General features: G+C 64.5%; 114 protein-coding genes, 1 tRNA gene and 1 pseudogene (1 of these 116 only partly in view). 44 read left to right on the forward strand and 72 right to left on the reverse strand.

The genetic code is table 11. The features are described 5' to 3' along the window. Together AB4097_RS05985 and AB4097_RS05990 are read right to left on the reverse strand one after the other, a co-directional pair. On the reverse strand, window positions 1-913 hold a 913-nt coding region (locus tag AB4097_RS05985), incomplete at its 3' end, for an IS110 family transposase (RefSeq protein ID WP_442037699.1). Window positions 914-1,077: 164 nt separating this feature from the next. Next, window positions 1,078-2,757, reverse strand: coding sequence for an ABC transporter ATP-binding protein (locus AB4097_RS05990; RefSeq protein WP_442037700.1), 1,680 nt, complete (start codon window positions 2,755-2,757; stop codon window positions 1,078-1,080). A gap of 177 nt (window positions 2,758-2,934) precedes the next feature. Here AB4097_RS05990 and AB4097_RS05995 point away from each other — a divergent pair, with 177 nt between their 5' ends. Continuing rightward, complete coding sequence (locus tag AB4097_RS05995; protein ID WP_442037701.1) at window positions 2,935-3,561, forward strand: LysE family translocator; 627 nt, start codon at window positions 2,935-2,937, stop codon at window positions 3,559-3,561. Window positions 3,562-3,572: 11 nt separating this feature from the next. Here AB4097_RS05995 and AB4097_RS06000 read toward each other — a convergent pair whose 3' ends face one another. The 3 genes and pseudogenes from AB4097_RS06000 to AB4097_RS06010 form a co-directional block, all read right to left on the reverse strand. Further along, window positions 3,573-5,969 (reverse strand): transketolase-like TK C-terminal-containing protein, encoded by a 2,397-nt coding sequence (locus tag AB4097_RS06000; RefSeq protein ID WP_442037702.1) that lies wholly within the window; start codon window positions 5,967-5,969, stop codon window positions 3,573-3,575. Between the two features lie 68 nt (window positions 5,970-6,037). Beyond that, window positions 6,038-6,948 (reverse strand): annotated as a pseudogene (locus AB4097_RS06005) (AAA family ATPase). A gap of 153 nt (window positions 6,949-7,101) precedes the next feature. Then, window positions 7,102-7,176 (reverse strand) — tRNA-Gly (locus AB4097_RS06010). 149 nt (window positions 7,177-7,325) lie between these two features. Between AB4097_RS06010 and AB4097_RS06015 the strand changes: the two genes are divergently transcribed. From AB4097_RS06015 to AB4097_RS06030, 4 genes are read left to right on the forward strand one after another with little or no spacing between them, the layout of a single operon-like run. Further along, window positions 7,326-7,853 (forward strand): prolyl-tRNA synthetase associated domain-containing protein, encoded by a 528-nt coding sequence (locus AB4097_RS06015; protein ID WP_442037703.1) that lies wholly within the window; start codon window positions 7,326-7,328, stop codon window positions 7,851-7,853. A gap of 42 nt (window positions 7,854-7,895) precedes the next feature. After that, window positions 7,896-8,795: a thioredoxin gene (gene trxA, locus AB4097_RS06020; RefSeq protein WP_442037704.1), complete on the forward strand. Its 900-nt coding sequence runs from the start codon at window positions 7,896-7,898 to the stop codon at window positions 8,793-8,795. Window positions 8,796-8,824: 29 nt separating this feature from the next. After that, entirely contained in the window at window positions 8,825-9,496 is a 672-nt protein-coding gene (locus AB4097_RS06025; protein ID WP_442037705.1) for an LON peptidase substrate-binding domain-containing protein, read from the forward strand. A 25-nt stretch (window positions 9,497-9,521) separates the two neighbouring features. Further along, complete coding sequence (locus tag AB4097_RS06030; protein WP_442037706.1) at window positions 9,522-9,743, forward strand: Trm112 family protein; 222 nt, start codon at window positions 9,522-9,524, stop codon at window positions 9,741-9,743. A gap of 126 nt (window positions 9,744-9,869) precedes the next feature. On the opposite strand, the gene AB4097_RS06035 is transcribed toward AB4097_RS06030, so the two are convergent. Further along, window positions 9,870-10,754 carry an HpcH/HpaI aldolase/citrate lyase family protein gene (locus AB4097_RS06035; protein WP_442037707.1) on the reverse strand — a complete coding sequence of 295 codons (885 nt, stop codon included), beginning with the start codon at window positions 10,752-10,754 and terminating at the stop codon, window positions 9,870-9,872. Window positions 10,755-10,822: 68 nt separating this feature from the next. Here AB4097_RS06035 and AB4097_RS06040 point away from each other — a divergent pair, with 68 nt between their 5' ends. From AB4097_RS06040 to AB4097_RS06055, 4 genes are all read left to right on the forward strand, one after another. Then, window positions 10,823-11,572: a DUF429 domain-containing protein gene (locus tag AB4097_RS06040; protein WP_442037708.1), complete on the forward strand. Its 750-nt coding sequence runs from the start codon at window positions 10,823-10,825 to the stop codon at window positions 11,570-11,572. A 3-nt stretch (window positions 11,573-11,575) separates the two neighbouring features. Further along, window positions 11,576-12,517: a threonine/serine dehydratase gene (locus tag AB4097_RS06045; protein ID WP_442037709.1), complete on the forward strand. Its 942-nt coding sequence runs from the start codon at window positions 11,576-11,578 to the stop codon at window positions 12,515-12,517. 14 nt (window positions 12,518-12,531) lie between these two features. Next, window positions 12,532-13,194 carry a carbonic anhydrase gene (locus AB4097_RS06050; RefSeq protein ID WP_442037710.1) on the forward strand — a complete coding sequence of 221 codons (663 nt, stop codon included), beginning with the start codon at window positions 12,532-12,534 and terminating at the stop codon, window positions 13,192-13,194. 316 nt (window positions 13,195-13,510) lie between these two features. Beyond that, window positions 13,511-17,863: a beta strand repeat-containing protein gene (locus tag AB4097_RS06055; protein ID WP_442037711.1), complete on the forward strand. Its 4,353-nt coding sequence runs from the start codon at window positions 13,511-13,513 to the stop codon at window positions 17,861-17,863. Window positions 17,864-17,980: 117 nt separating this feature from the next. Here AB4097_RS06055 and AB4097_RS06060 read toward each other — a convergent pair whose 3' ends face one another. Together AB4097_RS06060 and AB4097_RS06065 are read right to left on the reverse strand one after the other, a co-directional pair. Further along, window positions 17,981-19,012 (reverse strand): aspartate-semialdehyde dehydrogenase, encoded by a 1,032-nt coding sequence (locus AB4097_RS06060; RefSeq protein ID WP_442037712.1) that lies wholly within the window; start codon window positions 19,010-19,012, stop codon window positions 17,981-17,983. A 269-nt stretch (window positions 19,013-19,281) separates the two neighbouring features. Further along, window positions 19,282-19,764 carry a GNAT family N-acetyltransferase gene (locus AB4097_RS06065; protein ID WP_442037713.1) on the reverse strand — a complete coding sequence of 161 codons (483 nt, stop codon included), beginning with the start codon at window positions 19,762-19,764 and terminating at the stop codon, window positions 19,282-19,284. 120 nt (window positions 19,765-19,884) lie between these two features. On the opposite strand from AB4097_RS06065, the gene AB4097_RS06070 reads away from it, so the two are divergent. Then, on the forward strand, window positions 19,885-20,676 hold the full coding sequence (locus tag AB4097_RS06070) for a hypothetical protein (RefSeq protein ID WP_442037714.1): 792 nt from the start codon (window positions 19,885-19,887) through the stop codon (window positions 20,674-20,676). On the opposite strand, the gene AB4097_RS06075 is transcribed toward AB4097_RS06070, so the two are convergent. Beyond that, the gene (locus tag AB4097_RS06075; RefSeq protein ID WP_442037715.1) at window positions 20,654-21,703 is read right to left on the reverse strand and encodes a sulfite oxidase; all 1,050 of its coding nucleotides are present in this window, start codon (window positions 21,701-21,703) and stop codon (window positions 20,654-20,656) included. The genes AB4097_RS06070 and AB4097_RS06075 overlap by 23 nt on opposite strands. A gap of 216 nt (window positions 21,704-21,919) precedes the next feature. Here AB4097_RS06075 and AB4097_RS06080 point away from each other — a divergent pair, with 216 nt between their 5' ends. After that, window positions 21,920-22,264 (forward strand): hypothetical protein, encoded by a 345-nt coding sequence (locus tag AB4097_RS06080; RefSeq protein ID WP_442037716.1) that lies wholly within the window; start codon window positions 21,920-21,922, stop codon window positions 22,262-22,264. Between the two features lie 46 nt (window positions 22,265-22,310). Here AB4097_RS06080 and leuB read toward each other — a convergent pair whose 3' ends face one another. The 9 genes from leuB to AB4097_RS06125 all read right to left on the reverse strand — a co-directional run bounded on the left by leuB (window position 22,311) and on the right by AB4097_RS06125 (window position 29,701). Beyond that, window positions 22,311-23,417 (reverse strand): 3-isopropylmalate dehydrogenase, encoded by a 1,107-nt coding sequence (gene leuB / locus AB4097_RS06085; protein ID WP_442037717.1) that lies wholly within the window; start codon window positions 23,415-23,417, stop codon window positions 22,311-22,313. An 86-nt stretch (window positions 23,418-23,503) separates the two neighbouring features. Next, on the reverse strand, window positions 23,504-24,928 hold the full coding sequence (locus tag AB4097_RS06090) for a serine/threonine protein kinase (RefSeq protein ID WP_442037718.1): 1,425 nt from the start codon (window positions 24,926-24,928) through the stop codon (window positions 23,504-23,506). A gap of 3 nt (window positions 24,929-24,931) precedes the next feature. Continuing rightward, a complete protein-coding gene (locus AB4097_RS06095; RefSeq protein ID WP_442037719.1) occupies window positions 24,932-25,672 on the reverse strand; it encodes a metallophosphoesterase family protein in 741 nt (246 codons plus the stop codon). A gap of 68 nt (window positions 25,673-25,740) precedes the next feature. Then, window positions 25,741-26,931, reverse strand: a complete 1,191-nt coding sequence (locus AB4097_RS06100; protein WP_442037720.1) for a lytic murein transglycosylase — start codon at window positions 26,929-26,931, stop codon at window positions 25,741-25,743. A 120-nt stretch (window positions 26,932-27,051) separates the two neighbouring features. Continuing rightward, window positions 27,052-27,426 (reverse strand): cupin domain-containing protein, encoded by a 375-nt coding sequence (locus AB4097_RS06105; protein ID WP_442037721.1) that lies wholly within the window; start codon window positions 27,424-27,426, stop codon window positions 27,052-27,054. A 52-nt stretch (window positions 27,427-27,478) separates the two neighbouring features. Continuing rightward, window positions 27,479-28,081 carry a 3-isopropylmalate dehydratase small subunit gene (leuD, locus tag AB4097_RS06110; protein WP_442037722.1) on the reverse strand — a complete coding sequence of 201 codons (603 nt, stop codon included), beginning with the start codon at window positions 28,079-28,081 and terminating at the stop codon, window positions 27,479-27,481. A gap of 71 nt (window positions 28,082-28,152) precedes the next feature. After that, window positions 28,153-28,992 carry a YdcF family protein gene (locus tag AB4097_RS06115; RefSeq protein ID WP_442037723.1) on the reverse strand — a complete coding sequence of 280 codons (840 nt, stop codon included), beginning with the start codon at window positions 28,990-28,992 and terminating at the stop codon, window positions 28,153-28,155. 30 nt (window positions 28,993-29,022) lie between these two features. Further along, window positions 29,023-29,430: a metallopeptidase family protein gene (locus AB4097_RS06120; RefSeq protein ID WP_442037724.1), complete on the reverse strand. Its 408-nt coding sequence runs from the start codon at window positions 29,428-29,430 to the stop codon at window positions 29,023-29,025. Window positions 29,431-29,434: 4 nt separating this feature from the next. Beyond that, window positions 29,435-29,701, reverse strand: a complete 267-nt coding sequence (locus AB4097_RS06125) for a hypothetical protein (protein ID WP_442037725.1) — start codon at window positions 29,699-29,701, stop codon at window positions 29,435-29,437. Window positions 29,702-29,825: 124 nt separating this feature from the next. Between AB4097_RS06125 and AB4097_RS06130 the strand changes: the two genes are divergently transcribed. Next, window positions 29,826-30,140 (forward strand): hypothetical protein, encoded by a 315-nt coding sequence (locus AB4097_RS06130; protein WP_442037726.1) that lies wholly within the window; start codon window positions 29,826-29,828, stop codon window positions 30,138-30,140. A gap of 72 nt (window positions 30,141-30,212) precedes the next feature. On the opposite strand, the gene leuC is transcribed toward AB4097_RS06130, so the two are convergent. The 3 genes from leuC to AB4097_RS06145 all read right to left on the reverse strand — a co-directional run bounded on the left by leuC (window position 30,213) and on the right by AB4097_RS06145 (window position 33,047). Continuing rightward, window positions 30,213-31,619, reverse strand: a complete 1,407-nt coding sequence (gene leuC / locus AB4097_RS06135) for a 3-isopropylmalate dehydratase large subunit (protein ID WP_442037727.1) — start codon at window positions 31,617-31,619, stop codon at window positions 30,213-30,215. A gap of 228 nt (window positions 31,620-31,847) precedes the next feature. Further along, window positions 31,848-32,231 carry a 50S ribosomal protein L19 gene (gene rplS / locus AB4097_RS06140; RefSeq protein WP_442037728.1) on the reverse strand — a complete coding sequence of 128 codons (384 nt, stop codon included), beginning with the start codon at window positions 32,229-32,231 and terminating at the stop codon, window positions 31,848-31,850. Window positions 32,232-32,375: 144 nt separating this feature from the next. Next, window positions 32,376-33,047: a winged helix-turn-helix transcriptional regulator gene (locus AB4097_RS06145; protein WP_442037729.1), complete on the reverse strand. Its 672-nt coding sequence runs from the start codon at window positions 33,045-33,047 to the stop codon at window positions 32,376-32,378. A 101-nt stretch (window positions 33,048-33,148) separates the two neighbouring features. Between AB4097_RS06145 and AB4097_RS06150 the strand changes: the two genes are divergently transcribed. Beyond that, on the forward strand, window positions 33,149-34,105 hold the full coding sequence (locus tag AB4097_RS06150) for a PLP-dependent cysteine synthase family protein (RefSeq protein WP_442037730.1): 957 nt from the start codon (window positions 33,149-33,151) through the stop codon (window positions 34,103-34,105). Between the two features lie 3 nt (window positions 34,106-34,108). On the opposite strand, the gene AB4097_RS06155 is transcribed toward AB4097_RS06150, so the two are convergent. From AB4097_RS06155 to AB4097_RS06185, 7 genes are all read right to left on the reverse strand, one after another. Beyond that, the gene (locus AB4097_RS06155; protein ID WP_442037731.1) at window positions 34,109-34,507 is read right to left on the reverse strand and encodes a VOC family protein; all 399 of its coding nucleotides are present in this window, start codon (window positions 34,505-34,507) and stop codon (window positions 34,109-34,111) included. Window positions 34,508-34,633: 126 nt separating this feature from the next. Beyond that, window positions 34,634-34,969 (reverse strand): hypothetical protein, encoded by a 336-nt coding sequence (locus AB4097_RS06160; RefSeq protein WP_442037732.1) that lies wholly within the window; start codon window positions 34,967-34,969, stop codon window positions 34,634-34,636. 109 nt (window positions 34,970-35,078) lie between these two features. Next, window positions 35,079-35,762, reverse strand: coding sequence for a tRNA (guanosine(37)-N1)-methyltransferase TrmD (gene trmD, locus AB4097_RS06165; RefSeq protein WP_442037733.1), 684 nt, complete (start codon window positions 35,760-35,762; stop codon window positions 35,079-35,081). Further along, on the reverse strand, window positions 35,759-36,478 hold the full coding sequence (gene rimM / locus AB4097_RS06170; RefSeq protein WP_442037734.1) for a ribosome maturation factor RimM: 720 nt from the start codon (window positions 36,476-36,478) through the stop codon (window positions 35,759-35,761). Before rimM ends, trmD begins: the two co-directional genes overlap by 4 nt. Window positions 36,479-36,483: 5 nt before the next feature. Then, window positions 36,484-36,843: a 30S ribosomal protein S16 gene (gene rpsP / locus AB4097_RS06175; protein WP_009490740.1), complete on the reverse strand. Its 360-nt coding sequence runs from the start codon at window positions 36,841-36,843 to the stop codon at window positions 36,484-36,486. Between the two features lie 73 nt (window positions 36,844-36,916). Then, the gene (gene ffh / locus AB4097_RS06180; RefSeq protein ID WP_442037735.1) at window positions 36,917-38,467 is read right to left on the reverse strand and encodes a signal recognition particle protein; all 1,551 of its coding nucleotides are present in this window, start codon (window positions 38,465-38,467) and stop codon (window positions 36,917-36,919) included. Between the two features lie 2 nt (window positions 38,468-38,469). Further along, on the reverse strand, window positions 38,470-38,685 hold the full coding sequence (locus AB4097_RS06185; protein WP_009490738.1) for a glutathione S-transferase: 216 nt from the start codon (window positions 38,683-38,685) through the stop codon (window positions 38,470-38,472). Between the two features lie 610 nt (window positions 38,686-39,295). On the opposite strand from AB4097_RS06185, the gene AB4097_RS06190 reads away from it, so the two are divergent. Next, window positions 39,296-40,360 (forward strand): MBL fold metallo-hydrolase, encoded by a 1,065-nt coding sequence (locus AB4097_RS06190; RefSeq protein ID WP_442037736.1) that lies wholly within the window; start codon window positions 39,296-39,298, stop codon window positions 40,358-40,360. Here AB4097_RS06190 and AB4097_RS06195 read toward each other — a convergent pair. Both AB4097_RS06195 and AB4097_RS06200 read right to left on the reverse strand, forming a co-directional pair. Beyond that, window positions 40,317-40,988, reverse strand: coding sequence for an HAD family hydrolase (locus AB4097_RS06195; RefSeq protein ID WP_442037737.1), 672 nt, complete (start codon window positions 40,986-40,988; stop codon window positions 40,317-40,319). The two genes, AB4097_RS06190 and AB4097_RS06195, sit on opposite strands and share 44 nt — an antisense overlap. Beyond that, the gene (locus AB4097_RS06200; RefSeq protein ID WP_442037738.1) at window positions 40,985-41,761 is read right to left on the reverse strand and encodes a GyrI-like domain-containing protein; all 777 of its coding nucleotides are present in this window, start codon (window positions 41,759-41,761) and stop codon (window positions 40,985-40,987) included. Before AB4097_RS06200 ends, AB4097_RS06195 begins: the two co-directional genes overlap by 4 nt. A gap of 208 nt (window positions 41,762-41,969) precedes the next feature. On the opposite strand from AB4097_RS06200, the gene dapF reads away from it, so the two are divergent. Beyond that, window positions 41,970-42,854 (forward strand): diaminopimelate epimerase, encoded by an 885-nt coding sequence (gene dapF / locus AB4097_RS06205; RefSeq protein WP_442037739.1) that lies wholly within the window; start codon window positions 41,970-41,972, stop codon window positions 42,852-42,854. Then, window positions 42,854-44,107, forward strand: a complete 1,254-nt coding sequence (gene mtaB / locus AB4097_RS06210) for a tRNA (N(6)-L-threonylcarbamoyladenosine(37)-C(2))-methylthiotransferase MtaB (RefSeq protein ID WP_442037740.1) — start codon at window positions 42,854-42,856, stop codon at window positions 44,105-44,107. The genes dapF and mtaB overlap by 1 nt, the downstream gene beginning before the upstream one ends. Here the strand turns inward: mtaB and AB4097_RS06215 are convergent. Continuing rightward, window positions 44,104-44,784: an RluA family pseudouridine synthase gene (locus AB4097_RS06215; protein ID WP_442037741.1), complete on the reverse strand. Its 681-nt coding sequence runs from the start codon at window positions 44,782-44,784 to the stop codon at window positions 44,104-44,106. The genes mtaB and AB4097_RS06215 overlap by 4 nt on opposite strands. A gap of 179 nt (window positions 44,785-44,963) precedes the next feature. On the opposite strand from AB4097_RS06215, the gene ftsY reads away from it, so the two are divergent. The 7 genes from ftsY to AB4097_RS06250 all read left to right on the forward strand — a co-directional run bounded on the left by ftsY (window position 44,964) and on the right by AB4097_RS06250 (window position 52,125). Further along, complete coding sequence (ftsY, locus tag AB4097_RS06220) at window positions 44,964-46,304, forward strand: signal recognition particle-docking protein FtsY (RefSeq protein ID WP_442037742.1); 1,341 nt, start codon at window positions 44,964-44,966, stop codon at window positions 46,302-46,304. Continuing rightward, complete coding sequence (locus tag AB4097_RS06225) at window positions 46,301-46,897, forward strand: septation protein A (protein WP_442037743.1); 597 nt, start codon at window positions 46,301-46,303, stop codon at window positions 46,895-46,897. The genes ftsY and AB4097_RS06225 overlap by 4 nt, the downstream gene beginning before the upstream one ends. Window positions 46,898-46,966: 69 nt before the next feature. Beyond that, window positions 46,967-48,490 (forward strand): murein biosynthesis integral membrane protein MurJ, encoded by a 1,524-nt coding sequence (gene murJ, locus AB4097_RS06230; RefSeq protein WP_442037744.1) that lies wholly within the window; start codon window positions 46,967-46,969, stop codon window positions 48,488-48,490. A gap of 275 nt (window positions 48,491-48,765) precedes the next feature. Further along, window positions 48,766-49,806, forward strand: a complete 1,041-nt coding sequence (gene trpS, locus AB4097_RS06235) for a tryptophan--tRNA ligase (protein WP_442037745.1) — start codon at window positions 48,766-48,768, stop codon at window positions 49,804-49,806. A gap of 188 nt (window positions 49,807-49,994) precedes the next feature. Continuing rightward, a complete protein-coding gene (locus tag AB4097_RS06240; RefSeq protein ID WP_442037746.1) occupies window positions 49,995-50,492 on the forward strand; it encodes a universal stress protein in 498 nt (165 codons plus the stop codon). Between the two features lie 318 nt (window positions 50,493-50,810). After that, entirely contained in the window at window positions 50,811-51,371 is a 561-nt protein-coding gene (locus tag AB4097_RS06245; protein ID WP_442037747.1) for a NifU family protein, read from the forward strand. 163 nt (window positions 51,372-51,534) lie between these two features. Beyond that, window positions 51,535-52,125 carry a malonic semialdehyde reductase gene (locus tag AB4097_RS06250; RefSeq protein ID WP_442037748.1) on the forward strand — a complete coding sequence of 197 codons (591 nt, stop codon included), beginning with the start codon at window positions 51,535-51,537 and terminating at the stop codon, window positions 52,123-52,125. Window positions 52,126-52,128: 3 nt separating this feature from the next. On the opposite strand, the gene AB4097_RS06255 is transcribed toward AB4097_RS06250, so the two are convergent. Next, on the reverse strand, window positions 52,129-52,713 hold the full coding sequence (locus AB4097_RS06255; protein ID WP_442037749.1) for an NUDIX hydrolase: 585 nt from the start codon (window positions 52,711-52,713) through the stop codon (window positions 52,129-52,131). Between the two features lie 153 nt (window positions 52,714-52,866). Here AB4097_RS06255 and tsaB point away from each other — a divergent pair, with 153 nt between their 5' ends. From tsaB to AB4097_RS06275, 4 genes are all read left to right on the forward strand, one after another. Beyond that, entirely contained in the window at window positions 52,867-53,550 is a 684-nt protein-coding gene (tsaB, locus tag AB4097_RS06260) for a tRNA (adenosine(37)-N6)-threonylcarbamoyltransferase complex dimerization subunit type 1 TsaB (protein ID WP_442037826.1), read from the forward strand. A gap of 10 nt (window positions 53,551-53,560) precedes the next feature. Then, window positions 53,561-54,181, forward strand: coding sequence for a GNAT family N-acetyltransferase (locus AB4097_RS06265; protein ID WP_442037750.1), 621 nt, complete (start codon window positions 53,561-53,563; stop codon window positions 54,179-54,181). Window positions 54,182-54,310: 129 nt separating this feature from the next. Further along, complete coding sequence (locus AB4097_RS06270) at window positions 54,311-54,685, forward strand: Fur family transcriptional regulator (protein WP_442037827.1); 375 nt, start codon at window positions 54,311-54,313, stop codon at window positions 54,683-54,685. Further along, window positions 54,682-55,452, forward strand: coding sequence for a lysophospholipid acyltransferase family protein (locus AB4097_RS06275; RefSeq protein ID WP_442037751.1), 771 nt, complete (start codon window positions 54,682-54,684; stop codon window positions 55,450-55,452). The genes AB4097_RS06270 and AB4097_RS06275 overlap by 4 nt, the downstream gene beginning before the upstream one ends. 116 nt (window positions 55,453-55,568) lie before the next feature. Here the strand turns inward: AB4097_RS06275 and AB4097_RS06280 are convergent, their stop codons facing one another. Beyond that, window positions 55,569-56,498 carry a transcriptional regulator GcvA gene (locus AB4097_RS06280; RefSeq protein ID WP_442037752.1) on the reverse strand — a complete coding sequence of 310 codons (930 nt, stop codon included), beginning with the start codon at window positions 56,496-56,498 and terminating at the stop codon, window positions 55,569-55,571. 120 nt (window positions 56,499-56,618) lie between these two features. On the opposite strand from AB4097_RS06280, the gene AB4097_RS06285 reads away from it, so the two are divergent. Further along, a complete protein-coding gene (locus AB4097_RS06285) occupies window positions 56,619-56,858 on the forward strand; it encodes a DUF1127 domain-containing protein (RefSeq protein WP_442037753.1) in 240 nt (79 codons plus the stop codon). A gap of 19 nt (window positions 56,859-56,877) precedes the next feature. Continuing rightward, window positions 56,878-57,561 (forward strand): glutathione S-transferase family protein, encoded by a 684-nt coding sequence (locus AB4097_RS06290; RefSeq protein WP_442037754.1) that lies wholly within the window; start codon window positions 56,878-56,880, stop codon window positions 57,559-57,561. A gap of 38 nt (window positions 57,562-57,599) precedes the next feature. On the opposite strand, the gene AB4097_RS06295 is transcribed toward AB4097_RS06290, so the two are convergent. From AB4097_RS06295 to hisB, 9 genes are all read right to left on the reverse strand, one after another. Then, complete coding sequence (locus tag AB4097_RS06295) at window positions 57,600-58,097, reverse strand: YidH family protein (protein ID WP_442037755.1); 498 nt, start codon at window positions 58,095-58,097, stop codon at window positions 57,600-57,602. Between the two features lie 56 nt (window positions 58,098-58,153). Beyond that, on the reverse strand, window positions 58,154-59,131 hold the full coding sequence (gene coaA, locus AB4097_RS06300) for a type I pantothenate kinase (protein ID WP_442037756.1): 978 nt from the start codon (window positions 59,129-59,131) through the stop codon (window positions 58,154-58,156). Between the two features lie 20 nt (window positions 59,132-59,151). Further along, a complete protein-coding gene (locus AB4097_RS06305) occupies window positions 59,152-59,472 on the reverse strand; it encodes a phosphoribosyl-ATP diphosphatase (protein WP_442037757.1) in 321 nt (106 codons plus the stop codon). A gap of 7 nt (window positions 59,473-59,479) precedes the next feature. Continuing rightward, window positions 59,480-60,229 carry a type I methionyl aminopeptidase gene (map, locus tag AB4097_RS06310; RefSeq protein ID WP_442037758.1) on the reverse strand — a complete coding sequence of 250 codons (750 nt, stop codon included), beginning with the start codon at window positions 60,227-60,229 and terminating at the stop codon, window positions 59,480-59,482. Window positions 60,230-60,241: 12 nt separating this feature from the next. Continuing rightward, complete coding sequence (hisF, locus tag AB4097_RS06315; RefSeq protein ID WP_442037759.1) at window positions 60,242-61,054, reverse strand: imidazole glycerol phosphate synthase subunit HisF; 813 nt, start codon at window positions 61,052-61,054, stop codon at window positions 60,242-60,244. Continuing rightward, entirely contained in the window at window positions 61,054-61,806 is a 753-nt protein-coding gene (hisA, locus tag AB4097_RS06320; protein ID WP_442037760.1) for a 1-(5-phosphoribosyl)-5-[(5-phosphoribosylamino)methylideneamino]imidazole-4-carboxamide isomerase, read from the reverse strand. Before hisA ends, hisF begins: the two co-directional genes overlap by 1 nt. After that, on the reverse strand, window positions 61,794-62,444 hold the full coding sequence (gene hisH / locus AB4097_RS06325; RefSeq protein ID WP_442037761.1) for an imidazole glycerol phosphate synthase subunit HisH: 651 nt from the start codon (window positions 62,442-62,444) through the stop codon (window positions 61,794-61,796). The genes hisA and hisH overlap by 13 nt, the downstream gene beginning before the upstream one ends. Then, window positions 62,441-62,932, reverse strand: coding sequence for a DUF2628 domain-containing protein (locus AB4097_RS06330; protein ID WP_442037762.1), 492 nt, complete (start codon window positions 62,930-62,932; stop codon window positions 62,441-62,443). Before AB4097_RS06330 ends, hisH begins: the two co-directional genes overlap by 4 nt. A gap of 73 nt (window positions 62,933-63,005) precedes the next feature. Beyond that, window positions 63,006-63,593 carry an imidazoleglycerol-phosphate dehydratase HisB gene (gene hisB / locus AB4097_RS06335; protein WP_442037763.1) on the reverse strand — a complete coding sequence of 196 codons (588 nt, stop codon included), beginning with the start codon at window positions 63,591-63,593 and terminating at the stop codon, window positions 63,006-63,008. Between the two features lie 340 nt (window positions 63,594-63,933). Here hisB and hslV point away from each other — a divergent pair, with 340 nt between their 5' ends. The 5 genes from hslV to AB4097_RS06360 all read left to right on the forward strand — a co-directional run bounded on the left by hslV (window position 63,934) and on the right by AB4097_RS06360 (window position 68,231). Further along, window positions 63,934-64,464, forward strand: coding sequence for an ATP-dependent protease subunit HslV (hslV, locus tag AB4097_RS06340; RefSeq protein WP_442037828.1), 531 nt, complete (start codon window positions 63,934-63,936; stop codon window positions 64,462-64,464). Window positions 64,465-64,603: 139 nt separating this feature from the next. Further along, window positions 64,604-65,917 carry an ATP-dependent protease ATPase subunit HslU gene (gene hslU, locus AB4097_RS06345; RefSeq protein WP_442037764.1) on the forward strand — a complete coding sequence of 438 codons (1,314 nt, stop codon included), beginning with the start codon at window positions 64,604-64,606 and terminating at the stop codon, window positions 65,915-65,917. 190 nt (window positions 65,918-66,107) lie between these two features. Further along, a complete protein-coding gene (locus AB4097_RS06350; RefSeq protein ID WP_442037765.1) occupies window positions 66,108-66,875 on the forward strand; it encodes an endonuclease III domain-containing protein in 768 nt (255 codons plus the stop codon). Window positions 66,876-66,945: 70 nt separating this feature from the next. After that, a complete protein-coding gene (locus AB4097_RS06355; RefSeq protein WP_442037766.1) occupies window positions 66,946-67,566 on the forward strand; it encodes a BA14K family protein in 621 nt (206 codons plus the stop codon). Between the two features lie 212 nt (window positions 67,567-67,778). After that, a complete protein-coding gene (locus AB4097_RS06360; RefSeq protein WP_442037767.1) occupies window positions 67,779-68,231 on the forward strand; it encodes a BA14K family protein in 453 nt (150 codons plus the stop codon). Between the two features lie 79 nt (window positions 68,232-68,310). On the opposite strand, the gene AB4097_RS06365 is transcribed toward AB4097_RS06360, so the two are convergent. After that, window positions 68,311-70,203, reverse strand: a complete 1,893-nt coding sequence (locus AB4097_RS06365; protein ID WP_442037768.1) for a M10 family metallopeptidase — start codon at window positions 70,201-70,203, stop codon at window positions 68,311-68,313. A 93-nt stretch (window positions 70,204-70,296) separates the two neighbouring features. Beyond that, complete coding sequence (locus AB4097_RS06370; RefSeq protein WP_442037769.1) at window positions 70,297-70,647, reverse strand: RidA family protein; 351 nt, start codon at window positions 70,645-70,647, stop codon at window positions 70,297-70,299. 188 nt (window positions 70,648-70,835) lie between these two features. Between AB4097_RS06370 and AB4097_RS06375 the strand changes: the two genes are divergently transcribed. Next, the gene (locus AB4097_RS06375; protein ID WP_442037770.1) at window positions 70,836-71,339 is read left to right on the forward strand and encodes a DUF4142 domain-containing protein; all 504 of its coding nucleotides are present in this window, start codon (window positions 70,836-70,838) and stop codon (window positions 71,337-71,339) included. Between the two features lie 50 nt (window positions 71,340-71,389). Here the strand turns inward: AB4097_RS06375 and AB4097_RS06380 are convergent, their stop codons facing one another. Beyond that, entirely contained in the window at window positions 71,390-72,004 is a 615-nt protein-coding gene (locus AB4097_RS06380) for a pyridoxamine 5'-phosphate oxidase family protein (RefSeq protein ID WP_442037771.1), read from the reverse strand. Window positions 72,005-72,133: 129 nt separating this feature from the next. Here AB4097_RS06380 and AB4097_RS06385 point away from each other — a divergent pair, with 129 nt between their 5' ends. Beyond that, window positions 72,134-73,816: an adenylate/guanylate cyclase domain-containing protein gene (locus AB4097_RS06385; RefSeq protein WP_442037772.1), complete on the forward strand. Its 1,683-nt coding sequence runs from the start codon at window positions 72,134-72,136 to the stop codon at window positions 73,814-73,816. Between the two features lie 75 nt (window positions 73,817-73,891). On the opposite strand, the gene AB4097_RS06390 is transcribed toward AB4097_RS06385, so the two are convergent. From AB4097_RS06390 to rpsO, 3 genes are all read right to left on the reverse strand, one after another. Then, on the reverse strand, window positions 73,892-76,324 hold the full coding sequence (locus AB4097_RS06390) for a calcium-binding protein (RefSeq protein ID WP_442037773.1): 2,433 nt from the start codon (window positions 76,322-76,324) through the stop codon (window positions 73,892-73,894). 156 nt (window positions 76,325-76,480) lie between these two features. Beyond that, the gene (gene pnp, locus AB4097_RS06395) at window positions 76,481-78,658 is read right to left on the reverse strand and encodes a polyribonucleotide nucleotidyltransferase (RefSeq protein ID WP_442037774.1); all 2,178 of its coding nucleotides are present in this window, start codon (window positions 78,656-78,658) and stop codon (window positions 76,481-76,483) included. 214 nt (window positions 78,659-78,872) lie between these two features. Then, window positions 78,873-79,142, reverse strand: coding sequence for a 30S ribosomal protein S15 (gene rpsO / locus AB4097_RS06400; protein ID WP_442037775.1), 270 nt, complete (start codon window positions 79,140-79,142; stop codon window positions 78,873-78,875). Window positions 79,143-79,440: 298 nt separating this feature from the next. Here rpsO and AB4097_RS06405 point away from each other — a divergent pair, with 298 nt between their 5' ends. Further along, complete coding sequence (locus AB4097_RS06405; protein ID WP_442037776.1) at window positions 79,441-79,977, forward strand: ferritin-like domain-containing protein; 537 nt, start codon at window positions 79,441-79,443, stop codon at window positions 79,975-79,977. 125 nt (window positions 79,978-80,102) lie between these two features. On the opposite strand, the gene truB is transcribed toward AB4097_RS06405, so the two are convergent. From truB to rimP, 6 genes are all read right to left on the reverse strand, one after another. Continuing rightward, window positions 80,103-81,023, reverse strand: coding sequence for a tRNA pseudouridine(55) synthase TruB (gene truB, locus AB4097_RS06410; protein WP_442037777.1), 921 nt, complete (start codon window positions 81,021-81,023; stop codon window positions 80,103-80,105). Further along, complete coding sequence (rbfA, locus tag AB4097_RS06415; protein WP_442037778.1) at window positions 81,020-81,454, reverse strand: 30S ribosome-binding factor RbfA; 435 nt, start codon at window positions 81,452-81,454, stop codon at window positions 81,020-81,022. The genes truB and rbfA overlap by 4 nt, the downstream gene beginning before the upstream one ends. Window positions 81,455-81,609: 155 nt before the next feature. Then, window positions 81,610-84,492 (reverse strand): translation initiation factor IF-2, encoded by a 2,883-nt coding sequence (gene infB / locus AB4097_RS06420; protein ID WP_442037779.1) that lies wholly within the window; start codon window positions 84,490-84,492, stop codon window positions 81,610-81,612. Beyond that, a complete protein-coding gene (locus AB4097_RS06425) occupies window positions 84,489-85,160 on the reverse strand; it encodes an RNA-binding protein (protein WP_442037780.1) in 672 nt (223 codons plus the stop codon). The genes infB and AB4097_RS06425 overlap by 4 nt, the downstream gene beginning before the upstream one ends. Before the next feature lie 30 nt (window positions 85,161-85,190). After that, complete coding sequence (nusA, locus tag AB4097_RS06430; protein WP_442037781.1) at window positions 85,191-86,810, reverse strand: transcription termination factor NusA; 1,620 nt, start codon at window positions 86,808-86,810, stop codon at window positions 85,191-85,193. Window positions 86,811-86,822: 12 nt separating this feature from the next. Continuing rightward, window positions 86,823-87,452 (reverse strand): ribosome maturation factor RimP, encoded by a 630-nt coding sequence (gene rimP, locus AB4097_RS06435; RefSeq protein ID WP_442037782.1) that lies wholly within the window; start codon window positions 87,450-87,452, stop codon window positions 86,823-86,825. 244 nt (window positions 87,453-87,696) lie between these two features. Between rimP and AB4097_RS06440 the strand changes: the two genes are divergently transcribed. Genes AB4097_RS06440 through AB4097_RS06450 form a run of 3 tightly spaced genes read left to right on the forward strand, consistent with a single transcriptional unit; the run spans window position 87,697 to window position 90,642 of the window. After that, the gene (locus tag AB4097_RS06440) at window positions 87,697-88,695 is read left to right on the forward strand and encodes an efflux RND transporter periplasmic adaptor subunit (protein ID WP_442037783.1); all 999 of its coding nucleotides are present in this window, start codon (window positions 87,697-87,699) and stop codon (window positions 88,693-88,695) included. A 1-nt stretch (window position 88,696) separates the two neighbouring features. After that, the gene (locus AB4097_RS06445; protein ID WP_442037784.1) at window positions 88,697-89,944 is read left to right on the forward strand and encodes an ABC transporter permease; all 1,248 of its coding nucleotides are present in this window, start codon (window positions 88,697-88,699) and stop codon (window positions 89,942-89,944) included. Next, entirely contained in the window at window positions 89,941-90,642 is a 702-nt protein-coding gene (locus AB4097_RS06450) for an ABC transporter ATP-binding protein (RefSeq protein ID WP_442037785.1), read from the forward strand. The genes AB4097_RS06445 and AB4097_RS06450 overlap by 4 nt, the downstream gene beginning before the upstream one ends. 9 nt (window positions 90,643-90,651) lie before the next feature. Here the strand turns inward: AB4097_RS06450 and trmB are convergent, their stop codons facing one another. From trmB to AB4097_RS06515, 13 genes are all read right to left on the reverse strand, one after another. After that, window positions 90,652-91,335 (reverse strand): tRNA (guanine(46)-N(7))-methyltransferase TrmB, encoded by a 684-nt coding sequence (gene trmB, locus AB4097_RS06455; RefSeq protein WP_442037786.1) that lies wholly within the window; start codon window positions 91,333-91,335, stop codon window positions 90,652-90,654. Between the two features lie 157 nt (window positions 91,336-91,492). Further along, window positions 91,493-92,671, reverse strand: coding sequence for a methionine adenosyltransferase (metK, locus tag AB4097_RS06460; RefSeq protein ID WP_442037787.1), 1,179 nt, complete (start codon window positions 92,669-92,671; stop codon window positions 91,493-91,495). 103 nt (window positions 92,672-92,774) lie between these two features. Further along, the gene (locus AB4097_RS06465; protein WP_442037788.1) at window positions 92,775-93,188 is read right to left on the reverse strand and encodes a helix-turn-helix domain-containing protein; all 414 of its coding nucleotides are present in this window, start codon (window positions 93,186-93,188) and stop codon (window positions 92,775-92,777) included. A gap of 49 nt (window positions 93,189-93,237) precedes the next feature. Continuing rightward, a complete protein-coding gene (gene lnt, locus AB4097_RS06470) occupies window positions 93,238-94,842 on the reverse strand; it encodes an apolipoprotein N-acyltransferase (RefSeq protein ID WP_442037789.1) in 1,605 nt (534 codons plus the stop codon). After that, a complete protein-coding gene (locus tag AB4097_RS06475) occupies window positions 94,839-95,870 on the reverse strand; it encodes a hemolysin family protein (RefSeq protein WP_442037790.1) in 1,032 nt (343 codons plus the stop codon). The genes lnt and AB4097_RS06475 overlap by 4 nt, the downstream gene beginning before the upstream one ends. Window positions 95,871-95,890: 20 nt before the next feature. Next, the gene (gene ybeY / locus AB4097_RS06480; RefSeq protein ID WP_442037829.1) at window positions 95,891-96,349 is read right to left on the reverse strand and encodes an rRNA maturation RNase YbeY; all 459 of its coding nucleotides are present in this window, start codon (window positions 96,347-96,349) and stop codon (window positions 95,891-95,893) included. A gap of 14 nt (window positions 96,350-96,363) precedes the next feature. Further along, window positions 96,364-97,491, reverse strand: a complete 1,128-nt coding sequence (locus AB4097_RS06485; protein ID WP_442037791.1) for a PhoH family protein — start codon at window positions 97,489-97,491, stop codon at window positions 96,364-96,366. A gap of 36 nt (window positions 97,492-97,527) precedes the next feature. Then, window positions 97,528-98,886 carry a tRNA (N6-isopentenyl adenosine(37)-C2)-methylthiotransferase MiaB gene (miaB, locus tag AB4097_RS06490; protein ID WP_442037792.1) on the reverse strand — a complete coding sequence of 453 codons (1,359 nt, stop codon included), beginning with the start codon at window positions 98,884-98,886 and terminating at the stop codon, window positions 97,528-97,530. 208 nt (window positions 98,887-99,094) lie between these two features. Next, window positions 99,095-100,096, reverse strand: a complete 1,002-nt coding sequence (locus AB4097_RS06495) for an adenosine kinase (protein WP_442037793.1) — start codon at window positions 100,094-100,096, stop codon at window positions 99,095-99,097. 71 nt (window positions 100,097-100,167) lie between these two features. Beyond that, window positions 100,168-100,575, reverse strand: a complete 408-nt coding sequence (locus tag AB4097_RS06500) for a helix-turn-helix domain-containing protein (protein WP_442037794.1) — start codon at window positions 100,573-100,575, stop codon at window positions 100,168-100,170. 4 nt (window positions 100,576-100,579) lie between these two features. Beyond that, window positions 100,580-101,149: a Smr/MutS family protein gene (locus AB4097_RS06505; protein ID WP_442037795.1), complete on the reverse strand. Its 570-nt coding sequence runs from the start codon at window positions 101,147-101,149 to the stop codon at window positions 100,580-100,582. Next, window positions 101,146-102,261 (reverse strand): murein transglycosylase A, encoded by a 1,116-nt coding sequence (gene mltA, locus AB4097_RS06510; protein WP_442037796.1) that lies wholly within the window; start codon window positions 102,259-102,261, stop codon window positions 101,146-101,148. The genes AB4097_RS06505 and mltA overlap by 4 nt, the downstream gene beginning before the upstream one ends. 50 nt (window positions 102,262-102,311) lie before the next feature. After that, complete coding sequence (locus AB4097_RS06515) at window positions 102,312-103,034, reverse strand: Tim44/TimA family putative adaptor protein (protein WP_442037797.1); 723 nt, start codon at window positions 103,032-103,034, stop codon at window positions 102,312-102,314. A 262-nt stretch (window positions 103,035-103,296) separates the two neighbouring features. Here AB4097_RS06515 and secB point away from each other — a divergent pair, with 262 nt between their 5' ends. Then, window positions 103,297-103,779, forward strand: coding sequence for a protein-export chaperone SecB (gene secB, locus AB4097_RS06520; protein ID WP_442037798.1), 483 nt, complete (start codon window positions 103,297-103,299; stop codon window positions 103,777-103,779). Window positions 103,780-104,025: 246 nt separating this feature from the next. On the opposite strand, the gene dnaQ is transcribed toward secB, so the two are convergent. From dnaQ to AB4097_RS06545, 5 genes are read right to left on the reverse strand one after another with little or no spacing between them, the layout of a single operon-like run. Next, window positions 104,026-104,748 (reverse strand): DNA polymerase III subunit epsilon, encoded by a 723-nt coding sequence (gene dnaQ / locus AB4097_RS06525; protein ID WP_442037799.1) that lies wholly within the window; start codon window positions 104,746-104,748, stop codon window positions 104,026-104,028. A gap of 15 nt (window positions 104,749-104,763) precedes the next feature. After that, on the reverse strand, window positions 104,764-105,369 hold the full coding sequence (coaE, locus tag AB4097_RS06530) for a dephospho-CoA kinase (protein ID WP_442037800.1): 606 nt from the start codon (window positions 105,367-105,369) through the stop codon (window positions 104,764-104,766). Then, complete coding sequence (locus AB4097_RS06535; protein ID WP_442037801.1) at window positions 105,366-106,214, reverse strand: shikimate dehydrogenase; 849 nt, start codon at window positions 106,212-106,214, stop codon at window positions 105,366-105,368. The genes coaE and AB4097_RS06535 overlap by 4 nt, the downstream gene beginning before the upstream one ends. Window positions 106,215-106,226: 12 nt before the next feature. Further along, window positions 106,227-106,844, reverse strand: coding sequence for a Maf family protein (locus AB4097_RS06540; RefSeq protein ID WP_442037802.1), 618 nt, complete (start codon window positions 106,842-106,844; stop codon window positions 106,227-106,229). Window positions 106,845-106,848: 4 nt separating this feature from the next. After that, entirely contained in the window at window positions 106,849-107,679 is an 831-nt protein-coding gene (locus AB4097_RS06545) for a pyruvate, water dikinase regulatory protein (protein ID WP_442037803.1), read from the reverse strand. 380 nt (window positions 107,680-108,059) lie between these two features. On the opposite strand from AB4097_RS06545, the gene hemE reads away from it, so the two are divergent. The 3 genes from hemE to rho all read left to right on the forward strand — a co-directional run. Then, a complete protein-coding gene (gene hemE / locus AB4097_RS06550; RefSeq protein ID WP_442037804.1) occupies window positions 108,060-109,097 on the forward strand; it encodes a uroporphyrinogen decarboxylase in 1,038 nt (345 codons plus the stop codon). 4 nt (window positions 109,098-109,101) lie between these two features. Then, a complete protein-coding gene (hemJ, locus tag AB4097_RS06555) occupies window positions 109,102-109,527 on the forward strand; it encodes a protoporphyrinogen oxidase HemJ (RefSeq protein WP_442037805.1) in 426 nt (141 codons plus the stop codon). A 432-nt stretch (window positions 109,528-109,959) separates the two neighbouring features. Beyond that, window positions 109,960-110,700, forward strand: partial view of a transcription termination factor Rho gene (gene rho / locus AB4097_RS06560; RefSeq protein WP_114944157.1) — the 5' portion only. Its footprint extends 525 nt past the window's final position; 741 of the gene's 1,266 nt are visible here — the first part of the coding sequence; the start codon lies at window positions 109,960-109,962; its stop codon lies beyond the right edge, outside the window.

Consider the following 110,700-nt stretch of genomic DNA (forward strand, 5'->3'; position numbering starts at 1 on the left):
TGATGGCGTTGAGGATGGTGATGAACTTTCGCATGGTGGCCACGATGGCGAGTTTGAAGGGCTTCCCGGCGGCTCTGAGGCGCTGATAGAACGGAAACAGATGGGGCATGCGGGCCTTGATGGCGCTCAAGGTGGCCATGTAGAGGACGCGCCTGACGGGCGCGCGGCCGCCGGAGCAGAGGCCGGCTCTGGTGATCCGGCCGGATTGTCGGGCATGGGGCGCCACGCCGACAAGGGAGGCAATCCGCTTGGCGGTGATGCGGCCGAGCTCGGGCAGATCACAGAGCAGGATGGTGGCGAGCACCGGACCAACGCCCGGTGTGGCTTTGAGCCGATCGCAGCGCCGTTTGAGGGCTGGGCTTTCGGCGATCTGGGCGTCGATGGCTTTCTCGAGGCGTGCGATATCGGCTTTGATGGCGGCCAGCCGTTGGCTCAGGATGGTGTGGACGAGAGGGTCGAGGGCGAGATCGATCCGGGATTTGTGCTCATTGATCTCGGCCACCAGCTTGCGGCGCAGGCCGGTCAGGGCGCTGAGCCGGTCCCGGTGGGGATCGGGGGTGAAGGCGAGCAGACGGTCGGCGGCCGCGGCCACGTAGTGGGCGATCATGGTGGCATCGATGGGATCGGTCTTGGCGCGGGTCTTCATGGCCCGGGCGAAGGCGCGCACCTGAGCCGGATCGAGAACGAACACCACCAATCCGGCCATGCTGAGCTGGGTTGCCGCCCGCTGCTCATAGCCGCCCGAGGCTTCCAGGCCGACACGGCGCACGCCGGCCTTGATCAGGGTGGCGGCGAGGATCGCCACGCCGGCCTGCGTGTTGGCGGCCCTCAGATGCCGTGACGGGTCGCGCACGAACACATCGAGCCTGTCCTTGGACACATCGATGCCGGCAATGCCATCCTGTGCTATCATTCTGCCTCTCCCKGGCTTGTGATGCGGGCTTGGACGCCCTCTCAACTGTTCGGGTTGGGGAAGAACAAACAGGGCCGCGCTTGACCTCGGCTTCCAACAGCCTGCCCGAAAAAGCGGCCTCCTGTCCGTCCGGAGGAGCCTCACAGCCCCTCCGGACAAGCACTCTAAGCCAAATCCATCAATACAAGCCCGGCCATGACCTCCGCATTGCGCACGGTCGAGAGCCGGTGAGCGATGACCAGGGTGGTGCGGCCCTTCATGAGGCGACGGATGGCGTCCTGGACCAGGCGCTCCGATTCTGAATCGAGGGCGCTCGTTGCCTCGTCCAGCAGCAGGATCGGGGCATTCTTCAGGAAAGCGCGGGCGAGCGAGATGCGCTGGCGCTCGCCGCCGGACAGGCGCCCGCCACCGGGCCCGACGGTGGTGTCGTAACCGTCCGGCTGCCTGAGGATGAAGTCATGGGCCGCTGCGGCCTTGGCGGCCTCAATGATCTCCTCATCGGTCGCATCCGGACGTCCGAAGGCGATGTTGGCCCGGATCGTGTCGTCGAAGAGAATCACGTCCTGGCTCACGACGGCGACGGCACGGCGCAAGCTGGCCAGGGTCACGTCCCGCACATCCTGCCCGTCGATCAGGACGGCGCCCTGGTTGACGTCGTAGAGTCGCGGCACGAGCGACAGGAGGGTCGATTTGCCCGAGCCGGAACGGCCCACCAGCGCCGTGGTCTGGCCGGCCTCGGCCACCAGATCGACGTGATCCAGCGCCACGGCCTCTCCATCATAGGAGAAAGTGAGATTCGAGAAGCGGATCTCGCCGCTTACGAACACGAGCGGCTCCGCTCCGGGCTTGTCCTGGATCCGTGGCGTCTCGTCCATTACCGTGAAGGTCCGGTGGAGAGCCGCCGCCGCCTCCTGCACGATGGCGTTCAGGTTGCCCAGGGCCCGAATCGGCTGCGCGGCCATGACGAGGGCGCTGACGAAGCCGGTGAAGTCGCCAACCGTGCTGTTGCCGGACAGGATACGGTGACCGATGAGCATAAGCACGATGGCGACGGCGATGCCGCCGCCGGTCTCCAGGATAGGGTCCATCCGCCCGCGGGCATTGGCCGCTTTCATCTTCAGGCTGCGAACATCGTCGAAGGTCTTTGCGGCCTTGGCCTTGAGATAGCTTTCGAGCCCATAGGTCTTGGCGATGCGGGTTCCGGCCAGGCTCTCGGTGATGAGGCTCGCCATCAGGCCCGTCTGTTCCTGGGTCGAGATGGCGACCCGGCGCAGCTTACGGCCGATCTTGTCCACCGGATAGGCGAAGAAGGGTGCGATGACGGCCGCCACCAGGGTCAGGACCGGGTCGATCCAGAGCATCGCCGCGATGAGCGCAATGATCGTCGTGACCTCGCGCAGGAACACCGTCGAGAGACGGGTGAGCGCCTCGCGGATGAAGGCGAAGTCCGTGGTGAAGCGCTGGGTCAGGGCGGCCGGGCTCGCGCGCCCGATTTGGGCAAGGTCGGCCTCGATCAGGTGGCCGTAGAGCGCCGTCTGCATGTCGGCCTCGATCCGCGTCACCACCTTGTTGGTGAGGATCGTCAGGGCGAGCAGTGAAAAGCCCTTCACGGACGTGACCACGATCACGAAGAGCGGCGCCAGCATGATCGCCTGCGCGTCCTTGGCATCGAAGGCATCGAAGGCCGCTTTGATCAAGACCGGATAGAGCCCGGTGGCTCCTGAAACCAAACCCACCAGCAGGAGAACCAGGGCGAGTATCTTACGATGCGGACGCATCCAGTCGCGCCACAGGCGGCTGATCAACGGAAGGGTATCGCCCCGGAGGAGGCTCTTGCGGGCCATGCTCTGCCTTAAGAAAGTTCTTATTTCGGAAGGCTCGCGGTTAGCATGCAATGGCCCTGGGCGGCAAATCCGCAGCTCGGCTGAGAATCCGCAGACGCGGGTTTGCCTCCTACTTCTCCTCTCGACAGGGCCTCGGATCCGTGGCTGCATGGCGCGATCATCGCACTGGGACCTGCCATGACACTCGAAACCTGGCTCGCCTTCACGGCCGCCTCCGCCGTCCTGCTCGTCATTCCCGGGCCGACCATCCTGCTGGTCGTGTCCTATGCCCTCGGACAGGGCTGGCGGACCGCCCTGCCCATGGCGATCGGCGTCGCCCTGGGCGATTTCACCGCCATGACGTTCTCGCTCCTCGGCCTCGGAGCCCTGCTTGCCGCCTCGGCCACGCTGTTCACGGTCCTCAAATGGGTGGGCGCCGCCTATCTCGTCTGGCTCGGGATCAAGCTCTGGCGGGCCGGCGGAGCGCTCGATGCCAAGCCCCGCACGGATGCGGCCTCCGCGCTCAGGATGCTGGGCCATGCCTGGCTCGTCACGGCGCTCAATCCGAAGGGACTGACCTTCTTCATCGCCTTCCTGCCACAGTTCATCGATCCGAAGCTCGCCCTTTTCCCTCAGGTCGGCGTCTTCGCGGCGACCTTCCTGATCCTCGCCTTCGCGAACGTCATCACCTATGCGCTCATCGCCTCGCGGGCGCGCAGCGTCGTGCAGAGCCCCCGGACCATGCGGGTGATCAACCGGACCGGCGGCAGCCTCCTGATCGGCGCCGGCATCGCGACGGTGGCGTTGCGGGCGGGGCAGTCTTAAGGCCCGATTTCTCACACCGCTTTCAAATACCGCATGGGTCGTCCTGGTGCGATCATCTCGGCGGCCGCGATGATGCCCTGGGCGTCGATGCCGAAGTGGCGGTACAGGTCCTTGATCGTGCCGGTCTGGCCGAAATGCTCGACGCCGAGCGAGCGCGTGCGGTGACCCATGACCGAGCCCATCCAGGCCAGCGTCGCCGGATGCCCGTCGATCACCGTCACCAGCCCGCAGTGGGGCGGCACGTCGGCGAGCAGACGCTCCACATGGGACCTTGCATGGACGAGCCCGCGCTCGCGGGCGCGCTGCGCGGCCGTCCAACCGGCGTTGAGCCGGTCGGCGGAGGTGATGGCCAGCAGACCGATGTCGCGCCGATCCTCGGCCATGAGTCCCACGGCTTCGATCGCCTCGGGCGCGACCGCTCCCGTATAGGCGACGACCACCTGGGCATTCGGCCCAGGCTTCCTGAGCCAGTAGGCCCCGGCCATGACCTCGTCGGCCAGCTCGGGCGTCATGGATCGCTGCGGCTGCTCGAGGCTGCGGGTCGACAGGCGCAGATAGACCGAGCCGCCGGTCTCGTCGCGCAGCCAGGTCGTCTCGTTCGGCTCACCCTCGCCGTCGCGCTGCATGTAGTCGAAAGCCCAGCGCATGATCACGGCCAGCTCGTCGACGAAGGCCGGCTCGAAGGAGGCGAGCCCGTCCTGCGCCATGCCCACCAGGGGCGTGCCGATGGATTGATGCGCCCCGCCCTCCGGCGCCAGCGTCACGCCCGACGGCGTGGCGACGATCATGAAGCGGGCATCCTGGTAGCAGGCATAGTTCAGGGCATCGGCGCCGCGATAGATGAAAGGATCGTATAGGGTGCCAATGGGCAGGATCCGCTCGCCGAACAGGGAATGCGACAGCCCGAGCGCCGAGAGCACGATGAACAGGTTCATCTCGGCGATGCCGAGTTCGATATGCTGCCCCTTCGGCGAGAATTCCCAGTTGTAGGTCGAGGGAATCCGCTCCTTCTTGAAGGTGTCGACCAGGCTTTCGCGGGCGAACAGGCCACGCCGGTTCACCCAGGCGCCGAGATTGGTCGAGACCGTCACGTCCGGCGCCGTGGTGACGACGCGGGAGGCCAGCGCCTGGTCGGAGCGGGCCACTTCGTTGAGGATGAGGCCGAAGCCCTGCTGGGTCGACATGGCGGGATTGGCCGGGAAGGCGAGCGTCTCAGGCACCGGCACCTTCGGGGCACTGTAGCGGCGCGTGCCCTTCTGGATGAACGGCACCTCGCTCAGGAAACGCTCGATCGCGGCCTGCGGCAGCGCGACACCTTCGAACTTGTCCCATTCATGCCCCGGCCGGACCCCTTGAGTGGCGCGCCACGCCTCCATCTGGGAGGGGGTGAGCATACCGGAATGGTTGTCCTTGTGGCCGGCGAGCGGCAGGCCGAAGCCCTTGATCGTATAGGCCAGGAAGCAGACCGGCCGGTCATGCTGCCGCGCCTTCTCGAAGGCGTCGAGCAGGCTCGGCAGATCGTGCCCGCCGAGATTGGACATGAGCCGCGCCAGCTCCTCGTCCGAACGCTTTTCGATGAGGCGGGTGACCGGCCCCTGGTCGCCGAGATCGTCCAGCAGGCGTTTCCTCCAGGCGGCCCCACCCTGGTAGGTCAGGGCGGAATAGAGCTGGTTGGGGCAGGAATCGATCCAGGCCCGCAGACGGTCGCCGCCGGGCTCCTGGAACGCCTCCTGCATCAGGGAGCCGTGCTTGAGGATGACCACGTCCCAGCCGAAATTGCGGAACAGGGCTTCGAAGCGCTCCCATAGGCCCTCGCGAATCACCGCGTCCAGGCTCTGGCGGTTGTAGTCGATGATCCACCAGATGTTGCGGATGCCGTGCTTCCAGCCCTCCAGCAGGGCCTCGAAAATGTTGCCCTCGTCCATCTCCGCGTCGCCCACGAGCGAGATCATGCGGCCTTCGGGCTTGTCCTTGGCCCAACCATGGGCCTTCACGTAATCCTGCACGAGGCTGGCGAAGAGCGTCTGGGCGACGCCCAGGCCCACCGAGCCGGTGGAGAAGTCGACGTCGTCGATGTCCTTGGTGCGGGACGGATAGGATTGCGCGCCCTTGTAGCCCCTGAAATTCTCCAGCTTCTCGCGGGTCTGACGGCCGAAGAGATACTGGATGGCGTGGTAGATTGGGCTGGCATGGGGCTTCACCGCCACCCGATCCTCGGGCTTCAGCACCGAGAAGTAGAGCGCGGTCAGGATCGTCGACAGGGAGGCGGAGGAGGCCTGGTGTCCGCCGATCTTCAACCCGTCCTCGTTGGCGCGCAGGTGGTTGGCGTTGTGGATCGTCCAGGTGGAGAGCCAGAGCACCTTGCGCTCGAGTTCCTTCAAGATGCCCAGGTGCCGCGCGTCCGCCATGTAACTTTCTCCAGAATCGGCCTGATTGTAATGGCAAGCTGGCCCAATGCGAGCCCCAAAGCCCACCGCTATTCGTCGATATCGTCTTCGGTGAAGTCGCCGCTCAGGCGCAGTCCCTCCATCCAGGTCTCACCCTTGCGCTTGATCACGCGCCGCGGCCGCGCGCCACCATGCCGGGCGAGGGCGTCGGCCAGGATTTCGGAATGGGTGACGAGCCAGATCTGCGTTCTCCGGGACGCGTTGACGATCATCCGGGCCAGAGGCTCCAGAAGATTGGGATGGAGGCTCGTTTCAGGCTCGTTGAGGGCGATGAAGGGCGGGAGCCGATAGGACAGGAGCGCGCCTGCGAGAGCCAGGAAATGAAGCGTACCGTCCGACAACTCGGAGGCCTGGAAGACGCGCTTGGGATAATCGGGGAAGACCACTCCGAAGCTGGAATGGCGGTCCGGGCTTGGGATCACGAGGCGCGCGCCGGGAAAGGCATCGTCGAAGGCCTGGTCGAGATCGACCGTGTCGCCCCGGATGTGGGCCAGGGTCGCGAAAACCGCCGCCAGATTCGAACCGTTGGAGGCAAGCGTCGGCGACGTTACGGCCAAGGCGGGGCTTCGCAGGGGAGAGGCCGCATCCGTGCGAAATCCGTGGAAGAAGCGCCATTCCAGCATCGTCCTGCGGGCGAGATGCAGATCGGGGAAGGCCGCGGCATCCTGCAACGAGCCGAGTGCCGTCTCGATGAGTCCGGCGTGAAGCGTACGCTTCACGCCGGACTGCCCGCCCAATAGACCGAGTCGAAACCACCCTCCGCCGCCAGATCGTGCGTGAGCGTGCCGGCAGCCGATGATTGCAGGAGCTGCAAGGCGCGGTAGAGATTTGTCTTGCCCATTCCATTCGCGCCGACGAAGACGGAAAGGGGCTCGACCGGAAAGCGGATCAGCCGGAGCGAGCGGTATCCGGCGGCAAAGACGTCTTGGATCGCAAGCATGGGGCAGAAGGTCGGAAGGGACAGTGGCGCAAGGCACCATCTTGGGCCGCACCCTGAATAGATGCAACCTTGTCCAGAGACGTAAGCACGGCCCAAAACGAAAAGCCCGCCGGATGGCGGGCCTTCGTACACCTCTCGAAAATCGAGAGAAAATGGAGCGGGCGAAGGGATTCGAACCCTCGACCCCAACCTTGGCAAGGTTGTGCTCTACCCCTGAGCTACACCCGCGCTCCGCGATGCCGTGGCATCGTTGCGAGGCCCGTGATGTGCCCCAAAACGCGGCGTATTGCAAGAGGGGCATGCCGATCTTTTCGCCGTGGCCCTTGAGCCTGCTTCATCCGGTCGCTAGAACCCGGGCTCGCACGGAGGTTGGAAGCTTGGCCCATCTATCTCCCCGGGACCTCCTGGATCGCCTGTCCTCGCTCGGCATCAAGACCGAGACGGTGGAGCACACGCCCGTCTTCACGGTGGCCGAATCGGCATCCGTCAAGGAACAGATCCCGGGAGCCCATTCCAAGAACCTGTTCGTGAAGGACAAGAAGGGCCGCTTCTTCCTGATCTCGGCCAAGCACGACACCGCCATCGACCTCAAGCGCACCCATGAGGCCATCGGGGCCTCCGGCCGCCTCTCCTTCGGCTCGGCCGAGCAGCTGCGCGCCCTGCTGGGGGTCGAGCCCGGCTCGGTCACCGCCTTCGCGGTGGTGAACGATACGGAAGGCAAGGTCACGATGGTGCTCGACGCCAATCTCATGAACCACGAGCGGGTGAATTTTCATCCCCTGGTCAATTCCATGACCACCGGGGTCTCGCGGGAGGATCTGCTGGCCTTCCTGCGCGCCACTGGGCACGATCCGCTTATCCTGCGCCTGCCGGAGCCGCCGGCGGAATTGCCAGACGACGCCTGAGCTCCCATGTAAGGAGCGTTCTTCTCACCTTTCGAGGATCGCATGCTGTCCGATACCCCCGTCCCCTCCTCCGACGACCTCGTGAAGGACACCACCACGGCGAATTTTCGCCAGGACGTGCTCGCCGAATCCATGCAGCAGCCCGTTCTGGTCGATTTCTGGGCGCCCTGGTGCGGCCCCTGCAAGCAGCTCACTCCCATTCTCGAAAAGGCCGTGCGCGCCGCCGGAGGCAAGGTGAAGCTCGTCAAGATGAACATCGACGAGCATCCGCAGATCGCCGGCCAACTCGGGGTGCAGTCCATCCCGGCCGTCTTCGCCTTCCAGCGCGGGCAGCCGGTGGACGGCTTCATGGGTGCCCTGCCCGAGAGCCAGATCAAGAGCTTCATCGAGCGCCTCGTCGGACCGCTCGGGCCCGGCGCAGCCGAGGAAATCATGGCCGAAGCCGACCGTCTGGCGGCCGAGGGCGACATCGGCGGGGCCGCCGAGCTCTACTCCGCCGTACTGGCCCAGGACCCGGAGAACGTAGCGGCGCTTGCAGCCCTCGTGAAGCTGCACGTGGAGGTGAGCGACCTGGAAGGCGCCAAGCGCTTCCTCGCCATGGCGCCGGCGGCCAAAGCCAACGATCCGGCCCTCGCCGGCGCACGGGCGGCGATCGAGCTCGCCGAGCAGGCGGGATCTCTCGGTGATCTGGCGGACCTGCAGCGCAGGGTCGAGGCCGATCCGACGGATCATCAGGCCCGCTTCGATCTGGCCGTGGGCCTGAACGCCCTCGGGCGGCGTGAAGAAGCTGCCAATCACCTCCTTGAAATCGTGCGCCGCGACCGCAATTGGAACGAGGACGGCGCACGCAAGCAGCTCGTCCAGTTCTTCGAAGCCTGGGGCCCGATGGACGCGATGACGCTGGCAGGGCGGCGGAGGCTCTCCTCGCTCCTGTTCTCTTGACGCTGTCCAACGCGGTTTAGGAGATCGGGATGGGAATGAACGCGGTATACCGAGGGCCGGAGGATTGCCCGTCGGTCATCCCCGTTTTCCCGCTCCCCGGCGCCCTTCTCCTGCCGCGTGGGCAGATGCCGCTCAACATCTTCGAGCCGCGGTACCTCGCGATGGTCGACGAGGCGCTGAAGACCGGCCGCATCATCGGCATGGTGCAGCCGGATGCGGACAACGACCCGCAGGCGAGTGTGCCGAAACTCTACCGGGTCGGCTGCGCCGGCCGCATCACGCAGTTCGCCGAGACCGGCGACGGGCGGTATCTCATCACGCTCATCGGCATCGGGCGCTTCCGCATCGAGGAGGAGCTGCCGGCGATCAACCTGTTCCGCGAGTGCCGAGTGACGTTCGAGCCGTTCATCAACGACTTCACCGCCCGCGCCGGCGAGAACGCCGTCAATCGCGCCGGCGTGGTGAAGGCCCTGCGCGACTTCGTCAACGCGGTGCATGTGAAGGTCGACTGGCGCGGCATCGAGGAAGCCCCCAATGAGGCTCTCGTGAATGCTTTGTGCATGATGAGCCCCTTCGGCGTGCGCGAGAAACAGGCGCTGCTCGAAGCGCCCGACCTGAAGAGCCGGGCTGAAGTGCTCATCGCCCTGACCGAGATCGAGCTCGCCCGAGGCAGCGCCGGCTCCGACTCGACCCTGCAATAGGCAAGTTTACCTTAGGAATAACCCGATGGTTCCGGATACCCTTCAGCCCGAGACGCCCCAGCCCGTGGAGGCGACGCGGATCGACCCCAAGCTCTTGGAGCTTCTCGTCTGCCCGCTCACCAAGGAAACCCTCGAATACGACGCCGCCCGCCAGGAGCTGATCAGCCGCCGCGCCAAGCTCGCCTACCCGATCCGCGACGGCATCCCGATCATGCTGCCGGAAGAGGCGCGGCAATTGGCGGATTGAGCTCTTTCTGAATCGCAGCTTCTCGGAATACCCGATGTCATGACCGGCCTTGTGCCGGTCATCCCGCTTGTTTGAAGTGAGGCGCCTCTCATATCGAGATCTCCGGCACAAGGCCGGTGATGGCGTCTATGCAGTTTGCTTTGTTATCGCCAGCGCCAGCGCCAATGTGCGCTTCGCCATCTCCGCATGAAGCCGCTCAATCATGCGGCCATTGAGGCTGATGGCGCCCTTGGCCATGTTCTCCGGCTGATCGAAGGCTGCCACGATGGTGCGCGCGGTCTCGATCTCATCCGGTGAGGGCGCAAAGATCTCGTTCGCCACCGCGATCTGATCGGGATGGATCAGCGTCTTGCCGTCGAAGCCGCAATCGCGGCCCTGCTCGCATTCGGCACGAAAGCCGTCGGCATCCGACAGGGTGTTGTAGACCCCGTCGAGAATGTCGATTCCATGCGCCCGCGCGGCGGCCAGCGCGGTCATCAGCCAAGGCAGCACCGCAGCGCGCCCGGGCAGCAGACGGGTGCGGGTGTCCTTGGCGAGATCGTTGGTGCCCATGACGAAGCAGTCCAGCCGGGTGTCGACGTCGCGAGCCGCGCTCGCGATGGATTCAGCCCACAGAATCGCAAGCGGAGTCTCGATCATGGCCCAGATTCGGGTGCGCTCCGCGGCACCGAGCTTGCGCAGGCGCAGGCCCACCGCCGCGAGCGTTTCGACCGAGGACACTTTCGGCACGAGGATTGCATCGGGAGCGGCTGCAACGGCCGCCACCAGATCGGCCTCTCCCCAGGGCGTCTCGAGCGCATTGATGCGGATCACCAGTTCCCGCCTGCCATACCCCCGAGCCTGAACGGCCGCACAGACCTGCTCGCGCGCCTGCATCTTCAGATCGGGCGCGACCGCGTCCTCCAGGTCGAAGATCACCACGTCGGCGGCCAGTGTCTTCGCCTTCTCGATCGCGCGGGTATTGGATCCGGGCATGTAGAGGGCGCTGCGGCGCGGACGAATCGGGATCATGGCTTTTTCCTCAAGCGACAGATTGGTTGTAATGCTGGCGCGAATGCCAGCAAAGGAGAAGCCGAGCGATGTGGGTTGCAGGGGTCGATGGCTGCCGGGCCGGGTGGATTGCGGTCCTGATGCGGGCGGATGATCCGGACATTCACCGCATCGTGACGGCACCGACCTTCGAGGCCATCGCCGATGCGCCGGAGAGGCCTGGGCTGATCGCCGTCGACATGCCTGTCGGTCTGCCGGACCGTACGGCAGGATCGGGCCGCCTGCCGGAGCAGCTGATTCGCCCGTTGCTCCGCGAGCGGCAATCCTCCGTCTTCGCCATTCCGTCGCGCCGCGCCGTGGAGGCGACGGAGTATGGAGAAGCCTGCGCGGTGGCCGCCGCAACGTCTGATCCGTCCCGAAAGGTATCGCGGCAGGGCTTTGCCATCTTCCCGAAGATCCGCGAGATCGACGCGTTGCTGCGCGCGCGGCCCGATCTGATCCCGCGCGTTTACGAGGTGCATCCCGAACTTGCCTTCTGGGCTCTGAATGGAGGCCATTCGCTCGACCAGCCGAAGAAGGTGAAGGGGACGCCCTACGGACCGGGCATGGCGCTTCGACGCGACCTTCTAAAAGGATCCGGGTTTCTTCCCGGCAGCCTCATCGATGCGCTGCCGCCTCGCGGAGCAGCGCAGGACGACCTTCTCGATGCACTTGCGGGGTTGACCGTGGCGCTGGATCTCGCGAGAGGTGGAGGACAATCCTTTCCCGACCCGCCCGGCCGTGATGCGCACGGCCTGCCGGTCGCCATCTGGACGCTCCGCAAGCAGCCCCAAGGTTGAGCCATGCCGATCACCCGCGCCGATATCGAAGCGGCCCATGCCCGCATCGCCCCCCATATCCGCCGTACCCCCGTCCTGAACATGGGCAGCGCCTTCGGCCATGACGGGCCGGTGAGCCTGAAGCTCGAATTCCTGCAGCATGCGGGCTCCTTCAAGACCCGTGGCGCCTTCAACACCCTGCTGTCGAAGGAAGTGCCCGCGGCCGGCGTCGCGGCCGCGTCCGGCGGCAATCATGGGGCGGCCGTGGCCTATGCGGCGAAACAGCTCGGCGTGAAGGCTCGCATCTTCGTGCCGGAGATCTCGAGCCCCGCCAAGATCGCCGTCATCCGCTCGCACGGCGCCGAGGTGATGATCGGCGGCGCACGCTATGCTGACGCTCAGGCCGCCTGCGATCTCTACGTGGCGGAGAGCGGCGCCCTGCGCATCCATCCCTTCAGCGCCGAGAGCACCGTGATCGGCCAGGGCACGGCGGCGCTCGAATGGGAACAGGATGCGCCCGCCCTCGACACCGTCCTCGTGGCGGTGGGCGGCGGCGGCCTCATCAGCGGCGTGGCGAGCTGGTGGGCCGGGCGTGTGAAGGTGGTGGGCGTCGAGCCGGAGGGCTCGCGGGCGCTCCATGCCTCGCTCGAAGCCGGGCAGCCCGTCGACGTGGAGGTGGATTCCGTGGCGGCCGATTCGCTTGGCGCGAAGAACACTGGCGACCTCGTCTATTCGATATGCCGGGACACCGTCGATCACGTGGCGCTCGTCACGGACCCGGCGATCCGCGATGCGCAACGGCTGCTCTGGCGCGACTATCGCATCGCATCGGAGCCCGGCGGAGCGGCGGCACTGGCGGCCCTCGTCTCGGGGGCCTATAAACCCCGCTCAGGCGAGCGCGTCGGCGTGCTGCCGTGCGGCGCCAATGTTGAGCTCGCCAAGCTTGCCGAGATCACCCATCCTTGAAGGGAAGGACGCCCATGTTTCCGCAACGTCTGACCGAAGGTTACCGCGCGTTCCTCGATGACCGCCTTCCGCGCGAGAAGAACCGCTATGAGGCACTGGCCGAGAAGGGACAGTCGCCCGAGGTCATGATCATCGGCTGCTGCGACAGCCGCGTCTCGCCGGAGGTCATCTTCGATGCAAGCCCCGGAGAGATGTTCGTCGTCCGCAACGTGGCGAACCTGGTGCCGCCGTTCGAGACGGGCGGCGATTACCATGGCACCTCGGCGGCGCTCGAATTCGCCGTGCAGGCGCTGCGCGTGAAGCATATCGTGGTGCTCGGCCATGCCCGCTGCGGCGGCATCCGCGCCTTCGCCGATGATGCGGCGCCCCTGTCGCCGGGCGATTTCATCGGCCGCTGGATGAGCCTGATCAAGCCTGCGGGCGACCGCCTGGGGCCGCATGACGGAAATCTCGAAGAATATCTGCCGCGCCTGGAGCTTGCCGCCATCGAGAACAGCCTGCGGAACCTGATGACCTTCCCCTGCGTGCGCATCCTGGTCGAGCGCGGCAAGCTGCAGCTCCACGGCGCCTATTTCGGCGTGGCCACCGGCAAGCTGCTGGTGCGCGATCCGGACACGGGCGAGTTCAAGCCGGTGGTCGAAGACGTGAACGTCAAGACAACGTTCCGTTGCAGCTAGAGCATGATACGCAACTCACGCTGAGCACAGCGTGACGCTTTCGATCCTGAGCCTGCTCAGCGAAGCTTTTGCTCTGCCGCCTTCCCGGGGTGAGGGTCGGGGTTGTGTTGCCAGATTCTCGAAGGTTGGCTGTTATCAATTTGCGGGGATGCAAACGGAATTTGCTTTCCTGCCGAATGCCTTTCGAAGGCGATTTTCGATGACATTACAGTAGTTTGAGCCAAAAGCTAAGCTGTCAGAAAGGTTAACGAGATAGTTTAGACATTGACCAATTTTTGTAACGCAATAACCTCTCATAAGACTGGAGATTATTGCTATGCCCATTGACTACATCACATATACCGAAACGTCAGAGATATGGACCGCTACGGACAATCATACGATCGTCACGGAAACCGGCCAGATCGTCAGCCTGTCCGACAACGGGATAGCGCTAAGCGACGGCATTGCTACCGACGTCACTGCCTCCGTTTACGGCTTCGTCTCCGGTCAGATTACCGGCATTAACTACGAGACATCCAACGCGACGATCCATGTCGGTTCCACCGGACGCGTTCACGGCGGCACAACAGGTGCCGCGGTCGCGCTCAATGGCGTGGTCGAGAACGCCGGACAGATCATCGGCGATGTGAGAGGTGTCTTTGTCGGCAACACGGACGCTTCCATCGTCAACACCGGTTCGATCTACGGTCGGATCGGTATTCAGACCAGCGTGAAGGAGTCGGAGAATACATTCGATGCGGACCGAACCCAGGTCAGGAATTCCGGCACGATCACCGGCGAGACCCTCGGGCTTTTCCTTCACCGCGAAAGCCACGTCATCAATGAAGGGTTGATCCAGACTCTCAACGGTCCCGGAAGCATCGGTATCAAATTCGAGACGCAAGCGGCGACGGACGACAAGCCCGCCGCCATTGCCTCGCTGGTCAACAAGGGCACCATCATCGCTGAAACAGCCATCGAGGGCGGCGAAGAACGGGAAACGATTCGCAACCAGGGTCACGTGGAAGGCCGGATCTCGCTCCTCGCCGGCAATGACCTCTACGACGGGCGCGGCGGCACGGTTTCGGGCGTGGTCGATCTCGGCGCCGGAAACGACATGGCCTATGGCGGCGACGGCGTCGAGACGCTGGTCGGCAATGCCGGCAACGATTCGCTTTTCGGCGAAGGTGGAGATGACAGGCTCATCGGCGGCGTCGGCATCGATTATCTTGACGGTGGCGACGGCGCCGATCTCCTGGCTGGTGGCGCAGACGACGACACCTACGTGGTCGACCATGTGAACGACATCGTGATCGAGGACGCGGATGAAGGGACCGATCTCGTCCGCGCGTCGATTTCCTACGTGCTCGGCGCGAATGTCGAAAACCTGATCCTCATCGGCAGCGACAGCATCAACGGCACCGGCAACGAACTCTCCAACAGCATCATCGGCAATGCCGGCGACAACGTGCTCGACGGCGGCGAAGGGGCCGACGAACTCGAGGGCGGGCTCGGCAACGACACCTACGTCGTCGACGATGCCGCCGACATCGTCGACGAAGAGGCGGGCGAAGGCACCGATACGGTGCGCGCTTTGGTGTCGTATACGCTCACCGACAACGTGGAGAACCTCGTCCTCACCGGCACCGGCAATATCGCGGGCACCGGCAACGCGCTGGCGAATGCGATCACCGGCAATGCGGGAAGCAATATGCTCGACGGCGGCACGGGTGCCGACATTCTGTCCGGCGGCGAGGGCAACGACACCTACATCGTCGATCATGCCGGCGACATGGTGGTGGAGCGGGCCGGTGAGGGCACCGATACGGTGCGGGCCTCCCTTTCCTATGCACTCGGCGCCAACATGGAGAACCTCGTCCTCACTGGAACGGACGATCTCAGCGGCATCGGCAACGCCCTGTCCAATGCGATCACCGGCAATGCAGGAAACAACCTTCTCGACGGCGGAGCCGGTGCCGACGTTCTGACCGGCAGCGACGGCAACGACACTTACATCGTCGACGACGTGAACGACGTTGTGACCGAAGCGACCGGCGAGGGAACCGATACGGTGCGGGCCTCCGTGTCCTATGCGCTCGGCGAGAACGTGGAGAACCTCGTCCTCACCGGCACCGGCCATCTCAACGGCACCGGCAATGCACAGGCGAATGCGATCGCCGGCAATGCCGGCGACAACCGCATCGCGGGCGGTGCGGGCGACGATCTGATCGACGGCGGCGCAGGCCAGGACACGGCCGTGTTCTCCGGTCTCCTGTCGCAGTACACGATCGCCCGTAACGCCAACGGCACGCTCACCGTCATGGACAACATGGATGGTCGCGACGGCACGGATACGCTCAGGAACATGGAGTTCCTGAGCTTCGCGGACGGCACCATTGCGCTGCCGACCCAGGCTCCTGGTGCTCCGATCACGCAAAGTTCCGTGAGTCCGATCAACGAGAACGCGGCCCCGTTCACCGTGGTCGCAAGCGTGCAGTCGCCGGGTCTCTCGGCCGGCGCCGCCACCTATTCGCTCGTGTCCAACCCCGGCAGCAAATTCGCCATCGATGCCGCAAGCGGCGTCATCACTCTGGTGGGTGCCGTGGACTATGAGGCCGGCAGCTCCGATCCGGATCTCCAGGTCGAGAACCCCGGTACGGCGCTGGAACGCAAGTTCTATCTCCTGACCGTGAAGGCGACGGAGACCCTTACCAATTGGTCGTCGGTGGAGACGCCTATCAAGGTCTACGTCAACAACGTGAACGAAGCGCCCACCAACTTCTTCCTCGATGGCTTGACCACCATCGGCAAGACGGCTCCGGACGGCACCGTGCTCGGCACGCTGCATGCGACCGATCCGGACGGCGACAGCGATCTCATCTTCGCCTTCGACAATTCTGGCCAGGGCGGCACGAGCGGCGCCGGCAATGCGGGCGGGCGGTTCAAGATCGAGAACGGCCAGTTGAAGGTGGCAGCCCTCACGGACATCACGAAAGCCGAGACCTACACGATCACTCTCAAGGTCACAGACAAGAACGGCGGCCCCGGGTCGGTCTCGACCTACAAGGATTTCCGGATCACCGTAACGCCCGATGCCGACAACGCCGCGCCGACGAAGCCGATCGTCGTTCAGAACACCGTGACGGAACTCGTCGAAAACGGCGGGCCGGTCGCGATGGTGGCAACGATCCAGTCCAACGACGATCATTTCGGCGGCACGACGCTGTCCTACGAACTCGTCAGCAATCCGGGCAACCTGTTCTCCATCGACCCGGATACCGGCGTCATCTCCTTCGCCGGCGATGCCAATTACGAGGCCGGGAATATCGGGCTTCAAACGGAGAATGCCAACACGCCCAACGAGAAGAAATACTTCGAGGTGGTGGTCCGCGCCCGCGAGAGTGGCCCGAACGGACTGACCTCGGCCAGCACGACCATCAAGGTCTATCTGAAGGACGTGAACGAGGCACCGACCGGTGCGACCTACGCGGTCAATGCGGTGGCGAAGGATGCCCAGGCCGGCACCACGGTGGCGACCCTCCAGGGCGTGATCGACCCGGACACGCGGTCTGCTTTCCGCACCTATTCCTACGCTCTCGTGAATGGCGACGGAACTGCCTATACGGGCGACACCTTCACGGTGGATCCGAACGGGGCGATCAAGGTCGGCTCCGGCGGCCTGCCCGATGTGCTCGCTCCGACCGTCGTTCAGGTCTTCGTCAAGATCACGGATCAGAGCGATCCGACCCTGACTGTCACGAAGCAGGTCGATTTGACGGTCAAGCCGATCAATCACGCTCCGTCCGATGTGACGCTGTCGAACGCTGGCATCCGCGAATTGTCTGCGACCGGCGACTTCGTGGGCACCCTGGGCGCCGCCGACCAGGATGACGGTGAAACATTCACCTATGACCTCGTCGACTCTGCCGGCGGTCGCTTCAAGATCGTCAACGGGCACGATCTCGTGGTGGACAACGGATTCCTGCTCGATTTCGAGCAGGCGCAATCGCACACGGTCAAAGTGCGGGTGACCGACAGCGCGGGAGCGTCCTTCATCAAGGACATCGCTATCGGCGTGATCGACTGGAATCCCGAATTTACGGCCGGCTCAACCGCCAACGACGTGTTCTACGGCGGCGCCTTGAACGATGCGCTCTCCGGCAATCTCGGCAATGACCGCCTGTTCGGCGGAGCGGGCAACGACATCCTCTCGGGCGATGCTGGCAACGACATCCTCTCGGGCGGCGCCGGCAAGGACACGCTCACGGGTGGCAAATACTCGAAGACGGACCCGAACAAGGATGCCTTCCTGTTCGATTTCAAGGTGACCAAGAGCAGCTACAAGCAGCACATCGACAAGGTGAAGGACTTCCAGGCCAAGTACGATGCGTTCTACTTCGACGATGCGGCCTTCAGCAATGCGGCCATCGCCAAGCACCTGAAGGGCAAGAGCGCCTCGCTCGACAAGCCCATCGCCATCAAGAAGGGCTGGTTCGCCCTCGGCGAGTCCAAGCAGGCGGACGACTTCTTCATCGCCAAGAAGGTCAATGGAAAGACCTACAAGCTCTATTTCGATGCCGACGGCTCAGGCACGAAGCAGAAGGCCCTGGAGATCGCCACCGTCACCTATGACCCCAACAAGAAAACCGGCGGCGACATCACCTACAAGGATTTCTTCTTCGTGTAGCGCATCGGATCAATCCGGGGAGCCGCTGCACCCAGATATGAAAAGGGCCGCCATCGCATGCGATGGCGGCCCTTTCTATTCACGCGTTGCGACGGGACAAATGGCGGCCGGTTATCGTCAGGCTGCCTGCTTCTTCGGCTTCAGCAGGCCGCGATTGGCCATGGCTTCGGCGATCTGCACGGCGTTGAGCGCCGCGCCCTTGCGCAGGTTATCGGAAACGCACCAGAAGGACAGGCCGTTCTCGACCGTGATGTCCTCGCGGATGCGGGAGATATAGGTGGCATCCTCGCCGGCCGCCTCGTGGGGCGTGATGTAGCCACCGGGCTCGCGCTTATCGACCACCATGATGCCGGGCGCCGCCCGCAGGATGTCGCGCGCCTCGTCGGCCGTGATCGGGTTCTCGAATTCCACGTTCACCGCTTCCGAGTGGCTGATGAAGACCGGGACACGCACGCAGGTCGCGGTGAGCTTGATCTTCGGGTCGAGAATCTTCTTGGTCTCGGCCATCATCTTCCACTCTTCCTTCGTGTACCCGTCCTCCATGAACACGTCGATGTGCGGGATCAGGTTGAAGGCGATGCGCTTGGGGAACTTCTTCTCCTGCACGTCCTGCAGGGAATAGAGCGCCTTGGTCTGGCGGTCGAGCTCGTCCATGCCGTCCTTGCCGGCGCCGGAGACGGACTGGTAGGTGGCGACGACCACGCGCTTGATGGTGGCGCGGTCATGGAGCGGCTTCAGGGCCACGACGAGCTGGGCGGTGGAGCAGTTCGGATTGGCGACGATGCCTTTCTTGATGTCGCGCAGCGCCTCGGCATTCACCTCCGGCACCACCAGCGGCACCTCGGGGTCGTAGCGCCAGGCCGAGGAGTTGTCGATCACGACCGCACCCTGGGCGGCGATCCTGGGCGACCATTCCTTGGAGACCTCGCCGCCAGCGGACATGAGGCACAGATCGACGTCGGAGAAATCGAAGGTGTCGAGGGCCTTCGTCTTGAGCGTCTTGTCGCCGTAGGAAACTTCCGTCCCCTGGCTACGGCGGGAGGCCAGCGCCACCACCTCGTCGGCCGGGAAGGCCCGCTCGGCGAGGATGCTCAGCATCTCGCGGCCCACATTGCCGGTCGCACCGACGACGGCGATCTTGAAACCCATTGATCTTCTCCTGTTGTCGCTCTCCCCGGAAGTGTGAAAACCCTATTCGGGTGCTGCCTCTCGCCCCGACGGGAGAGAGGACCGGGGACGACGAGGCTTATTCGGCCGTCGTTTTCACGGCCGTCGTGGCGGTTTTCGTTTTGCTCGTCGTGAGAGTGAGCAGCGCCATTGCCATCGTCCATCCAAAAGCCCGATCCGGGCTTCGATACGCAGCCAGCAACACACCAAAGTCACGCTTTCGTCAAGCATTTCCTTGGTATCGCAGCGCCTCAATCCTCCGACAGCACGTCGGTGGAGAGATTGAAGCGGTAGAACACCTTGTCCATCCGTTCGCCTCCGAGACGCTCGTAGAACGCCTGCGCCCGCATGTTGGTGCCTTCGGTCGTCAGGTCGATCCGCGAGAGGCCATGGGTACGGGCGTAATCGGCGAGCCACCGCATGAGCCCGGCGCCCACGGCCTGCCCGCGGGCTTGCTCGTCGACGAAGAGTTCCTTGACGAAGAGTAGGCCTGAGAGCCTGAAGCCGGGCCGCAGCACCGCGAAGCAGGCGAGGCCCACTGGCTGGCCGTCCCGAGAGGCAAGGGCATAGCGCGTGCCTTCCGCCTCTCGCATGGAACGCTCGACCATGGCCAAGGTCGGCTCGAGAGGCAGGGCGACCTCCGGACCGGCGTAATAAAGGTCCAGGGCCCGGACCAAGGCGGCGACCTCGGGAGCGTCCTCCTGGGTAGCAAGGCGAATGGCGATGGGGGACATGAGGGCACTCGAGCCTGTTAAGCTTTGATTTACCTTGCTTAGCAAAACCTTTCGAACCCTGGCCAGTGTCACGGTAGAACATGGTGATGACGTGATCAGCAGGGTTGATTGGTTCGAGCGATGGCGCGGGCGGTTTATGCCGAATGGGATGAGGACGATGTCGCCGAATGGGTCGACGAACGCCCCGCTCGTCGCCTGCGCCGCAAGCCCTTGACCTGGCTGCGCATCGTCCTGATGTCGTCCTGCAGCATCGCCGGTCTGGTCTATTTCGCCCTTGAGCAGGAGCAGGCGACGCGCCCGACAGAGCACCAGAAGGAGGTTCCCTCCTCGGTTCTGGTTGCCCCTGCCCCGGCCTGGAGGCCCCTGCCGCCTTCCCCGGCGCCCTATGCGCTGACCGGCGCGTCCGGTTCCATCACGTTGGAAGCGCGCGAGCATACGAACGGAGCCCGGGAAGACACTCTGGTCCTCGGGCGCTTCGGGGACTTCCGCTATGCGCAGGTGACCCTTGTGCAGGGCACGGCCGAGACCGCAGGAAGCTTCTACATCGACACCGTTCGGCGGGCGGCACGCTCGGGCCTCGCGGTGGCGCATCAGGGCCAGAGCCGCATGATCGAGACCAAGTTCGGCCCCGTGGAAGCGGCCCCTCTCACTTTGGCGAACAAAGGCGAGCAGACCTGTCAGGCCTTCCGCCTCCCGGATGCGGCCGCCGAATTCGGCTTCCAGGGCTGGCTGTGCGGATCCTCCGCGCCGGACGAGGCGCAGCTCGCCTGCTTCATCGACGGCATCGTGCTGGCGGGAGGCACGAACCCTTCCCTCAAAGCCGTCTTCGCCCAAGCCGAGCGCAAGCGCACGGAGGGCTGCGGGCAAGGCGCCCGCACCGCCGCGGCCATCAGACCTCCGGCCCGACCGTGATCGCCACCTGGTGCATGACGTTGCAGCCGTAACCGTTCGGATTCCAATTGGCCGCGTGGAAGGGCTGAGCGCGCCCTTGTGAATCTGTCGCCCGGGCAAAGATCTTGTAAGAGCCGTCGCCGATCAGGGGCAGCGATACATGCCAGCGCACCCAGTCGTAGCGGTTGCGCGGCGGCGTCATCGCCGCTTCGATCCAGGTCGCACCGCCATCGAGGGTCACATCGACACGAGCCACCATATCGTCGCCCGCCCAGGCGGCGCCTCGGACCTCGATGGAGCGCGTGCCTTCCGGATAGCGCCCGCCATCCGCCGGTGCGGTGACGATGCTGCGCACAGGCATCGATTCGAGGATCCGCGTTTCCACGCCTCGCCCGTCCGCACCCGGGGCCAAGGGATGGACCGGCAGCCGGTAGGACAGGCCGGTCATGCCCGGCCCATCATGCTCCCGGTCGCGGATCCAGACCCGCGTGAGCCATTTCTGGCTCAAGGAGCCCGGCCAGCCCGGCACGATGAGACGAAGAGGCCCGCCATGAATGAACGGCAAGGGCTCGCCGTTCATGGCCCAGACGAGGAGCGTGTGCTCCTCCAGGGCCTTGGCGATGGGTACGCCGCGCGACATGGCCTGTTGCTCGTGGCTTCCATGCTTGTCCGGATCGGCGCCGAAATGTCCCGTGAACAGGCCCGTGTCCTTCAGGCCTGCCGCTCGCAGCACGTCGCCCAGCGAGACACCCGTCCATTCGGCACAGCCGGCGCCGCCATTCGTCCAGGCATTGCCTTCGGCCTTGGGCTCGAAGAAGGAACGCCCGTTACCGCCGCATTCGAGCACCATGCGGAAGGTCTTGTGCGGGAAGCGGCTCTTGAGTTCCGCCAGGGTCAGGCGAAGCGGATGCTCCACCTCGCCGTCGATGGTGAAGGTCCAGGCTTCGGGATCGTCCGCCGGCCGCGGTAGAAGGCCGTTGTTGCGCACGAAGAACCTTGCGATCGGCGTCGTCTCGTCATCGAGCAGCTCTTCAGGCGTTTCGGCCACCAGCGGAGTCTCGCCCAGAAGACTCAAACCCTTTTTTGCCGATAGTGCGAAACCAACCTTGGGTTTATCCTGCATCGGCTGTCGCCCTCCTCACCTCGCGGTGAACGTCACGCTTAGACGGAACCATTTTAACGGCCTCGCCTTGTTCTGACAGTGTTTGCATGTGTTGACGGCGCACAACAGCAGGTCAATGCGCCATTCCTTGGAGGTTTACCCATGCGCCGCATCGCACTTCTGGGTTTGGCTTCACTGGCTGCGCTCACATCCCTTTCGGTGATGGCTGATGCGCAGACCCGGAATCGCCCTCTTGTCCTCAGGGTCCAGCCTCGCAGCTTCCTGGACCCGGGCCCAGTGGTTCCCGTGGGATCCATTAATCCGGGTATCAGCGGCTATGGGCAAACGCAGGCCTATCTGCTCAGCCCGGACTATGCACCAAACCGTGGTCGTTTCGGCCTCGATCTTCTGCCCGACCCAATCACCAACGGGCCCTTCGTGGGCTCGCGCAACCCATTCCCGACCTTCGGCGGTCCGACCATCGAGTCGACAGGCTCCATCCGCTGACCTCTTCGAGAACGAGCCCCGGATCACTCCGGGGCTTTTCGCTTCCCTACGAGAGGGCTTCCAGTTCCTTGACGATGGCATCGCCCACATCTTGGGTGCCGACTGCGTTCGCGCCGGGAGCCGCGATGTCCTTCGTCCGCGTGCCGGAGGCGAGCACGTTGGCGATGGCCTTGTCCAGACGATCCGCCTCGTCGAGCAGGCCGAAGGAATAGCGCAGGGCCATGCCGAAGGAGCCGATCATGGCGATCGGGTTGGCCAGTCCCTTGCCGGCGATGTCCGGCGCGGAGCCATGCACCGGCTCATAGAGCGCCTTGCGCTGGCCGGTGGCCGGATCCTCGGCGCCCAGGGAAGCGGAAGGCAGCATGCCGAGCGAGCCGGTGAGCATGGCGGCAATGTCCGACAGGATGTCGCCGAAGAGATTGTCGGTGACGATCACGTCGAACTGCTTCGGCCAGCGCACGAGCTGCATGGCGCAGTTGTCGGCGAGCACGTGCTCGAGCTGCACGTCCGAGAACTCGCCCTTGTGAATGCGGGTGACGACCTGGCGCCAGAATACGCCGGTCTTCATCACGTTGAACTTTTCGGCCGAGGAGACCTTGTTGCGGCGCTTCCTGGCGAGATCGAAGGCGACGCGCGCAATACGCTCCACCTCATGCGTGTGATAGAGCTGCGTGTCGACGGCGCGCTGGGAGCCGTCCTCCAGGGTCACGATCTCCTTTGGCTCGCCGAAATAGACGCCGCCTGTGAGCTCGCGCACGATCATGATGTCGAGGCCTTCCACCACCTCGCGCTTGAGCGAGGAGGCATCGGCCAGGGCCGGATAGCAGATCGCCGGACGCAGATTGGCGAAGAGGCCCAGCTCCTTGCGCAGGCGCAGCAAGCCAGCTTCGGGGCGCGCCGCGTAAGGCGCGCTGTCCCACTTCGCGCCACCGACGGCGCCGAAGAGCACCGCATCGGCCTGTTGAGCGCGGTCCATGGCGGCTTCGGAGATCGACACGCCATGCGCATCATAGGCCGCGCCGCCGACGAGATCCGTCTCGGTCTCGAAGCCGACGCCGCGCTTGCGGAACCAGCCCACGATCTTCTCGATCTCACGCATGACCTCCGGACCAATGCCGTCGCCGGGGAGAAGGAGAAGCTTGTGCGTTGCCATGGGAGGGCCCCTGTTCTGTCTTGATCGAATGCAGGGCTCTTAAAGGACCGAATGTGCGCCTTGGCAAGCTTTTGTCGCGTCGTCCCTTAGGCGGAGGCGTCCCGGCCGTTTTCCGTGCGCCGGTCCTTCGGTGTTCTGACCACCGTGACGGAACACGGCGCCTCGGCCACCACTTGTGACGAGACGCTGCCGAGATAGCGTCTGAGCGCCGAGGAGGCCCGAGCACCGATCACGATGTGGTCGACATTGTTGCGGCGGGCGTAATCGACGAGAGCGGAGGCCGGATCGGGGGCCTCCAGCACGCTACAGGTGATCCGCTCCTGGGGAATGTCGAGGGACGCGCCCCAGTGGCGGAGCTGGATGAGGCGCTGGACATGGAGGCTGTTGCCCTCCTGATCCTCCAGGATGTCTACGGCGATGCGCGAGGTTTTCAGGATGTTGACGCAGGCGATGCGTGCCTCGCCTTCGATGGACAGGATGCGGCCGACCATCTTCCGCAAGGCTTCGGCGAGATCCTCGTTGCCCGGAGAGAGATCGATGGCGGCCAGGATGATGGGCGCCCGCGATAGGTGTCCGGCGATGTCGGGCGTTTCGAGCGGTTGTGCCCTGCGCGCCTTGAGCCAGCGTCGGAAGGTCTTCATGCCGCCGTCCCGCTCCAGCCGCCCCGCGCGCTCGGTGAGCCGAACCTGATCCGGGTTTTCCAGATCGAGGGCGAGCATGGCCGCCGTCGCATAACGTTCGCCGGGGTCGACCTCCAGGCAGCGTAGGATCACCTCCTGCAGCCAAGGCGGGCAATCGGGATTGAGTGCCCGGGGCGGCACCGGATCGCGCCAGAGGCGGCGGCGGATCTGGCCGCCCCGCGGGTTGCCGAACGGGCGCTCGCCCGTGACGAAGACATACATCATCACCCCAAGCGCGAAGAGATCGCTGCGCGGATCGGCCCTGTCCTGCAGCACCTGCTCCGGCGCCATGTAGGGCGTGGTTCCGAAGGGCTCGCGGAACTCCTCGACCAGGAGATCGGGCAGGTATTCGTGCCGGGCGAAGCCGTAATCGATCAGAACCGCCTCGCCGGTGTTCCGGATCATCACGTTGCTGGGCTTGATGTCGAGATGGATGACGTGCTGGCGATGGAGGTCGTGCAGGGCATGCGCCACCTTGGCCCCGATGGCGACGACCTCGGACCAGGGTAGAGGAGCCTCGTCGAGCCGGCTTTTGAGCGATTCGCCGGGAATGCGCTCCATGACGATGTAGGGCATGGGATCGAGCGGGCCGGTCGCCACGAAGCAGGGCGCGTGCGGGCCCGACAGGCGCGGCATGATCATCTGTTCGGTTTCGAAGCATACGATGGGCAGCGGGTCGTCGCTGTCGATCAGCATCGGGATCTTCATGATCAGCGGCGTCGGATCGCCTTCGCGGCTCACGGCCCAGAGCTGCGCCATGCCGCCGGTGCCGAGATTCTCCTGCAGCTCGAACCCGTCGATCACCATGCCGGGATTCAGGCGCCAGCGCATGCGTCAGCGGCCCTGTTCGAGGCGAAGCGCCAGCTTTTCCGGCAGTCCCGCCTCGCGCACCTTTCGGGCCGCGGTGGCCGTATCGTAGGGCACACGAAGATAGCGCAGGGTCTGGCGTGCAGTGTCGAAGACCGCGTAGTTCGCCGCCGCAACCCCGTCCCGCGGCTGCCCGACGGCGCCGATCACCGCGAGCCAGGTGCGCGTAGGGAGAAGCGGGATGTCGTTGTTGGCGACCGGGGCGAATGTGCCGACCTTGGCCGTGGTGCTCATGTGGTAGAGCATCGGCACATGCACATGCCCGCAGAAGGTGATGTGGGCGTCGACCCGGCTGAAATGCCGGACCGCCTCCAGGGGACCCGACATGTAGTCCCAGCTACGGGGGGCGTAGCCGTTGGCATGGACATAGAGAACGCTCCCCTCCTCGTGTGTGAGGGGAAGGCCGGCCAGGAACCGGCGCTGCTCCGACCCGAGCTGAGTGCGGGTCCAGCGGATCGCCTCCTGGGCGATGCTGTTCATATCCTGATCGGAACCGTCGATGGCCGCGTCGTGATTGCCGAGAAGCGCCACGGCACCCTGGTCCACGAGTCCCCTCACCGCATCGACCACCCAGGCCGGATCGGCCCCGTAGCCGACATAATCACCGAGAAAGACGAAACGATCGACATGGAGTAGGCGCGCGTGGGCGAGACAGGCCGACAGAGCCTCGCGGTTGCCGTGAATGTCGGTGAGAAGGGCGATGAGCATGGAGTCAGTACAATCCCAAACTCATCGCGCTGCAACTGGCCGAAGGAGACCATTAGGTTGAGCGGGTTTTAGCCCCGCAGCGCCTCTAGCACCTTGCCGCCCGGCCGGCCGCGCGGCTCGAGGCCGATGCGGCGCTCCACGTCCTTGATGGCCTCGCGGGTCTTGGCGCCGATCTTTCCATCCGGCTCGCCCACATCGTAGCCCCGGGCGGTCAGGAGCTGCTGGAGCTCGCGGCGCTGGGCACGGGACAGGGGCGGATCGTCGGTCGGCCAGGCGGCCTGGATGCCGGACAGGCCTTTCAGGCGGTCCCCCAGCAGCGCGATGGCGAGACCGTAGGATTCGGCCGCATTGTAGGAATAGACCGCATCGAAGTTCTTGGTGACGAGAAAGGCCGGACCGTTGATGCCGGCCGGGATGATGATGCCGGCCGCGTAATTGCCCGACAGGGGACGCCCGTCGACGCGGCGCACGCCCATGGCGGCCCAGGTGGCGAGCGGCTTCTTGTTCTTGCGCCCGGCGAGGCCCGCGTTGAAGTTCTGCGGCAGCTGCACCTCGTAGCCCCAGGGCAGGCCGTTCACCCAGCCGGCCTTCTTGAGGAAGTTCGCTGTCGAGTGAACCGCGTCGGGAACGGAATTCATGATGTCGCGACGCCCGTCCCCGTCGCCGTCGACGGCGAGGCGCTGGAAGGTCGAGGGCATGAACTGGGTATGGCCGAAAGCGCCGGCCCAGGAGCCGCGCAGATTGGCCGGGTTGATGTCCCCGTCCTGCACGATCTTCAGGGTGGCCATCAGCTCGCCCTTGAAGTAATCGTTGCGGCGCGGCGCATAGCAGACGAGCGTCGATAGGGACTGGATCAGCGGACGCCCGCCGATATCCTTGCCGAAATTCGATTCCACGCCCCACACGCCGGCAATCGCATGACGGTCGACGCCGAAGCGCGCCTCGGCGGAGGCGAGTGCCTGCCCCCATTGACGCATGGCCGCGCGGCCATCCTGCACCCGTTCCTCGTCGACCAGCGCCGACAGGTAATCCCAGATCGGCGTCTTGAACTCGGGCTGGTTGTTCATGAGATCGAGGATCGTCAGATCCGGCGTGACGCCGCGGGTCGCGACGTCGAAAGCCTGGCCGGAAATGCCCTTGGCGGCGGCCTGGCTGCGCAGGCTGGACAGGCAGGAGGCGAAATTCGCCTGGGCCGAGACCGGGGCGGCCATCGTCAAGGAAGCGAGGCCGAGGAGCGCGGGAACAATAATGCGTTTCATGCCCGCGACCTTGCAGGCAATTTGGTTAATCTTATGGAAACGGGGCCGCTCCTCACGCTTTCGTTAGATCGCGCCCTCGCGCTGGGTCCGTCAACGCCAGCTCTGTCCGACCGCTCCGGTTCAGCCGGGTTTGGGGTCGGGCAGATCCGTTTGGATCCAACGGTCGCTGACATGGATGTCGGTGGTCTCGAGACGGCCGGGACCGAGATTGACGAACTTGTGCGGAATACCCGCCGGCCCGAAGACGATCTGCCCCGTTTCGCATTCGAAACGCTCGTCGCCCACGGTGAAGAGCGCCCGCCCCTCACGGATGATGAAGATCTCGTCATAGGGGTGAACGTGCCATTTCGGTCCACCGCCGACTTCTTCCGTGGAGTAGAAGAGCACGGTCACGCCGGTGCCGAGGGTATGTCCCTCCACATGGCCCTTCCAGAACAGGTTGGGATGGGTCGCCCAGTCGGCGCGGTTGAGAATCCGGGGCTTGCTCTGTGTCATCGACGCTTCCTGTCGGATCGAGCGCCGTCCACCCCGGCGCTCCGGGAAACGATCACGCCCAGGCGCGCTCGGACAGCTTCTTCTCGAAGCTGTCGATGGCGCTGCCCTTTTCCATGGTCAGGCCGATGCCATCGAGGCCGTTGAGCATGCAGTGCTTCTTGAACGGGTCGATGTCGAACTTGACCGTGCCGCCGTCGGGACCGCGGATCTCCTGGTTCTCCAGATCAATGGTCAGGGTCGCGTTGGCGCCGCGCTCAGCATCGTCGAAGAGCTTTTCCAGGTCTTCGGCTGAGACCTTGATCGGCAGGATGCCGTTCTGAAAACAGTTGTTGTAGAAGATGTCGGCGAAGCTGGTGGAGATCACGCAGCGGATGCCGAAATCGAGCAGCGCCCAAGGGGCATGCTCGCGGGAGGAGCCGCAGCCGAAATTATCGCCCGCCACCAGGATCTGGGCATTGCGGTAGGCCGGCTGGTTGAGCACGAAATCCGGGTTCTCCGAACCGTCCTCGCGATAGCGCATCTCCGAGAAGAGACCCGTGCCGAGCCCGGTGCGCTTGATTGTCTTCAGGTACTGCTTGGGGATGATCATATCGGTATCGATATTGATGATCCGCAGCGGCGCCGCGACGCTTTCCAGCACGGTGAACTTGTCCATGGTCCTCAATTCCCTGAAGGCGGCAGCCGGGCCGCTGTCCGATGCCTCATAGCAAAGGGTTTTGGAGACGGCTAGGCCAACGATGGTCGCGGCATGCTCAAACGGCTCCCAAAGCTTTCGACCACTGCTTCCTGCAACTGCGCGTAGGCCGTTTCGATGTGTTCCGGAATATCGACGTGGGCGATGAATCCCTTCCCCTTCGGGCCGTATCCGTAGGGATCGTCCCGCAATCGAGGAACTTCTCCCATGATAAGCGCAAGAAAACGTTCCATGGACCAGAGTCCAGAAATCCCGCTCAGATCGAACCGTAGTTCCCCTTCAGCCAGATGGACGCGGGGTATGAAAGTAGGCCAATTGAGTAATGAAACATCAGGTCGGTCGCCCCATGTGTGACGGAACGTGGCATCCGCCCGTCGCTGCATAGTCGGATCCTGGATGAGCAGGATGGTCTTTACGGACTGGCAGGAATACTCAATCAGCCTGCGAGAGAATCTGGCGTTTTCGCCACTGTTGGTCGAATCCGGTTCGATGAGAAGATCTAAACGATCGATGCCCCAGAACTTCAATCCAATGTCCGCAAGGATGTGAGCTTCGGCTCGTCCCTCCGCGGTTACGGTCTGATAGATAGGGTGGGCGGCCACCTTCCGGCGCAAATCTTCGGTCGCATGTCCGATCCCGCCCGAGATCAGCAGCCTTTGACAGCTTCCGCTTCTCATGAAGCGAAAAGCACCTTCAGCAGTCTCGAGAACGCAATTGCCCGCCAGGATGGCACAATCGATGGGCCATGCCGCAATATCTTTAGGCAGCTTGTCGCTCCCCCTCGGACCGAAGTCATTTAAGGCCAAGAAGTTCGCTATTTCATTGAGCGCCGCCACGACCTGTGGGGTGAAGTGAGGAATTGCCTGATCCATACGATAACCTAGTGAAGACAGGGAAAGGGATCACCCAGCGGCCGCCTCGATGGCTTCCATGTCCTCGTCGGAGAGGCCGAAATGGTGGCCGATCTCGTGGACCAGCACATGGGTGACGAGACTACCGAGACTTTCCTCGTGCTCGGCCCAGTAATCGAGGATCGGACGGCGGTAGAGCCAGACCATGTTGGGGAACTGGCCCGTCTGCATCATGCTGCCGCCCTGCGCCAAGCCGATGCCGCGAAAGAGGCCGAGGAGATCGAAGGGCGTCTCGCAGCCCATCTCCCGCTGGGTCTCGTCGTCGGGGAAATCCTCGACCCGGATCACAACGCCCTCACAGAGCTGGCGGAACTCCTCCGGCAGGCGGGCATAGGCGTCCCGCGCCAGGATTTCGAGATCGTCGAGGGTGGGGGCTTGCAGATCGGCAAGAGCAGTCATGGGGTCAGAGGATCCTCAGCTGAACCAGAAGCCAGATGACCAAAATCACTACCCCGACGAGCGACAAGACCCGCCCGATGCGTCGCCCCCAGAGCTCGATCGGGTCGGTCCTGCCGTCCTCCCCCGCCCCGATGGCGTCCCTGGCGCCGAAATGCTCGCCGGCGCGCCGGCCCATGCGGGCGAGGGCCGAGGAGCCGAGGGTGTCCGTGTCCCTCTGGACGCGCTCCAGCGCCTCGCGAGCCTCGCGGGCTTCCCGGTCCTGGTCGCTCATGAATCCCTCCTCCGAACTCTTTACCGTTGCTTTACCATGGCGATCGGAACGCATCTTCGCAACGGAACGTCTCGCACGCTTGGCCGTTAACAGGCCCGAACTGTCAAAATTGGACGAGGCAACAATGCGTAAGGTATTTGGTATCCTGGCTGCGGCCGGGCTGGTGGTTCTCGGTGCCGGAGCGGCATCGGCCCAGGGCGTTGACGTGCGGATCGGCCCGTCGGGCGTCCGCGTGGCCCAGGAACGGCATTACGGCCACGGTTATCGGGACGGCTACCGCGAGCGGGTCGTCGAGCGCCGCGTCGTGCGTCCGGCCCGGTCCCGCACCGTCTGCCGTACGGTCATGGAGGAGCGCGTCCGCCGGAACGGCGTGGTCGTCCGCCGTCCGGTCGAGCGCTGCCGCCAGATCGTCGCCGGCCGTCGCGGCTACATCGACTAGGCGTCTCGCGTTCCAACGAAAAGGCCGCGTCTCGGGCGAGACGCGGCCTTTTCGTTTGGCAGCCGATACAGATCAGCCGAAGCTGCGGATGTCCACGAACCGGCCGGCAATCGCCGCCGCCGCCGCCATGGCGGGCGACACGAGGTGGGTGCGGCCCTTGAAGCCCTGACGGCCCTCGAAGTTGCGGTTCGATGTGGATGCGCAGCGCTCGTGGGGCGCGAGGCGGTCGGCGTTCATGGCCAGGCACATGGAGCAGCCGGGCTCGCGCCAGTCGAAGCCGGCTTCCTTGAAGATCCTGTCCAGCCCCTCGGCCTCGGCCTGCATCTTCACGATGCCGGAGCCCGGCACGATCATGGCGCTGACGCTCTCGGCCACACGCTTGCCCTCGACCACCTTGGCGACGGCCCGCAGGTCCTCGATGCGGCCGTTGGTGCAGGAGCCGATGAAGACGCGGTCGAGGGTGATGTCGGTGATCTTCGTGCCCGGCGTGAGACCCATATATTCGAGCGCCCGCCACTTGGAGCGGCGCTTGTTCTCGTCCTGGATATCGTCCGGGTTCGGCACCACGCCGGCGACCGACACCACGTCCTCAGGGCTCGTGCCCCAAGTGACGATGGGCGGCAGATTGGCGGCATCGAGCCGGATCTCCGTGTCGAAGAAAGCGCCTTCGTCCGTGCGAAGGCTTTCCCAGTAGCGGACGGCCGCGTCCCAGGCCTCGTCCTTGGGGGCCTTCGGGCGGTCCTTCAGGTAGGCGTAGGTCTTCTCGTCGGGGGCCACCATGCCGGCCCGGGCACCGCCCTCGATCGACATGTTGCAGATCGTCATGCGGCCTTCCATCGACAGGGACCGGATGGCCTCGCCCGCATATTCGATCACGTGGCCGGTGCCGCCGGCGGTGCCGATCTCGCCGATGATGGCCAGGATGATGTCCTTCGCGGTGACGCCGGGGGGCAGCTGCCCGTCCACGGTCACGCGCATGTTCTTGGCCTTCTTCTGGATCAGCGTCTGGGTGGCGAGCACGTGCTCGACCTCGGAGGTGCCGATGCCGTGGGCGAGCGACCCGAAGGCGCCGTGGGTCGAGGTGTGGCTGTCGCCGCACACGATGGTCATGCCCGGCAGGGTGAAGCCCTGCTCGGGCCCCACCACGTGGACGATGCCCTGACGGGTGTCGAGCTCGTTGTAGTACTCGACGCCGAATTCCTTGGCGTTCTGGGCGAGAGCGGCGACCTGGGTCGCGGCCTCGGGATCCTCGATGCCGTGCGACCGGTCGGAAGTCGGCACGTTGTGGTCGACCACGGCCAGGGTCTTCTGCGGCTGGCGCACCTTGCGGCCGGTCATGCGCAGGCCCTCGAAGGCCTGGGGGCTGGTCACTTCATGGACGAGGTGACGGTCGATGTAGAGAAGGCACGTCCCGTCATCCTGCTGATCGACGACGTGGTCGTCCCAGATCTTGTCATAGAGGGTGCGGGGCTTGGCCATAGGTCTCTTCCAACGGTCGAAAATGGTGGTCTGGCGTGTTTAGCGGCCTCGCGCGCGAACGGGAAGATGTCCTGAGCGCACAGGGCCTTGAAACGATCGCATAGCAGAAGGCAGAGGACACGCAATTATATTTTTGTCGCGCTCAGGCTGAGTCCAGCCGGAGGGTCTTTTCAGCAAAAAGGCGCGGTCTGAACCGCGCCTTCGTGAATTCTGCCGATGAGACAGGGCTTACTCGGCGGCAGCCGGGGCCGCAGTCTTCTTCTCGGCGCGCTCGGCGATACGGGCCGACTTACCGCGACGGTCGCGCAGGTAGTACAGCTTGGCGCGGCGGACGGCGCCGCGGCGCACGACCTTGATGGATTCGACGTTCGGCGAATAGACCGGGAACACGCGCTCGACGCCTTCGCCGTAGGAGATCTTGCGGACCGTGAAGCTCTCTTGGAGGCCGCCACCGGAACGGGCGATGCAGACGCCTTCATAGGCCTGCACGCGGGTACGCTCGCCTTCCTTCACCTTCACGTTGACGATGACGGTATCGCCGGGCTGGAAGTCGGGAATGGTCTTGGCGAGCTTGGCAATCTGCTCCTGCTCGAGCTGCTGAATGAGGTTCATCGTGGTACTCCTGCCGTTGCGTGGCCCTGAGCGATCTCAAAACCCGCGGGATTTCGGCGTCCTGTTTTAAGTTGAGGCCGCGCCTATACAGGAGATCGGGAGGATTGTCGAGCCTTTCACGGCAGCCAACCGGATGACGGCCTCCTAGGCCGGGACCGCAGGGGCAACCTCGGCGAACAGATACCGCTCGAACCAGTCCGGAAAGGCTCGCGCGAGCGCCTGGGGGCCTTCCACCTTGAGCCCCATCCGCTGCGCCTCGGCAAAGGTCACATCGCCCCGCCACCAGGCGACCAGGGCAGGGAGAAGCCCGCGCACGCAGAGCGGCTCGGGAAAGCCGGGATTCCGGCCGCAGAGCGAGACGTCGGCCACTTTCAGCAGGAGAAAGCGCGGCTGGCGCTGCCCCTCGATCTCGAAGCGGACGACCATGGGTTCATCCGGCAGAACCTCCGTTCGAACGCGCCGTTCCATGTCGACGAGAAGGGGCTCAAGGTCGAGATCCTCGGCCTCGGCCCGACGCGGCAGCCAGCGCTGCCCCCAGGTGCCGAGGGCACCGACGATGGCCATCAGCTCCCGACCCGCTTCCGTTAAGGCATATTCAGGCCCCTGGTTGCCCTCGATGCGCATGACGACTCCCACATGGACCAGTCCCTGCAGGCGCTCCGAGAGCATGGTGCGGGAGATGCGCGGGATGCCGCGGCGGATATCGTTGAAACGTCGGCTGCCGCACAGCAGCTCGCGCACCACGAGAAGGGTCCAGCGCCCGCCGATGGCCTCATGGGCGCGCGCAACGGAACAGAATTGACCGTAATCTGCCATGGACCAGCGCTAGCATGACCGTGACCGCAACAGAAGTCCGGATTCCGGACCTGACAGGTGACCCGTCCCAGCTTAACGAAGCGGCGTTCAGGACAAGGCCCATGACCGCACACCCCCACACCATTCTCGACCGGATCGGCCACACCTCCCTCATCGCCCTGCGCAACATCCGCCCGGCGAACGGCGCCCGCATCCTGCTGAAGCTGGAGAACGAGAATCCCACCGGCAGCCTGAAGGACCGGATGGCGCTCGCCATGATCGAGGCCGCGGAGGCGGACGGGCGCCTTGAGCCGGGAGGCACGGTGGTCGAATATACCGGCGGCAGCACCGGGGTATCCCTCTCGCTGGTCTGCGCCGTGAAGGGATACCCGCTCGATATCGTGACCTCCGATGCCTTTGCCCAGGAGAAGCGCGACCACATGGCGCTCCTTGGCGCGAGGCTGCATATCGTGCCGAGCGACGGCGGGCGCATGACCGAGAAGCTGACGAAGGACATGATCGAAGAGGCCCGCATCATCGCGGAGGCAAAGGGATCGTTCTGGACCGACCAGATGAAGAATCGCGACCAGATCGCCGCCTATCACCGGATGGCCGACGAGATCTGGCGGCAGACGGACGGCCGGGTCGACGCCTTCGTGCAGAGCGTCGGAACGGCGGCGTCCCTGCGCGGCATTTCCGAAGGCCTGCGGCGCCATCGCGACATGCTGAAGATCGTCGCCGTCGAGCCTGCGGAATCCCCGGTCCTGTCGGGTGGTCCATCAGGTGCTCACAAGATCGACGGCATCGGCGCGGGCTACGTGGTGCCGCTCTGGCAGAACGATATCGCCGACGAGATCGAGCGCGTGTCGACCGAAGAGGCCACGGCCATGGCGTTTCGGCTTGCCCGCGAGGAAGGCCTGTTCGCCGGTACGTCGACCGGCGTCAATGTGGTCGCGGCCTTGCGGCTCGCCGAACGGCTGGGGCCGGATGCCACCATCGTCACAGTAATGTGCGATACGGGCATGAAGTATCTGAAGACCTTCGGGGCGAGACTCACAGCAAGCCCTACGCCCGCGTGACGGTCATACGCGCTCCAGGAACTCGACGATGATGCCGTCAGGATCTCTGCAGAACGCGACCTTGCGGATCAGTTCGGCATTCGCGGCCTTGCGCGGCGGCACGGTGAATTCCACGCCGGCCGAACGAAGCTTTTCGTAGATCGCCTCGACGTCGTCGACCCGGAAGGTGATATGACGGATGCCGGCCTCGGTGACGGGAACCTCGCGGGCCGGACTCCGGATCGGCGTGGCCGGCTCGACGATTTCGAGCATGACGCCGCCGGTCTCAAGAAACGCGATGCGCCCGCCCTCGCCTGTGCGTTTGACCAGGATCTCCTTCAGCCCCAGCAGGCCGCAATAGAACGCAATGGTCCTGTCGAGATCGCCGCTGGTCATGCCCACATGCTCGAAACCCTGCACCATCGAAATGTCCGCCTGACTGTCTTGAATGAGTTCGGGCAAAGCGGTGCACACATGCCCATGGACCGCAATGCCGCTGTGCTTCAAACCAGCGGCAGAGCGTTATCTCCAGCCTGAATGCACTTGGCGTTACTTGGAGGCCGGAGGAGCCATGGCGCCGATCCTGGTCGCCATGTCCATGCATTCGGCTTCCTTGCCCTGCAGGTCGAGCTGCTTGGCCTGCTGGATCATCTGCATGGCCTGATTGTGACCCTGGCTCTGAGCCGTCATGGCCTGCCCTGAGGGAGATGGACCCTGCACCGCCGAGCCTGTGGTTGCGGGGGCATCCAATGTCGGTCCGGCACCCTCCTGCCTGGCCGAAATGGATTTCTCCAGATCGGCGAGCCGCTGGGTGCATGGCCCTGCAAAACCCGAGCCGGCGGAGATGAACGCGAGCGTCGTACCGAGAATGATGCGGCTGATCATGTCGATCTCCCATGATCGAGAGCCCCGCTGCGTTAAACCTGCTGCCGCAGCCGGCGTTCCATCGTCAGGCCCGCTGTTCCTGCGCGATGCATCGCGCAGCAGAAGTGCCCTACCGCTCCAGCAGATCCGGCCGCCGCTCGCGCGTGATGCGTTCCGATTCCTCGCGGCGCCAGCGCTCGATCATGGCATGGTTGCCGGAGAGCAGCACGTCCGGGATGGGCCGGCCCTCCCATTCGCGGGGGCGTGTGTAATGGGGATATTCGAGGCGGTTCGATTCGAAGCTCTCCTCGGTGCCGGAGGCTTCCTTGCCCATGACGCCGGGCAGAAGCCGCACGCAGGCGTCGAGCACGATCATCGCGGCCATCTCGCCGCCGGACAGCACGTAATCGCCGATGGAGACCTCTTGCAGTCCCCGCGCTTCGATCACGCGCTCGTCCACGCCCTCGAACCGGCCGCAGACGATGACGACGCCGGGGCCGGCCGCGAGCTCGCGCGCATAGCCTTGTGTCAACGGCCTGCCGCGCGGGCTCATGAGCAGTTTTGGCCGCGGATCGTCGGCCGGAACATTGGCGTCGATGGCAGCGGCCAGCACGTCGCAGCGGATGACCATGCCGGGGCCGCCGCCCGCCGGCGTATCGTCCACCGTGCGGTGGCGGCCAAGGCCATGGTCGCGGATGTTCTTCGCCGCAAGCGACCATACGCCCCGCGCGAGCGCATCGCCCGACAGGGACATGCCGAGCGGACCTGGAAACATGTCGGGATACAGGGTGAGAATAGTGGCGGAAAAACTCACGCTTTGTCCTCGGAATCGGGTGCGGATTTTGCCGGCTCGAACAGGTCGTCCGGCGGATTGGCCACGATGCGCTTGGCCCTCAGATCGATTGTCGGCACGAAGGCCTTGGTGAACGGAAGAAGCGCCGTCGGGCCTTTCTGCGCAGGCGCGATTTCGAGAAGGTCGCCGCCGCCGTAATTGGGCACGTCGACCACGGTACCTATGATCTCGCCGGCTTCGGTGTGGACGGAGAGGCCGATCAGGTCCGCCAGCAGGAATTCGTCTTCTTCGTCGGGCGGCGGAAGCCTGTCGCGCTCGACGTAAAGCTGCACGCGGTTGAGCGCTTCGGATGCCTCGCGCGTCGTCACGCCGTCGACGATCGCGATGAGAAGGTCGGGCGCGGCGCCGGGCCGCACATTCTTGAGAGAATAGGTTTTGCCGTTCGATGCGATCAGCGGCTTGTAACCGGCGATCGCCTGCGGATCGCTCGTATGGGATTTCAGCCGCACCTCGCCCTTGAGGCCATGGGCGCGACCGAACTCGCCCACGAGAACGAGATTATCACTGTGCTGGACGCTGCGAACACCCTCCCCTCGAGGGGGAGGGTCGGACCGCAGGTCCGGGGTGGGGTGGAGGCGCGACCTTGCAGAACGGGGTGTTTCCACCCCGCCCCGCCGCTGCTCACGCAGCGTCGACCCTCCCCCTCGAGGGGAGGATGGGTTGCGCCCCCTTGTCATGGTGCTTACGCGGCTTCGCCGCCGGCAGCCTCGGCCGCAGCGGCCTTCTCGGCAGCGCGCTCCTGGGCCTTCTTGCCCGGGACGGCCTTCTGCGGGTTGTTGCGGGCCGGACGCTTCAGGAGGCCGGCGGCATCGAGGAAGCGCAGGACGCGGTCGGTCGGCTGGGCGCCCTTGGCGAGCCAGGCCTGGATCTTCTCGGTCTCGAGAACGACGCGGCCGGCGTCGTCCTTCGGCTTCATCGGGTCGTAGGTGCCGACCTTCTCGATGAAGCGGCCATCGCGCGGGGAGCGCGAATCGGCCACGACGATGCGGTAGTAGGGACGCTTCTTCGCACCACCACGGGTGAGACGGATCTTCAGGGACATGGGAAACTCCTTTTGGTGTCCTGTGATCAAACTTGCCTTCATGTCATCCCCGCCTGGGCGGGAATGACGAAACTCATTTTTTCTTCCCGAATGGGAAGCCGCCGATCCCGGGAAGCCCCGGAATCTTGCCGGCGCTGAGACCCGGCAGGCCCGGCACGCCCTTGGGCATGGGCGGCAGAGCGCCACCGGCGCCGCCGGGGAAATCGGGCAGCTTGCCGCCCATCTGCTTCTGCAGAGCCTCGATCTGCTCCGGCGTCGGCTGGGGCATGCCGCCGCCGCCGATGCCAAACATCTTGCCGAGCGCGCCCGCCATGCCCTTCGCCTTGCCGCCGCCCATCATCTTCATGACGTCGGCCATCTGGCGGTGCATCTTCAGGAGCTTGTTGATCTCCTCGACCTTAGCGCCGGCACCCGCCGCGATGCGCTTCTTGCGCGAGGCTTTCAGAATATCCGGATTGCGGCGCTCGGCCGGGGTCATGGAATCGATGATGGCGCGCTGGCGCTTGATGATCCGGTCGTCGAGGTTCGCATTCTCAAGCTGCGACTTCATCTTGGCGACGCCCGGCAGCATGCCCATCATGCCGGAGAGGCCGCCGATCTTCTCCATCTGGGCCAGCTGATCGCGCAGGTCTTCCAGGTCGAACTTGCCCTTGCGCATCTTCTCGGCCATGCGCTGGGCCTGCGCGGCGTCGAAATTCTCGGCGGCCTTTTCGACCAGCGAGACGATGTCGCCCATGCCGAGGATGCGGTTGGCGACGCGGCTCGGGTGAAACTCCTCCAGCGCATCGACCTTCTCGCCCGTGCCGATGAGCTTGATCGGCTTACCGGTGACGGCGCGCATGGACAGGGCGGCACCGCCGCGGGCATCGCCGTCCATGCGGGTCAGCACGATGCCGGTGACACCGAGACGGCTGTCGAAGGCGCGCGCGGTGTTGACCGCATCCTGGCCGGTGAGCGCATCGGCGACGAGGAGCACCTCGTGCGGGTTGGTGGCGGCGCGCACGTCCGCCGCCTCCACCATGAGCGCCTCGTCCACGGTCACGCGGCCGGCGGTGTCGAGCATCACCACGTCGTAGCCGCCGAGACGGGCAGCCTCCATGGCGCGGCGGGCGATCTGCACGGCTGACTGGCCGGCCACGATGGGCAGCGTGTCGACGCCGACCTGTTGGCCCAGCACCGCGAGCTGTTCCATGGCGGCCGGACGGCGGGTGTCGAGGGACGCCATGAGCACGCGGCGGTTCTCGCGGTCCTTCAGGCGCCGGGCGATCTTGGCCGTGGTGGTCGTCTTGCCGGAGCCCTGGAGGCCGACCATGAGGATGCCGACGGGGGGAACCGCGTTGAGGCTGATCACCTCCGCGTCCGCGCCCAGCATCTCCACGAGCTGGTCGTGGACGATCTTGACCACCTGCTGGCCGGGCGAAACCGACTTGACCACCTCGGCGCCGACGGCGCGGGCCCGTACCTTGTCCGTGAAGGAGCGCACGACCTCGAGTGCCACGTCGGCCTCGAGCAGGGCGCGGCGGACCTCACGCAGGGCCGCGTTGACGTCCTCCTCGGTGAGCGCGCCACGGCGCGTCAGCGAGCCGAGGATATTGGAAAGCTTGTCGGAAAGGCCTTCGAACATGATCACTCAATTCCTTTTGCAATGAGTGGTACATCGCGATCCGCGATGGCCTTTTCAAAGTGGCTGATGGCCGCCTCGAACTTGTCGCGGCAACCGGGATTGCAGAAGCCGACGACCTCGCCGCGATAACGGGTGAGCGAATCCGCCGCGATCGGCTTTCCCGACCACGGGCAGGTCTCGTTGACCGCGTCCTCGATGCGCAATGTGTCGTCCGACATCCGTCCATCCCTTGGCACCTTCGCAGCCTCATCCTGAGGAGGACCGAGAGGTCCGTCTCGAAGGACGAGGCGTCTCCAGCGCCTGCTGGACCCTCCTTCGAGACGCCTGCTACGCAGGCTCCTCAGGATGAGGGCCGTAATTGTCGAGAAACCCAAAGAGAAACGCGCCCGAGGGCGCATCGCGCTGTCGGACGTTGACCTCCAGCCTCTCGGGCTGGTCGGCGGCTCATAAGGGCTCGCTCTACAGATTTGCGGCCAGCCGATAGAGGAAAGGAGCTGCGGAGTCAAGGAAAAGGCCCGAAACGGCATGCTTTAGCTTTTACAGCCGGTCATACTGAAGAAGTGCGGCGATCTTCTCGCCTTCGCGGGATGGATTGAGGGCGAAGGTTGGATCATCGGAGACGTCGCACGACCAATTCTGTCTCCTTCCACGTCATCACCGGCCTTGTGCCGGTGATCTCGATTGATTGAGGGGCGGCGCTTTTCCGTATCGGCATGGCCGGGACAAGCCCGGCCATGACGGGAAGGGCACACCCAACCAGATCGCCTCACCCTTGCCGATCCGCCATTGCATCCCCACGCTTAGATCCCCACCACAGATGATCTCTCCATGAACCGCCGCGCCCTCCTCAAAACCCTCGGCCTTCCCGTCATCGCCGCGGCCAGCGCCTTTGGCTGGATGACGGCGGCCCGCGCCACGAACCGCTACTACCAGGGGCCGGTCACGGACCATTTCGACGGAGTACGGTTCTTCCTGCCCAACCAGCCGCAGGACAAGGGCTTCCTGGAACTCGCCCGCTGGCAGCTCGGCGGCGGGCGCAAGGATTGGCCGGCGAGCTTCCCGAGCCCCTTTCAGGACAAGCCCCCGGCTGAAGTTGCCGGCCTGCGCACGGCGCTGATCGGCCACGCCTCGTTTCTGGTCCAGGTGGCGGGGCTCAACATCCTGATCGACCCTGTGTTCTCGGAACGGGCGAGTCCGGTCTCCTTCGCCGGGCCCAAGCGGGTGAACCCGCCGGGGGTCGCCTTCCAGGACCTGCCGCCGATCCATGCGGTGCTGATCACCCACAACCATTACGACCATCTCGACACCGAGACCCTCGGCCGTCTCTGGCAGCGGGATCGCCCGAAATTCGTCGCTCCCCTCGGCAACGACGCGGTGATCCAGGCCGAGCATCCGGAGATCCCGGTCGAGACGCGGGACTGGGGCGGCGCCATCGACCTCGGCCACGGCGTCACGGCCCATTTCGAGCCCGCCTATCACTGGTCGGCGCGGGGCATCAACGACCGGCGCATGGCGCTCTGGTGCGCCTATGTGCTCACCACGCCGGCCGGCACGATCTACCATATCGGCGATACCGGCTTCGGCGACGGCAAGATTTTTCACGCCGTTCGCGAGCGTTTCGGCAGGCCGCGCCTCACCCATCTGCCCATCGGAGCCTATGAGCCGCGCTGGTTCATGGAGCCGCAGCACATGAACCCGGAGGATGCCGTGAAGGTGTTGCGGATCATCGAAGCCGAGCAGGCGCTCGGCCACCATTGGGGCACGTTCCGGCTCACCAACGAGGGCGTCGACGAGCCGCCGCAGGAATTGACCGCGGCCCTCCAGGCCGCCGAGATCCCGGAGGATCGTTTCAGGCCTTTGCGGCCCGGGGAGGCGTGGACGCCATCAGCATGAGAAGCGGCGCTTCCAGGCCTTGCGGATCGTCCACGAGGCAGGCCGCACCGGCCTCCGACAGCTCCTGCCGGGATCCGTAGCCCCAGGTAATGCCAATGGCCGCAACGCCGTTGGCCCTGGCTCCGATGACGTCGTGCTTCCGGTCGCCGATCATGACGGCGCGTGCGGGATCGAAGCGCTCCCGCTCAAGAATGTGCCGGATCAGATCGCGCTTGTCGGCATTCCGGTTGTCGGGTTCCGATCCATAGATCTCGATGAAGAAGCGCGACAGGTCGAAATGATCGAGGATCCGGCGCGCGAAGACATGCAGCTTCGACGTCGCGACATAGAGACGAACGTCCTTCTCCCGGAGATCCTGGAGCAGGGCCGGGATGCCGGCATAGACCTCGTTCTCGAACAGGCCGACATCGCCGTACCGTTCGCGATAGAAGCGCACGGCGTCCTGCGACTCCTCGGGTCCGCCCAGGAGCTCCGTGAAGCCCGCGATGAGCGGCGGGCCGATCATCCAGGTCAATGCGTCCGCCTCGGGCACGGGACGGCCCAGTCTTTCGAGCGCATACTGGACCGAGCGGGTGATGCCCGCTTTCGGGTCCGTCAGGGTCCCGTCGAGGTCGAAGAGAGCGATCATTCTTTCGGCTGAACGTAGATGTTCACCTCGAAATTGGTGTCCTGCGGGTCGGTGAAATCGCTCACGTATTCCTCGATGAACGCGTCCTTGGCGACGATCTCCTTGAGGTCGAGATAGGCTGTGATAGTCTCGTAGGTGCCGTCGATCTCGTCATAGGCGTCCTTGTGCACGAAGCGGAAGGACTTGCCCTCGGGGGTCTTGCCGAACTTTATCTCGGGGGTCAGCTCGGTCTTCCCCTCCGGCACCTGGGCGATCGGCACCATCGCGTCGTATTTGAAGCCGTTGTCGTCCGTGTCGACGAAGATCGCCAGAGGCCGGCCCGCCGGGGCGATCCCGGCCTTCTTCAGCTCGCCCTCGATCTTGGCGAAGGCGTTCTTGAGGTTGGTGAAGGCCTCGTCCCAGGTGCTGGTGCCCGAGAGCACCACGGTGGGCTTGGAGACCAGAACGCCTTCCTCCACGCCCGACGGGTCGCTCGGATTCGGGAACAGGGTCGTGCGGCCGGCCTGCTGGGCCGGCGCGGGACTGGAGGGAGCGGCCGGCGCCATGGGGGCCGGCTGCGCCGGTGCAGGCGTCTGGGGCTCGGCGGGCGCGGGGGTCGGGGCGCTCTGGGCCTGCGGCGCGGGCTGAGGCGTCGCCGGAGGCGCGGCCGGGGTTGCGGGACCCGCCGAGGGGGCCTGAACCGGCGCCTGATCGACCGCCGGAGGCGTCTGCGCGAAGGCGACGCCCGAGCAGAGGGCGAGGACGAGAAGAAGACCTGGAGAGCGCAGCCGCATGAGAAGGACGCCTTACCCGCGAATCAAAATGGGATACCGGGCAGCACCATAGGGGGGATTTGGTGCAGCCGCGAGGCCGTCGGCGGGATCCTGTGGAGGACGGATTGCAGCAGGCCGGGTCGCCGGCTTCTTCGTTCCCTGACGATATTGCCGCAGAGTCGCGCGATCCCCCTCGCGATTTTCGGGATTTTCAGCCATATACGCCTCCATGGATGCCCTTTCGAACAGCCGTTTCCTGAAAATGAACGGTCTCGGCAACGAGATCACCGTGCTCGACCTGCGCGGCTCCGCCCATCGCGTGAGCGCGGCGGAAGCGCGCGCCATCGCGGCGGATCCGCGCTCGCGGTTCGATCAGCTCATGGTGCTGCACGACCCCATCACGCCCGGCACCGACGCGTACATGCGCATCTACAACACGGATGGGTCGGAATCCGGCGCCTGCGGCAACGGCACCCGCTGCGTCGCCTGGGCGATGACGACGGACCCGGTCATGAGCCGCCCGGTGGAGGGCGACCTCGTGCTCGAGACCAAGGCCGGATTGCTGCCGGTGGAGCGCGTCTCGGACAGGGTTTTCACCGTGGACATGGGCCCACCGCGCCTCGCCTGGAACGAGATTCCCCTGCGTGATCCCTATCCGGACACCCGTACCATCGCGGTCGACACCCGCCTCCCCGAGGCCCCTGAGCTTCAAGGCCCCTCGGCCGTCAGCATGGGCAATCCGCATGCCATCTTCTGGGTCGAGGACGCCCTGGCCTATGACCTAGCGGCCATCGGCCCGGTTTTCGAGCACGATCCGGTCTTCCCGGAGCGGGCCAACATCTCCTTCGCCCAGGTCACCGGCCCCGACCACATCATCCTGCGCGTGTGGGAGCGCGGCGCCGGCGCCACTCGCGCCTGCGGCTCGGCCGCCTGCGCGACCCTTGTGGCGGCGGCCCGCAAGGGGCTGACCGGCCGCAAGGCCGTGGTGGCGCTGCCTGGCGGCGATCTCATTATCGAATGGCGCGAGAGCGACGGCCACGTGCTCATGACGGGCCCGACCGAGCTGGAGCACGAGGGCATTTTCTCCCCTGCCCTGTTCACCGAGGTGGCCTGATGGCGGTCGAAGTGGTCACCTTCGGCTGCCGGCTCAACACCTACGAGTCGGAGGCCATGCAGCGCCACGCGGAAGACGCGGGGCTCGGCGAAGTCATCATCGTCAACACCTGCGCGGTCACCGGCGAGGCGACCCGCCAGGCGCGCCAGTCGATCCGCAAGCTCGCCCGCGAGAGGCCCAATGCCCGCATCGTCGTGACGGGCTGCGCCGCGCAAGTGGAGCCCGAGACCTTCGCGGCCATGCCGGAAGTGTCCCAGGTCGTCGGCAACCACGAGAAGATGAAGGCCGAAACCTGGGCGGGACTGCGCGATTTCGGCGTGGGTGCGAGCGAAAAAGTACTCGTCAACGACATCATGGCCGTGAAAGAAACCGCCGTGCATCTCATCGACGGGATGCGCGGACGCACCCGCGCCTTCGTGCAGGTGCAGAACGGCTGCGACCATCGCTGCACCTTCTGCATCATTCCCTACGGGCGCGGCAATTCCCGCTCGGTGCCCATGGGCGCGGTGGTGGAACAGGTGCGCACACTCGTGGAGCACGGCTCGCGCGAGGTGGTGCTGACCGGCGTCGACATCACCAGCTACGGCAAGGACCTGCCGGGCGAGCCGAAGCTCGGCACCCTGGTGAAGGGCCTTCTGCGCCACGTGCCGGACCTGGAGAGGCTTCGCATCTCCTCCATCGATTCGGTGGAAGCGGACGACGATCTTCTCGACGTGATCGCCACCGAGTCCCGCCTGATGCCGCATCTGCATCTCTCGCTGCAGGCGGGCGACGACATGATTCTGAAGCGCATGAAGCGCCGCCACCTGCGCGCCGACGCCATCGCGTTCTGCGAGCAGGTGAAGCGCCTGCGTCCCGACATGGTCTTTGGCGCCGACATCATCGCGGGCTTTCCCACGGAAACGGAAGAAATGTTCGCCCGCTCCCTCGACATCGTCGAGGAATGTGGCCTGACCCATCTCCATGTCTTCCCCTTCTCGCCCCGCCCGGGCACGCCGGCCGCCCGCATGCCGCAGGTGGCGCGCGACGTGGTGAAGGACCGGGCGCGGCGACTGCGCGAGAAGGGCGAGGCGGCGTTGCTGAAGCACCTTGCCGAGGAAGTCGGCGCGCGACGCAACGTGCTGATCGAGACCAACCAGCTCGGCCGCACCGAAGGATTCACGCTCGTGCGTTTCGCCGGAGCGGTGACGCCGGGCACCATCGTGCCGACCACCATCGCCGGACACGACGGCAAGGACCTGCTGGCGGCCTAAACTGCGCCGCCACACATTCTGACCCGGTCCCGCATATGCTCCGGAACAGGCGCCTCGACCATGATCGGCGGCTTCTTCGGATAAAGCGGCACGGTGACGCTTCGCGCATGGAGATGCAGGCCCGGACCGCCGAAGCGCGGGGCCGTGCCGTAGATCGGATCGCCGAGGATCGGGAAATTCATGGCCGCGCAATGGACCCGCAGCTGATGGGTGCGGCCGGTGATCGGCCGCAGTTCGAGGAGGGTGAGCCCCTCGCCCCGCCCCAAAACCCGCCATTTCGTCAACGAGGGCTGTCCCTTTGGGTCCACCTTCATCCACCAGCCGCGATCCGGCGATTTCGGTGCGAGCGGAAGATCGATCTCGCCCTCATCGTCATCCGGCCCGCCCTCGACGACGGCCCAATAGACCTTGTCGACATCACCTTTACGGAAAAGCTCGTTGAGACGGGCGATGGCCTTGGGATGACGGCCCAACACGAGGCAGCCGGACGTGTCCTTGTCGAGGCGGTGCGCGGCCTCCGGGCGGCGCGGCAAACCGAAGCGGAGGGCATCGAGATGATGAAACAGTGTCTCGCCCCCTTTCGGACCGGGATGCACCGGCAGGCCGGCGGGCTTGTCGATCACGAGCATCAGGGCATCGCGATACAGCAGACGGCTTACTATCTCTTCCGCATTCATGGTGTCTCGGCTAGAGCATCGGACCCAAAAGTGGAACCCACTTCTGGGATCCATCCGATGCTTACGCTTTATATTGGCGCATCGTTTGGCGGAAAACCGTTTCCCACTTTTCCGAACGATGCGCTATCGAGGCATCCGCGCTAAATCAAGCACAGCATTCAAAAGGCAAAGCGACACTCATGGCTGATACGAAGCCGGAAAAGCCCGGATTTTTCTCCCGTCTGTTCGGGCGCAAGGCTGAAGAAGCCCCGGTCGCGCCGGCGCCGGAAACCCCGCAGGCGGGTGGCGAGCCGGAGGCGATGCCCTCCCTGCCCGCAACGGCGGCGGACGATCTGACGGCCGCTCCCCCGAGCGTGACCACCGCCTCCCCGGACACCCCAGAGGAGGACAAGGTGCCGCCGGAGCTGGCCGGTGCCGATCTCCAGCCTGTCGAGGGCCTGGACCCCGAGGGCACCAACCCGCAGGAACCGCTGCCGCGCATCGTGACCGCGGCCGGTCCCGAGCTGCGCGCCGATATCGTAGCCGCCGATTTGCCCGCGCTTGAGCCCGCCCCCGCAGAGATCGTTCCTCCTCTCGAGCCGAAGCCCGCCGCCGCTCGCGGCTGGTGGCAGCGCCTGACGGACGGGATGCGCCGCACCTCGTCCTCCCTGTCGGATAGCGTGACCGGGCTTTTCACCAAGCGGAAACTCGACGACGCAACGCTCGAGGAACTGGAAGACGCCCTGGTCCAGGCCGATCTCGGCGTGCCCACGGCGATGCGGATCACCGAGGCGATTGCGTCCGGCCGCTACAACAAGGAGATCTCCCCCCAGGAGGTGAAGATCATCCTGGCCGGCGAAGTGGAGAAAGCGCTCCAGCCTGTTGCCCAGGCGCTCATGATCGACCGGTCCAAGAAGCCCTTCGTCATCCTCATGGTCGGCGTGAACGGAGCGGGCAAAACGACGACCATCGGCAAGCTCTCCCAGAAATTCCGCCAACAGGGCCTGAAGGTGATGCTGGCGGCCGGCGACACGTTCCGGGCCGCCGCCATCGAGCAGCTGAAGGTCTGGGGTGAGCGGGTCGGCGCGCCGGTGCTGGCCCGCGAGCAGGGCGCCGATGCGGCGGGCCTTGCCTATGACGCTCTTCAGGAGGCCAAGGCCAACGGCACGGACGTGCTCCTCATCGACACGGCCGGTCGCCTGCAGAACAAGGCCGGGCTCATGGCCGAGCTCGAAAAGATCGTGCGGGTGGTGAAGAAATTCGACCCGTCGGCGCCGCACGCCACCCTCCTCGTCCTCGACGCGACGGTGGGCCAGAACGCCGTCAGCCAGGTCGAGCTGTTCCAGAAGGCCGCGGGCGTCACGGGCCTCGTGATGACCAAGCTCGACGGCACGGCGCGCGGCGGCATCCTGGTGGCATTGGCTGCGAAATTCGGTCTGCCAGTTCATTTCATCGGCGTCGGCGAAGGCGTCGAGGACCTGGAGCCTTTCACCGCACGGGATTTCGCAAAAGCCATTGCCGGGTTAGAAGCGACCTCATGACAGACGAAAAGCGCCTCCCACCTCTCCTCAAGCTCGCTCTCGAACTCGGGCCGCTCGCCCTGTTCTTCCTCGGCAACGCCTATGGGGACCGGTTCGGCTTCGCGGAGAACCATCGCATCTTCGCCGCCACCGGAATCTTCATCGTGGCGACGGTCATTGCCCTGGGGATCAGCTACGCGTTGACCCGCAAGCTGCCGATCATGCCCCTGGTGTCGGGCATCGTCGTGGTGGTCTTCGGCGGGCTGACCCTGTTCCTGCAGGACGAGACCTTCATCAAGCTCAAGCCCACCATCGTGAACACGATGTTCGGGATCGTGCTGCTCGGCGGTCTCTATTTCCGCAAGCCCCTGCTCCAGATCGTGCTCGACAGCATGTTCGAGCTCGACGAGGAAGGCTGGCGCAAGCTCACCCTGCGCTGGGCCCTGTTCTTCTTCGCCCTCGCCGCCTTGAACGAGATCGTCTGGCGCACCCAGACCACGGATTTCTGGGTCAGCTTCAAGGTCTTCGGCATCATGCCGCTCACCATCGCGTTCGCGCTGGCGCAGACGCCCCTGCTGCTGCGGCACGAGATCAAGAAGGCCGGAGAGGTCTAAGGATCCTCGCCATCGGCGGTGAAGCCCCGCTTTAGACATTTCCCGCGAGACCGGCTAAGCCGCGAGGGCATGTCGCTCATCCGCTCCTCGCTTCTGGTCGGCCTCGGCTCGATGGCCTCGCGCGTCCTCGGCTTCGTCCGGGACATGCTGTTCGCGCAGGCCTTGGGCGCGGGCCCGGTGGCAGACGCGTTTCTCGCCGCCTTCCGCCTGCCCAATCTCGTGCGCCGGATTGTCGGCGAGGGCGGGCTCAATCCAGCCCTGATCCCGGCGCTGAGCGCCCTGGAACCCGATGACCAGGCGACGACCGCCGGCGACGTGATGAGTGTTTTCGGTCTCGCGCTGCTCGGCCTCACGGCTCTCGTGGAAATCGGCGCCGGGCTGCTCGCCCTCGCCCTCGCGCCGGGCCTGCACGACGACGGCGGGACACTGGCGCTGGTGGCGCTCTATACGCGCCTCTCCTTCCCCATCGTGCTGTCCGTAACCCTCGCGTCGATCGGAGCCGCGATCCTGAACATGCGGGGGCGCTTTGCCGCGACGGCCCTCGCGCCGCTCGCGGTCAACGGGGGCCTGATCCTGGTGCTGATCGGGATGGAGGCCGGTCTTTCCCTGCCGCTCGCCCAGAAGGCGGCCTGGCTGGCCCTGGCGTCGAGCCTGGCCGGCCTGATCCAGCTCGCTCTCGTGGCCGCGGCCCTGTGGACGGGCGGGACCCCGCTGGTCCGCTTCCGGAAACCACGCTGGTCCCCACTTTTGAAAAATCTCCTGCTCGCGGGCTTCCCGGTGCTCCTGGCAAGCGGCGCGATGCAGCTCTTCATCCTGACCGCCACCCAGATCGCCTCGTTCTGGCCCTCCGGCGTGTCCTGGCTCTATTATGCCGAGCGCGTGATGCAGCTGCCGCTTGGCCTGATGGCCGCGCTCGGCTCAGGCCTGCTCCTGCCGGAACTCGCCCGCCGCCACCGGGCCGGAGAAACAGGGGCCATCGTGGCGGCGCAGAACCGGGCCCTGGAAGTGGCGCTGCTGCTCGCCCTGCCGGCCAGCGCGGCCCTGATGGTTCTCGCCCGCCCCATGAGCAGCGTGCTGTTCGAGCGGGGCGCGTTCCAATCCTCCGATGCCGAGGGCACGGCTCTCGTCCTGATGGCCCTGAGCGCAGGCCTGCCCTTCGCAACGGCCGCCAAGGTGCTGAGCCAGACCCTGTTCGCGCGCGGCTCCGTCAAGGAGGTTCTCGTCGCGGCGCTGCTCGGCCTCGCCCTCACCATCGCGGCCTCCCTGCTGCTTGCTTGGCCCTTGGGCCCGACGGGGATTGCGCTCGGGGTCAGCGCCGGGTGCATCGGCCATGCGGCGGCTATCGTTTCGGGCCTCAATCGGATCGGCCTCTGGGCGCCGGATCGGGCTCTCGCGATGCGGGCCATGCGGATCGTCCTGGCGGTTCTCGCGATGAGCCTCGGTCTCGTGGGCGCAGGCCCCCTTTTCCCGCAGGCGGGCGTTGCGTCCCTTGCTGCTCTTTGCCTGGGCGGCCTGGCGTTTTATGCACTCGTGGCCTGGGCCACGGGCGCCATTACCCGCGACGATTGGGCCGCGCTGACGAAAAAAGCGTGAGAACCCTTGCATCGTGGCGCGGCCCTGTCATAACGCGCGCCTCAATGGAGCATCGTTGCGCCGGCCGGCCTCCGGTTCGCTGTGAAACGGTGCGGTAGAGCATCGGACCCAAAAGTGGACTTGCACTTGTGGGATTCATCCGATGCTCACTTCATAAACTGGCGCATCGTTCTTCGCGGAAAACCGGATCCACTTTTCCGCACGATGCGCCTAAAGACAATCTGGGGCAGTCGGCGGTTCGGCCTTGCGCATGCACCCTGTGGGAGTTCAAGACGATGGCGCAGTTCAAGGAGCTGGTGTTCTCGGGCGTTCAGCCCACCGGCAATCTCCACCTCGGAAATTACCTCGGCGCCATCAAGCGCTTCGTCGCCATGCAGGAGCAGTATAACTGCATCTATTGCGTCGTGGACATGCACGCGATCACCGTGCCGCAGAACCCCACCGACCTGACCCGCCAGATCCGCGAGGTGACGGCCGCGTTCCTTGCGGCCGGGATCGACCCCAAGCGCCACATCGTCTTCAACCAATCCCAGGTGCCTCAGCACGCGGAGCTCGCCTGGGTGTTCAACTGTGTCGCCCGCCTCGGCTGGCTCAACCGCATGACCCAGTTCAAGGACAAGGCGGGCAAGGACCGCGAGAACGCCTCCGTCGGCCTCTATGCCTATCCGGACCTGATGGCTGCCGACATCCTGGTCTACCGCGCCACCCATGTGCCGGTGGGCGAGGACCAGAAGCAGCATCTGGAGCTGACCCGCGACATCGCCCAGAAGTTCAACAACGACTGGGCCGAATCGATTGCCGCCAACGGCTTCGGCGATGCCTTCTTCCCGCTGACCGAACCCATGATCCAGGGTCCGGCCACCCGGGTCATGTCGCTGCGCGACGGCTCGAAGAAGATGTCGAAGTCGGACCCGTCCGATTACTCGCGCATCAACCTGACGGACGACGCCGACACCATCGCCCAGAAGGTGCGCAAGGCGAAGACCGATCCCGAGCCGCTGCCGAGCGAGGTCGAGGGCCTGAAGGCCCGCCCCGAGGCCGAGAACCTCGTGGCGATCTATGCGGCCCTCATGGACACCACGCCGGAAGAAGTGCTGCGCCAGCATGGCGGATCGCAGTTCTCCGGCTTCAAGGCCGCCCTCGTAGACGTGGCGGTGACCAAGCTCTCGCCCGTCGCCGACGAGATGCGCCGCCTCATGGCCGATCCCGGCCATATCGATGCCGTGCTGGCGGACGGCTCGGCCCGCGCCCGCGCCTTGGCTTCCGTGACCATGGATGCGGTGAAGGACATCGTGGGCTTCGTGCGCGCGCGCTGATGCCTGGATTTAGCGCAGGGACCGGACTTGCTCTTGCCGTAGCGGCAAGGCAGCATCTAGCGCATCGTGCGGAAAAGTGGATCCGGTTTTCCGCTCGAACGATGCGCTCATTATGATCAAAGAGCATCGGCCCAAAAGTGCCTTCCACTTTTGGTCCGATGCTCTAGCGTGATGCAGGAGAGCTTTCTGTGAGCGGCAAGCGCCGATCCTACGAATCCGGTCACCGACCGAAATTCATGGTGGTGGTCGACCAGACGCCGGAATGCGCCCGGGCGGTGCACTTCGCCTCGCGGCGGACGGCCCGCACGGGTGCCAGCATGATCATGCTCGCGGTCGTGGACCCGCCCGACAATTTCGAGTGGCTCGGCGTCGGCGAGGCCATGATCGAGGAAGCGAGCGCGGAAGCCCAGAAACGGCTCGACGTCGCCGCCCGCGAGGCCCGCAACGCCGCAGGCGTCGAGCCGGAGCAGGTGATCCGCGTCGGCAACCGGGCCGACGAGATCATCAAGCTCATCAACGAGGACGAGGACATCTCCTTCCTGGTCCTCGCCGCCGGCAGCGCCAAGGACGGCCCAGGCCCCCTGGTCTCCACCCTGGCCGGCAAGGCCGCCGCCTCCTTCCCGGTCCCCATCGTCATCGTGCCGGGCAGCCTGACGGACGAGGAAATCGACGCGCTGGCGGGCTGATCAAGTATCGCGCCATCCCTGGTCGAAGGATCTATGAAGACGGCCCTCCATACACCTCCCACGTCGTCACCGGCCTTGTGCCGGTGACCCCGCTTGGAAAAGCGCTGCGCTTCCTATCATCGGGATGGCCGGGACAAGCCCGGCCATGACGTGAGCTGTTCGGCAAGCGTTCCGCCATGCAGGCCCGGAATGCCGTACGGTCCTCCATCCCCCTTGGAATCCGCCTCGTTCGATTCCACATTGAGCCAGGAACCTGTTAGAACGATTCTAACACCCCACTCGGCCGGCCTTGAACCGGCGCAGAGGAAGACAGAAGCGATGTTTATCCAGACCGAAGCGACTCCCAATCCCGCCACCCTGAAATTCCTGCCCGGCCGCGTGGTGATGCCCGAAGGCACATTCGAGGCGAAGACGCCGGAATCCGGCGAAGTTTCCCCCCTGGCCCAGAGGCTCTTCGCGGTGCCGGGCGTCACGGGCGTGTTCTTCGGCTACGATTTCGTCACCGTGACCAAGGCGGATGGGGAATGGCAGCACCTGAAGCCTGCCATCCTCGGTGCGATCATGGAGCATTTCATGACCGGCGCGCCGCTCTTCGCCAACGGCTACGGCGCTAGCCAAGAGGACGGCGAGGAGTTCTTCGACGATGCCGACGCCGCCACGGTCGAGACCATCAAGGAATTGCTCGAGACCCGCATCCGCCCTGCGGTGGCGGGCGACGGCGGCGACATCACGTTCCGCGGCTTCAAGGACGGTACCGTTTACCTCGTCATGAAGGGTGCCTGCTCGGGCTGCCCATCCTCGACCGCCACCCTGCGCCACGGCATCCAGAACCTGCTTCGCCACTTCCTGCCGGACGTGCGCGAGGTGCAGGCGGTCTAGAACATCGGACCCAAAAGTGGAGTCCACTTTTGGGATCCATCCGATGCTTATTCTTTCGTCTGGCGCATCGTTCGCCGCGGAAAACCGGGTCCACTTTTCGCTGACGCCGCCCTCTGGGTCCGCACGATGCGCTAGAGCCGCGCTTTTTCTTTGGAGACTTCCGTTGCCCGCTCTGTCCGACATCGCCCTGGACCAGATCTTCCGCGAGGCCCGCACCTATCGCTGGTGGCAGGACCGCCCGATCCCGGAGGCGATCCTGCGCGAGATCGCCGATCTCGCCAAGCTGGGGCCGACGAGCGCGAATTCTTCACCGGGACGGTTTGTCTTCGTGGTGTCGCGGGAGGCCAAGGAGAGGCTCAGGCCTCATCTCGACGAGGGCAACGTGCGCCAGACCATGAGCGCGCCCGCGACGGTGATCGTGGCCTACGACACCGAATTCTACGAAAAGCTCGCCACCCTCGCGCCGAACAGCCCCGATGCGCGCAGCTGGTTCGCCGGTAGACCTGAGGCCATCGAGCGGGCGGGTTTCCAGGGCTCGTGCCTCCAGGGCGCCTATCTCATCATGGCGGCCCGGGCGCTCGGGCTCGATTGCGGACCCATGGGGGGCTTTTCGCGCCAGGGGGTCGACGAGGCGTTCTTCCCCGGCGGGCAGTTCAAGTCGAACTTCCTGGTCAATCTCGGCTACGGCCTGCCCGAGAAGCTCCATCCGCGCCAGCCGCGGCTGGCCTTCGAGGAGTTCTGCTCCATCGCCTAAACCTCACAAACTCCACTTGCCGATGGCGCTCAGCGCAATGGCAAGAGAAGCGATCTGCATCGCGTTCGTGATGGTTCCGTCGGCTGCAAGCCGAGCGGCATCCCGGACCGGTACCCGCACCACTTTGATCTGCTCGGTCGGGTCGTTGAGTTTCCTGCCGGACAGGCGCGCGCCCAGAGCCAGCACCGTATGGCAGAAATTCGTGTGCGTCGCGGGATTGGGCGAGTGCTTGCCGAAAGAGCGCCATTGCTCCGCGACATAGCCCGTCTCCTCCTCGAGCTCGCGGGCCGCCGCCGCCAGCACGGACGGGTCCTCCCGGTCGATCGCCCCGGCCGGCACTTCGAGGGATAGGCCTCCGAAGCCATGGCGATATTGCTCGACCAGGATGACGTGGTCTTCATCGTCCAGCGCCACGACGTGAACCCAATCGGGATATTCGAGCACGTAATAGGGGGCGATCTCCGCGCCGTCGTCGGTCACGCAATCATCGGCGCGAAGCGTGATCCAACGGTCGCGAATCACGTCCCGCGAGTTCGTCACGGTCCAGGGCTTGGGTTGTGGGGAAGAAGGATCGGATGAGGATGTCATGGGCTGATCATCGCACCGGCCGTTCGGTCCATTCAAGCCGAAAGGCTTCCACCGCGAGATAGACCATGAAACCGGGTTTCCTCCGAGCCACTTCTTGATCTAAACCATCGGACCAAGCGCATTGTGCAAACGACGATCCAATGGAGGCGAATGGTGCGAGTTCTTGCCATCGATACGGCCCTGGGCGCCTGTTCGGCCTGCATCGTCGAGGCCGGACAGCCCGTGCCGCTGGCCGCCGAGTCCATCGCCATGGAGCGCGGGCACGCGGAAGCCCTGATGCCACTCCTCGACCGGCTCTCCGCCCAGGTGGAGGGCGGCTTCGAGAGCCTGGACCGGGTCGCCGTCACGGTCGGGCCGGGAAGTTATACGGGCCTGAGGGTCGGCATCAGCGCCGCCCGCGGCATCGGCTTGGCGGCCGGGATCCCGGTCGTCGGGGTCGCGACGCTGTCGGCCTTCCTCGCCCCGATGATGGTCGGCGACAGGCGCGGGCTCTTCACCGCCGCCATCGACGCCAAGCACGGGCATATCTACATCCAGGCCATCGCGCCGGGCGGACGCACGATCATTCCGCCGGGTCTCATGACCTATCGCGAGGCCATCCGGCTTCTCGGTTCCGGCCCGCTCCTGGTCTCCGGCTCCGCCTCGGCCATGCTGGCCGCGGAGGCGCGCGCCCAGGGGGTCGAGGCCCATATCAGCGACGTTTCGGGCTTTCCCGACATTGCCTGGGTGGCCCGCCTCGGAGCCCTGGCCGATCCGACCCAGGCCCTGCCGAAGCCGCTTTACCTGCGCGAGCCCGATGCCAAGCCGCAGGACGGGGCGCGAATCGCCAGACAATAAGATTTTCGCAGTGAGCATCCTCGATCGCTTCATCCATCCACTCTCCTCTCACGTCGAAGCGGTCGGAACCGAGTCCGCCGCCCGGCTCTCGGCCATCCATGCCTCGGCCTTCGCGCGGGCCTGGAGCACGCTGGATTTCGAGCGCCTGCTGGGCGAGCGCGGTGTCGTGGCCGATGGGCTCTTTCTGGAGCCTCGGACCCAAAAGTGGACACCACTTTTGGGATTCATCCGATGCTCCTTCTCTTTACTGGCGCATCGGATGAGGCGGACCCGGAGGGCCGCGTCAGCGAAAACCGGGTCCACTTTTCCGCCCGATGCGCTAGGACGTGCGACGAAACCCGTCGCTTTCGCCCTGTCGCGGATCGTGCTCGACGAGGCAGAGATCATCACGGTCGCCGTCGCGCCGGAGGCACGCGGCAAGGGCCATGCCCGCCCGCTCCTCGCCCACCATCTCGACGCGCTCTCCCGGCGGGGTGTTGCCCGGGTGCATCTGGAGGTCGAGGAGGGGAATGCGCCCGCCATCGCCCTGTACCGGCGCGCCGGTTTCCGGGACGTCGGCCGGCGGGAAGGCTATTATCCGAAAGCCGACGGAACCAAGGTTGCGGCCCTCACCATGGCTTTGGACCTATAGCCCGCTCAGCTCCCCTCACCTATAAGCTAACCAAGGAGTAAGTCAGCCTTGGTCACACGAAACAGCCCCTCTGCCAAACCGCGCCGGTCTGATGCCATCGAGCGTGCCTGCCGCGACAAGGGCCTGCGCATGACGGGCCAGCGCCGGATCATCGCGCGGGTCCTCGATTCGGCCGATGACCATCCCGACGTGGTGGAGCTGCACCGGCGCGCCGCCGCCGTGGACGACCGGATCTCGCTCTCCACGGTCTACCGGACGGTGAAATTGTTTGAGACCGAAGGCATCCTCGACCGGCTCGACTTCCGGGACGGGCGCTCGCGCTACGAGCAGGCCGCACGGGAGCACCACGACCACCTCATCAATCTCGAGACGGGCGACGTGATCGAGTTCCGCTCGGAGGAGATCGAGGCGCTGCAGAACGAGATCGCCAAGCGGCTCGGCTACAAGGTCGTCTACCATCGGCTCGAACTCTACGCGGTGCCGCTGGACAAGGACGACGCGTGACGAAACCCGGCGTTGCCTTACGGCTCCTGCTGCTCGGCCTGTGCAGTCTCGTGCTCGTGCCGCTGCAGATGCTGGCCCTTCGTTTCGGTTGGTCGTCGATGCTGCATGGGCTGCCCGTGCGGTTTCACGGAATTCTGATGAGGCTCTTCAACGTGCGCGTGGTCGAGCGGGGAACGCCGCCGGGGAACGCCCCCACCCTCGTGCTGGCGAACCATGTGTCCTGGCTCGACATCCCGGTGATCGGCTCGCTGCACCCGGTCTCGTTCATCGCCAAGTCGGAGATCGAGGCCTGGCCGGTGGTGGGCCTCTTCGCGAGGCTCCAGCGCTCGGTCTTCATCGACCGCCAGCGCCGCAAGGCCACCGCGGAGGTGAACGACGCCCTCGCCCATCGGCTGGTGAAGGGCGAGGCGATCGTGCTGTTCGCGGAGGGGACCACCGGCGACGGCAACCGCCTCCTGCCCTTCCGCTCCTCCCTCGTGGGCGCGGCCCAGACGGCCCTCATGCACGACAGCGTCGAGCACGTTTACCTCCAGCCGCTTGCCATCTCCTACACCCACCGCAACGGCCTGCCGGTGACCCGGCGCGAGCGTCCCTTCATCGCCTGGTACGGCGACATGGAGCTTGGGCCGCATCTCAGGATGTTCGTCCAGGGCATTCCGCTCGATGTCGTGGTCACCTGGGGCGAGCCGATCCCCTTCAACGGCAACCGCAAACAGGCCACAATCGCCGCCGAGGCCGAGATACGCCGGGCGTTGAAGGCGGCGTGATGCGGTAATACCCCGCTATGTCATCACCGGCCATGTGCCGGTGATCCCGATTGGAGAGGTGCGGCGCTTCACCTTATCGGGATGGCCGGCACGAGGCCGGCCATGACGTGGGAGGGTTAGGCCCTCCCCGCCTCGGCATGCATCGCCGCCTCCTCCAGCAGCCACCTCCGAAAGGCCGCGAGGGCCGGCCGGTCAGCGGTGACTTCCGGACAGACCACGTAATACTGGTAGGACCCCTTCACCTGCTGGGGAAACGGCTGGACGAGGCGTCCGGCCTGCAGGTAATCGCCGATCAGCACGTTTGTCGCGAGCGCCACGCCCTGCCCGGAGGCCGCGGCCTGGAGGCAAAGGTAAGTGTGCGGAAAATGCGGGCCGCGAGAGATGTCGAGGCCGGTGACGCCGACGGCGGCGAGCCAGCGGTCCCAGGTGGTGTAGTCGGGAATGCTGTAGACGCTCTCGTGCAGCAGGGTGTGATGGCGCAGATCCGCCGGCTCGTTCAGGGGGCGCTCAGGGTCGCCCAGCAACGATGCGCTGCAGACGGCGAAGAAATATTCCTCCATCATCAGATCCGATCGGAGACCCGGATAGTTTCCGCGACCGAAGCGGATCGCCACGTCCACATCTTCCCGGGCGAAGTCCGTCAGCCGCGTATCGACGGAGACCCTCACCTCCAGGTCGGGATGCTGCTCCTTGAGAGAGCCCAACCGAGGGATGAGCCAGCCTGATGCGAAACTCGGCATGGAACTCACCGTGATGACGTTCGACCGGTCCGAGCGCAGGGCCTGGGCCGTCGCGTTGTCGAGCCGGTCGAGGATGTCGGTCAGGGAGGCGGCGTAATGCTCGCCGAGCGGCGTCAGCGCCACGCCGCGACTGGGCTGGCGCAGGAAGAGAGGACGCCCGAGCCAAGCCTCCAACGACCTTACCTGCTGACCCACGGCGCTCGCCGTCACGGCGATCTCGTCGCCCGCCTTCTCGAAATTCAGGTGGCGGGCCGCAGCCTCGAAGGCGCGCAGGGCATTGAGCGGAGGAAGTCTGCGGCGGGACATGGGATCTCCAGGATGCTTGCCCAAGTTTTCCTTGGGCATAGCTCAAGAAGTTCTCGTTTGCTTATAACCTATCACGGGAGCACATTCTTCTCAATGGAACGCCGTTGAAGGAGATCCGTCATGGCGATTGGATATGCCGCAGGAAATCTTGGGCTCACATCTGCCCATCGCGAGCGCAGGAACGTGTTGCTGCAGCTTCTGCTCAGGGTCGAAGCCTGGCTCGATGCGCGCGAGAATGCCAAGGCTCTGTACCGGATGGACGACCGGGAACTCGCCGATATCGGCTTGTCGCGGGCCGATGTGGAGAGCTTGAATGTCGCCTCCTGGCAGGACCACCTGCCTGCCGCTTTCAGCCGATGATGTCCCGAAAGGCACCCCGATGAAGCTCTATTCCGGTCCGGTCAGCCTCTTCTCCCGCAAGGTCGAGATCGCCCTTCACGAGAAGGGGCTCGTCTTCGAGCAGATCCTGGTGCCGTTCACGCAGACGAGGGGCTACAGCCCGAAGAATCCCGACGTGTTGGCCATCAATCCCAAGGGGCAGGTCCCGGTCCTCGTCGACAGGGACCTGTCGCTCTACGATTCGACCGTGATCATTGAATACCTTGAGGATGCGTACCCGGATCCGGCGCTTTACCCGAAGGCGTCGATCGAACGTGCCCGTTGCCGGCTCTTCGATGTGTTCGGCGACGAGGTCATGCTGGCCCCCTTACGCTTCCTGATGCACCGCACGGAGCCGAAGCCCGACGATCCGGAGCGCTGGCGCGCGAAGGAAGACAAGGCCCGGGAGGCCGAAACGGTCCTCGCCGGCCATTTCGCCGAGATCGACCGCGCATTCCAGGGCAAGGATTATCTCTGCGGCGCCTTCTCGGCTGCCGACATCGCGGTGTTCATGGCCGTTTTCTGGACCCGCCGCCTAGGCGGTCCGTCCCTGAAGGGCCACGAAACCCTGGCCTCCTGGTATGGAAGGCTCAGCACGCGACCGGCTTTTGCACGGGTCATCGGTGAAATCCGTGCGGCGGATGAAGAATTGTCGGCCCCGGTCGAAGGGGCGTTCCGGGAGTGAAACCCTCTCGAACGCGTCCTGCCTCCTGAAGGCCGCTCTCACCCGCCCGTTCGCCCGAACCAAATGCTGAACAGGGCGGCCAGCGAGACGAGTGCCAGGAAGCCGTTGAAGGCGATGAGCAGGAACGGCGGAAGGCGCTGCACGTCGGGCTGCGGCGGCTGGGAACCGGTGAAGACCTGACGCCAGACGGCAGCCGCGAAACAGAAGGCGCTGAACAGGATCAGGATCGACCCGGTGGAGACGATCATCCAGTCCGGCACCACGCCGCCCAGGAGCTTTTTCGCCCCAATACCTGAGGCGAGCGATGCCAGCCCCGTGCGCACCCAGGCCGCATAAGTCCGTTCAGCGGCGAAGACCGTGCGGTTGGCGGCCAATTCCGTGCGCCGGTCGGCGCTGTCCTTCATCTGCACGCTGGCCTTCGCCGTCGTTTTGGCGGCAGCCTGCGTGTGTTCGGCCGCTTCCTGGGTCTGCTCGGCCGCCTCCTTCGCATGCTCTGCGCTGCGCTTGAGCTTTTCGTCGACCGGTTGCGATGACATGCGTCCTCCGTTCATGTGGAGGCACAACGCCCATGGCTATGGAAAGGTTGGCGCGTTCAAAGCCTTCTCAGCGCCACCGTCTCGATCCGGTGGCTTGGGCCCTTCTTCAGAATCAGGCTCGCGCGCTGGCGGGTCGGCACGATGTTTTCCTGCAGGTTCACCAGGTTGATGCGGTTCCACAAGCCTTCGGCGATGGCAATGGCCTCTGCTTCCGCGAGTTCCGCATAGCGCCGGAAATAGGACAGGGGATCGCGGAAGGCGGTGTGGCGCAGGCGCAGGAATCGGTTCACGTACCAGCGGTGCAGGTCCACCTCGTCGGCGTCGATATAGACCGAGAAGTCGAAGAAATCGGACACGAAGGGAATGGCCGTGCCGTCCTTGGGCATGCGCGCCGGCTGAAGCACGTTGAGTCCCTCGACGATGAGGATGTCCGGCCGATCGACATTCGTCTCCTCGCCGGGCACCACGTCATAGACGAGGTGCGAATAGAGCGGCGCCTTCACGTTGCGCTTGCCGGCCTTGATGTCGGCGAGGAAATGCAGGAGCTTTCCCGTGTCGTAGCTCTCTGGAAATCCCTTTCGCTCCATCAGGTTGAGCCGCGTGAGCTCGGCATTGGGGAGGAGGAACCCGTCCGTGGTCACGAGGTCGACCTTCGGGGTGTTGGGCCAGCGGGCGAGAAGGGCTTTCAGCACGCGGGCCGTGGTGGACTTGCCGACCGCCACCGAACCCGCCACGCCGATGATGTAGGGGACCTTCTCCTGATGCTCCGCGAGGAGGAAGCGCTGGGTCGCCTTGAACAGGCCTTGCGTCGCCGCGACGTAGAGGGACAGGAGGCGCGACAGCGGCAGGTAGATCGCCGCCACCTCGTCCAGCGAGATCGGATCGTTGAGGGATTGCAGCTGAACCACCTCGTCGGCGGTCAGCGTCATGGGTGCGTCGGCGCGCAACCGGGCCCATTCGTCGCGCGTGAAGGTGCGATAAGGCGAGAGGCCGTCATCGTCCTCGGCGGCGGACACCAGGTTGGGCTGGTCCATGCGAACCACCTCTTTCCAATTTAGGCCTTGCGCGCGGCCTTCTCCGCAAGGCCCGACTGCGCCGTACGGCGCTCCAATTCGGCCATCACGTCACTTAGAGGAATATCGGCGCCCTGCAACACGACCAAAAGGTGATAGAGCACATCGGCCGCCTCGGCCGTGAGGTTCTGCCGGTCGCCCTGCACGGCCGCGATGGCGGCCTCCACGGCCTCCTCGCCCAATTTCTTGGCCGCCTTGGCCGGCCCGCCGCCGATCAGTTTGGCCGTGTAGGATTCCGTCGCCGGCGCAGCCGCGCGCTCGGCCACAATGCGGGCGAGATCGTCGAGGGTGAAGGAGGTCATGGTTGGACTAGCCCGGTAATGTGACGACAAGGGGACCGTTACGGGTGGCGACGACCGTGTGCTCGTATTGCACCGTGGGGGCGCGCGGCTCGCTGAGCAAGGTCCATTCGTCGTCGCCGTCCGTCGCCCAATTCGCGCCGAGCGACAGGAACGGCTCCACCGTGAAAACGAGGCCGTCATTCATGATCCGGCGCTCCGAGCGATCCGGCCAGGTGGGGATCTCTCCGGGCTCTTCGTGAAGGGAATGGCCGATTCCATGGCTCGCCAGGTTGCGGACCAGGGTATAGCCGTTCTTCTCGGCGAATTGCCCGATGGCATGGCCGATTCCGGCGATCGGCCTGTCGGCGCCGACCTGGCGCAAGCCGACCCACATGGCGCGCCGCCCATCCCGGCAGAGTCGTTTCGTGGCGTTCGTGATCGGTGGAACGGCGAAGGACGCCCCGGTATCGGCATAGAGCCCGTTCTTTTCCGCCGAGATATCGATGTTCACGAGGTCGCCGGCCTCGATCCGGCGCGGTCCGGGAATGCCATGGGCGACCTGCTCGTTCACGCTGATGCAGGTCGCGCCGGGAAAATCGTAGACAAGCTCCGGACCGGACCGGGCGCCAGCCTGTTCAAGGAGCCGGCGCCCGATCATGTCGAGCTCCGCCGTCGTCATGCCCGGCTCGAGGGCCGCGGCCATGGCCTCGAGGGCATTGGCGACGATCCTGCCGATCTCCTTGAGCTTGTCCAGATCATCCTCGTTGGAGATCGTCATGGGCGAATTCCTTCACGCTGTCTGGAGCCGCTCGACAGGGCTCTGCGCCGGTTCATCGAGGCGCATCTTGAGACCCTTCCCGGCCATGTAGCCCTTGGCTTCCGAAATCGTGTGGGTGCCGAAATGGAAGATGGAAGCCGCGAGCACGGCGCTGGCATGACCTTTCTCGACGCCGTCGACCAGGTGATCGAGATTGCCGACGCCGCCCGAGGCGATGACCGGTATGGAAACCGCGTCCGCGATGGCGCGCACCAGCGCGAGATCATAGCCGCCCTTGGTGCCGTCCCGGTCCATGGAGGTGACCAGAAGCTCCCCTGCCCCCAGCTCCGCCACCTGCCGGGCGAACGCGACGGCGTCGATGCCGGTGGCGGTACGCCCGCCATGGGTGAAGATCTCCCAGCGCGGCTCCTCGCCTTCCCCCGATACCTTCTTAGCATCGATGGCGACCACGATGCATTGCGCGCCGAACTTTTCAGCCGCTTCGCGCACGAAATCCGGGTTCTTGACGGCCGTGGTGTTGATCGAGACCTTGTCGGCACCGGCGAGCAGGAGCTTGCGGATGTCCTCGACTGTGCGCACGCCGCCGCCCACGGTGAGCGGCATGAAGCAGGCTTCCGCCGTGCGCTGCACCGCGTCGAGCAGGATCCCCCTCGCCTCATGGCTCGCGGTGATGTCGAGGAAGCAGAGCTCGTCGGCTCCGGCCGCATCATAGGCCTTGGCCGCTTCCACGGGATCGCCCGCATCGACGAGGTCGACGAACTGCACGCCCTTCACGACGCGCCCGTCCTTGACGTCGAGGCAAGGAATGAGACGGACCTTGAGCATCAGACGGGCTCCTTACGCGCGGAGCGGAGCAGCGCCAGCGCCTCCTCCGGATCGATGCGCCCGTCATAGAGGGCCCGGCCGGAGACGGCGCCGTTGAGGACGGCGCAATCGGGTTGGGTCAGGCGCTCGATATCGGCCATGGAGGCGAGCCCGCCCGAGGCGATGACCGGGATCGAGACGGCGCGGGCGAGGCCTAAGGTCATCGGGAAGTTGAGACCCTTCAGGATGCCGTCGCGGGCGATGTCCGTGTAGATGATGGCGGCCACGCCCGCATCCTCGAAGCGGCGGCCGAGCTCTTCCGCCGACAGGGTCGAGGTCTGCGCCCAGCCTTCCACGGCGACCAGCCCGTCCTTGGCGTCGATGCCGACCGCGATCTTGCCCGGATGGAGGCGCGCGGCCTCGCGCACGAAAGCCGGATCGCGCACGGCGGCCGTGCCGATGATGACGCGGGACACGCCCTTGCCGAGCCAGCCGTCCACCGTCTTCATGTCGCGGATGCCGCCGCCGAGCTGCACCGGGATCGAAACGCGCTTCAGGATGGTCTCGACGGCGGAGGCGTTCATCGGCTTGCCCGCGAAGGCGCCGTCGAGGTCGACCACGTGCAGCCACTCGAAGCCCTGGGCCTCGAAGGTGACGGCCTGGTCGGCGGGATCGTCGTTGAACACGGTCGCCTGGTCCATGTCGCCTTGAACGAGGCGGACGCAGCGACCTTCCTTGAGATCGATGGCAGGATAAAGGATCACGGGCGCCACCTTAAAAAATTGGCGATGAGCTTGAGGCCGAGCGCCTGGCTCTTCTCGGGGTGAAACTGGGTGCCGACGAGGTTGTCCCGCCCGACGATGGCCGTCACGGGCCCGCCGTAATCGGTGGTGGCGACCACGTCATCGGGGTTCGTGGACGAGAGCGCATAGGAATGCACGAAATAGGCGTGCAGCCCGTCCGGCCCGGTGGGAATCCCCTCCAGCAGCGGGTGCGGCTTCGCCACTTCAAGCGTGTTCCAGCCCATATGGGGGATCTTGAGGGACGGATCGCTTGGCGTGATCGCCTTCACGTCGCCGTGGATCCAGTCGAGTCCGTAGCTCGTCGTATGCTCCAGCCCCCGGGTCGCCATGAGCTGCATGCCGACGCAGATGCCGAGGAAGGGCCGCTTGTCCTCATGGACACGCCGCTGCAGCGCCTCCACCATGCCGGACACTGAATCGAGGCCGCGACGGCAATCGGCGAAGGCGCCGACGCCCGGCAGCACGATCCGGTCCGCCTTTGCGACGAGAGCCGGGTCGGACGAGACGACGATGGGGAGGTCGAGCTCCGCCTCGCGGGCCGCTCGCTCGAAAGCCTTGGCGGCGGAGTGCAGGTTGCCGGACCCGTAATCGATGATGACGACGCTCACCGGGGACGCTCCGCATCGGGAAAGAGGCCGATGACCGGTTCGGCCCTCCGGGGGGTGGACAGGATGGGTGAGGGCGCCGTGCTGCGGGACGGGGCGGACGGCCTGGCTTCGAGCCAGCGGGCGAAGGCCTTGGCCTCCGCCTCGTCCTGGTCCTCCGCCGTGACCGCGTCGACCATGGCCAGGCCACGGCGCGCCAATGTCCAGCGCCGCAGGCTGTTGGCTTCGAGCCCGATCAGCGCCTGCAGGAGGAGCTGAGCGATGGATCCCGCCAGCGGATGCACGTCGAGCAGGGCCAGGAGGCCACCGAAGCCAAAGACGACGACCAGCACGCCGATCCCGGCGAGCCAGAGCCGGTGGTAGAAGAACCACAGGAACGTGAAGAAGAAAGCTCCCCAGGAGAAGGCATCCTTCAGGAGCTCCGAATCCTCCAGAGCCGTCGGATCACCCGGCCGCGCATCGCGCGGGAGGTGCAGGGTATAGGTGGTCATGGCGACGTTTCCTCAAGCCTCGTCCGGTGAGGTGACGCTGGCGTGTCCGCCGGACAGGGGTCTTGCTTAGAACTTAGAGCGTACCCTTGGTGGAGGGAACGCGGCCCTCTTCCCTTGGGTCCAGCGCAACGGCCTGACGCAAGGCCCGTGCCAAGCCTTTGAAGCAGCTCTCGGCGATATGGTGGCTGTTCTCCCCGTAGAGCGTCTCCACGTGGAGCGTCAGGCCCGCATTGATGGCGAAGGCCTGATGGAACTCGCGCACCAGTTCGGTGTCGAAAACGCCGATCTTCTCCGTCGGGAAGGTGGTCCGGAACACCAGGAAGGGACGGCCCGATATGTCGAGGGCGACGCGCGTCAAGGTCTCGTCCATCGGGAGATGGATGTCGGCATAGCGCGAGATGCCCTTTTTATCGCCAAGCGCCTGCAGGATGGCCTGACCGAGCGCGATGCCGGTGTCCTCGGTCGTATGATGCTGGTCCACATGCAGGTCGCCGGTCACCTTCACGGTCAGATCGAAGAGACCGTGTCGGGCGAACAGTTCGAGCATATGGTCGAGGAAGCCGACCCCCGTGGAGATCTCGGCCTTGCCGGAGCCATCGAGGGCAATCGACACGGCGACATCGGTCTCGGCGGTGCGACGGCTGACGCTCGCGGAGCGCATCATCAAAATCCTTTGCGGAACCAGAGACGGGCCTTCTAGCAAGCTGCGACGAAAAATGCCACCCGGGGCGTGGTTCGGCATGCGTCCCTTTTCAGGGTGTCATGAGGCGTCGGCGTGCCCTCCCGGGTCATGGCCTAACCCTGTGCCGGCCATCCCGATACGGGCAAACTCAGCGTTTCATGCAATCGAGATCCCCGGGGCAAGCCCGGTGATGACGGAGGAGGGCGTCACGAAGAATTCGCGTTGTTTTCAGGCTATGAATGACTAAGTGAGGGACCGAACGATTGTTTCCTTCCTGCCCGCCGGAGCCCCTGCTTTGTCCGAAGACGCCTCCCCCCTCATGCATGCCACCACGATCCTCATGGTCCGCAAGGGCGGCCGCGTCGTCATCGGCGGGGACGGGCAGGTGAGCCTCGGCCAGACCGTCGTTAAGGGCAATGCGAAGAAAGTCCGCCGCCTGGCCAAGGGCGGCGTGATCGGAGGCTTTGCCGGCTCCACGGCCGATGCCTTCACCCTGTTCGAGCGGCTCGAGGCCAAGCTCGAGCAATATCCCGGCCAGCTCACCCGTGCCTGCGTCGAGCTCACCAAGGACTGGCGTACTGACCGGTATCTGCGCCGCCTGGAGGCCATGATGCTCGTCGCCGACAAGGAAGTAGGGCTGCTCCTCTCCGGCGCCGGCGACGTGCTCGAGCCGGAGAACGGCATCATGGCGATCGGCTCCGGCGGCAATTATGCGCTGGCCGCCGCGCGGGCGCTCGCCGATTCCGACATGGATGCGGAGGCCATCGTGCGCCGGTCTCTCGCCATCGCGGCCGAGATCTGCGTCTATACCAATGCCAACATCGTCATCGAGACATTGGAAACCGCATAATATCCGTTCGTGTCATCCCCGGCGACGCAACGCGGTCGGGAAGGGGATCCAGACACGGAAGACCTTGATTGTGGATCCCCTTCCCCTCCAGCAGCGTTCGCTGCCTGCAGCCGGGGATGACACCGGAAGATATGAAGCTATGACCACATTCTCCCCCCGCGAAATCGTTTCCGAACTCGACCGCTACATCGTCGGCCAGAACGACGCCAAGCGCGCGGTCGCCATTGCCTTGCGCAACCGCTGGCGCCGGCAGCAGCTCGAAGGCTCCTTGCGTGAAGAGGTGGCGCCGAAGAACATTCTGATGATCGGCCCCACCGGCTGCGGCAAAACCGAGATCTCCCGTCGTCTCGCCAAGCTTGCCGGCGCGCCCTTCATCAAAATCGAAGCAACCAAGTTCACGGAGGTCGGCTATGTCGGCCGCGACGTGGAGCAGATCGTGCGCGATCTCGTGGAGATCGGCATCGGCCTCGTGAAGGAGGAGCGCCGTCGACAGGTGCAGGCGAAGGCGCATGTGGCGGCGGAGGAGCGTGTGCTCGATGCGCTCGTCGGCTCCACCGCCAGCGCCGCCACCCGCGATTCCTTCCGCCGCAAGCTGCGCGCCAACGAGCTCGACGACAAGGAGATCGAAGTCGAGCTGCAATCGACCGGAGGGCAGGGCATGCCCATGTTCGATATTCCCGGCATGCCAGGAGCATCGGTCGGCGCGATCAACCTCTCCGATATGTTCGGCAAGGCCTTCGGAGGCGGACGCGCGAAAACTCGCCGCACCACCGTGCGCGAGGCCTACGAACCGCTGGTGACGGAAGAAGCCGACAAGATGCTCGATCAGGACGCCATCGTCCAGGAGGCTCTGCGCCAGGTGGAGAACAACGGCATCGTGTTCCTCGACGAGATCGACAAGATCGCCGGCCGCGAGGGCCGCACCGGCGCGGATGTATCCCGCGAAGGCGTGCAGCGCGATCTGCTGCCGCTGATCGAAGGCACCACCGTGTCGACGAAATACGGGTCTGTGAAGACCGATCACATCCTCTTCATCGCGTCCGGGGCGTTCCATGTGTCGAAACCGTCGGACCTGCTGCCTGAACTGCAGGGCCGCCTGCCGATCCGCGTCGAGCTTTCGCCCCTGACGGTGGAGGATTTCAAGCGCATCCTCACGGAAACGGAAGCTAGCCTCATCAAGCAATCGGTTGCGCTGATGCAGACGGAGGGCGTGAGCCTCGTCTTCACGGACGACGCCATCGACGCGCTGGCCCAGGTGGCTGTCGACGTGAACAACTCGGTCGAGAACATCGGTGCACGCCGTCTGCAGACGGTGCTGGAGCGCGTGCTCGACGACGTCTCGTTCACGGCGCCCGACCGCTCGGGCGAAACGGTGACCGTCGATGCCGCCTATGTGCGCGGCGAGGTGGAGACGCTGGCGAAGAACACGGATCTGAGCCGGTTCATTCTGTGATCGCACACCCTTTGTCATTCCCGGCGGTCGTAGGTCGGGAATGACATCTCCTACGTTATGACCGGCCTTGTGCCGGCCATACCGATACGGAAAAGCTTGGCGTTTCATGCCATCGAGATCACCGGCACAAAGCCGGTGATGACGAAACTACGGTGTGGAACCACTGTCCCGATTCGCGACTTGCATCGGGATGAATCCGGACGTGCAGGACCTGAGAGAGAAGGCGCTGACGATCCATCGGCGCCTCTGCGGCGTCTATGGCTGTCCAATTCCCTACTTTCATTCCCTCGATCCGCTCAGCGAGCTGATCTCCTCGCTTCTGTCCCATCGCACCCGCAACGCGGATTCGGGCCGCGCCTTCAAGGCTCTCAGGGCACGCTATGGCGATTGGCGCGCCATGATGAACGCGCCGACGGAGGAGGTGGAGGAGACGATCCAGGGCGTGACGTGGCCCGAGCAGAAGGCGCCGCGTCTTCAAGCGGTGCTGCACGCCATTGAGGAACGGCATGGCAATCTTTCGCTCGATTTCCTCGGCGCCATGCCGGTCGAGGAGGCGAGGGCGTGGCTCGAGAGCATTCCCGGGATCGGGCCGAAGACCAGTGCCGCCGTGCTGTCGTTCTCGAAGCTGCGGAAGGCCGCTCTGCCGGTCGACAGCCATCATCACCGGGTGGCGCAACGCACGGGACTCATCCCGCAATCGACGGCGGTCGGGCCGTCCCACGCGATGCTCGCCGCTCTGCTGCCCGAGGATTGGGATGCGCAACAGGTTTACGACCACCACGAAATCATGATGCTGCACGGCCAGCGCTGCTGTTTCTTCAAGAACCCGGCCTGTGAGCGCTGCGCGGTTCTGGATCTGTGTCCGACAGGGCAGGGGCGGATGGCGGGCAGGCGAGGCGTCGCGCCGAAGCCCGAGATGGCACCGGACCTTCGCTCCTCACGTTCCCGAGAGAGATAGACCGACAATCCTCGAAAGCGGAACGACCCGGGGGATTTCCGCGTTCGCCCTAAGATGGGAGGAGCCGGCCATGCGAAAGTTCATCTTCGCCGCTTTGGCCACAGCCGTGCTTGCTCCGGCGTCCTTGTTCGCCGGTTCAGCCTCCGCGCAGGTGGTGCCTTTTTCAAAGTTCCAGCAACTGCTCGATCAGAATCAGATTGTGACCGACTATGCCGCTCGCGGCGGCCGCGGTGGAGGGCGTGCCCATGGCGCCGCCATGAGAAGGCCGGCCGGCATGCATGCCGGCGCTTATCGCGGCCATCGCGGCAATATGGCCCGTGCGGGCGCTTACCGCGGCAACGCGGTGCGTGCGGGAGCCTATCGCGGCGCCGCGGGCCGCGCCTATACGGGGCGTTCTTACAACGGGCGTTACTATAACCGGCCCTATGCGGCCTATGGGCGGCCTTATTATCGCGGGGCGTATTACGGCGGAGCCTACCGCCCGTATTATGGCGGCTCCTACTACCCCTATGGCTACGGTGCGGCAGCGGCGACCGGGGCGCTGATTGGTGGCGCCATAGCCTCACAGCCTGTGGTGACCGGCAGTGTCGGAGCCAATGCCTCGGCTTACTGTGCGCAGCGCTACAGATCCTACAATCCGGCAACCGGGACGTTTACCGGATACGATGGGCGGAAGCATCCCTGCCCGTAACAAGTCTTTTCTCGGCAGAGGGAGACGGGCTGAAAAGGCCCGTCTTTGCTTTCGGTGGCTTCCGCAGATTCATGCTTTCGATCTGTCAGGAAAAGACCCCCTTCGACGACCAAGAACCCTCACATTCCCGCGAGAGATGACCCAAAATTCCTAGAATGAGGAACGACCTCCCGGTCAGGGCGTTCGCTTCCCACGATTGAAGGAGTCAGCTCATGCGTAAGTTTGTCATGGCTGCCGTTGCCACGGCAGCCCTTGGTACCTTTGGCCTTGCCGCTCCGGTCTCTGCCGCCGAGACACAGACGGCGCCGGTCAAGGAACTGGTTGCCGCCATGAAGAAGGGCGAAGTTCAGTCCGATTACGTGCAGTATCGGCGTTACTACCGTGGCGGCCCGCGCTACGTGGGACGCCATTACGGTCCGCGCTACGGCTATTACGGCCCACGCTATTATCGTCGCGATTACGGGTCCGCCGCAGCAGGCGCCATCGGCCTTGCCACGGGTGCGATCATCGGCGGCGCCATCGCCCAGTCGCAGGCCCAGGCCGCCCCGACCTACGTGGCTCCGGGTGCCAGCGCGGCCGGCTATTGCGCCCAGCGCTTCAAGTCCTACGACCCGGCTTCGGGCACCTATCTCGGCTACGATGGCTTGCGCCATCCTTGCCCGTGACCTCCGCGAGGTTCAAATGAACGAAGCGGGCCGAGAGGCCCGCTTCTTTTTTGCCGATACGCCTTCGATGCATCGCCGCTTAGATGATCAAGATGTCCGCGGCGCTTAAGGCCATCTTGGCCTTCACGGTTGCGAACTTGATCGCAGCCTGATGGCCGTTGCCGTCCGGATCGTAGGACAGGACGCCCTTGGACTTGTTGTACACGATACGGTCATTGGCATCCTTGGCCGAGGAGCCGACATAGAACTTGTCCTTCGAGAGCTTGACCGGTTTCGACAGCGATCCCTTGCCCACGCCCTTGAAGAATTTGTCGTCGATCAGGATGCGGTCCTCCTTGGACTTGAAATCGACGATCCGGTCCACATTCGTCTTCGCAACCCGCGTGTCGAAGACGAAGAAATCGCGGCCCGCTCCGCCGGTCAGCAGGTCATTGCCGGCCCCGCCGAAGAGCGAGTCGTTGCCGAGGTCGCCCGACAGGATGTCCTTGCCAGCATAGCCGAAGAGCTGCTCGTCGATGTCGGTTCCGGAAAGGATGTCTGCGCCGCTCGTCCCTCGCAGAATGGGAGAGGCCGGTGCCGGCGTCGTGGGAGTCGTTGGCGTTGTGGGTGTTGTCGGAGTGGTCGGTGTCGTAGGCGTTGTCGGGAGCGGGGCGCTTACGATCTGGCCACTGAAGTCCAGGAACTGGACATCCTTCAGGACATCCCGGCCGTCACCACCACTCTGTCGCGAGTCCTCTACCGTGACGGTTCCGTCCGTATTCGCGGTGATTCTGTAATTCCCAAACGCGCCGGAGAAGACGGCTGTATTCGTGCCGGCGCCGCCCTCCAGGCGGTCGTTGTTGGCGCCGCCGTCTAACGTGTCGTTGCCGCCATCGCCGATCAGGGTGTTGGCGGCGGCGTTGCCCGTTATTTTATCGTGTCCGCCTCCGCCGGTGGCGTTCTCGATCAAGGAACGGGGGTCGCCTTGATAAAGGCGTGCATTGGCAACGTTACCCAACGCGTGAATAGAGTGGTTGACCCTGTCCAGATCCGCCAGCTGTGTGGCGCTGAAGGTGGAGAAGGCGCCGGGTTGGAGATTGACGGTAAGATTGCTCGTGTACGCGGACAGGTCGTAGGTATCGATCCCGTTTCCGTCCCAGACGGTCATGAAGATCTTGTTGCTGACCGGCGTCCCCAAATCCGTGCCATCGACGGTAAATTGGCCCGTCGTCGGGCTCCAGCGATAGACGGTGTTGCCTGAATTGGTGTTGAAATTGGCGCCGTACAGATATTGGAGAGCGGCGATATCGTTTTGCATGTAGGTGGTGGGATTGTCGCTTCCCGTGTTTCCCTGAACGGGAAAGGGCTGCGCACCGGAATAGCTCCGGTATGTCATGACCGAGTAGTTCCAGTTATCCTCATCAAACTCAAGGAACAGATTATCGGTTTCGCTCTCCTTATGCCCATGCGCCAGGCCGAGGGCATGGCCCAGCTCGTGCATGATCGTGGCATAGCCCCAGTTTCCGAGGAATGGAGTCGTATAGGTCGGCCCACCCAAAGGATCGCCTTCCCCAGGATTCATCCAGATGTCACCGTCCGTTCCGAAACCCTGCGGATAGTAGCCGGCAGCCGTGTTCCAGAATGTGGTCAAGCCGAAACGAATATTGGCAGGAGCTTGAGTGGCTGCCGCGAAGCTCAGGTTGGTATAAAGGCTTACAGTATAAGCAGCGAAGACGAGCGCTGTTGCTTGGAAAGTGTTGACCGGGCTGAAGCGACTGTTCCCGTTGTTGTCGAAGCCCGTTTCACCTTGTCCATAGTTATTTCCATATTCAGCCGCACTGATAGGGAAGCTATAAGTCAGGGTGTCGATGGCCCAAGCGTTTCCGATCAGCAAGGCATCGATAGAAGTGTTTCCGCTGAATGGAACAGTGCGTGACGTCGTCGAGCTACCTGCAAAAGCAGGTATGACTGCTGACAATGAATTTTCTGACATGGCAGACCCGGGCAAAAAGCTACTTTTGTAACAGTATCATATTTCGATATGGCTACAAAAGCTGAATTCTTAGCCCGGGGCAGAATCTAACTTTTAAATCGCCGCGATCACCGCGATCTCGACCTTGAAGGCCGGGGCGGCGAGCTTTGCCTCGACGGTGGCGCGGGCGGGCGTATTGCTGGGGGAGACCCAGGCATCCCACACGGCGTTCATCTCCTGGAACGTGCTCATGTCGGTGATCCAGATATTGGCCATCAGGATCTTCGACTTGTCGGTGCCGGCCTCGGCCAGGAGGCTGTCGATGATCGAGAGGATCTCCTTGGTCTGCTCGGTGACGCTTTGCCCGGCGCTCTGGCTGGCGACCTGGCCGGCGAGATAGACCGTGTTGCCGTGAACGACGGCGCCGCTCATGCGCGGGCCTGGCTTGATGCGTTGAATCGTCATGACGTGCCTCTTTCCAGTCGATGAGGCTGCCCTTTTGGCCGCCCGGGAGCGAAGCGTAAAGGGCCGCCGGCCAAATTATGTGGATCGCCTCGGTCCCCTTGCCCATTCGGGAACCGGGCCGCCCCGCGGCCGTTCATGGCTTACCGGTGATGCGTATCGAGAAATGTTCCGTTCGAACAAGGTGCATCATGTCAAAGAAACTTCTCTTGAGCCTCAGTATCGCGGCCGCCCTGACGGGTTCGTCTTACGCTCTCGCCAAGGACCAGCCGAATCAGGCCTTCATCAAGAAGGCGATCGAGGGCAACCTCGCGGAAGTCGCCGTGGGTCAGCTCGCCCAGCAGAAGGGCGCCAGCGACGGCGTCAAGAATTTCGGCCGCCAGCTCGAGACGGATCATTCCGCCGCGAACCAGAAGGCCATGTCGGTGGCAGACACCCTCAACGTGACGCCGCCGACCGAGCCCGACAAGCAGCAGAAGGCGGTCTACCAGAAGCTCTCGAAGCTTTCAGGCGCTGCCTTCGACCGCGAGTTCATCAAGGACATGGTGGCCGACCATAAGAAGGACGTCGCGGAATACGAAAAAGAATCCAAGCGCCAGAACGATCCTGCAGCCTCCTATGCTGGCGAGACCCTGCCGACGCTGCAGAACCATCTGCAGACGGCCCAGTCCCTGTCTGCTGCCAAGACGCAGTAGAAGGTCGGGATGTTCAAAGCATCGTGCGCACTCCGTTGCCGCACGATGCTTCAGTAGAGCGTCGTCTTCTGCCGTGCGGGCAGGGCCTTGTCGTAAGCCTCGCCGTCCACTTCGTTGTTCGACAGAGCCGCGAGGATCTGGCCCGCGCTCGGCAATGAGCCGCGCGCCACATGCCTTGCCGGATTCCAGAGCTCCGATCGCAGGATCGCACGGGCGCATTGGAAGAAGACCGCATCGACCGTGATCGCGAGCACGGATTTCGGCGCCTTGCCGTCGATGGCGAAGCTTTCGAGCAGGGCAGGCTCCACCGAAATCACGGCGCGGCCGTTGACGCGTAGGGTCTCGCCGATTCCAGGAATCAGGAACAGCAGCGCAACGCTTGAATCGCGCACGACATTGCGCAGGGAATCGATCCGGTTGTTGCCGCGTCGGTCGGGCAGGAGCAGGGTTTTCTCGTCCCGCACCCGCACGAAGCCCGGCCCGTCGCCGCGTGGCGAGCAATCGAGCCCCTCCGGCCCGCGTGTGGCCAGCGCCACGAAGGGAGCGACCTCGATGAAAGCACGGTATTCGGGCACGATCCGGTCGGTCTCCTTCAGGAGCGAGCCCCTGTTGACCTCGCCATAGAGCGATTCGAGTTCGGACAGGGTACTGATCGTGTTGGACATGTCGTGAGGAGCCGGTGCAGGGATCGTGATTTGACAATGCGCACCTTGGTGCAACTGCATAGCGGCAGGCAAGCCCGAAAGCCGTTGCGGTCGGGTGCAAGCGTGACCGAGCCCGAGTGAAAGACGCGTATGAAGAGCCTTCAAAGCAGATTGGCACCAGAAGCACCCGTCTCCGAGATAGCCATCCGGACGCGAGAGATCCGCTTGGTCACGGGCCTGATTCTGGGGGCCTTTCTGCTCACTCATTTCTCCAACCATGCCCTCGGCCTCGTTTCGGTCGAGGCCATGGAGGGAGGACGCGCCTGGTTCAACGGCCTGTGGCGGAATCCGGTCGGCACCGTGCTCCTGTACGGCTCCATTCTGACGCATTTCCTGCTGGCGCTCTTGGCCCTCTTTCGGCGGCGGACCCTGCGCATGCCGATCCGCGAGGCGGCCCAGCTGATCCTGGGCCTGAGCCTGCCGTTCCTGTTGATCGCCCATGTGGTCGGGACCCGGGTGGAATGGGCCCTGACCGCCCAGGATTCGGGCTATCCGGAGGTGGTCCGCAATCTGTGGATTCGTAATCCCGAAATCGGCGCACGGCAGGCTCTGGCTCTCGTGATCGCCTGGCTGCACGGATGCCTCGGGATCTATTTCTGGCTGCGCCCGAAAACCTGGTTTCCACGTTCCGCGCTGCTTCTCTACACGGGCGCACTCCTCGTCCCGGTCCTTGCGCTCCTCGGCTTCGCGGAGGCGGGACGAGAGATCGCGGACGCGCCCGAGCGGTTCGGCCAAATTCCAGCGCCTCCCGCCTCCATGTTTCTGCCCATGGCCGGCCCTGTCCTTTATGCCTTCTTCGGAGGATCGATCGCGGCGACGGTCACGGCCCGGTTCATCCGCAGTGGTCTTCTGTGGTCACGGAGGGTGCGCGTCTTCTATCCCAACGATTTGGTTTCGACCGTGCCGCAGGGTTTCAGCGTGCTCGAGGCAAGCCGTATCGCGGGCATCCCGCATGTCGCCGTCTGCGGCGGCAGGGGACGCTGTTCCACCTGCCGGGTGCGGGTTCTCGAAGGCCTGCAGCGGCAACCGCCGCCCTCGGCCCAGGAGCGGGGCACGCTGGCGCGCATCAAGGCTGGCCCCAACGTACGGCTCGCCTGCCAGTTCCGGCCGACCCACGATGTCTCGGTGGTGCCGATCCTGTCCACCGGGCGGAATGGCGTGACCGCGCTCGTGCGCGGCGGCAGGGCCCAGGGACAGGAGCAGGAGATCGCCGTGCTGTTCTGCGACCTGCGCGGCTTCACGAGCCTTGCCGAGCGGCGCCTGCCCTTCGACACGGTCTTCATCCTCAACCGCTATTTCGAGGCGGTGGGCGCATCCGTCGAGGATGCGGGCGGCTATATCGACAAGTTCATCGGCGACGGGGTGCTCGCCCTGTTCGGCCTCAAGACCACGCCGCAGCAGGCTGCCAAGCAGGCCCTCGATGCCGCGCTCCGCATCAAGGCGGCGCTGGCCCATCTCAACGAGGAATACGCAAGCGAATTCGAGCATCCCTTGAAGATCGCCATGAGCCTCCATGCCGGCCCGGCCATCGTCGGACAGATGGGCTACGGCCAGGCCACCAGCCTGACCGCCGTGGGCGACACCATCAATGCGGCCAGCCGCCTGGAAGGCCTCGCCAAGGAGCTCGACGTCGAACTCGTCATCTCCGAAGACCTCGCCACCCGCGCCGGCCTCGACCTCTCCGACCGCGACAGGCAAATCGTCCAGATCAGAGGACGGGCCGCGTCTTTGGGAAGCTGGATCATTCCGGATGCATTGAGCCTCGTCCCGTAGTAGGGGCGAGATGCTGCAAACTGTATCGCGTCGCAAAGGCAGCGGCTAGCCGCTCGTAAAATGGGGATAAAGGGTTCAGATTACAAAGAAATCTGAACTCTTCAGGGCAAGACCCTTCTTCAATTGAGCAAACTTGGTTGCTGGTGCAATGCCAGTCCCATCCGGATCGTAGTAGAGCGCACCGGTAGCTTTATCATAGATCACCCGATCCCCTGCATCTCCAGCCGTGTTGCCGATGACGAAGGAACTCGAGATTAGTTTGGCAGGCTTCGCCAATGTTCCTTTGCCAAGGTTGCGAAACACCGCATTATCGAGCCAAATCGCATCGTCCTTTACGTTGAAGTCCGTGATCGTGTCGACATTCGAAAGTCCTGGCCGAGAGGTGAAGGCAAAGACGTCTTTTCCTTTTCCGCCTGTAAGTCTGTCTCCGTCAGGACCGCCGTCGATACGATCATTGCCGCCTTCGCCTGAAAGCTGGTCCTTGCCGGCGCCGCCGATAATACTATCTTGTCCCGCGCCTCCCATGACTATATCCCGAAGGCGGGTACCAACGACTTGTGTCATGTAACCGTTCGACACGACAAACTTTTCGATGCCTATCAAGGAAAATTGCGAAAGACGGAAAGTACCGCCACCTGCAAGTTCCAGAGTGTCTAAGCCAAGACCAAGGTCGATAGACATACCGGAAATCAGGGCATTCCAGTCTACCACAAGAACGTCATTGCCTATTGTGCCCTTAAGCTCCTCTATGTTCCGCGCGCCCTGTAAATCGAAAGTGCCTGCAACGCCCAATGTGATGCTGTCAGTCCCAGAGCCAAGATCAATTTCCTGAAGGAAACCGAATATCGGGTAGGCAATGAGGATATCATCCGTATCAGAGCCTTGGACTTGAAGTTTCTCAACTCCATTCAACTTCGGAAGTGTGCGGAGATCGCAGATTCCCTCTATTGCCAGTTGGAGGACGTCGACGCCAGAGCCAAGATCAACTGTAGCGAACGATGCGATGCGCGATATGTCGGTGGCAATGACATCATCGCCGATTGAACCGCTCAATATCTCGAAGCCACTAATTGCCGCCGCTACTCGGAGATCTAACATGCCCGCACGCTCAAGCTGAAGCGTGTCAAAGCCCTCCAAAGCCTCAAGAATGTCACCTGCAGTGAGAGTATGTGGAGCAACCGAAAGGAGATCGTCTCTGTCTGTGCCCACTGCCCAATCCCTATCCGTAGTCAAGGTCGGCAAGGCTTCGTTATCAAAGAAGCGTTGATATATGTTTCCGCCCGCTTCCCATGTCACAACATGGCTTCCATCGGGCAGTGCTATTGGGGTCACTGAACTGAAGTTGCTCGATTTTACATCACTGATAGGGATGGCATTCCCTATACGTTTGCCGGACGGGTCGAATAACTGCTTATAAGCGTCGTAGCCTCTATAAGCATTGTAACCACTCTCCCAGGTGACGATGTAAGTGCCATTGGCCAGGGTCGTTACTTTCGGATGCCGTGCCTGAGAGTCGTCTGGATTGCTGATCAATATTTCCGACTCGGTGGCGAACCCGTTGGCATCGTATTGGCGCTTAAAGATTCCTCCGCCGCCACCGAAATATCTTTCCCATACAACAACATAGCCCCCATCCTGGAGGGCGGTGATCTCCGGGCGGCCCTGGATGGCAAAAGTTGTATCCTTGACGAGAATTTCAGAACCTATGGGGTTCCCATTACTCGTAAACATACGTTGATATATCTCCTTGCATCCATCGCTGTTGCGGTCCGAGAGCCATGTGATGACGTATTTGTCGCCGGTAAGAGCCGTTATCGTTAGCTCAGGGTCCCACATAGGGTTAGGATCGACGATAAGATCCTCACCGACGGCTTGACCGGCAGCATCGTGAACACGCAGGTAGATGGGATTGCCGATCGTATTCGGCAGTTGCTCCCTCGATTCCCAAGCAACTACATAACCGCCGTTAGTGAGAGCCAAGATTCCCGGCTTGAAAAATATTTGACCATCGAAAACATCTGTTTTTAAGGCGCTACCACTTGCATCAAATACACGATGATAGATTTCATCATGTATTTCATTGTCCCAAAGATTGTCCCATTGCCATGATATTGAATATTTCCCATTGGAGAAAGCAGTAACTTTTACTTCCGAAGTGAGAATGCTATCTGGTATCAACTCTACGAGGGATTTATTTGTCTTCGGGTTACCATTTATATCGAAAATACGTTGATATATCGCAACAGTGTCGTTTTGAGCGCCATAGGTTCTCCAGGTTAGGACATAATCGCCATTTGCCAAGCGAGTGACCTTGTATTCTTGGTCCGCGAGATTTCCGTTTTGGACGAGCGTCTTCGAACTGACCGCCTTGCCGTTCCCGTCGAATCTTTGCTGGTAAAGGTAGATGCCGAAATCGCTAGTATTAGATTCGCCCCATATATTGATGTAGCCATCAGACAGGGGTAGAACCGTGCAGCCTACGCCATAGAGGCTATTCTGCTCGCTCACGAGAGTTTGAGCACCGATTCGTGTGATTGAGAATGTCATTTTCTCACATTATACCATTACAACTGGCAGTCTTAAGATCTACTACCACTTACGCGCAAGTCCAATAAAAAAGGCGACCGATAGGCCGCCTTTTTCTCTCTATGAAACGCGGGTCCGTTATTCGCCAGCGTTGGCCTTCTGCTGATCGCGCTGGGCGCGCTCGGCATCACGCTCGGCCTTGAGCTGCTCGGTGATGTCCTCGCCGGTCTCCTGGTTGACGACCTTCATGGAAAGACGGACCTTGCCGCGCTCGTCCATGCCGAGGAACTTCACCTTTACCTTGTCGCCTTCCTTGACCACGTCCGTCACCTTGCCGACGCGGTTCTTGGCGAGCTCGGAGATGTGCACGAGGCCGTCGCGGGAACCGAAGAAGTTCACGAAGGCGCCGAATTCCATCACCTTCACCACCGTGCCCTCATAGATCACGTTGATCTCGGGCTCGGCGACGATGGAGCGGATCCAGTTGTAGGCGGCCTTGATCGACTTGCCGTCGGCGGACGCGATCTTGATCAGGCCGTCGTCGTTGATGTCGATCTTCGCGCCGGTCTTCTCCACGATCTCGCGGATGACCTTGCCGCCCGAACCGATGACTTCGCGGATCTTGTCGACCGGGATCTGCATGGTCTCGATGCGCGGAGCATGCTCGCCGAGCTCGGCGCGCGGAGCGGTGAGGGCCTTGTTCATCTCGGCGAGGATGTGCGTGCGGCCGGCCTGAGCCTGCTCGAGCGCCACGCGCATGATCTCTTCCGTGATGCCCGCGATCTTGATGTCCATCTGGAGCGAGGTGATGCCCTGCTCCGTGCCGGCCACCTTGAAATCCATGTCGCCGAGGTGATCCTCGTCGCCGAGAATGTCGGACAGGACCGCGAAGCGCTCACCCTCGAGGATGAGGCCCATGGCGATGCCCGCCACCGGACGGCGCAGCGGCACGCCGGCATCCATCAGCGCCAGCGAGGCGCCGCAGACGGAGGCCATCGACGAGGAGCCGTTCGACTCGGTGATCTCGCTGACCACGCGGATCGTGTAGGGGAAGTCATGAGCGGCGGGCAGCATCGGGTGGATGGCGCGCCAGGCGAGCTTGCCGTGGCCGATTTCGCGGCGGCCGGGCGAACCCATGCGGCCCGTCTCACCGACGGAATAGGGCGGGAAGTTGTAGTGCAGCAGGAAGGTTTCCTTGCGGGTGCCTTCCAGCTCGTCGATGAACTGCTCATCCTCGCCCGTGCCGAGCGTGGTCACGACCAGGGCCTGGGTCTCGCCGCGGGTGAACACGGCAGAGCCATGGGTGCGCGGCAGGACGCCGACTTCCGACTGGATTGGACGGACGGTCTTGAGATCGCGGCCGTCGATGCGGGAACCCGTGTCCAGGATGTTCCAACGCACGACCTTGGCCTGAGCCTCCTTGAAGACGGCCTTGACCTTCTCAGGCTCGAACTTCGCTTCGCCCTCGGCCGGGCAGAGCGCGTCGAACACCTTCGCCTTCACGGCGTCAACGGCGGTGTAGCGGTCCTGCTTCTTGGTGATCTTGTAGGCTTCGCGCAGGTCCTTCTCGGCGATGTCGAGAACGGCCTTCTCCACGTCGGAGACGTCGGCCGGCTGGTAGTCGCGCGGCTCCTTGGCGGCTTTCTCGGCGAGGCGGATGATGGCCTCGATCACCGGCTGGAAGTGCTTGTGGCCGAACATCACGGCGCCAAGCATCACGTCCTCGGCGAGTTCCTTCGCCTCGGACTCGACCATGAGCACGGCGTCGGCGGTGCCGGCGACCACGAGGTCGAGGGAGGTCTGATCCATCTCCTGCAGCGGCGGGTTCAGCTTGTACTGGCCGCCGATATAGCCGACGCGGGCCGCGCCCACCGGGCCCATGAAGGGAACGCCCGACAGGGTCAGCGCAGCGGACGCCGCCACCATGCCGACGATGTCAGGATCGTTCTCGAGATCGTGCGAGAGCACGGTCACCACGACCTGGGTGTCGTTCTTGTAGCCCTCGACGAAGAGGGGGCGGATCGGACGGTCGATCAGGCGGGAGACCAGGGTCTCCTTCTCGGTCGGACGGCCTTCGCGCTTGAAGTAGCCGCCGGGGATGCGACCGGCCGCGTAGGTGCGCTCCTGGTAGTTCACCGTGAGCGGGAAGAAATCGAAGCCGGGCTTCGGCTCCTTGGCCGACACGACGGTGGCGAGAACGGTGGTTTCACCGTAGGTGGCGACGACGGCGCCGTCGGCCTGGCGGGCCATCTTGCCCGTTTCGAGCACGAGCTTGCGCCCGGCCCAGATCAGTTCTTCGCGTTGGATATCGAACATGGCATGTCTTTCATGACAGCGGGGCGGGGGCCCGATGCCATGAGCAAGACGGCAAGAGGCTCGTGCTGGTGGGTAAACCCGCCTTACAAGCCCCTTGCGATCCTGCCATGGTCATCGTGTCTGCCGCCTCCTCAAGATACACCGGGCTTCTAGCCTCGCAGTGTTGGAGAAACCGTCCGGAGCCGGGCTCCGGACGGGAGTTTTTCGGAAAAGCTTAGCGGCGGATGCCGAGCTTCTCGATCAGCGTGCGGTAGCGGCTCTCGTCCTTCTTCTTCAGATAGTCGAGAAGCGAACGGCGTGCCGACACCATCTTCAAGAGACCGCGACGGGAGTGGTTGTCCTTGTTGTGGGTCTTGAAGTGACCGGTCAGGTTGTTGATCCGCTCGGTCAGAATGGCGACCTGCACCTCGGGGGAGCCGGTGTCGCCAGCCTTTTGGGCATATTCCTTAACGAGCGTGTTCTTGCGCTCAGCCGTAATCGACATCGTCAGTCCTTTCAGGTTGGTTCGTTGGGAGACCTTGAGCCTTCAGGGCTCCGGGTCCGGGGCATCCGGAAGGGCCGGGCCGGGATGTCGTCCAGCGCGGTCCGAGTTCGGACGCGTCTTTCGGAGCGTTTCCTCCGAAAAGATGGCGCACCATACACGAAAAGCACCCAAGTGCCAGTGAAATCGTTTTTCCCAAGCAGAGCAATAGGATGCGCTGTCCGGGCGGGTTCCTGGCGGAACAAGTTCTGGTGGCCATGGTTGGTGAACCAGACACTCCCCAAAATAGGAAGCCCACAGCATGGTTGCCACCACAGCCGATCTCGCGTCCTCCGAGACCGTCAAGAACGTCTTCATCACCGGCGTCCAGAATGCCCATGCGCTCGAAAAGGAGGCGCTCCAGCTCATGCAGCGCCAGGTGGAGCGCTTCGAGAACTATCCGGAAATGTCGCAGATCCTGAAGACGCACATCGCCGAGACGGAAGGGCAGATCCGCCGTCTTGACGAGATCCTGCACAATTTCGGCGAGGACCGCTCCATCCTGAAGGACATGGCCACCCAGATCATGGCCAACATGGCCGCCGCCGGCCACATGCCGATGGCCGACGAAGTGATCAAGAACACCTTCGCCAATCACGCCTTCGAGAATTTCGAGATTGCCGCCTATATGTCCCTGATCGCCATGGCCGAGGCCTCCGGTCACCAACGGTTCGTGCCGGCTCTCGAGGAAACCCTGCGCGAGGAGCAGAAGACCGCGCAGCTGATCCGCGACCAGATCGTGCCGATCACGCAGAAATACCTGATGCGTGAGGCGCAGGGTCTGAAGGCGGACCGGTAAGGTCCGCTTATGAGCTTAAAATGTCGTGGCCGGGCTTGTCCCGGCCATATCGTTTTTGGAAGAACGCAGCGCCTTTCCCGTTGAGATCACCAGCACGAGGCCGGTGACGACGGTACGCCTTGGCTTCAACCGCCCAGGTTGAACACCCGGTGTGGCACCAGTTCGCCGCGCTCCACATCGCCGACCGCGATGAGAACGCCGTTGCAGGTGGCGTAGACCTTGCCGGACAGGGGCATCTCGTGGCCGCGCAGGATGATGGACTGGCCGCGCATCAGGCGTCCTGCCATGTCGCGGCTCACCGCAATCGAGGGAATCTCGCTGAGAGCGATCTCCACCGGACGCAAGGCCGCCGGATCGCCAGCGATACCGTCCACGGTGACGGCATCGTGCTCGGTGAAAGGACCGACGCGGGTGCGCCGCAGGGCCGCGATATGGCCGAGACAGCCCAGGGCGCGGCCGAGATCGCGCGCGATGGCGCGGACATAGGTGCCCTTGCCGCAATCGGCCTCGATCACGGAGCGGTTGCCCTCGTGATGGATCAGGGTCAGCCGGTCGATCTCGACCATGCGCGGCTGCAGCTCCACGACCTCGCCGTCGCGGGCGAGATCATAGGCGCGCTCGCCTTGGATCTTGATGGCGGAAAACCGGGGCGGCACCTGCTGGACCTGACCGGTGAAGCGGGGCAGGAGAGCCTCGATCTCGGCCGGATCGGGCAGCCTGTCCGTCGTCTCGACCACGTCGCCCTCGGTGTCGTCCGTGGTGGTCTCCGAGCCCCAGGCCACAGTGAACGCATAGGATTTGCGCCCGTCCATGATGAAGGGGACCGTCTTGGTGGCTTCACCGAGCGCGATCGGCAGGATGCCGGACGCGAGCGGATCGAGGGTACCGGCGTGGCCTGCCTTCTTGGCGGAAAGGCCGCGTTTGACCACGGCGACCGCATGGGTCGAGGTCATGCCGACGCCCTTGTCGAGGATGATCCATCCGTTGACGTCGCGCTTCTTCGGGCGGTCGCCATGCGGCCTCCGCTGCGGGCCTTCTTCGCTCATGATTCCTGCTCGCTGTCGTCATCGGAATTGTCGGCTGCCGGCTTCGCGGTATCGCGCGCCACCCGCTCGGAGCGCAGGAGCGAGTCGATTCGGGCGGCCTCGTCGAAGCTTTCGTCGCGCCGGAAGCGCAGGTCGGGGGCGAATTTCAGGTTGACCCGCCGGGCGACCTCCTGGCGCAGAACTTTCCTGTTCTTCTCCAGCGCACGGATCACCGCATCCTCGTCCTTGCCGCCCAGCGGCATGACATAGGCGGTCGCGAGCTTGAGGTCCGGCGACATGCGCACTTCAGGAATGGTGATGAGGTTCTTGGTCAGAGCATCATCCTGCAGGTCGCCGCGGGAGAGGACCTCAGCGAGGGCGTGTCGCACGAGTTCGGCGACGCGCTGCTGGCGCTGGGAAGGCCCGGTGGTTTGTTCGAAACGTTTAGCCATTTGTCTTCTCCGGGATTGGACCGGACCAATATGCGAGGTGCATGGCCGGGGTGACCCGTCACCTCAATTGAGCAGGAACTCTGTCCCTGAAAGCGAGATCACCGGGACAAGCCCGGTGATCGCACATGGTTCAGATGTCGAAGGCACGAAGCGGATCAGAGTGTCCGCTTCACCTCTTCCACGCGATAGCACTCGATGAGATCGCCAACGCGCATGTCCTGGTAGTTCTCGAAGGACATACCGCATTCCTGGCCCGAGGTGACTTCGCGGGCATCGTCCTTGAAGCGCTTGAGCTGCGAGAGCCTGCCTTCGTGGATGACCACGTTGTCGCGGATCAGGCGGACATGGGCACCGCGCTGGACCACGCCGTCGAGGACGCGGCAGCCGGCGATCTTGCCGACCTTCGAGACGTTGAACACCTCGAGAACCTGGGCTTCGCCGAGCCGCTCTTCACGCAGGGTCGGTGCGAGCAGGCCGGACATCGCCGCCTTCACGTCATCCACGAGGTCGTAGATGATGTTGTAGTAGCGAATCTCGATGCCGGCGCGCTCGGCCGCCTCGCGCGCTTCCTTGTGGGCACGCACGTTGAAGGCAAGGATGATGGCGCCCGAGGCTTCCGCCAGGGTCACGTCGGATTCCGAGATGCCGCCGACGCCCGCCTGGACGATGCGGGCTGCAACTTCCTCGTTGCCCACTTTCTCGAGAGCACCCACGATCGCTTCCGCCGAGCCCTGCACGTCGGCCCGGACCACGAGCGGGAATTCCTTGCGGCCGGCTCCGGCCTTGAGGTCGCGCATCATGTCCACGAGCGTACGCCCGGCCGAACCCATGCGGGCCGCCTGACGCTCGCGCTTCTGGCGGGTGCGGTACTCGGTGACCTCGCGGGCACGGGCCTCCGACTCGACCACCGCAACGCGGTCGCCGGCCTCGGGAGTGCCGTTGAAGCCCAGGACCTCGACCGGGACGGAGGGGCCTGCCTCCTTCACGTTGGCGCCGAGATCGTTGATCAGAGCACGCACGCGGCCCCATTCGGCACCGGCCACGACGATGTCGCCGGTATGGAGCGTGCCGCGCTGGACGAGCACGGTGGCCACGGGACCACGACCGCGATCGAGCTTCGCCTCGATGACGGTGCCTTCGGCGGACCGCTCGGCATTGGCCTTGAGCTCGAGGATTTCAGCCTGGAGCTGAAGGCCTTCGAGCAGGGTTTCGAGACCCTGGCCGGTCTTGGCCGAGACCTCGAATTCGAGCGTCTCGCCGCCCATGGATTCGACCACGATGGAGTGCTGCAGCAGCTCGGTACGGACCCGCTGCGGGTTGGCGTCGGGCTTGTCCACCTTGTTGATCGCCACGATCAGCGGCACGCCGGCCGCCTGCGCGTGGTTGATCGCCTCGATGGTCTGCGGCATGACGCCGTCATCCGCCGCCACCACCAGGACGACGATGTCCGTCACCTTGGCGCCGCGGGCACGCATGGCCGTGAAGGCCGCGTGGCCGGGCGTGTCGATGAAGGTGATCTTGCCGCCGAGCGGCGAGGTCACCTGGTAGGCGCCGATATGCTGTGTGATGCCGCCGGCTTCGCCGGAGACGACGTTGGTCTTGCGGATCGCGTCGAGCAGCGAGGTCTTGCCGTGGTCGACGTGGCCCATGATGGTCACGACCGGAGGACGCGTCACGAGGTTCTCGTCCACGTCCGGTGTATCGAACAGGCCCTCTTCCACGTCCGCTTCGGCGACGCGCTTCACCGTGTGGCCGAGCTCTTCCGCAATCAGCTGGGCTGAATCCGAATCGATCACGTCCGTGATCTTGTGCATCTGGCCTTGCTTCATCAGCATCTTGATCACGTCCACGGCGCGCTCCGACATGCGGTTGGCGAGTTCCTGGATGGTGATCGTCTCAGGGATCGTCACCTCGCGGGCGATCTTTTCCTTCTGCTCCACCTGCCGGTGGCCCATGAGACGCTGGTTGCGGCGGCGGAAGGAGGCGAGCGAGCGGGTGCGCTCATCCTCGCCCGAGGTCGCGTTGGCCAGGGTCAAGCGGCCGCGACGCTTTTCTTCGCCGGGAGCCGTCTTGGGCGTCTTCGGCAGGGCTGCCGGCTTGGCAGCCACGCCGGGACGACGGATGGTGCGTGCGCCCTCCTCGTCATCCACCACGGCCGCACGGGCGGCAACGGGCGGAGCCGTGCGGACATTGGGCTTCGCGGTTTCCGGATCGGGCGCCACCGGCGCGGCGGGGCGCGCCATGTGGTTCAGGCTCGGCGGACGGCCGCCGGTAGTGCCGACGCCGGCACGCTGGTAGCCGCCCGTGCGAGGACCGTCGGAGCGGGGGCCGGAGGGGCGTGGGCCATCGAAGCGGCCGGCAGGACGGGGACCGTCCTGACGCGGCCGGTCCGAGCGGTCCTGACGCGGCGCATCGGAGCGCGGAGCGGGCCCACGTCCGGCCGTTGCGGAAGCCTGGCGCGGGGCTTCTTCGCCCAGACGGCGGCGGGCCTCCTCCTCGGCGCGGCGCTTGCGCTCCTCGTCCTGGCGGCGGCGTTCCTCTTCCTCGTGCTTGCGGGCCTCGGCGGCTTCGCGCTCCTTGGCCTCGGCGGCCTCGCGCTCGGCGCGGCGGGCAGTCTCTTCCGCCTGACGGCGGCGATCTTCCTCGTCGCGACGGCGAGCGTCGACCAGCGCGTTCATGCGTGCATCGCGCTCCTGCTCGGAGAGCGTCTGCAGCACCATGCCGCCGGACCGGGGTGTATTCGGAGCGCTGCGCTGCGGACGGCCGCCCTGGGCAGGCGCTGCCTGCTTCGGAGCCGGAGCGGCCGGCTTGGGCGCGCTGACGGGGGCCGCGGCCGGTTGTGGCGCGGGCCTTTCGTCCTTGGCCCCGCTACCGGGACCGACAGCAGGGCGACGCTTGACCGTCTCCACCACGACCGCTTTGGACCGGCCATGGGAAAAGCTCTGGCGCACCGTGCCTTGCTCGACAGGCCGCTTCAGGGACAGCGTCTTGGACGACACATGGAGAGTCTTGTCGCCCTGGTTTTTCGTATCAGTCATTCCGCCTCAGTTCCTGCGGGTTTCATAGTCGTGGGTTCGCCGGTCCCGTTTCCGAGGCCAGTTTGATCGGCCTCGATGCCGCCGAAGGAGCGGTAACGATGCCAGCGGTTCAGAAAGCCGTCGCTCCCAGCGCCCGCGACGAGGGCAGCATGTATCACATGTGACCGGCCTAATGCCAAATCCAATTCGTCGATCGACAAGTCTTGGATGACCGGAAAGCTAGATATTGCCTCGCCGAGGCGTTTTCGCAACTGGTTCGCCAATTTTCTTCGCCCATCTTCGGCCGCCTCTGCGGCATGAATAAGGGCAACGATGGGCTTATCCGTGATCGCCGACTCGACCTTGAAGAAGCCGGTGACCACTGCGCCCGCCTTGTTGGCGAGCGACAGACCCTGACGGAGATCGTCCCGGAGCATCCGCTCGACGTCCTGGGCGAGGGTCGCCGGGGCTTTGGCCTCGGTCTTGAAGGCGCGGGAAAAGAGGCGACGTTTAGCCGCTTCTTCCACCATGTCGGCTCGGGCCGTGACCCAGACGCCGCGGCCCGGCAGCTTGTGCCGGAGATCGGGCACGACCTGATGGTCGGGCCCGAGGACAAAGCGGATCAGTTCCGCGGGGCTTTTCGCCTCGCGGGTGACGATGCAGGTGCGCTCCGGTTCATGCCGCGGCACGGGTGCTGACCTCGCTTTGCCATCGCCGGGTTAAGACGGTTGGGCCTCGGTCTCAGCCTCTTCGGCCGATCCCTCGGTCTCCACCGTCTCTTCCGGCTGTTCGATCCAGCCCGCCTTCACGCGGGCGGCCATGATCATGTTCTCCGCATCGGCGCGGGAGACGTCGAACCCGTCGAGCGCACCCTTGTAGCGGGTGGCTTCCGGGCCGCGGCCCTCGGTCCAGCCGACGAGATCGTCGGTGGCGCAGCCGGCCAGATCCTCGATATTCTTGATGTCGTTCTCGCCGAAGGCGACCAGCATGGCGGTGGTAACGCCGTCGATCTCGGTCAGGTCGTCGGAGACGCCGAGCTCCTTGCGGCGGGTCTCGTTCTCGGCCTCGATACGGGCGAGGTATTCCTGGGCGCGGCTCTGGATCTCGGCGGCGGTATCCTCGTCGAAGCCCTCGATGGAAGCCACTTCGCCGGCGTCCACATAGGCGATTTCCTCAACGGAGCGGAAACCTTCCGAGGCCAGGAGCTGGCCCACCACCTCGTCCACGTCAAGAGCGTTCATGAACAGCTCGGTGCGCTCGGCGAATTCCTTCTGGCGCCGCTCGGATTCCTCGGCCTCGGTCAGGATGTCGATGTCCCAGCCGGTGAGCTGCGAGGCGAGACGCACGTTCTGGCCACGGCGGCCGATGGCGAGCGAGAGCTGGTCGTCGGGCACCACCACCTCGATGCGGTCGGCTTCCTCGTCCAGCACCACCTTGACTACTTCGGCCGGCTGCAGGGCGTTGACGATGAAGGTCGCCTGATCGGGAGACCAGGGAATGATGTCGATCTTCTCGCCCTGCAATTCGCCCACCACCGCCTGGACACGGGAGCCGCGCATGCCGACGCAGGCGCCGACCGGATCGATGGAGGAATCGCGCGAGGTCACGGCGATCTTGGCGCGGGAGCCCGGATCGCGGGCCACGGCCTGCACGGACACGATGCCGTCGTAGATCTCCGGCACCTCGGAGGCGAAGAGCTTCGCCATGAACTGCGGATGGGTGCGCGACAGGAAGATCTGCGGCCCACGGGCCTCTCGGCGCACGTCGAAGAGATAGGCGCGGATGCGGTCGCCCGGGCGGAACGTCTCGCGGGGAATGAGCTCGTCGCGGCGGATGATCGCCTCGCCGCGGCCGAGATCGACGATCACGTTGCCGTACTCGACGCGCTTGACCGCGCCGTTCACGACCTCGCCGATGCGGTCCTTGTATTCCTGGTACTGGCGGTCGCGCTCGGCGTCGCGGACCTTCTGCACGATCACCTGCTTGGCCGACTGTGCCGCGATGCGGCCGAAGTCGAAGGGCGGCAGGGTATCGGCGATCACGTCGCCCACCTGGGCGGCCGGATTGTGGCGGGTCCGGGCCTCGGCGAGGGCGATTTCGCGAGAATCGTTCTCCACCGCGCCGTCGTCGACCACGAGCAGGTGGCGGGCGAGGCGCAGCTCGCCGGTCTTCGAGTTGATCTCGGCATGGATGTCGGTTTCGGCACCGTAGCGGGACCGGGCTGCCTTTGCGATGGCATCCGCCATGGCGTCGAGCACGATCTGCTTATCGATCACCTTTTCGCGCGCGACCGCATCGGCGATCTGCAAGAGTTCCAGCCTGTTGGCACTGATAGCCATCGAGGTCGCTCCTTAATTCGGTTTCTTCTGATCGGTCGGGTCCTGCGGCTCATCGGGCGCATCGACCACATCCGTGTCTTCATCAAGATCGTCCGTAGTCGGCGCCGTTCCGCGGCGCAGCGATTCACGGATCAGTTCGTCGGTCAGAACGAGGTGCGCCTCGCCGATATCCGTCAGGGGAACGCGGGCGATGGGCTCGAGACCTTCCTTAACGTCCGGCAGCTCGATCACGAGCATCCCGTCCTCGACGCCCCGCAGGAGGCCGCGGAAGCGCTTGCGGCCATCCACCGGCGCGGCCATCTCCACCTTCGTATCATAGCCGCTCCAGCGCTCGAAATCGCTGACACGTACGAGCGGACGGTCGATTCCCGGCGAGGAGATTTCCAGGTGATAGGCCGTGGCGATCGGATCCTCAAGGTCGAGAACCGGCGAAATCGCCCGGCTCACGGTCTCGCAATCCGACACCAACATGGTGCCGTCCGGCCTCTCGGCCATGACCTGCACGGTGCATCCGTTCGCGCCGGTGACCCGCACCCGCACGAGATTGAAGCCCAGATCCTCGATCACGGGCTCGACAATGGCCGCCACCCGGGCGGCAACGCCGCTTTCCGTAATCAGTCGCTTGTCGCGTTCGTTTGTCATGGCTCTCCGCACGCTCCGGCGTCCAAGCAACAAAAAAGAGCGGACCCCGGGGGGCCCACTCTCGACTAGCAGCTTGACGCTGCAACCAGAGCTGACGTCGGAGATATACCGATTCTAGTCAAAAAAAGCAAGTGTCCCGTCAGTATTGCCTGAAACCGCCGCGACGCCGATACCTCCGGAAAGCTACGCAGTCGCGGCCAGTCCTACGCTATGATAGGCAAGACCTCCTTCGGAGGACGATGTCTTGAAGATTTCCCGACTTCTTTTCCTCGGGATTGCGTTGCTGGCGGCCGGAGCAGCCTATTGGTATTTCAGCCGGCCGCCCGAGGTAGCCGTCGTTTCTCCGAAACGCGGAGACGCGGCCGAGATCGTCTATGCCACAGGCGTCGTGGAGCCACGCACCTGGGCCAAGGTGGCGCCTCTCCTGCGGGAGCGGATCGTCGAGCTTTGCAATTGCGAGGGCGAATCGGTGGAACGGGGAGCCGTGCTCGCCCGCCTCGACAGCCGGCAGCCGGAAGCCACGCTCGCGGAACTGAAGGCGCGGCAGAAGCTGGCCGCCGCGGATTACGACCGGATTGCCGCCCTGGTCGAGCGCCGGGTCGCCAGTGATCAGGCGCTGGACCGGGCCCGCAGCGAACTCGGTCAGATCCAGGCCCTCATTGCGGGTCAGGAGACACGGCTCGAATCTTACGTCCTGCGGGCTCCCATGAGCGGGGTCGTCCTGCGCCAGGACGGCGAAGTGGGGGAGGTGGCCGAACCGGGGACCGTGCTGTTCTGGGTCGGGGAGCCCAAGCCTCTGCAGATCGAGGCCGACGTGAACGAGGAGGACATTCCCCGGGTCGCCGTCGGTCAGCGGGCGGTCCTCAAGGCAGACGCCTTTCCCGGTCAGGTTCTGGAGGCGAAGGTCGAGTCGATCACGCCGAAGGGTGACCCGGTGGCCAAAACCTACCGGGTCCACCTGGCGCTGCCCGACGATACGCCCCTGCGCATCGGGATGACCGTGGAGGTGAACGTGATCGTGCGCGTCTCTCCCGGAGCGCTTCTCGTCCCCACGAATGCCCTTCGCGGCGGCAGCCTCTTCGTGCTGGACGGCGACGTAGCCCGGAAACGTGACGTCAAAGTCGGTATTCGCGGCGCCAGCAACACGCAGATCCAGCAGGGCCTTGCCGAGTCGGATCGGGTGATCGCGCCTTACCCGGACGGTCTCGCCGACGGGTCGAAGATCATGGAAAAGCGAGGATGACATGCGTCTCATCCTGGAACTCGCCCTGACGCACATCGCCGGTCGCGGTCGGCAGACCATCGTGGCGATCCTCGGTGTGGCCCTCGGGGTCGGCTTCTCCATCGCCATGGCGGCGCTCATGCAGGGCACGGAGAGGGACTTCATTGCCCAGCTCGTGGACACCATGCCTCATGTCCAGATCACCGATGAGCATCGCGCTCCGCGACGGCAACCGGCGGAGGACCTGTTCGCCGCCGCGCAGTTCGAGGGCCTGCGTCCGAAGGAGGATCGACGCGGCATTCTCAATCCCGCGGCCGCTACGGCTTCATTGAGGGCCTGGGTTCCGGGCCGCATGGCACAGAGCCTGCGAACGCAGGGCGTCGTGCGTTATGCTGGCCGCGATGTGGGGGTGACCCTGATCGGAATCGAGCCTGAGATCGAAGCTCGGGTTTCGTCCGTCGCCGGCGATTTCCTCGACGGCAGCTTCGATGCGCTCCGCGCCGGCGGCAACAATATCGTTGTCGGCGATCGTCTCGCGCAGAGGCTTGGCGCCTCGACGGGCACCACGATCCAGGTCGTTGCGCCGACCGGGCAGTCCCGGGGCTTCCGGATCGTCGGGCAGTTTCACACCGGGACCAATGCACGGGACGAAGGCGAGACCTATGTGCTGCTCAAGAATGCGCAGATCCTGAGCGAGCGCCCCAATGCCATCAACGACATTCGCCTGCGCTTGGACGACCCGAATGCGGCGCCGCGGGTCGCCCGTCAGGCGGAGGCCGAGCTCGGCTACAAGGCGGTGCCCTGGCAGGAGGCGAACGAGTCGCTCCTTGAGGCTTTGGTGGTGCGCAACGTGGTGATGTACACGGTGGTGGGTGCGATCCTGCTGGTGGCGGGCTTCGGGATCTTCAACATCATCTCTACCATCACTCATGAGAAGGCGCGCGACATCGCGATCCTGAAATCCCTCGGCTTCACCCAAAGCAATATGCGCCGGCTGTTCCTGATCGAGGGGTTAGCCTTGGGATTCGCCGGCTCGGTGGTCGGCTGGCTCATCGGCCTTCTCCTGTGCTTTGCCCTGTCGCAGGTGGAGTTCAAGCTGTCTGGTGCTGGCGTCGGACACGAAATGACCCGTCTGCCTCTCTTCTGGAGCCCGTGGCACTATGTGATCGCCTCGGCTTTCGCACTCATCTCCGCAGGCGTCGCAGGCTATCTGCCGGCCCGCCAGGCGGCACGGCTGAATCCCGTCGACATCATCCGGGGAGCCACATGACCCTTCTCATCGAGGCCGAGCATCTCACCCGGATCCTGCCTGCAATCGTACCGGTGACCCTGGTGCGCGACGTGTCGATGAGCGTTGGCGAGCAGGAATTCATCGCGGTCACCGGTCCGTCCGGCTCCGGCAAGTCCTCCCTTCTGTATCTTCTCGGCCTGCTGGATCGTCCGACCAGCGGAACCTTGAGGATCGCCGGTCAGGACACATCCGTCCTCGACGATGACGCTCTCGCGCGGCTCAGGCTCGAGATGCTCGGCTTCGTTTTCCAGTTCCACTTCCTGCTGCCGGAATTCACGATCCTGAGGAATGTGGAACTGCCCATGCGAAAGGCAGGGCGGCTGTCATCGGCAGAGATGTACGAGCGGGCCGCAATCCTGCTGGAGGATCTCGGCCTGGCCGGCCATCTGGATAAGCGGCCGGACCAGCTTTCCGGCGGCCAACGCCAGAGGGTCGCGGTGGCTCGCGCTCTCGCCAACGATCCTCATGTGGTTCTGGCCGATGAGCCGACCGGCAGCCTCGACAGCAAGAATTCCGAGCAGGTTTTCGCCATCCTGCGCGATCTCGTGCGCAAGCACGGCAAGACGGTCATCGCCGTCACGCATGACATGGACATCGCCTCTCGGGTGGACCGTCGCATTCATCTCGTCGATGGCAAGGTGGTGAGCGACGAGCGTATGGCCCAAGCGACGGCCTGAACGGTTGTCTCAGACCCGTAGGAAGGTCAGATAGCTCGGCACCCGGCCTTCCCGGATGGCCTTGGCCTCGTAGCGCGTACCTGGCCAGCCTTCGTAGGGCTTGCGCCAATCTTCGGCGCGGGTGGCGGTCCAGCGGAAATGGGGCGAACGCAGGGCCCGGGCGAGGACCCAGCCGATGTAATCGTCGATGTCGCTGGCAAAGCGCAGCTCGGCGCCCGGCTTCATCACCCGTGCGAGACCCTCGAGGGTCTCGTCCGAGACGAGGCGGCGCTTGCGCTGGCGGCGCTTGGGCCAGGGATCGGGATAGAGGATGTAGACCCGGTCGAAGGAGCCATCGGGCAGGGTCGGGAGCAGGTCGGTGACGTCATCGTCCCAGACGCGAACATTGTCGAGGCGCTCCTGCTCGATCACGGCGAGAAGCTTCGCCATGCCGTTCACGAAGGGCTCGCAGCCGATGAAGTTAACGTCGCGATGCACCCTCGCCTGGGCGGCGAGATGCTCGCCTCCGCCGAAACCGATCTCGAGCCAGGTTTCCCGCGCCTGAGGATCGGGAAACCGACCGGAGGGCGCACCTCCCGGAACCACACGGATCGCTGGCAGAAGCTTCTGGACCAGCTCGTCCTGGCCGGAGCGGAGCTTCTTGCCTTTCCGGCGTCCGAAGAAGGCGCCGGCCCGTTCCGATGCTTCGCTCATGGGACAGATGCTCCTGAAGAAGGCACGATGTGCTGGTGATCAACCCGGCCATCTGGCGCCGGTTCATGCATTGAGAGCCGGTCCTCCTTCCGGGGAACCGGCTCTCTAAGATTTAGGGCTTGGTGTGGCCGACCGCGGTGAGCCGGCCCGTAAGGGCTTAGCGGAAGGCCGCCTTGAGGCCCTCGGCGAGATCCGTGCGCTCCCAGGAGAAGCCGCCGTCGGTATCCGGCTTGCGGCCGAAATGGCCATAGGCCGAGGTGCGGGCATAGATCGGCCGGTTGAGGCCGAGATGCGTGCGAATGCCGCGGGGGGAGAGGTCCATGGCGTCCATGAGGACGGCCTCCAGCTTGCCCTCGTCCACCTTGCCGGTGCCATGCAGGTCCACATAGATCGACAGGGGCTTGGCCACGCCGATCGCATAGGAAAGCTGCAGGGTGCAGTTCTCGGCAAGGCCTGCCGCCACCACGTTCTTGGCGAGGTAGCGCGCGGCATAGGCGGCCGAACGGTCCACCTTGGTCGGGTCCTTGCCCGAGAAGGCGCCGCCGCCGTGAGGCGCCGCACCGCCATAGGTGTCGACGATGATCTTGCGGCCGGTGAGGCCGCAATCGCCGTCGGGCCCGCCGATCACGAACTTGCCCGTGGGGTTCACGTGCCAGATGGTCTGGGCCGAGATCCAGCCTTCGGGCAGGGTCCGGCGGATATGGGGCTCGACGATGGCGCGCACGTCTTCGGAGGAGAGGTTTTCGTCCAGGTGCTGGGTGGAAAGAACGATCTGGGTTGCCGCGACGGGCTTGCCGTTCTCGTAGCGCAGCGTGACCTGGCTCTTGGCGTCCGGGCCGAGCTTGGCCGCGTCGCCCGTCTTGCCCTTGCGGGCGGCCGTCAGGTTCTCGAGGATCTTGTGGGCGTAATAGATGGGCGCCGGCATGAGATCGGGGGTCTCGGTGCAGGCATAGCCGAACATGATGCCCTGGTCGCCCGCGCCCTCGTCCTTGTTGCCGGCCGCATCGACGCCCTGGGCGATATGCGCCGACTGGGCATGGAGATAAACCGAGACGTCTGCGGTCTTCCAGTGGAAGCCTTCCTGCTCGTAGCCGATGTCCTTGATGGCGTCGCGAGCAAGCTCGGTCACCTTGTCCTTGGTGATGGAATCGGGGCCGCGCACCTCACCGGCGATGACGACGCGGTTGGTGGTGGCCAGCGTCTCGCAGGCCACGCGGGCCTCCGGCTCGGCTGCCAGATAGGCATCGACAACGGCATCGGAGATCCGGTCGCAGACCTTGTCCGGATGACCTTCGGAAACGGATTCGCTCGTGAAAAGGTAGCTTGAACGCCGCACGGTGGAATTCCTTCAGGCAATAAATCTGGTGCCCGCGGTCAGCCACAGGCTTCAAAACATGCTCATGCCGTAGGCTGAAAGAAAGGTCAAGCGAACGTGTTCTTTATGACGAACGCTCTACCTCTTCTTGGGCAGCGAGCGCATTGACCAGCTGAACGATGCTTTTGCGGACTTTTGGACTTTTGATGCTTGCGAAGGTCCGGACGAGATGCAGGCCTTCGGGGGTCGACATCATATCGGCCACATAGCTTGGGGTGCTGCTTTCGGCGAAGCCGGAGTCGGCCTTGCCGCTCCTGATACCATCGAAGAAGAAATCGATGTCAACATTGAGGATCTTGGCGATGTCGACGAGACGGGCAACGCTGATCCGATTCATGCCCTTTTCGTATTTTTGGACCTGCTGAAAGGTAAGGCCAAGCATGTCGCCTAGTTTTTCCTGGCTCATACCCATCGAAACACGGCGCATGCGCACCCGGCTTCCGATTTCCTTGTCGATGCTGCCCGTCGATTTCTTCATTTTGGCCTGTCCCCTTGCCGGCAAAGACACACAGTCGAGGCAGAATTACTTAGTTTAAGGTTGATTTGCGCCTGCGACGTGCAATCAGGAGGATTAAGCAGATCGTAAGCATGGCCGTCAAAGAAAACCTGCCCGCCTGCCTATAAAGAGTAAGGGGTCCAGCAACTGGAAGAGATGTATCAATCACCCCTTCAACTCCCAATGGAAGATTGTCGACAATCCGACCAAACGGGTCGATGACGGCCGAGATTCCCGTATTGGCTGCTCTCACCAACGGGAGGCCTTCCTCGACTGCCCGCAGGCGCGCTTGAGCGAAATGCTGGTAGGGCCCGGGCGTCTGCCCGAACCAGGCATCGTTGGTCACGTTCAGGATCAGATTCGGCCTGGGTCCCTCGGCGACGACCTCTCCGGGAAAGATCGCCTCGTAGCAGATCGTCGCGGCAACCGGCGGCAGACCCGGGATGGACAGCGTCGCGCGCTGCTCGCTCGGCTCGAAGCCGCCGGGAATATGAACGAACTGGCGAAGACCCGCGGCTTTGATCAAGGTGTCGAGAAATTTCGGCACATACTCGCCGAACGGGACCAGATGGACCTTGTCGTAAGAGCCAAGGATCGTGCCCTTCTCGTCGATCACCTGAATGGCATTGTAGAACTTGCCCACCGCCTCGCCGGGCAGGGGGTCGTCCATGCGGGCGGCGCCCGTGATCAGCGTGGAGCCGGGTCCGAGGAGCGTGGCGATCTGCGCCAGGGAGGCGGGATCGCGATGGAGCAGGAACGGAAAGGCTGATTCCGGCCAAACGATGTGGGTCGGTGCAGCGGCCTTTCCGTCCCGGCTGGGACTTGCGCTCAAGGCCAGGTAGCGCCGCATGATGGCATCCCGGTTGCGCGGGTTGAACTTGGCGTCCTGCGGCAGGTTGGGCTGCATGATGCGCAGGCGCACGTCCTCGACCCGCACCGAAGCCTCCGACGGGATGCGCCAAGCACCAAAGGCCGCAAGGCCGAGAAGCAGGCCCGCTGCGATGCCCGGGGCCGTCCAGCGGGCGCGCATCGTTCTTCCCGTGGGCAGGACGGCGGGTGCGGCACAGATGGCGATGCTCAGGAGGGTCAGGCCGTAGAGCCCCACCAGCGAAGCGGATTGCAACAGCCAGAGGTTCTGACCGAGAGCCATCCCGGGGTTGTTCCAGGGAAAGCCGGTGAAGAGATGGCCGCGCAGCCATTCGCTGACCGTCAGGCCGAAGGAGAGGGCGAGGATGCGCCAAGCGTCGGGAAACCAGAACACGCGGGAGAGCGCGAAACCGAAGGCAGGGAAGAAGGCAAGCAGGGCAGGCAGTCCTAGGACGCCGAAAGGCATGGCCCAGGCGAACTGGTCCGCCTCCACGAGGAAGGCTGCGCCGAGCCACCACAGCCCGGCGACAAAATACCCGAAGCCCCAGAACCAGCCGAGGAAGGCGGCCGATCTGAACGGCGCCCAGCGGGAGGGGCCATCCTTGATGGTGCCGTCCAGGAGCCATACCGCAGGCGCGAGGGAGAGAACCAAAGCGGGCAGGATGCCGAAAGGCGGCATGGCCAGGGCTCCGACAGCCCCGGCCGCAAAGGCCGTCAGCCAGCGGCGCCATCCTCTTGCGAAGATGACGCGATCAGCCAGATGCATCATTCCGCAGCGGCGCTTTCAGGGCGCGGGGCGCTCGCCTGGCTGTCTCCGGACTCCACCTCGGGAGCAAAGGTGCGGCGATGGACGCGCAGCCGCTTCACGCGCCGCGGATCGGCGTCGAGAACTTCGAATTCCAGACCCGATGGACCCTCGATCACCTCGCTGCGGGACGGAACTCGGCCGGCGAGCGTCACGATGAAGCCCCCGATGGTGTCGATGTCTTCGGCGCCCTCTTCCTCGGTCAGGTCGAGGCCCAGCACATCCTTGACCTCGTCGAGGCTCGCGCGGGCATCGGCGATGAAGGTGCCGTCGGCCCCCGGCACGATGGTGAGGGTCGCATCCTCGTCGTGCTCGTCCTCGATGTCGCCCACCACCATCTCGACCAGATCTTCGATGGACACGAGACCGTCGGTGCCGCCGTACTCGTCGATGACCAGGGCCATATGCGTGCGGGTGGCCTGCATGCGCACCAGAAGGTCGATGGCCGGCATGGAGCGCGGCACGAACAGGACCGGGCGCAGGATGTTGGCGGAGGAGAGCGCCATCGACAGGTCGATCTGCCCGAGGCTCGGCAGGGGAGCTTCATCGCTCGATCCGGCCTCAGAAGCGCCGCCATCGGCCCGCATGGCGATGAAATCGAGAAAATCGCGGATGTGGACCATCCCCTTGGGATCGTCCAGGGTCTCGCCATAGACCGGCAGGCGGGAGTGGCCGGCCGTGCGGAACAGGCTCAGGAGTTCGCCGAGATTGGTGTCCGCCGCCACCGCCACGATGTCGGCGCGGGGCACCATCACATCCTCCACCCGGATCCGGTGGAAGGAGAGCACGTTCTTGAGCATCGCCCGCTCCTGGGGCGAGAAATCCGTATCCTCGACGGTTTCAGCGAGGACGTCCTCAAGATCGTGACGAATGGAGTCACGGGGTTTCAGGCCGAGACGGGTCAGGACCCGGTCGTACCAGTGGTCGCGTGTGTCGTCTGTCTCGGTCGGGGTTCGGACAGGTCGGTCGCTACGACTTCGATCTTCGTTCATTGCTTTGGGTTGTCAGCCGTTCATGCTGCCATATCGCGATAGGGATCGGCGATGCCAAGGGTGGCGAGCGCCTTTACCTCAAGACCTTCCATGATTTCCGCCTCCGACTCGACCTCGTGGTCGTAGCCGAGGAGGTGCAGGACACCATGGACGATCAAATGGGCAAAATGGTGCGAGAGCTCCTTGGATTCCTCCTGGGATTCGCGCACCAGCGTTTCATAGGCTAAAGCAATGTCGCCCAAATGGCGAGGGCCGTTTGAGCCCGGCTGCTCGGGCGCCGGGAAGGAGAGCACGTTGGTGGGCTTGTCCTTGCCCCGCCAGGTCCGGTTCAATTCCTGGATCTGGGCGTCGTCGGCGAGCATGACGCTCGCCTCGAACTCGCCGTCGGCTTCATAGGTGACGGACAGGGCAGCCTCGGCCGCCCTCTGCGCCAGGGCCTCCGCGTCCTCGAGACAGTCCCAATCGCCTGCCTCGATCATGATGTCGAGCGTGATCACGGTCTGCGGTCCCGATAATCCTGTCGCGGCGGCTCCGCCGGCGCCTCGCGGGCGGCCTTGTCATAGGCTGTCACGATGCGGCGCACGAGATCGTGGCGCACCACGTCGGCTTCCTTGAAGGTCACGCGCGCGATGCCCTCGACCCCTTGCAGGATCCGCACCGCCTCGACCAAGCCGGATTTCTGGCCCGGCGGCAGGTCGATCTGCGTCGGGTCGCCGGTGATGATCATGCGCGAGCCTTCGCCGAGTCGCGTTAGAAACATCTTCATCTGCATCGACGTGGTGTTCTGCGCCTCGTCGAGCAGCACCAGGGCATTGGTGAGCGTGCGCCCGCGCATGAAGGCGAGCGGCGCGATCTCGATCATGCCGGTCTGCAGGCCCCGATCCACATGGCGCGCTTCCATGAAATCGTAAAGCGCGTCGTAGATCGGGCGAAGGTACGGATCGACCTTCTCGCGCATGTCGCCGGGCAGGAAGCCGAGGCGCTCGCCTGCTTCGACCGCAGGGCGGGAAATGATCAGGCGGTCGACCTGGCCCTGTTCCAGGAGCGAAACCGCATAGCCCACCGCAAGCCAGGTCTTGCCGGTGCCGGCCGGGCCCTCGGCAAAGACGAGCTCGTTGGTCTTGAGCGCCTTGATATAGGTGTTCTGCGAAGCATTGCGGGCCCGGACCGGCCCGCGCCTGCGGGTGGAGATCTGGTCGAAGGATGTGAGCCCCGCGGCCGGCTGCTCTTCGGCAGCCGGGAAGAGGCTGCCCTGCAGGGTGCTCTCCTCGATGGCGCCATCCACGTCGCCCGGCCCGAGCGCTCCGCCCTGGCGGGCGCGCTCGTAGAGCCCTTCCAGAACCCGGCGCGCCATCTCGGAACCCTCAGGCGTGCCCTTGACGGTGACCCGGTTGCCGTTGGCAATGGCTGTCACGTTCAGGCGCCGTTCCAGATGGGCGAGGTTCTGGTCATATTGTCCGAAGACGAGGCTGGCGAGGCGGTTGTCGTCGAAGGTGAGAACGATCTCCGCCTCCTCCACGACGCCGGGGTGCAAGCTGGTGGCGTTTCGTCCCTTGGCTCGTGCGGTCGCGTTGTCCGCTGGACTCAAATGCCTCTCCTCTGAATGTTGGCCGCAAGACATGCGGCCAACGGATATGGGGTCTCGCGAGGTCGGAGACTAGGCTGCCGCTTGGCTGCCGGATCCGACCCATTCTCCGAACAGGCTGTTGGAACCGGCCTGCGTGATCCGCACCGTCACGATCTCACCGACGGCATGGCGGTCGGTCTCGATCTGCACGGCCTGCAGATAAGGCGACTTGCCTGCCATCTGGCCCGGATGACGACCCGGCTTCTCCAAGAGAACGTCGAGGGTTTGCCCCACGGTTCCGTGGTTGAAGGCCTGCCGCTGCATTTCCAGCAGATTCTGAAGCCGGGCCAGACGCTCGGCCTTGACGGCCTCGGGCACCTGGGCGTCGATATCCGCCGCCGGGGTGCCGGGGCGGGGGCTGTACTTGAACGAGAAGGAGCTGGCGAAGCCCACATCGGCCACGAGCCGCATGGTCTCCTCGAACTCCGCATCCGTCTCGCCCGGAAAACCGACGATGAAGTCGGACGAAAGGGCGAGCCGGGGCTGGGCCAGGCGGATGCGCTCGATCAGGCGGCGGTACTCGTCGCCCGTGTGCTTGCGGTTCATCACATCGAGGATGCGGTCGGAGCCGGACTGCACCGGCAGGTGCAGATAGGGCATCACGGCGGGCAGGTCCCGATGGGCCGCGATCAGCTCCTCGTCCATGTCGCGCGGATGGCTGGTGGTGTAGCGAAGCCGGGCGATGCCCGGCACCTCGGCCAGACGGTGGAGCAGGCGGCCCAGTGACCAGATGGAGCCGTCGGGACCCTCGCCGTGATAGGCGTTCACGTTCTGGCCGATCAGCGTCAGCTCCCGCACCCCCGCATCGGCGAGGCGCAGGGCCTCGTCGAGGATCTTGGCGACGGGGCGCGAGACTTCCGCACCGCGGGTATAGGGCACCACGCAGAAGGTGCAGAACTTGTCGCAGCCTTCCTGGATGGTGAGGAAGGCCGACACGCCACGGCTCCGGGTCTTGGCCTTGGAAGGGGCGGGGAGGTGGTCGAACTTGTCCTCGATGGGGAATTCCGTGTCGACGATCCGGTCCGTGCGCGACTTCTTCAGGAGTGCAGGCAGGTTGTGGTAGTTCTGCGGGCCGACCACCACGTCGACGGCGGGCGCCCGTCGCAGGATCTCCTTACCCTCGGCCTGCGCGACGCAGCCAGCCACCACGACCCTGATATCCCGTCCTGCTGCCTCGTGCTCCTGCTTCATCTCGCGCACCCGGCCGAGCTCGGAATAGACCTTCTCGGCGGCCTTCTCGCGGATGTGGCAGGTGTTGAGGATGACGAGGTCCGCCTCCTCCATGGCCTTGGTCTCGGAATAGCCTTCCGTTGCCAGCATGTCCGCCATGCGCTCGGCATCGTAGACGTTCATCTGGCAGCCGTAGGATTTGACGAAGACTTTTTTCACGAGGTGGCCTGCTGCTTGCAATCGGGCGGGGGAGGATGGAGGCCTTTTAAGCCTTTTATGCGTGCAAGAGAATAGCGGCGGTTTGGCTCAAACGCCGGTTGATCCTGGGGTGTTACCGGAACGACGCGGCAGAAGCCGGGATCGGCTGCTGGATATGGCTCTTCTTCCTCACCTGCCCGGGTGAGGAAGAAGAGCGTAAGGTTCGGACTTACCCCAAAAGTCCTTCCTGCTGCGCCAGCTCGCGCAGGTTCGCCTGCGGGCGGGCGCCCAGGTGGCTGATGATCTCGGCGGCGGCGAGGCCTCCAAGGCGGGCGCAATCGGTGAGCTCGAGGTTGTTCACGAGGCCGGCGAGGAAGCCCGAGGCGAAGAGGTCGCCCGCGCCCGTGGTGTCGACGACGCGCTCGACCGGGAAGGCCGGCACGGCCTTGGTCTCGCCGCGGGTCACGATCAGCGCGCCGTCCGCCGAGCGGGTGACGGCGCCGAGCACGTTCTCTTCGCGCAGCGCAGCCAGGGCAGTATCGGCATCCGAGGTCCCGTAGAGGCTCTGCAGCTCGTGGATGTTGGCGAAGAGGATGTCGAGGCTGCCGTCGCGCATGAGTCCAAGGAACTCGTCACGGTAGCGATCGACGCAGAAGGCGTCCGACAGGGTGAGCGCCACCTTGTTGCCGGCCTCGTGGGCGATCTTCACGGCCTTGCGGAAGGCTTCCTTGGCGGCCGGCGGATCCCAGAGATAGCCTTCGAGATAGACGATGGATGAGGCGCGCACCGTCTCCGGGTTCACGTCGTCGGGCGTGAGGTTCTGACAGGCGCCCAGATAGGTGTTCATGGTGCGCTCGCCATCCGGCGTCACCAGGATGAAGCTGCGCGCCGTGGCCGGGCCGTCTTGCGCCGGCTTCACGTCGTAATGGACGTCGATGGCCTTGAGGTCGTGGGCGAAGAGCTTGCCCGTCTCGTCGTTCTTGACCTTGCCGATGAAGCCGGCCTTCACGCCTAGAGAAGCGACGCCCGCCGCCGTGTTGGCCCCTGAGCCGCCCGACACGATGATCGCCGGGCCCATGTCGCCGTAGAGCTCCTCGGCACGGGCCTCGTCGATAAGCTGCATGGCGCCCTTGTGCACCTTCTTCTGAAGCAGGAAGGCCTCGTCCGTATGGGCGAGCACGTCAACGATGGCGTTGCCGAGGGTGAGGACGTCGATGCGGGTCTGGGACATGAGCCACCGGGGTTATGAAATGACGGGGCGCTTTCGCATCCACCGCCTCGGCGGTCAAGGCTCGTGTCGTTTCAGACGGCGTCCTGCACCGCCTGGATCGGCACGGGCAAACGCCTCTCGCGGGTCTGAGCCCTGTCGAGAACCGCCAGCATGTCCTCGAGCTCGCTCTCGGACAGGGAGCGGATCTCGCGGGCGAGACGGTTGGCCAGCAGGGTCGCCTTCGGATCGCTGCCTGACGTATCGATCTTCACCTTGGGGTCGGAAAGGTCAGCGAGGCGGGTGAGTTCGTCGGCCTCGTCCCAGATGATGTGGAAATATTGCAGGACGCCCTGGATAAGGGCCCAGGTGGGCTTGCCGCGCTCGCCGCGCTCCAGGGCCGACAGATAGGCGCTCGACACGCCGAGATGGGCGGCCATGTCCTTCAACATCCGCCCGCGCTCCTGGCGCAGCTGCCGCACCCGTTCGCCGAAGGGGGTCATCTGATCATCCCGCGCCCCGCCGGCGGCGGAGCCTGACATAGATTGCACCGGATCCGCCATGCTGGGGAGAGGCCTCCTCGAAGCCGATCACCACATGGCGCAGGTCAGGCAGGCGCAGCCAATGGGGAACCATGCGCCGCAGCACACCCCGTTCCTCGAACAGGCCGCCGGCAACCGCCGCGCCACCCTTGCCGGTGATCACGAGAACGAGGCCATAATCTGAGCTTTGCGCCCGATGCAGGAAGCGCAGGAGGGCGAAATGGGCCTCTTCCTGGCGCATCCCGTGCAGGTCGATGACGCTGTCCACATCCTTGCGGCCCCGGCGCAGGGCCTGAAGGGTCTTGCGTTCAACCGGGGCGAGCGGGGGCAGGGCAGGCTTGGCCTGAGGCGGGAGGGGGGGCAGAACGACGGCGGGAGCCGCGACCTGCGGAGCAGGCGCCGTGGCAGGCTTGTCCTCGGGTTCCGGCTCAGGCGGAAGGCGCTTGCCCTTCATGGGCTTGACGTGCCTTGCCACATGAGACCAGAGCCGCTTCTCCTCGGAGCTGAGCTGGCGGGTACGGCTTCTCTTGGTCATGAGCGGGGTTTGGGCTGCAGAACCACGAATCGCACGGCATGGCGGAGGAGACCGGCGCGCCGTCCCGCCTCCTCGCCGCTGCCGAAGAAGAAATCGCCCCGCGCCGGGCCGACGATGGCCGAGCCCGTGTCCTGGGCGATCATCAGCCGCTGCAAGGGCTCGACCGTGTCAAGAGATAAGGGCAATTCTCCGTCGAGCCAGACGGGCAGGCCATAGGCCCACAGGGACCGGTCCACAGCCAGGCTCCGGCCGGGCACGAGCGGGGTACCGGCGCCACCGATGGGACCATCCTCGGGCGCAAGCTCGCCCGCCTCGCGGAAGAAGATGTAGGATTGGTTCTGCCGCATCAGGGCCTTGGCCGTCTCCGGATGATCCGTCAGCCAGCCCATGAGCTTTTCCAGCGTCATGGCCTCCAGGACCATCTCGCCCTGCTGGACGAGAAGGCGGCCGATGGAGGTGTAAGGTCGGCCGTTGCGCCCGGCATAGGCCACGCGCATCACCGAACCGTCCTCGAGGCGGATGCGGGCCGAACCCTGGACATGGATGATGAAGGCCTCGCCCGGCTCACGCAGATAGACGATGGGCTTGGTGAGCGTCCCCAAGGCTCCATCCTCGATGGCGGCGCGGTCGGGATAGGGCTCGTAGCCGTCGTTGGTGCGCCGAGCCGCCTGGAGGCCCTTGTCGAGGCCGGGCAGGGTTTCGCCCTGCGGGATCGTGACGAGATCGTCAGGCCGGTCGAGCAGGGGGACCCGATAGGTGGCGTCGGGCGTGCGCGAGCCCTGGAATTCAGGCTCGTAATAGCCAGTGAGGAAACCGCCACCGGAAAAGGGCCTGACAGCAAGAGGCTGAAAATGCGTTTCGAAGAAACGCTTGGCCTCGGTCCGGCCGAGACCCGGCGTCTTCAAGGCCTCGCGGCAGACGGCCAGGAGATCCGCTTGCGGCGCCTGGGCCGGGCGCAGCTCCGCGGAACTGGCTTCAAGGGCGCGGCAGGAGCGCAGAAAGGCCTGGAACGCAGCTCCGTGATCGTCCGCCTCCCAGCCCGCCAGATTCTGGAAGGGCAGGGGCTTGAGACGCGCCTGATCGGCCAGCGCCGATGCTGCGCCAGTGGCCATGGTCAGCGCCCAGACGAGAGAGCAAGCGAGGAGGGCCCACCCGGCATGCTTCATTGCCCCGCTTCGGTCGCCACGAGCTGCCAGTTGGGATCGCGGTTTCCGAGGGCGCGGGCGAAGGTCCACACGTCGGTGACGTCGGCGACGGTCTCGGGGCTGCCGTCGACCACGGTGCCGGAGGCATCCCGGGTCGCCGTGATGAGCTTGGAGAGGAAGCGCACCACGATCTGGGCCGTCTTGCCCTGGAGCTCGGCTCCGGCCATCTCGGCCTTGTCGATGGACACGAAGGTGGTCTCCACCGTCTCGCCCCGGCGCTCGCGCTCGGTGATCGCCCGCTCGAAGCCTTCATAAACCTCCTTGGCGAGAAGATCCTTGAGGGTCTTCCGGTCGCCCTGCGCGAAGGCGGTCACGATCATCTCATAGGCCGACTTGGCGCCTTCCAGGAACTCGGCCGCATCGAAGCCCGGCTCGACGCGGGCAATGCCGTCGAGGGCCTGGGCGGTGGGCGTGCCGGGCTCGGCGATCCCTTTCCAGCGCTCGGCCGGGGGAACCTCGGCGGCAGGGCGAGCTCCGTTGGCGCCGGGCAGACGCACCACATTGTGATCTGGCTCGGCCGGTGCATTGCCCGGACGCAGGGGAGCATCCCGGCGCGACATCGGGTCGAAAGGCGGTTGCTCGTTGCCGGTCTTCTGTCCCAGGACGGAGCGCAGACGCCAGATCACGAAAACGGCGAGTACGATAAAAATGAGGGTCGTGATGTCGAAGGAATCCTGCATCGTCGATCCGTTGTGAGCCTGCCCGAGCCCGGGTGTCGCCGGGCGTTGTATGGAGGAGGCGAAGGTGTCATCCTTCGCATATGGGGTCTTGAGGTCGTAACATCCACCTCTGCCCCCGACAAGCGAATGAGTCGGCTGAAATCTTGCTTCATGTCGGAGAAGCTGATAGCGCGAAGATCCATGGCCCGAAGCGAGCCGGCGCTTTGCCTGACGACGTGTTTCGTCCGGGCCCGACAAGACACCCCTGAGGGAGCATGAACCTATGGCCGAGAACCCGGCAAACAACGGAGCGCCCGCGCTCAACGCCCTTGCGCAGTACTGCAAGGACTTTTCCTTCGAGAACCCCAACGCCCCGCGGTCCCTGCAGCAGCAGTCGGAAGGCCCGCAGATCAACCTGCAGGTCAACGTGAACGCCAAGCAGCTCGCGGAGGCCGATTTCGAGGTCGACCTGACCCTCGAGGGCGATGCCAAGATCGGCGGCAAGGATGTGCTGTTCGCCTTCGAGCTGACCTATTCGGGCGTGTTCCGGATCCAGAACATCCCGCAGGAACAGCTGCACCCGGTGGTGATGATCGAGTGCCCGCGCCTGCTGTTCCCCTTCGCCCGCCAGATCGTGGCCGACGCGGTGCGCAACGGCGGCTTCCCGCCCCTCTACATCGACCCGATCGACTTCGTCGCCCTCTATCGCCAGCGCGCCTCCGAGGTGCAGGCTCAGCAGAACGGCGACGGCCAGACGCTGTCGTAAGCGTTCGAACCATCGAGGTTTTTTGAATCGGGCGAGGCGGCTTCCGTCTCGCCCGATTTTTTATGCACAGGGCGGCTCGACGAGAGGCTGGCCATTCACCGTCTTCGTCATCACCGGGCTCGTCCCGGTGATCTCGATCGAAAAGGCGCGGCGCTTTATCGAAGCGTCATGGCCGGCACAAGGCCGGCCATGACGTCGCAACGGTCGGTCGTCTCTCTGAGGACCAGGGTCGAAGCCGGGTTCAGATCAGGAAGACGCCTCCGGCGTCGGCTCGCCGAGATATTCGCGCCAGAGGGCATTGGGGCCGAGCTGCTGAATGAAGGCTTCGTGGGCCGCGCGCTCGGCCTCGGTCAGGCGCGAGATCAGGGTGCGGGGACGCGCATCGCGAGCCGCCGCAGCTTGGCGGGCCGCGCTCGACCGGGCGGCAGGCTGGAGCGAGAGGTCGAAACCGACCTGCCGGCCGCCGATCAGCTCGATATAGACTTCTGCCAGGATCTCCGCGTCGAGAAGCGCCCCGTGCTTGGTGCGCCTGGAATTGTCGATCCCGTAGCGCGAGCAGAGGGCATCTAGGTTGTTCGCCGCGCCCGGATGCTTGCGCCGGGCCATCGAGAGCGTGTCGATCGCGTCGGGCAGGTTGAAGGGCGGGTGTCCGGTGCGGGCGAATTCCGCGTTGAGGAAGCCGATATCGAAGGCGGCGTTGTGAATGACGAGCCGCGCATCGCGGACGAACTCGGCGAATTCATCGGCGATGGCGGCGAAGACCGGCTTGTCCTTGAGGAACTCGTCGGAGAGCCCGTGGACCGCGAAGGCACCGGGCGAAACCGGGCATTGGGGATTGATGTAGACGTGATAGCTCTTGCCTGTCGGGATATGGTTGAGCAGCTCCACGCAGCCGATTTCGATCACCCGGTCGCCGTTGGCGTGACTGGTGCCGGTGGTTTCGGTATCGAGAACGATTTCACGCAACATCAGAAAAACTCTTCATCAAAAACGGTGACGCCATCCGGGCCGGCCGGCGAGACAAGCGAGGATCGACCGCACCTGCGCCTCGGCGGAGGCAAAGCCGCGGCTGGTATCGACCAGAAAATGGGCGCGGGCACGCTTATCGGCATCCGGCATCTGCTTGGCCAGGATGGCACGAAATTTTTCATCCGTCATGCCGGGGCGAGCCATGACGCGGTCGCGCTGAACGGAAGCCGGCGCGGTGACCGCCAGAACCGCATCGCAACGTGTCTCGCCTGCAGTCTCGAACAGGAGAGGGATGTCCAGGACGGCGATTGACGACAGAGCCGACACTCTCTGGAGAAAGCTTTCCTCCTCCTCACGCACCAAAGGATGCACGATGGCCTCGAGCTGCTTCATGCGCTCCTGGTTGCCGAGAACCATGGCGCCGAGCTTCGCCCTGTCGACGGCGCCACCCGCGACGGTGCCCGGAAAAGCCTTCTCGATCAGCGGTGCGGCGCGGCCATGATAGAGCTTGTGCACGGTAGCGTCGGCATCGTGAACCGGCACGCCGAGCCTGCGGAAGAGATCGGCGGTGGCCGATTTTCCCATGCCGATGGAGCCGGTGAGGCCGAGAACGAAGGTCATCGGGGGCCCTCGATATCGGCCAGGATCAGTGCCCGCAGCTCGGGCGTGACCTCCGGGGTGACGCCGAACCAGCGCCGAAAGCCGGGCACGGCCTGATGCAACAGCATGCCCAAGCCGTCGACGGTTCTCAGGTCCTGGGCGGCTGCGGCAGCCAGGAGCGGCGTCTCAAGCGGAACATAGACGATGTCCGCCACGGCCGTATTGCGCGGCGCCCGGGACAGATCGAGCGTGAGGGGAGGCTGGCCCGCCATGCCGAGCGACGTGGTGTTGACGATGAGCTGGGCATGCGGGATGACGCGCCCGAGGGCTTCCCACGCCGAGGTCTCAAGGGCGACAGAACTACCGGGTCTCAGGTCGCGCACCAGGTCTTCGGCATTCGACAGGGTGCGGTTCGCCACGAGGATTCGCTTCAGCGGCCGATCCTGGAGGCCCGCCACCACGGCACGCGCTGCCCCACCGGCGCCGAGCACGAGAGCGGTGTCCACATCTTGTTCCCAGCCTTTCCTCAGGCTCGCATCGAGATGGGCCATGAAGCCGATGACGTCCGTGTTGTCTCCCCAGAGCATGTTGTCCTCGAACCAGAGGGTGTTCACGGCTCCGACACGCTCGGCCCGTTCCGTCCGACGCTCGACACTCAGGAAAGCCATTTCCTTGTGCGGAATGGTAACGTTGCCGCCGGCAAAGCCCTGCGACCGGAAGTCCTTCAGAAATTCCCCGAACTTCACAGGCGCCACGTCGATGCGCTCATAGGAGCCGTCGAGCCCGTATTGCTTCAGCCAGTAGCCGTGAATCAGCGGCGAGCGGGAATGCTTGATCGGATGGCCGACGACGAAGGCCTTCGTCATGACGTCAAATCCTTAAAGGGCAAGGCTGCCGAGACGGCGCAAGGAGGCGAGAAGGGGAAGGAGAGGGAGCCCCAGAATGGTCGAATGGTCTCCCTCGACCGTCTCGAAGAGATGAATGCCGAAACCTTCCAGCTGGTAAACGCCGACGCTTTTGAGAACGTCCGGCCCCGCCAAGTCGAGATAGAGATCGATCGCCTGCTCGGTCAGGGGCCGCATGGTGAGATGGGCGCTCGCGGCAAAGTGCTCGATCACCTGCCCGCCGATCGCGATGGCACCGGCCGAATGCAGGGCGTGACGGCGGCCCGACAGGGCCATCAGATGGGATTTGGCCGTATCGCGACCCACAGGCTTGTGAAACACCGCGCCTTCGCATTCGAGAACCTGATCGGCCCCGAGCACGACCCGTTCCGGATGGCGGCGACTGACCGCGAGGGCCTTTTCCGCCGCGAGCCGCCCGGCAAGCGCCGGCGGATCGAGCGCCTCATGGCCTGCCGCATCCTCGATGGCCCGCTCGTCGATGCCGGAATCCTGAGTCTCGACGGGAAGCCCCGCGCTCACGAGCAGGGCGAGCCGGGTCGCGCTCGTGGAGGCGAGGAGGAGCTTTTCGGCATGGGTCCAGAGCACGGGCATGGATCTATTCTGCAATGAAGCGCAGACGATGATCGCGATAATGATCGATGATCGCCGCCGCCGTCTCCTCGATGGAGCGGCGGGTCACGTCGATCACCGGCCAGCCGTTGCGAGCGAAGAGCCGCCGCGAGGCGGCGAGCTCCTCGGCCACGGCATCACGGTCCACATAGGAGGTGTCGTCATCGGCGTTGAGACTGAGCAGCCGGTTCTGCCGGATCTGCACGATGCGTTCGGGGGTCGCCACGAGGCCGACGATCAGCGCTTTCTTCGCTGTTTCGAGAACCGTCGGCGGCGGCACGCCTGGGACGAGAGGAATATTCGCCGTCTTCAGGCCGCGATTGGCGAGATAGACGGCCGTCGGTGTCTTCGAGGTGCGGCTCACGCCCACCAGGATCACGTCCGCGTCGTCGAGATCATGCGGCAGATGCCCGTCGTCGTGCAGGAGCGTGAAGTTCATCGCATCGATGCGCTTGAAATATTCCGCGTTCAGCATGTGCTGCGCGCCGGGCCGGGCGGTCGAATGGGTGCCGAGATAGGAGGAGAGCAGGGCATGAACAGGCTCCAGCACGGAGAGATGCGGCGAGCCCGTATTGCGACAGACCTCCTCGAGCCGTTGCGCCAGATCCTGCTCCACCAGGGTATAGAGCACGATGCCCGGCGCCGTCTCGATCTCGCTGATCACGCGCTCCAGCTGCGTGTTGGAGCGCACGAGCGGATAGACATGCTCGATGGCGGCCACCCCCTCGTATTGCGCCACCACGGCACGGGCCACGGTGATGAGCGTTTCGCCGGTGGAATCCGAGACGAGATGAAGATGGAAATAGCTGCGTCCCACGGCGGATCCTCTCCACGATAAGGAGTCGATGAATGTGGATAAAACCCTTAGGTCCGAAGGTCCAGCCGAGGGGCCTGTGGGATTCGTCTCGATCCATCAACAAGGCTCATCCTTGTGCGAGTCTCAAACAACCGATTTGGGAGAATCCGGCACGAATCAGGCCCAAGAATTCGATTCAGATCTGGTTAATCTTCGTTAACGGGCTGTTAAGCTTTAAGAATTCGGAAAGGATTGTGACACCCCCGCCCCATCCGTTAATGAGCCGTTAACGCCACAGGCCGTGTGGACCGCCTGTGGACGGGCTTGCGGCTTTGTGATTCACGGCCCAAGAGAAACATCAGATTCTTAGATTCAAAGATTATATTTATTAGAGAGGGCCTGTGAGCGAGCGTCCCACTAAAGCGATCCTCCGCGTGCTGAACGGCGAGCCGGTCTGGCCTCTGCCGATCTGGATCATGCGGCAAGCCGGCCGTTATCTGCCGGAATACCGGGAGACCCGGAAGCAGGCCGGCTCCTTCCTCGATCTCTGCTACAATCCGAGGCTTGCCGAGGAGGTGACGCTCCAGCCGATCCGTCGCTTCGGCTTCGACGCCTCGATCCTGTTCTCCGACATCCTGGTCATCCCCCATGCGCTCGGCCAGGACGTGCGCTTCGTCGAGAACGAGGGACCCAAGCTCGATCCGGTGACATCGCAGGCAGATTTCTCCAGGCTAGCCGATGAGCTGCCGCTGGAGCGGCTCGACCCGGTCTTCGAGACCCTTGATCGTTTGAGCAGGAGCCTTCCGAAAGAAACCACCCTTCTCGGCTTCTGCGGTGCCCCCTGGACGGTGGCGAGCTACATGATCGCCGGCAAGGGCACCCCCGACCAGGCGCCCGCCCGCCTCACCGCCTATCGGGATCCCGCCTTCATGGATGCGCTGATCGACCGGTTGGTGCGTGCCTCGACCGCCTATCTCATCCGCCAGATCGATGCGGGCGCCGAGGCGGTGCAGATCTTCGAGAGCTTTGGGTCGGCCCTGCCGCCCGCTCTCTTCGACCGGCTGTCGCTGAACCCGATCCGCCGGATGGTGGAGGGTCTTAAAAAGGCTCGTCCCGAGGCGAAGGTGATCGTTTTCGTCCGTGGCGGCGGTGCCAATCTTCACCGTTTCGCCTCGGCCGGGATCGGCGATGCGCTGGCCCTCGACTGGACCCTCGATCCGGCCGTCGTGCTGCCGACCTTGCCGAACACGGTCGCGACCCAGGGCAATCTCGATCCCCTGGCTCTGATCGCCGGCGGGGCGGCTTTGACCGACGGCATCGATCATATCCTGAACGCGGTGCGTGGACGCCCGCACATCTTCAATCTCGGGCACGGCATCCTGCCGGAGACGCCGATCGACCATGTCGCGCAGATGATCGCTCGCGTGCGGGGGGCCTGATACGATGCTCTATCTCTGGCTCAAGGCATTCCACGTGATCGCCGTCATCGCGTGGATGGCCGGCATGCTCTATCTGCCCCGCCTCTTCGTCTACCATTGCGATGCCCCGAAGGGCTCGATCCAGTCCGAGACCTTCAAGATCATGGAGCGGCGCCTGCTCAAGGCCATCATCAACCCGGCCATGGCCGTGACGTGGGTGCTGGGCCTGTATCTAGTCTGGGACGGCGGCTGGTACCGTTCCGGCTGGCTTCACGCGAAGGTGCTGCTCGTCCTCGTAATGTCGGGCCTGCATGGGGTCTATGCGCGCCGGCTCAAGGATTTCGCGGCGGACAAGAACACGAAACCGGCAAAATATTATCGCATCCTCAACGAGGTCCCGACGGTTCTTCTGATCGCCATCGTAATCCTAGTGATCGTGAAGCCGTTTTGAGTTCTTTGGGATTGCATCATCTCAGTTTAGGGTAGCGAGACCCGGGATAGCTTTCAGGATCATTCCGTCATGGCCGGCCTCGTGCCGGCCATCTCGATCAGGCGCGGCGCGGCGCTTTTCCTGTTGGAATCACCACCACAAGGCCGGTGATGACGGGGAGAGGAGCGTCCCATCCTGTCGTCTCTCCCAGTTCCTTGCCCAGCTTCGTCCGAAATGACCCTTTCGGAGGTCAATCCCTTAAAGCCTCTTGAGCCCTGGCCCGAATAGGGCTAAATAAGAATTCTCTTCCTCTAAAGACAGGTGCGCTGCACGGGGCCCCCAGGGCTCTCTCTCAAGTCACCCCTCGTGAACTGAGCGGCCCTGTCGATCATATCCCCGACCTCACCGCGTACAGCCCATCTGCCCGCGAATTTACCCCGAGAGTGTTCCCCGATGAGGGAAATCAAACTTCAAGACCTGAAATCCAAGACACCCACCGAACTCATTGCCTTCGCCGAAGAGCTCGAGGTCGAGAATGCGAGCACCATGCGCAAGCAGGAGCTCATGTTCGCCATCCTCAAGCAGCTGGCGGCGCGCGAGGTCGAAATCATCGGCGCCGGCGTCGTCGAGGTGCTGCAGGACGGCTTCGGCTTCCTGCGCTCGGCCGATTCGAACTACCTGCCCGGCCCCGACGACATCTATGTCTCGCCGAGCCAGATCCGGAAATTCGGCCTGCGCACCGGCGACACGGTGGACGGCCCGATCCGAGGCCCGAAGGAAGGCGAGCGCTATTTCGCCCTGCTCAAGGTAAACACGATCAATTTCGAGGATCCGGAGAAGATCCGGCACAAGGTTCATTTCGACAACCTGACGCCGCTCTTCCCGCACGAGCGCTTCAAGCTCGAGCTCGACGATCCGACCCGGAAAGACTTCTCGCCGCGGATCATCGACATCGTGTCGCCCATCGGCAAGGGCCAGCGCGCGCTCATCGTGGCGCCGCCGCGCACCGGCAAGACGGTGCTGATGCAGAACGTCGCGCAGTCGATCACCACCAATCATCCCGAATGCTACCTCATCGTGCTGCTCATCGACGAGCGCCCGGAGGAAGTGACCGACATGCAGCGCTCCGTGAAGGGCGAGGTTGTGGCCTCCACCTTCGACGAGCCGGCGACCCGCCACGTGCAGGTGGCCGAG

Source organism: Microvirga sp. 2MCAF35 (assembly GCF_052115545.1).
In the GTDB taxonomy this organism is placed as follows: domain Bacteria; phylum Pseudomonadota; class Alphaproteobacteria; order Rhizobiales; family Beijerinckiaceae; genus Microvirga.

What these genes read in the sequence shown, in the direction of transcription:
- AB4097_RS06105 (WP_442037721.1), bottom strand. Translation starts at nt 27,426, where the DNA reads ATGACACAGAGCAAGCCCCGGATTCTCAACCGCGCCGACTGGGCGACC.
- AB4097_RS06100 (WP_442037720.1), bottom strand. Translation starts at nt 26,931, where the DNA reads ATGAAACGCATTATTGTTCCCGCGCTCCTCGGCCTCGCTTCCTTGACG.
- AB4097_RS06370 (WP_442037769.1), bottom strand. Translation starts at nt 70,647, where the DNA reads ATGACGATTCAACGCATCAAGCCAGGCCCGCGCATGAGCGGCGCCGTC.
- AB4097_RS06255 (WP_442037749.1), bottom strand. Translation starts at nt 52,713, where the DNA reads ATGACATCCTCATCCGATCCTTCTTCCCCACAACCCAAGCCCTGGACC.
- AB4097_RS06500 (WP_442037794.1), bottom strand. Translation starts at nt 100,575, where the DNA reads ATGACCCCCTTCGGCGAACGGGTGCGGCAGCTGCGCCAGGAGCGCGGG.
- AB4097_RS06375 (WP_442037770.1), top strand. Translation starts at nt 70,836, where the DNA reads ATGTCAAAGAAACTTCTCTTGAGCCTCAGTATCGCGGCCGCCCTGACG.
- AB4097_RS06155 (WP_442037731.1), bottom strand. Translation starts at nt 34,507, where the DNA reads ATGGTGCAGGGTTTCGAGCATGTGGGCATGACCAGCGGCGATCTCGAC.
- AB4097_RS06060 (WP_442037712.1), bottom strand. Translation starts at nt 19,012, where the DNA reads ATGGGTTTCAAGATCGCCGTCGTCGGTGCGACCGGCAATGTGGGCCGC.
- AB4097_RS06280 (WP_442037752.1), bottom strand. Translation starts at nt 56,498, where the DNA reads ATGTCCCGCCGCAGACTTCCTCCGCTCAATGCCCTGCGCGCCTTCGAG.
- coaA (WP_442037756.1), bottom strand. Translation starts at nt 59,131, where the DNA reads ATGGACCAGCCCAACCTGGTGTCCGCCGCCGAGGACGATGACGGCCTC.
- AB4097_RS06200 (WP_442037738.1), bottom strand. Translation starts at nt 41,761, where the DNA reads ATGCGGCTGCGCTCTCCAGGTCTTCTTCTCGTCCTCGCCCTCTGCTCG.
- dnaQ (WP_442037799.1), bottom strand. Translation starts at nt 104,748, where the DNA reads ATGTTGCGTGAAATCGTTCTCGATACCGAAACCACCGGCACCAGTCAC.
- AB4097_RS06295 (WP_442037755.1), bottom strand. Translation starts at nt 58,097, where the DNA reads ATGTCATCGCAACCGGTCGACGAAAAGCTCAAGCGCAGCGCAGAGCAT.
- AB4097_RS06505 (WP_442037795.1), bottom strand. Translation starts at nt 101,149, where the DNA reads ATGACCAAGAGAAGCCGTACCCGCCAGCTCAGCTCCGAGGAGAAGCGG.
- AB4097_RS06540 (WP_442037802.1), bottom strand. Translation starts at nt 106,844, where the DNA reads ATGCCCGTGCTCTGGACCCATGCCGAAAAGCTCCTCCTCGCCTCCACG.
- AB4097_RS06535 (WP_442037801.1), bottom strand. Translation starts at nt 106,214, where the DNA reads ATGACGAAGGCCTTCGTCGTCGGCCATCCGATCAAGCATTCCCGCTCG.
- rpsO (WP_442037775.1), bottom strand. Translation starts at nt 79,142, where the DNA reads ATGTCGATTACGGCTGAGCGCAAGAACACGCTCGTTAAGGAATATGCC.
- AB4097_RS06120 (WP_442037724.1), bottom strand. Translation starts at nt 29,430, where the DNA reads ATGACTGCTCTTGCCGATCTGCAAGCCCCCACCCTCGACGATCTCGAA.
- coaE (WP_442037800.1), bottom strand. Translation starts at nt 105,369, where the DNA reads ATGACCTTCGTTCTCGGCCTCACCGGCTCCATCGGCATGGGAAAATCG.
- AB4097_RS06195 (WP_442037737.1), bottom strand. Translation starts at nt 40,988, where the DNA reads ATGATCGCTCTCTTCGACCTCGACGGGACCCTGACGGACCCGAAAGCG.
- AB4097_RS06080 (WP_442037716.1), top strand. Translation starts at nt 21,920, where the DNA reads ATGCGCCGCATCGCACTTCTGGGTTTGGCTTCACTGGCTGCGCTCACA.
- AB4097_RS06350 (WP_442037765.1), top strand. Translation starts at nt 66,108, where the DNA reads ATGAATCCGGACGTGCAGGACCTGAGAGAGAAGGCGCTGACGATCCAT.
- AB4097_RS06465 (WP_442037788.1), bottom strand. Translation starts at nt 93,188, where the DNA reads ATGAAGAAATCGACGGGCAGCATCGACAAGGAAATCGGAAGCCGGGTG.
- map (WP_442037758.1), bottom strand. Translation starts at nt 60,229, where the DNA reads ATGACGATCTCCAACGAGGATGATCTGGACAAGCTCAAGGAGATCGGC.
- hslV (WP_442037828.1), top strand. Translation starts at nt 63,934, where the DNA reads ATGCATGCCACCACGATCCTCATGGTCCGCAAGGGCGGCCGCGTCGTC.
- rbfA (WP_442037778.1), bottom strand. Translation starts at nt 81,454, where the DNA reads ATGGCTAAACGTTTCGAACAAACCACCGGGCCTTCCCAGCGCCAGCAG.
- lnt (WP_442037789.1), bottom strand. Translation starts at nt 94,842, where the DNA reads ATGATGCATCTGGCTGATCGCGTCATCTTCGCAAGAGGATGGCGCCGC.
- rimP (WP_442037782.1), bottom strand. Translation starts at nt 87,452, where the DNA reads ATGACAAACGAACGCGACAAGCGACTGATTACGGAAAGCGGCGTTGCC.
- leuD (WP_442037722.1), bottom strand. Translation starts at nt 28,081, where the DNA reads ATGGACAAGTTCACCGTGCTGGAAAGCGTCGCGGCGCCGCTGCGGATC.
- AB4097_RS06115 (WP_442037723.1), bottom strand. Translation starts at nt 28,992, where the DNA reads ATGGATCAGGCAATTCCTCACTTCACCCCACAGGTCGTGGCGGCGCTC.
- AB4097_RS06270 (WP_442037827.1), top strand. Translation starts at nt 54,311, where the DNA reads ATGACGGGCCAGCGCCGGATCATCGCGCGGGTCCTCGATTCGGCCGAT.
- AB4097_RS06160 (WP_442037732.1), bottom strand. Translation starts at nt 34,969, where the DNA reads ATGATCAGCCGCATCATTCTCGGTACGACGCTCGCGTTCATCTCCGCC.
- AB4097_RS06215 (WP_442037741.1), bottom strand. Translation starts at nt 44,784, where the DNA reads ATGAATGCGGAAGAGATAGTAAGCCGTCTGCTGTATCGCGATGCCCTG.
- ffh (WP_442037735.1), bottom strand. Translation starts at nt 38,467, where the DNA reads ATGTTCGAAGGCCTTTCCGACAAGCTTTCCAATATCCTCGGCTCGCTG.
- hemJ (WP_442037805.1), top strand. Translation starts at nt 109,102, where the DNA reads ATGCTCTATCTCTGGCTCAAGGCATTCCACGTGATCGCCGTCATCGCG.
- AB4097_RS06485 (WP_442037791.1), bottom strand. Translation starts at nt 97,491, where the DNA reads ATGTCTTGCGGCCAACATTCAGAGGAGAGGCATTTGAGTCCAGCGGAC.
- AB4097_RS06355 (WP_442037766.1), top strand. Translation starts at nt 66,946, where the DNA reads ATGCGAAAGTTCATCTTCGCCGCTTTGGCCACAGCCGTGCTTGCTCCG.
- AB4097_RS06450 (WP_442037785.1), top strand. Translation starts at nt 89,941, where the DNA reads ATGACCCTTCTCATCGAGGCCGAGCATCTCACCCGGATCCTGCCTGCA.
- AB4097_RS06385 (WP_442037772.1), top strand. Translation starts at nt 72,134, where the DNA reads ATGAAGAGCCTTCAAAGCAGATTGGCACCAGAAGCACCCGTCTCCGAG.
- mltA (WP_442037796.1), bottom strand. Translation starts at nt 102,261, where the DNA reads ATGGCCACTGGCGCAGCATCGGCGCTGGCCGATCAGGCGCGTCTCAAG.
- AB4097_RS06065 (WP_442037713.1), bottom strand. Translation starts at nt 19,764, where the DNA reads ATGTCCCCCATCGCCATTCGCCTTGCTACCCAGGAGGACGCTCCCGAG.
- AB4097_RS06070 (WP_442037714.1), top strand. Translation starts at nt 19,885, where the DNA reads ATGGCGCGGGCGGTTTATGCCGAATGGGATGAGGACGATGTCGCCGAA.
- AB4097_RS06125 (WP_442037725.1), bottom strand. Translation starts at nt 29,701, where the DNA reads ATGAGCGACCAGGACCGGGAAGCCCGCGAGGCTCGCGAGGCGCTGGAG.
- AB4097_RS06090 (WP_442037718.1), bottom strand. Translation starts at nt 24,928, where the DNA reads ATGCGCTGGCGCCTGAATCCCGGCATGGTGATCGACGGGTTCGAGCTG.
- AB4097_RS06025 (WP_442037705.1), top strand. Translation starts at nt 8,825, where the DNA reads ATGGGAATGAACGCGGTATACCGAGGGCCGGAGGATTGCCCGTCGGTC.
- AB4097_RS06040 (WP_442037708.1), top strand. Translation starts at nt 10,823, where the DNA reads ATGTGGGTTGCAGGGGTCGATGGCTGCCGGGCCGGGTGGATTGCGGTC.
- AB4097_RS06245 (WP_442037747.1), top strand. Translation starts at nt 50,811, where the DNA reads ATGTTTATCCAGACCGAAGCGACTCCCAATCCCGCCACCCTGAAATTC.
- mtaB (WP_442037740.1), top strand. Translation starts at nt 42,854, where the DNA reads ATGGCGGTCGAAGTGGTCACCTTCGGCTGCCGGCTCAACACCTACGAG.
- AB4097_RS06305 (WP_442037757.1), bottom strand. Translation starts at nt 59,472, where the DNA reads ATGACCTCCTTCACCCTCGACGATCTCGCCCGCATTGTGGCCGAGCGC.
- AB4097_RS06380 (WP_442037771.1), bottom strand. Translation starts at nt 72,004, where the DNA reads ATGTCCAACACGATCAGTACCCTGTCCGAACTCGAATCGCTCTATGGC.
- AB4097_RS06360 (WP_442037767.1), top strand. Translation starts at nt 67,779, where the DNA reads ATGCGTAAGTTTGTCATGGCTGCCGTTGCCACGGCAGCCCTTGGTACC.
- AB4097_RS06445 (WP_442037784.1), top strand. Translation starts at nt 88,697, where the DNA reads ATGCGTCTCATCCTGGAACTCGCCCTGACGCACATCGCCGGTCGCGGT.
- secB (WP_442037798.1), top strand. Translation starts at nt 103,297, where the DNA reads ATGGCCGAGAACCCGGCAAACAACGGAGCGCCCGCGCTCAACGCCCTT.
- hisF (WP_442037759.1), bottom strand. Translation starts at nt 61,054, where the DNA reads ATGCTCAAGGTCCGTCTCATTCCTTGCCTCGACGTCAAGGACGGGCGC.
- trpS (WP_442037745.1), top strand. Translation starts at nt 48,766, where the DNA reads ATGGCGCAGTTCAAGGAGCTGGTGTTCTCGGGCGTTCAGCCCACCGGC.
- murJ (WP_442037744.1), top strand. Translation starts at nt 46,967, where the DNA reads ATGTCGCTCATCCGCTCCTCGCTTCTGGTCGGCCTCGGCTCGATGGCC.
- AB4097_RS06030 (WP_442037706.1), top strand. Translation starts at nt 9,522, where the DNA reads ATGGTTCCGGATACCCTTCAGCCCGAGACGCCCCAGCCCGTGGAGGCG.
- AB4097_RS06285 (WP_442037753.1), top strand. Translation starts at nt 56,619, where the DNA reads ATGGCGATTGGATATGCCGCAGGAAATCTTGGGCTCACATCTGCCCAT.
- hisB (WP_442037763.1), bottom strand. Translation starts at nt 63,593, where the DNA reads ATGCGCTCCGCGAGCGTCAGCCGTCGCACCGCCGAGACCGATGTCGCC.
- AB4097_RS06495 (WP_442037793.1), bottom strand. Translation starts at nt 100,096, where the DNA reads ATGTCCCAGACCCGCATCGACGTCCTCACCCTCGGCAACGCCATCGTT.
- pnp (WP_442037774.1), bottom strand. Translation starts at nt 78,658, where the DNA reads ATGTTCGATATCCAACGCGAAGAACTGATCTGGGCCGGGCGCAAGCTC.
- AB4097_RS06130 (WP_442037726.1), top strand. Translation starts at nt 29,826, where the DNA reads ATGCGTAAGGTATTTGGTATCCTGGCTGCGGCCGGGCTGGTGGTTCTC.
- AB4097_RS05990 (WP_442037700.1), bottom strand. Translation starts at nt 2,757, where the DNA reads ATGGCCCGCAAGAGCCTCCTCCGGGGCGATACCCTTCCGTTGATCAGC.
- AB4097_RS06225 (WP_442037743.1), top strand. Translation starts at nt 46,301, where the DNA reads ATGACAGACGAAAAGCGCCTCCCACCTCTCCTCAAGCTCGCTCTCGAA.
- rpsP (WP_009490740.1), bottom strand. Translation starts at nt 36,843, where the DNA reads ATGTCCCTGAAGATCCGTCTCACCCGTGGTGGTGCGAAGAAGCGTCCC.
- AB4097_RS06145 (WP_442037729.1), bottom strand. Translation starts at nt 33,047, where the DNA reads ATGGCAGATTACGGTCAATTCTGTTCCGTTGCGCGCGCCCATGAGGCC.
- trmB (WP_442037786.1), bottom strand. Translation starts at nt 91,335, where the DNA reads ATGAGCGAAGCATCGGAACGGGCCGGCGCCTTCTTCGGACGCCGGAAA.
- rplS (WP_442037728.1), bottom strand. Translation starts at nt 32,231, where the DNA reads ATGAACCTCATTCAGCAGCTCGAGCAGGAGCAGATTGCCAAGCTCGCC.
- AB4097_RS06050 (WP_442037710.1), top strand. Translation starts at nt 12,532, where the DNA reads ATGTTTCCGCAACGTCTGACCGAAGGTTACCGCGCGTTCCTCGATGAC.
- ftsY (WP_442037742.1), top strand. Translation starts at nt 44,964, where the DNA reads ATGGCTGATACGAAGCCGGAAAAGCCCGGATTTTTCTCCCGTCTGTTC.
- AB4097_RS06045 (WP_442037709.1), top strand. Translation starts at nt 11,576, where the DNA reads ATGCCGATCACCCGCGCCGATATCGAAGCGGCCCATGCCCGCATCGCC.
- AB4097_RS06190 (WP_442037736.1), top strand. Translation starts at nt 39,296, where the DNA reads ATGAACCGCCGCGCCCTCCTCAAAACCCTCGGCCTTCCCGTCATCGCC.
- AB4097_RS06365 (WP_442037768.1), bottom strand. Translation starts at nt 70,203, where the DNA reads ATGTCAGAAAATTCATTGTCAGCAGTCATACCTGCTTTTGCAGGTAGC.
- AB4097_RS06330 (WP_442037762.1), bottom strand. Translation starts at nt 62,932, where the DNA reads ATGACCACCTATACCCTGCACCTCCCGCGCGATGCGCGGCCGGGTGAT.
- AB4097_RS06095 (WP_442037719.1), bottom strand. Translation starts at nt 25,672, where the DNA reads ATGCTCATCGCCCTTCTCACCGACATTCACGGCAACCGCGAGGCTCTG.
- AB4097_RS06405 (WP_442037776.1), top strand. Translation starts at nt 79,441, where the DNA reads ATGGTTGCCACCACAGCCGATCTCGCGTCCTCCGAGACCGTCAAGAAC.
- infB (WP_442037779.1), bottom strand. Translation starts at nt 84,492, where the DNA reads ATGACTGATACGAAAAACCAGGGCGACAAGACTCTCCATGTGTCGTCC.
- AB4097_RS05995 (WP_442037701.1), top strand. Translation starts at nt 2,935, where the DNA reads ATGACACTCGAAACCTGGCTCGCCTTCACGGCCGCCTCCGCCGTCCTG.
- AB4097_RS06035 (WP_442037707.1), bottom strand. Translation starts at nt 10,754, where the DNA reads ATGATCCCGATTCGTCCGCGCCGCAGCGCCCTCTACATGCCCGGATCC.
- hslU (WP_442037764.1), top strand. Translation starts at nt 64,604, where the DNA reads ATGACCACATTCTCCCCCCGCGAAATCGTTTCCGAACTCGACCGCTAC.
- AB4097_RS06475 (WP_442037790.1), bottom strand. Translation starts at nt 95,870, where the DNA reads ATGAACGAAGATCGAAGTCGTAGCGACCGACCTGTCCGAACCCCGACC.
- leuB (WP_442037717.1), bottom strand. Translation starts at nt 23,417, where the DNA reads ATGGCAACGCACAAGCTTCTCCTTCTCCCCGGCGACGGCATTGGTCCG.
- leuC (WP_442037727.1), bottom strand. Translation starts at nt 31,619, where the DNA reads ATGGCCAAGCCCCGCACCCTCTATGACAAGATCTGGGACGACCACGTC.
- truB (WP_442037777.1), bottom strand. Translation starts at nt 81,023, where the DNA reads ATGAGCGAAGAAGGCCCGCAGCGGAGGCCGCATGGCGACCGCCCGAAG.
- ybeY (WP_442037829.1), bottom strand. Translation starts at nt 96,349, where the DNA reads ATGATCGAGGCAGGCGATTGGGACTGTCTCGAGGACGCGGAGGCCCTG.
- AB4097_RS06150 (WP_442037730.1), top strand. Translation starts at nt 33,149, where the DNA reads ATGACCGCACACCCCCACACCATTCTCGACCGGATCGGCCACACCTCC.
- rimM (WP_442037734.1), bottom strand. Translation starts at nt 36,478, where the DNA reads ATGACAAGGGGGCGCAACCCATCCTCCCCTCGAGGGGGAGGGTCGACG.
- dapF (WP_442037739.1), top strand. Translation starts at nt 41,970, where the DNA reads ATGGATGCCCTTTCGAACAGCCGTTTCCTGAAAATGAACGGTCTCGGC.
- nusA (WP_442037781.1), bottom strand. Translation starts at nt 86,810, where the DNA reads ATGGCTATCAGTGCCAACAGGCTGGAACTCTTGCAGATCGCCGATGCG.
- trxA (WP_442037704.1), top strand. Translation starts at nt 7,896, where the DNA reads ATGCTGTCCGATACCCCCGTCCCCTCCTCCGACGACCTCGTGAAGGAC.
- AB4097_RS06055 (WP_442037711.1), top strand. Translation starts at nt 13,511, where the DNA reads ATGCCCATTGACTACATCACATATACCGAAACGTCAGAGATATGGACC.
- AB4097_RS06515 (WP_442037797.1), bottom strand. Translation starts at nt 103,034, where the DNA reads ATGCAGGATTCCTTCGACATCACGACCCTCATTTTTATCGTACTCGCC.
- AB4097_RS06185 (WP_009490738.1), bottom strand. Translation starts at nt 38,685, where the DNA reads ATGTCGGACGACACATTGCGCATCGAGGACGCGGTCAACGAGACCTGC.
- AB4097_RS06290 (WP_442037754.1), top strand. Translation starts at nt 56,878, where the DNA reads ATGAAGCTCTATTCCGGTCCGGTCAGCCTCTTCTCCCGCAAGGTCGAG.
- AB4097_RS06000 (WP_442037702.1), bottom strand. Translation starts at nt 5,969, where the DNA reads ATGGCGGACGCGCGGCACCTGGGCATCTTGAAGGAACTCGAGCGCAAG.